104 protein-coding genes, 3 tRNA genes and 1 pseudogene (2 of these 108 only partly in view) are annotated in these 115,343 nt (G+C 37.8%); 56 read left to right on the forward strand and 52 right to left on the reverse strand.

Going from position 1 to position 115,343, the window contains the following annotated elements; all coding sequences use genetic code 11:
- The 4 genes from hemC to LVD15_RS10980 form a co-directional block, all read right to left on the reverse strand.
- Positions 1 to 716, reverse strand: the 5' portion of a protein-coding gene (gene hemC / locus LVD15_RS10965; protein ID WP_233780376.1) for a hydroxymethylbilane synthase. The gene continues 217 nt to the left of window position 1, outside the view; the window shows 716 of its 933 coding nt (coding positions 1-716); its start codon is at positions 714 to 716; the stop codon falls past the left edge of the window.
- A complete protein-coding gene (locus LVD15_RS10970; protein WP_233780377.1) occupies positions 717 to 1,835 on the reverse strand; it encodes a DNA polymerase III subunit in 1,119 nt (372 codons plus the stop codon). It lies immediately after the preceding gene.
- A 1-nt stretch (position 1,836) separates the two neighbouring features.
- Complete coding sequence (locus LVD15_RS10975) at positions 1,837 to 3,024, reverse strand: GlmU family protein (protein ID WP_233780378.1); 1,188 nt, start codon at positions 3,022 to 3,024, stop codon at positions 1,837 to 1,839.
- Between the two features lie 78 nt (positions 3,025 to 3,102).
- Positions 3,103 to 3,348 (reverse strand): type B 50S ribosomal protein L31, encoded by a 246-nt coding sequence (locus LVD15_RS10980; protein ID WP_233780379.1) that lies wholly within the window; start codon positions 3,346 to 3,348, stop codon positions 3,103 to 3,105.
- A gap of 206 nt (positions 3,349 to 3,554) precedes the next feature.
- Here LVD15_RS10980 and LVD15_RS10985 point away from each other — a divergent pair, with 206 nt between their 5' ends.
- The 11 genes from LVD15_RS10985 (at position 3,555) to LVD15_RS11035 (ending at position 12,287) form a co-directional block, all read left to right on the forward strand.
- Entirely contained in the window at positions 3,555 to 5,246 is a 1,692-nt protein-coding gene (locus LVD15_RS10985; RefSeq protein ID WP_233780380.1) for a hypothetical protein, read from the forward strand.
- Between the two features lie 52 nt (positions 5,247 to 5,298).
- Positions 5,299 to 7,122: an ABC transporter ATP-binding protein gene (locus LVD15_RS10990; protein ID WP_233780381.1), complete on the forward strand. Its 1,824-nt coding sequence runs from the start codon at positions 5,299 to 5,301 to the stop codon at positions 7,120 to 7,122.
- Positions 7,123 to 7,193: 71 nt separating this feature from the next.
- A complete protein-coding gene (locus tag LVD15_RS10995) occupies positions 7,194 to 7,544 on the forward strand; it encodes a hypothetical protein (RefSeq protein WP_233780382.1) in 351 nt (116 codons plus the stop codon).
- A 6-nt stretch (positions 7,545 to 7,550) separates the two neighbouring features.
- Positions 7,551 to 8,126, forward strand: coding sequence for a D-sedoheptulose 7-phosphate isomerase (gene lpcA, locus LVD15_RS11000; protein WP_233780383.1), 576 nt, complete (start codon positions 7,551 to 7,553; stop codon positions 8,124 to 8,126).
- A gap of 2 nt (positions 8,127 to 8,128) precedes the next feature.
- Complete coding sequence (locus tag LVD15_RS11005; RefSeq protein WP_233780384.1) at positions 8,129 to 9,667, forward strand: YifB family Mg chelatase-like AAA ATPase; 1,539 nt, start codon at positions 8,129 to 8,131, stop codon at positions 9,665 to 9,667.
- 237 nt (positions 9,668 to 9,904) lie between these two features.
- Positions 9,905 to 10,129 (forward strand): hypothetical protein, encoded by a 225-nt coding sequence (locus tag LVD15_RS11010; RefSeq protein WP_233780385.1) that lies wholly within the window; start codon positions 9,905 to 9,907, stop codon positions 10,127 to 10,129.
- On the forward strand, positions 10,114 to 10,284 hold the full coding sequence (locus LVD15_RS11015; RefSeq protein WP_233780386.1) for a hypothetical protein: 171 nt from the start codon (positions 10,114 to 10,116) through the stop codon (positions 10,282 to 10,284). Before LVD15_RS11010 ends, LVD15_RS11015 begins: the two co-directional genes overlap by 16 nt.
- A gap of 281 nt (positions 10,285 to 10,565) precedes the next feature.
- Positions 10,566 to 10,925, forward strand: a complete 360-nt coding sequence (locus LVD15_RS11020) for a VOC family protein (RefSeq protein WP_233780387.1) — start codon at positions 10,566 to 10,568, stop codon at positions 10,923 to 10,925.
- A 4-nt stretch (positions 10,926 to 10,929) separates the two neighbouring features.
- Positions 10,930 to 11,367 (forward strand): EVE domain-containing protein, encoded by a 438-nt coding sequence (locus LVD15_RS11025; protein WP_233780388.1) that lies wholly within the window; start codon positions 10,930 to 10,932, stop codon positions 11,365 to 11,367.
- Positions 11,360 to 11,821, forward strand: a complete 462-nt coding sequence (locus LVD15_RS11030; protein ID WP_233780389.1) for a MarR family winged helix-turn-helix transcriptional regulator — start codon at positions 11,360 to 11,362, stop codon at positions 11,819 to 11,821. Before LVD15_RS11025 ends, LVD15_RS11030 begins: the two co-directional genes overlap by 8 nt.
- A 202-nt stretch (positions 11,822 to 12,023) precedes the next feature.
- Entirely contained in the window at positions 12,024 to 12,287 is a 264-nt protein-coding gene (locus LVD15_RS11035; protein ID WP_233780390.1) for a hypothetical protein, read from the forward strand.
- A 79-nt stretch (positions 12,288 to 12,366) separates the two neighbouring features.
- On the opposite strand, the gene LVD15_RS11040 is transcribed toward LVD15_RS11035, so the two are convergent.
- Both LVD15_RS11040 and LVD15_RS11045 read right to left on the reverse strand, forming a co-directional pair.
- The gene (locus tag LVD15_RS11040) at positions 12,367 to 16,305 is read right to left on the reverse strand and encodes a DUF3859 domain-containing protein (RefSeq protein WP_233780391.1); all 3,939 of its coding nucleotides are present in this window, start codon (positions 16,303 to 16,305) and stop codon (positions 12,367 to 12,369) included.
- A gap of 7 nt (positions 16,306 to 16,312) precedes the next feature.
- Complete coding sequence (locus LVD15_RS11045) at positions 16,313 to 19,540, reverse strand: hypothetical protein (RefSeq protein ID WP_233780392.1); 3,228 nt, start codon at positions 19,538 to 19,540, stop codon at positions 16,313 to 16,315.
- 501 nt (positions 19,541 to 20,041) lie between these two features.
- Between LVD15_RS11045 and LVD15_RS11050 the strand changes: the two genes are divergently transcribed.
- Both LVD15_RS11050 and LVD15_RS11055 read left to right on the forward strand, forming a co-directional pair.
- Positions 20,042 to 20,605: a Crp/Fnr family transcriptional regulator gene (locus LVD15_RS11050; RefSeq protein WP_233780393.1), complete on the forward strand. Its 564-nt coding sequence runs from the start codon at positions 20,042 to 20,044 to the stop codon at positions 20,603 to 20,605.
- A 53-nt stretch (positions 20,606 to 20,658) separates the two neighbouring features.
- On the forward strand, positions 20,659 to 21,237 hold the full coding sequence (locus LVD15_RS11055) for an NAD(P)H-dependent oxidoreductase (protein ID WP_233780394.1): 579 nt from the start codon (positions 20,659 to 20,661) through the stop codon (positions 21,235 to 21,237).
- On the opposite strand, the gene LVD15_RS11060 is transcribed toward LVD15_RS11055, so the two are convergent.
- The 3 genes from LVD15_RS11060 to LVD15_RS11070 form a co-directional block, all read right to left on the reverse strand.
- Positions 21,229 to 21,960, reverse strand: a complete 732-nt coding sequence (locus LVD15_RS11060; RefSeq protein WP_233780395.1) for an SDR family NAD(P)-dependent oxidoreductase — start codon at positions 21,958 to 21,960, stop codon at positions 21,229 to 21,231. The genes LVD15_RS11055 and LVD15_RS11060 overlap by 9 nt on opposite strands.
- A gap of 91 nt (positions 21,961 to 22,051) precedes the next feature.
- Positions 22,052 to 22,552, reverse strand: a complete 501-nt coding sequence (locus LVD15_RS11065) for a DinB family protein (protein ID WP_233780396.1) — start codon at positions 22,550 to 22,552, stop codon at positions 22,052 to 22,054.
- A gap of 252 nt (positions 22,553 to 22,804) precedes the next feature.
- Complete coding sequence (locus LVD15_RS11070) at positions 22,805 to 23,245, reverse strand: Dps family protein (RefSeq protein WP_233780397.1); 441 nt, start codon at positions 23,243 to 23,245, stop codon at positions 22,805 to 22,807.
- Between the two features lie 175 nt (positions 23,246 to 23,420).
- Here LVD15_RS11070 and LVD15_RS11075 point away from each other — a divergent pair, with 175 nt between their 5' ends.
- The 13 genes from LVD15_RS11075 (at position 23,421) to LVD15_RS11130 (ending at position 34,237) form a co-directional block, all read left to right on the forward strand.
- Positions 23,421 to 23,909, forward strand: a complete 489-nt coding sequence (locus LVD15_RS11075) for an NADH-quinone oxidoreductase subunit A (RefSeq protein WP_233780398.1) — start codon at positions 23,421 to 23,423, stop codon at positions 23,907 to 23,909.
- Between the two features lie 15 nt (positions 23,910 to 23,924).
- Complete coding sequence (locus LVD15_RS11080) at positions 23,925 to 24,452, forward strand: NADH-quinone oxidoreductase subunit B (protein WP_233780399.1); 528 nt, start codon at positions 23,925 to 23,927, stop codon at positions 24,450 to 24,452.
- Positions 24,442 to 24,927 carry an NADH-quinone oxidoreductase subunit C gene (locus LVD15_RS11085; protein WP_233780400.1) on the forward strand — a complete coding sequence of 162 codons (486 nt, stop codon included), beginning with the start codon at positions 24,442 to 24,444 and terminating at the stop codon, positions 24,925 to 24,927. The genes LVD15_RS11080 and LVD15_RS11085 overlap by 11 nt, the downstream gene beginning before the upstream one ends.
- Positions 24,928 to 24,931: 4 nt before the next feature.
- Positions 24,932 to 26,149, forward strand: coding sequence for an NADH-quinone oxidoreductase subunit D (locus LVD15_RS11090; protein ID WP_305038983.1), 1,218 nt, complete (start codon positions 24,932 to 24,934; stop codon positions 26,147 to 26,149).
- A gap of 48 nt (positions 26,150 to 26,197) precedes the next feature.
- Positions 26,198 to 27,697, forward strand: a complete 1,500-nt coding sequence (locus LVD15_RS11095; protein ID WP_233780401.1) for an NAD(P)H-hydrate dehydratase — start codon at positions 26,198 to 26,200, stop codon at positions 27,695 to 27,697.
- Positions 27,698 to 27,826: 129 nt separating this feature from the next.
- Complete coding sequence (locus LVD15_RS11100) at positions 27,827 to 28,198, forward strand: T9SS type A sorting domain-containing protein (RefSeq protein WP_233780402.1); 372 nt, start codon at positions 27,827 to 27,829, stop codon at positions 28,196 to 28,198.
- A 214-nt stretch (positions 28,199 to 28,412) separates the two neighbouring features.
- Positions 28,413 to 29,582, forward strand: coding sequence for a poly(ethylene terephthalate) hydrolase family protein (locus tag LVD15_RS11105; protein WP_233780403.1), 1,170 nt, complete (start codon positions 28,413 to 28,415; stop codon positions 29,580 to 29,582).
- Positions 29,583 to 29,933: 351 nt separating this feature from the next.
- Entirely contained in the window at positions 29,934 to 30,059 is a 126-nt protein-coding gene (locus LVD15_RS26840; protein WP_255763391.1) for a hypothetical protein, read from the forward strand.
- A 229-nt stretch (positions 30,060 to 30,288) separates the two neighbouring features.
- A tRNA-Tyr gene (locus LVD15_RS11110) sits at positions 30,289 to 30,370 on the forward strand.
- Positions 30,371 to 30,375: 5 nt separating this feature from the next.
- Positions 30,376 to 30,447: transfer RNA gene (locus tag LVD15_RS11115), tRNA-Gln, on the forward strand.
- 708 nt (positions 30,448 to 31,155) lie between these two features.
- The gene (locus LVD15_RS11120; RefSeq protein WP_233780404.1) at positions 31,156 to 32,256 is read left to right on the forward strand and encodes a slipin family protein; all 1,101 of its coding nucleotides are present in this window, start codon (positions 31,156 to 31,158) and stop codon (positions 32,254 to 32,256) included.
- A 56-nt stretch (positions 32,257 to 32,312) separates the two neighbouring features.
- Positions 32,313 to 32,834 (forward strand): hypothetical protein, encoded by a 522-nt coding sequence (locus LVD15_RS11125; protein WP_233780405.1) that lies wholly within the window; start codon positions 32,313 to 32,315, stop codon positions 32,832 to 32,834.
- Positions 32,816 to 34,237, forward strand: coding sequence for an RtcB family protein (locus LVD15_RS11130; protein WP_233780406.1), 1,422 nt, complete (start codon positions 32,816 to 32,818; stop codon positions 34,235 to 34,237). The genes LVD15_RS11125 and LVD15_RS11130 overlap by 19 nt, the downstream gene beginning before the upstream one ends.
- A 270-nt stretch (positions 34,238 to 34,507) precedes the next feature.
- Here the strand turns inward: LVD15_RS11130 and LVD15_RS11135 are convergent, their stop codons facing one another.
- Both LVD15_RS11135 and LVD15_RS11140 read right to left on the reverse strand, forming a co-directional pair.
- Positions 34,508 to 35,095 carry an outer membrane beta-barrel protein gene (locus LVD15_RS11135; protein WP_233780407.1) on the reverse strand — a complete coding sequence of 196 codons (588 nt, stop codon included), beginning with the start codon at positions 35,093 to 35,095 and terminating at the stop codon, positions 34,508 to 34,510.
- 289 nt (positions 35,096 to 35,384) lie between these two features.
- A complete protein-coding gene (locus tag LVD15_RS11140) occupies positions 35,385 to 37,325 on the reverse strand; it encodes a glycoside hydrolase family 84 protein (protein ID WP_233780408.1) in 1,941 nt (646 codons plus the stop codon).
- Positions 37,326 to 37,927: 602 nt separating this feature from the next.
- Between LVD15_RS11140 and LVD15_RS11145 the strand changes: the two genes are divergently transcribed.
- Complete coding sequence (locus tag LVD15_RS11145; RefSeq protein ID WP_233780409.1) at positions 37,928 to 39,586, forward strand: FAD-dependent oxidoreductase; 1,659 nt, start codon at positions 37,928 to 37,930, stop codon at positions 39,584 to 39,586.
- A 596-nt stretch (positions 39,587 to 40,182) separates the two neighbouring features.
- Here LVD15_RS11145 and asnS read toward each other — a convergent pair.
- Entirely contained in the window at positions 40,183 to 41,625 is a 1,443-nt protein-coding gene (asnS, locus tag LVD15_RS11150) for an asparagine--tRNA ligase (RefSeq protein ID WP_233780410.1), read from the reverse strand.
- Between the two features lie 150 nt (positions 41,626 to 41,775).
- Here asnS and rpoN point away from each other — a divergent pair, with 150 nt between their 5' ends.
- The 3 genes from rpoN to LVD15_RS11165 all read left to right on the forward strand — a co-directional run bounded on the left by rpoN (position 41,776) and on the right by LVD15_RS11165 (position 44,696).
- Positions 41,776 to 43,212, forward strand: a complete 1,437-nt coding sequence (rpoN, locus tag LVD15_RS11155; RefSeq protein ID WP_233780411.1) for an RNA polymerase factor sigma-54 — start codon at positions 41,776 to 41,778, stop codon at positions 43,210 to 43,212.
- Positions 43,213 to 43,262: 50 nt separating this feature from the next.
- Positions 43,263 to 43,832, forward strand: a complete 570-nt coding sequence (locus LVD15_RS11160; RefSeq protein ID WP_233780412.1) for a phosphatase PAP2 family protein — start codon at positions 43,263 to 43,265, stop codon at positions 43,830 to 43,832.
- Between the two features lie 84 nt (positions 43,833 to 43,916).
- Positions 43,917 to 44,696 carry an enoyl-CoA hydratase/isomerase family protein gene (locus LVD15_RS11165; protein WP_233780413.1) on the forward strand — a complete coding sequence of 260 codons (780 nt, stop codon included), beginning with the start codon at positions 43,917 to 43,919 and terminating at the stop codon, positions 44,694 to 44,696.
- A gap of 87 nt (positions 44,697 to 44,783) precedes the next feature.
- Here LVD15_RS11165 and LVD15_RS11170 read toward each other — a convergent pair whose 3' ends face one another.
- Entirely contained in the window at positions 44,784 to 45,551 is a 768-nt protein-coding gene (locus LVD15_RS11170) for a porin family protein (protein ID WP_233780414.1), read from the reverse strand.
- Positions 45,552 to 45,681: 130 nt separating this feature from the next.
- Between LVD15_RS11170 and LVD15_RS11175 the strand changes: the two genes are divergently transcribed.
- The 10 genes and pseudogenes from LVD15_RS11175 to LVD15_RS11210 all read left to right on the forward strand — a co-directional run bounded on the left by LVD15_RS11175 (position 45,682) and on the right by LVD15_RS11210 (position 55,477).
- A tRNA-Arg gene (locus tag LVD15_RS11175) sits at positions 45,682 to 45,755 on the forward strand.
- 290 nt (positions 45,756 to 46,045) lie between these two features.
- The gene (locus LVD15_RS11180; RefSeq protein ID WP_233780415.1) at positions 46,046 to 46,969 is read left to right on the forward strand and encodes a sulfotransferase family protein; all 924 of its coding nucleotides are present in this window, start codon (positions 46,046 to 46,048) and stop codon (positions 46,967 to 46,969) included.
- A 436-nt stretch (positions 46,970 to 47,405) separates the two neighbouring features.
- Positions 47,406 to 49,868, forward strand: a complete 2,463-nt coding sequence (locus tag LVD15_RS11185) for an ATP-dependent Clp protease ATP-binding subunit (protein ID WP_233780416.1) — start codon at positions 47,406 to 47,408, stop codon at positions 49,866 to 49,868.
- Positions 49,869 to 49,928: 60 nt separating this feature from the next.
- The gene (locus LVD15_RS11190) at positions 49,929 to 50,378 is read left to right on the forward strand and encodes a hypothetical protein (RefSeq protein WP_233780417.1); all 450 of its coding nucleotides are present in this window, start codon (positions 49,929 to 49,931) and stop codon (positions 50,376 to 50,378) included.
- Between the two features lie 3 nt (positions 50,379 to 50,381).
- Entirely contained in the window at positions 50,382 to 51,737 is a 1,356-nt protein-coding gene (locus LVD15_RS11195; protein ID WP_233780418.1) for a DUF5458 family protein, read from the forward strand.
- Between the two features lie 144 nt (positions 51,738 to 51,881).
- Positions 51,882 to 52,595: a type VI secretion system tube protein TssD gene (gene tssD / locus LVD15_RS11200; RefSeq protein WP_233780419.1), complete on the forward strand. Its 714-nt coding sequence runs from the start codon at positions 51,882 to 51,884 to the stop codon at positions 52,593 to 52,595.
- A gap of 304 nt (positions 52,596 to 52,899) precedes the next feature.
- Positions 52,900 to 54,219 (forward strand): hypothetical protein, encoded by a 1,320-nt coding sequence (locus tag LVD15_RS11205; RefSeq protein ID WP_233780420.1) that lies wholly within the window; start codon positions 52,900 to 52,902, stop codon positions 54,217 to 54,219.
- A 569-nt stretch (positions 54,220 to 54,788) separates the two neighbouring features.
- The gene (locus LVD15_RS27275; protein ID WP_370687407.1) at positions 54,789 to 55,043 is read left to right on the forward strand and encodes a transposase; all 255 of its coding nucleotides are present in this window, start codon (positions 54,789 to 54,791) and stop codon (positions 55,041 to 55,043) included.
- Positions 55,013 to 55,132: pseudogene (locus tag LVD15_RS27280) on the forward strand (IS200/IS605-like element ISW1 family transposase); the annotation flags it as partial. The gene LVD15_RS27275 and the pseudogene LVD15_RS27280, both read left to right, overlap by 31 nt.
- Before the next feature lie 147 nt (positions 55,133 to 55,279).
- On the forward strand, positions 55,280 to 55,477 hold the full coding sequence (locus LVD15_RS11210; protein ID WP_233780421.1) for a PepSY domain-containing protein: 198 nt from the start codon (positions 55,280 to 55,282) through the stop codon (positions 55,475 to 55,477).
- Between the two features lie 271 nt (positions 55,478 to 55,748).
- On the opposite strand, the gene LVD15_RS11215 is transcribed toward LVD15_RS11210, so the two are convergent.
- The 10 genes from LVD15_RS11215 to LVD15_RS11260 all read right to left on the reverse strand — a co-directional run bounded on the left by LVD15_RS11215 (position 55,749) and on the right by LVD15_RS11260 (position 64,609).
- Positions 55,749 to 56,297, reverse strand: a complete 549-nt coding sequence (locus tag LVD15_RS11215) for a hypothetical protein (RefSeq protein ID WP_233780422.1) — start codon at positions 56,295 to 56,297, stop codon at positions 55,749 to 55,751.
- Between the two features lie 163 nt (positions 56,298 to 56,460).
- The gene (locus LVD15_RS11220) at positions 56,461 to 57,699 is read right to left on the reverse strand and encodes an IS256 family transposase (protein ID WP_233775818.1); all 1,239 of its coding nucleotides are present in this window, start codon (positions 57,697 to 57,699) and stop codon (positions 56,461 to 56,463) included.
- 133 nt (positions 57,700 to 57,832) lie between these two features.
- A complete protein-coding gene (locus LVD15_RS11225) occupies positions 57,833 to 58,222 on the reverse strand; it encodes a hypothetical protein (protein WP_233780423.1) in 390 nt (129 codons plus the stop codon).
- Between the two features lies 1 nt (position 58,223).
- Complete coding sequence (locus LVD15_RS11230) at positions 58,224 to 58,415, reverse strand: hypothetical protein (protein ID WP_233780424.1); 192 nt, start codon at positions 58,413 to 58,415, stop codon at positions 58,224 to 58,226.
- A gap of 177 nt (positions 58,416 to 58,592) precedes the next feature.
- On the reverse strand, positions 58,593 to 59,396 hold the full coding sequence (locus tag LVD15_RS11235; protein ID WP_233780425.1) for a hypothetical protein: 804 nt from the start codon (positions 59,394 to 59,396) through the stop codon (positions 58,593 to 58,595).
- Entirely contained in the window at positions 59,393 to 60,958 is a 1,566-nt protein-coding gene (locus LVD15_RS11240; RefSeq protein ID WP_233780426.1) for a M23 family metallopeptidase, read from the reverse strand. The genes LVD15_RS11235 and LVD15_RS11240 overlap by 4 nt, the downstream gene beginning before the upstream one ends.
- A 194-nt stretch (positions 60,959 to 61,152) precedes the next feature.
- Positions 61,153 to 61,782, reverse strand: a complete 630-nt coding sequence (locus tag LVD15_RS11245; RefSeq protein WP_233780427.1) for a hypothetical protein — start codon at positions 61,780 to 61,782, stop codon at positions 61,153 to 61,155.
- Positions 61,783 to 61,918: 136 nt separating this feature from the next.
- Positions 61,919 to 63,370 carry a CHAP domain-containing protein gene (locus LVD15_RS11250; protein WP_233780428.1) on the reverse strand — a complete coding sequence of 484 codons (1,452 nt, stop codon included), beginning with the start codon at positions 63,368 to 63,370 and terminating at the stop codon, positions 61,919 to 61,921.
- 203 nt (positions 63,371 to 63,573) lie between these two features.
- The gene (locus LVD15_RS11255; protein ID WP_233780429.1) at positions 63,574 to 64,176 is read right to left on the reverse strand and encodes a hypothetical protein; all 603 of its coding nucleotides are present in this window, start codon (positions 64,174 to 64,176) and stop codon (positions 63,574 to 63,576) included.
- 1 nt (position 64,177) lies between these two features.
- Positions 64,178 to 64,609: a hypothetical protein gene (locus tag LVD15_RS11260; protein ID WP_233780430.1), complete on the reverse strand. Its 432-nt coding sequence runs from the start codon at positions 64,607 to 64,609 to the stop codon at positions 64,178 to 64,180.
- A 78-nt stretch (positions 64,610 to 64,687) separates the two neighbouring features.
- Here LVD15_RS11260 and LVD15_RS11265 point away from each other — a divergent pair, with 78 nt between their 5' ends.
- Complete coding sequence (locus tag LVD15_RS11265) at positions 64,688 to 66,007, forward strand: IS1380 family transposase (protein ID WP_233777947.1); 1,320 nt, start codon at positions 64,688 to 64,690, stop codon at positions 66,005 to 66,007.
- A 139-nt stretch (positions 66,008 to 66,146) separates the two neighbouring features.
- Here the strand turns inward: LVD15_RS11265 and istB are convergent, their stop codons facing one another.
- From istB to tssD (LVD15_RS11325), 12 genes are all read right to left on the reverse strand, one after another.
- Entirely contained in the window at positions 66,147 to 66,881 is a 735-nt protein-coding gene (gene istB / locus LVD15_RS11270) for an IS21-like element helper ATPase IstB (protein WP_233780431.1), read from the reverse strand.
- Positions 66,882 to 66,892: 11 nt separating this feature from the next.
- Positions 66,893 to 68,416 carry an IS21 family transposase gene (gene istA, locus LVD15_RS11275; protein ID WP_233780432.1) on the reverse strand — a complete coding sequence of 508 codons (1,524 nt, stop codon included), beginning with the start codon at positions 68,414 to 68,416 and terminating at the stop codon, positions 66,893 to 66,895.
- A 361-nt stretch (positions 68,417 to 68,777) separates the two neighbouring features.
- Positions 68,778 to 69,629, reverse strand: coding sequence for a YqhG/Tai3 family protein (locus LVD15_RS11280; protein ID WP_233780433.1), 852 nt, complete (start codon positions 69,627 to 69,629; stop codon positions 68,778 to 68,780).
- The gene (locus tag LVD15_RS11285; RefSeq protein WP_233780434.1) at positions 69,620 to 71,194 is read right to left on the reverse strand and encodes a glycoside hydrolase family 24 protein; all 1,575 of its coding nucleotides are present in this window, start codon (positions 71,192 to 71,194) and stop codon (positions 69,620 to 69,622) included. Before LVD15_RS11285 ends, LVD15_RS11280 begins: the two co-directional genes overlap by 10 nt.
- A gap of 163 nt (positions 71,195 to 71,357) precedes the next feature.
- Positions 71,358 to 72,200 carry a hypothetical protein gene (locus LVD15_RS11290; protein ID WP_233780435.1) on the reverse strand — a complete coding sequence of 281 codons (843 nt, stop codon included), beginning with the start codon at positions 72,198 to 72,200 and terminating at the stop codon, positions 71,358 to 71,360.
- A 5-nt stretch (positions 72,201 to 72,205) separates the two neighbouring features.
- Positions 72,206 to 76,222, reverse strand: coding sequence for an SH3 domain-containing protein (locus LVD15_RS11295; RefSeq protein WP_233780436.1), 4,017 nt, complete (start codon positions 76,220 to 76,222; stop codon positions 72,206 to 72,208).
- A gap of 11 nt (positions 76,223 to 76,233) precedes the next feature.
- Entirely contained in the window at positions 76,234 to 76,695 is a 462-nt protein-coding gene (locus LVD15_RS27100) for a PAAR domain-containing protein (RefSeq protein ID WP_306416926.1), read from the reverse strand.
- 3 nt (positions 76,696 to 76,698) lie between these two features.
- On the reverse strand, positions 76,699 to 78,528 hold the full coding sequence (locus LVD15_RS11305; RefSeq protein WP_233780437.1) for a type VI secretion system Vgr family protein: 1,830 nt from the start codon (positions 78,526 to 78,528) through the stop codon (positions 76,699 to 76,701).
- A 38-nt stretch (positions 78,529 to 78,566) separates the two neighbouring features.
- Entirely contained in the window at positions 78,567 to 79,265 is a 699-nt protein-coding gene (locus LVD15_RS11310) for a hypothetical protein (RefSeq protein ID WP_233780438.1), read from the reverse strand.
- A gap of 53 nt (positions 79,266 to 79,318) precedes the next feature.
- Positions 79,319 to 80,050 (reverse strand): hypothetical protein, encoded by a 732-nt coding sequence (locus LVD15_RS11315; protein ID WP_233780439.1) that lies wholly within the window; start codon positions 80,048 to 80,050, stop codon positions 79,319 to 79,321.
- A 12-nt stretch (positions 80,051 to 80,062) separates the two neighbouring features.
- Positions 80,063 to 80,458, reverse strand: a complete 396-nt coding sequence (tssD, locus tag LVD15_RS11320) for a type VI secretion system tube protein TssD (RefSeq protein WP_233780440.1) — start codon at positions 80,456 to 80,458, stop codon at positions 80,063 to 80,065.
- Positions 80,459 to 80,687: 229 nt separating this feature from the next.
- Positions 80,688 to 81,074, reverse strand: a complete 387-nt coding sequence (tssD, locus tag LVD15_RS11325) for a type VI secretion system tube protein TssD (protein WP_233780441.1) — start codon at positions 81,072 to 81,074, stop codon at positions 80,688 to 80,690.
- Positions 81,075 to 81,711: 637 nt separating this feature from the next.
- Here tssD (LVD15_RS11325) and LVD15_RS11330 point away from each other — a divergent pair.
- On the forward strand, positions 81,712 to 83,031 hold the full coding sequence (locus tag LVD15_RS11330; protein WP_233776597.1) for an IS110 family RNA-guided transposase: 1,320 nt from the start codon (positions 81,712 to 81,714) through the stop codon (positions 83,029 to 83,031).
- A gap of 646 nt (positions 83,032 to 83,677) precedes the next feature.
- Here the strand turns inward: LVD15_RS11330 and tssD (LVD15_RS11335) are convergent.
- The 4 genes from tssD (LVD15_RS11335) to LVD15_RS11350 form a co-directional block, all read right to left on the reverse strand.
- Positions 83,678 to 84,064, reverse strand: coding sequence for a type VI secretion system tube protein TssD (tssD, locus tag LVD15_RS11335; RefSeq protein WP_233780442.1), 387 nt, complete (start codon positions 84,062 to 84,064; stop codon positions 83,678 to 83,680).
- 106 nt (positions 84,065 to 84,170) lie between these two features.
- Positions 84,171 to 85,007 carry a TssN family type VI secretion system protein gene (locus tag LVD15_RS11340; protein ID WP_233780443.1) on the reverse strand — a complete coding sequence of 279 codons (837 nt, stop codon included), beginning with the start codon at positions 85,005 to 85,007 and terminating at the stop codon, positions 84,171 to 84,173.
- Between the two features lie 30 nt (positions 85,008 to 85,037).
- Positions 85,038 to 85,970 (reverse strand): hypothetical protein, encoded by a 933-nt coding sequence (locus LVD15_RS11345; RefSeq protein ID WP_233780444.1) that lies wholly within the window; start codon positions 85,968 to 85,970, stop codon positions 85,038 to 85,040.
- A 24-nt stretch (positions 85,971 to 85,994) separates the two neighbouring features.
- Positions 85,995 to 86,564: a C40 family peptidase gene (locus tag LVD15_RS11350; protein WP_233780445.1), complete on the reverse strand. Its 570-nt coding sequence runs from the start codon at positions 86,562 to 86,564 to the stop codon at positions 85,995 to 85,997.
- Between the two features lie 230 nt (positions 86,565 to 86,794).
- Between LVD15_RS11350 and LVD15_RS11355 the strand changes: the two genes are divergently transcribed.
- The 6 genes from LVD15_RS11355 to tssO all read left to right on the forward strand — a co-directional run bounded on the left by LVD15_RS11355 (position 86,795) and on the right by tssO (position 91,724).
- Positions 86,795 to 87,226: a GPW/gp25 family protein gene (locus LVD15_RS11355; protein ID WP_233780446.1), complete on the forward strand. Its 432-nt coding sequence runs from the start codon at positions 86,795 to 86,797 to the stop codon at positions 87,224 to 87,226.
- Positions 87,227 to 87,266: 40 nt separating this feature from the next.
- Positions 87,267 to 88,526: a type VI secretion system baseplate subunit TssF gene (locus tag LVD15_RS11360; protein ID WP_233780447.1), complete on the forward strand. Its 1,260-nt coding sequence runs from the start codon at positions 87,267 to 87,269 to the stop codon at positions 88,524 to 88,526.
- Between the two features lie 64 nt (positions 88,527 to 88,590).
- Complete coding sequence (locus LVD15_RS11365; RefSeq protein WP_233780448.1) at positions 88,591 to 89,046, forward strand: hypothetical protein; 456 nt, start codon at positions 88,591 to 88,593, stop codon at positions 89,044 to 89,046.
- A 7-nt stretch (positions 89,047 to 89,053) separates the two neighbouring features.
- Complete coding sequence (locus tag LVD15_RS11370; RefSeq protein WP_233780449.1) at positions 89,054 to 90,037, forward strand: PKD domain-containing protein; 984 nt, start codon at positions 89,054 to 89,056, stop codon at positions 90,035 to 90,037.
- A 4-nt stretch (positions 90,038 to 90,041) separates the two neighbouring features.
- On the forward strand, positions 90,042 to 91,202 hold the full coding sequence (locus LVD15_RS11375; protein ID WP_233780450.1) for a hypothetical protein: 1,161 nt from the start codon (positions 90,042 to 90,044) through the stop codon (positions 91,200 to 91,202).
- Between the two features lie 18 nt (positions 91,203 to 91,220).
- Entirely contained in the window at positions 91,221 to 91,724 is a 504-nt protein-coding gene (gene tssO / locus LVD15_RS11380) for a type VI secretion system TssO (protein WP_233780451.1), read from the forward strand.
- A gap of 67 nt (positions 91,725 to 91,791) precedes the next feature.
- On the opposite strand, the gene LVD15_RS11385 is transcribed toward tssO, so the two are convergent.
- From LVD15_RS11385 to LVD15_RS11400, 4 genes are all read right to left on the reverse strand, one after another.
- Entirely contained in the window at positions 91,792 to 93,603 is a 1,812-nt protein-coding gene (locus LVD15_RS11385) for a M61 family metallopeptidase (RefSeq protein WP_233780452.1), read from the reverse strand.
- Between the two features lie 248 nt (positions 93,604 to 93,851).
- The gene (gene acpP / locus LVD15_RS11390; RefSeq protein WP_233780453.1) at positions 93,852 to 94,085 is read right to left on the reverse strand and encodes an acyl carrier protein; all 234 of its coding nucleotides are present in this window, start codon (positions 94,083 to 94,085) and stop codon (positions 93,852 to 93,854) included.
- A 57-nt stretch (positions 94,086 to 94,142) separates the two neighbouring features.
- The gene (locus tag LVD15_RS11395) at positions 94,143 to 95,498 is read right to left on the reverse strand and encodes a sensor histidine kinase (protein ID WP_233780454.1); all 1,356 of its coding nucleotides are present in this window, start codon (positions 95,496 to 95,498) and stop codon (positions 94,143 to 94,145) included.
- Positions 95,488 to 96,852, reverse strand: coding sequence for a sigma-54-dependent transcriptional regulator (locus tag LVD15_RS11400; RefSeq protein WP_233780954.1), 1,365 nt, complete (start codon positions 96,850 to 96,852; stop codon positions 95,488 to 95,490). The genes LVD15_RS11395 and LVD15_RS11400 overlap by 11 nt, the downstream gene beginning before the upstream one ends.
- Before the next feature lie 244 nt (positions 96,853 to 97,096).
- Between LVD15_RS11400 and LVD15_RS11405 the strand changes: the two genes are divergently transcribed.
- Positions 97,097 to 97,765: a TapB family protein gene (locus tag LVD15_RS11405; protein ID WP_233780455.1), complete on the forward strand. Its 669-nt coding sequence runs from the start codon at positions 97,097 to 97,099 to the stop codon at positions 97,763 to 97,765.
- Between the two features lie 163 nt (positions 97,766 to 97,928).
- On the opposite strand, the gene LVD15_RS11410 is transcribed toward LVD15_RS11405, so the two are convergent.
- The 4 genes from LVD15_RS11410 to rsfS form a co-directional block, all read right to left on the reverse strand.
- Positions 97,929 to 98,732, reverse strand: a complete 804-nt coding sequence (locus tag LVD15_RS11410; protein WP_233780456.1) for an NHL repeat-containing protein — start codon at positions 98,730 to 98,732, stop codon at positions 97,929 to 97,931.
- Positions 98,722 to 99,495: a UDP-2,3-diacylglucosamine diphosphatase gene (locus tag LVD15_RS11415; protein WP_233780457.1), complete on the reverse strand. Its 774-nt coding sequence runs from the start codon at positions 99,493 to 99,495 to the stop codon at positions 98,722 to 98,724. The genes LVD15_RS11410 and LVD15_RS11415 overlap by 11 nt, the downstream gene beginning before the upstream one ends.
- An 85-nt stretch (positions 99,496 to 99,580) precedes the next feature.
- On the reverse strand, positions 99,581 to 101,626 hold the full coding sequence (gene ftsH / locus LVD15_RS11420) for an ATP-dependent zinc metalloprotease FtsH (protein WP_233780458.1): 2,046 nt from the start codon (positions 101,624 to 101,626) through the stop codon (positions 99,581 to 99,583).
- 61 nt (positions 101,627 to 101,687) lie between these two features.
- A complete protein-coding gene (gene rsfS, locus LVD15_RS11425) occupies positions 101,688 to 102,065 on the reverse strand; it encodes a ribosome silencing factor (protein WP_233780459.1) in 378 nt (125 codons plus the stop codon).
- 39 nt (positions 102,066 to 102,104) lie between these two features.
- On the opposite strand from rsfS, the gene LVD15_RS11430 reads away from it, so the two are divergent.
- The 3 genes from LVD15_RS11430 (at position 102,105) to LVD15_RS11440 (ending at position 105,921) form a co-directional block, all read left to right on the forward strand.
- Complete coding sequence (locus LVD15_RS11430) at positions 102,105 to 102,857, forward strand: biotin--[acetyl-CoA-carboxylase] ligase (protein WP_233780460.1); 753 nt, start codon at positions 102,105 to 102,107, stop codon at positions 102,855 to 102,857.
- 112 nt (positions 102,858 to 102,969) lie between these two features.
- A complete protein-coding gene (locus LVD15_RS11435; protein ID WP_233780461.1) occupies positions 102,970 to 104,889 on the forward strand; it encodes a CocE/NonD family hydrolase in 1,920 nt (639 codons plus the stop codon).
- A 117-nt stretch (positions 104,890 to 105,006) separates the two neighbouring features.
- On the forward strand, positions 105,007 to 105,921 hold the full coding sequence (locus LVD15_RS11440; RefSeq protein ID WP_233780462.1) for a glutaminase: 915 nt from the start codon (positions 105,007 to 105,009) through the stop codon (positions 105,919 to 105,921).
- Here LVD15_RS11440 and LVD15_RS11445 read toward each other — a convergent pair.
- Both LVD15_RS11445 and ettA read right to left on the reverse strand, forming a co-directional pair.
- Complete coding sequence (locus LVD15_RS11445; RefSeq protein WP_233780463.1) at positions 105,918 to 106,427, reverse strand: SixA phosphatase family protein; 510 nt, start codon at positions 106,425 to 106,427, stop codon at positions 105,918 to 105,920. The two genes, LVD15_RS11440 and LVD15_RS11445, sit on opposite strands and share 4 nt — an antisense overlap.
- Before the next feature lie 130 nt (positions 106,428 to 106,557).
- Positions 106,558 to 108,240: an energy-dependent translational throttle protein EttA gene (ettA, locus tag LVD15_RS11450; protein ID WP_233780464.1), complete on the reverse strand. Its 1,683-nt coding sequence runs from the start codon at positions 108,238 to 108,240 to the stop codon at positions 106,558 to 106,560.
- Between the two features lie 252 nt (positions 108,241 to 108,492).
- Between ettA and LVD15_RS11455 the strand changes: the two genes are divergently transcribed.
- Positions 108,493 to 108,714, forward strand: a complete 222-nt coding sequence (locus LVD15_RS11455) for a DUF2795 domain-containing protein (RefSeq protein ID WP_009578808.1) — start codon at positions 108,493 to 108,495, stop codon at positions 108,712 to 108,714.
- A 48-nt stretch (positions 108,715 to 108,762) separates the two neighbouring features.
- Here LVD15_RS11455 and LVD15_RS11460 read toward each other — a convergent pair whose 3' ends face one another.
- Both LVD15_RS11460 and queA read right to left on the reverse strand, forming a co-directional pair.
- Positions 108,763 to 109,449 (reverse strand): 2-C-methyl-D-erythritol 4-phosphate cytidylyltransferase, encoded by a 687-nt coding sequence (locus LVD15_RS11460; protein ID WP_233780465.1) that lies wholly within the window; start codon positions 109,447 to 109,449, stop codon positions 108,763 to 108,765.
- 124 nt (positions 109,450 to 109,573) lie between these two features.
- Positions 109,574 to 110,620 carry a tRNA preQ1(34) S-adenosylmethionine ribosyltransferase-isomerase QueA gene (gene queA / locus LVD15_RS11465; RefSeq protein ID WP_233780466.1) on the reverse strand — a complete coding sequence of 349 codons (1,047 nt, stop codon included), beginning with the start codon at positions 110,618 to 110,620 and terminating at the stop codon, positions 109,574 to 109,576.
- Positions 110,621 to 110,727: 107 nt separating this feature from the next.
- Here queA and LVD15_RS11470 point away from each other — a divergent pair, with 107 nt between their 5' ends.
- Positions 110,728 to 111,993, forward strand: coding sequence for an ABC transporter permease (locus LVD15_RS11470; protein ID WP_233780467.1), 1,266 nt, complete (start codon positions 110,728 to 110,730; stop codon positions 111,991 to 111,993).
- Between the two features lie 76 nt (positions 111,994 to 112,069).
- Here LVD15_RS11470 and recA read toward each other — a convergent pair whose 3' ends face one another.
- Entirely contained in the window at positions 112,070 to 113,098 is a 1,029-nt protein-coding gene (gene recA, locus LVD15_RS11475) for a recombinase RecA (RefSeq protein ID WP_233780468.1), read from the reverse strand.
- A gap of 145 nt (positions 113,099 to 113,243) precedes the next feature.
- Between recA and LVD15_RS11480 the strand changes: the two genes are divergently transcribed.
- Positions 113,244 to 114,386: a lipid A deacylase gene (locus LVD15_RS11480; protein ID WP_233780469.1), complete on the forward strand. Its 1,143-nt coding sequence runs from the start codon at positions 113,244 to 113,246 to the stop codon at positions 114,384 to 114,386.
- Positions 114,379 to 115,343, forward strand: the 5' portion of a protein-coding gene (locus LVD15_RS11485) for an aminopeptidase (protein WP_233780470.1). 61 nt of this gene lie beyond the right edge of the window; the window shows 965 of its 1,026 coding nt (coding positions 1-965); the start codon lies at positions 114,379 to 114,381; the stop codon falls past the right edge of the window. Before LVD15_RS11480 ends, LVD15_RS11485 begins: the two co-directional genes overlap by 8 nt.

Here is a 115,343-nt window from a genome sequence, read left to right on the forward strand (position 1 = left end):
CAGCCGCCTTGTAAGGTTCTGAGGAAAGCACGCTCACAAAGTAGCCTTGTTTCAGTAACATCATGGTTTACATACTGCCTGATAAATGCTCTTTTTTCGTCAGAAAGATTAGAAGAAGCTTCTATAGCAATGCTACCCTGGCCTACAGCAGGAATAAACTTATCTAATGGTAACTTGGAGATAATCATATCATCATATCCCATTCGGTGCACTCCGGCGTACGCCAGAAGCAGTGCATCGCAAGCACCATCCTTCATTTTTTGAATTCGCGTTTGTAAATTACCTCTTACAGAAACAGTTTTTATGTGAGGGTAAAAATGCTTCAGCAAGGCTACTCTTCTGGTGGAAGAGGTGCCTATAACCAGATTTTCCTGCTCTAAAGATATTTTCATATCTAAGCCTACTAATGCGTCATTTACTACTTCTCTTTCAGTAAATGCTATGAGCTCAAACCCTTCAGGCAGTTCAGACTGCATGTCTTTAGCACTGTGCACCGCTATATCGATATTGCCTTTCTCTAGCTCGGCTTCAATTTCTTCGGTAAACACACCCTTACTTCCTATTTTAGCTATGGAAACATCAAGGATCTTGTCTCCCGTAGTCTCAATAGTAATGATTTCGGTTTCAGCACCTCCTTTATTAAGTAAGTCAGCAATGTGCTCTGCTTGCCAAAGGGCTAGTTTGCTACCTCTTGTTCCTATTCTGATTTTATTCATTTACTTAATTATTCTTGCTATTTGAAGCGAAAGATCTAAGAATATAATTTTTGGACTGGCATTACGCTCCAGGTGGTAATGCGCGTCATTAATAAGCTTGCTTATAGATTCTACTTTAGCACTATCCATTACTTTGCTAAAGTTTTCTATAAATGAACTTACTACTCCACTCACTCTTTTTAAATCAGGAGCGGCATTGTATATAATGGCTTCTCTAAACATGTTAAGAGCATAAAGAAATAAGCTTCTTTGTGCCACCTTATTCATGCTATGAAACTGATCACTTTTTATAACCAGCTCGCTAAAATCTTTTCTGAAGCAGTCACGCATCCAGTCAGTAAATAGCTGGTGGCTGTCATCTTCTATATTGTTAAGCAGTTTTACTGCCAGGTTATAATCTCCATCAGCCAAATGAGCTAGCTGGTGGGCTTGCTCAGTTTGTATGCCGTGACTTTTCTCTAGCATCTGTTGAATGCTCTCATCGCTGAACTTAGGGATAGTAACTATCTGTGTTCGCGATAAAATGGTGGTGAGTAAGCGTTCGGTATCATTAGAAACCAGCAAGAAAATGGTTTTTTCTGGCGGTTCTTCTAATATTTTAAGAATGCCGTTGGCTGCAGCAGCATTCATATATTCTGGTAGCCAGATGATCATGACCTTATACTTGCCCTCAAAGGCTTTTAAGGAAAGGTTTTTAATGATCTGTCTACTTTCTTCTTTTGATATGTTGACCTGCTTGTCTTCCCCTCCGTATTGGGCAGACCAATTATCTAGCCCTCCGAAAGGAGAGGAGGTAAGGAAGGAGCGCCATTCCTTAAGATAAGAGGAGCTGATTACATCCTTACCGGTGATGTTTTTGGTGGCACTTACAGGATATACAAAATGCATGTCCGGATGTATGAACCTTTGATTTTTATAACATGAAGGACATTCTCCGCAAGCATCAGTTTCTGATGGATTTTCGCAGTTTAGATAATTGGCAAATGCTAGGGCCATAGGTAAATTAGGGCTACCTGGTTTACCCATAAATAGCTGAGCATGTGCCACATGATCACTGCTCACGGAATTTATAAGCTGCTGTTTTACGTTATCAAGTCCTTTTATATCTGCAAATAGCATATTATTCTTTCTCCCAGGTGCGGTATTTTGCGGTTAGTTCAAATACTTTATCTAAAATCTCTCTTTCAGTATCGTCAAAAAGGATCTGCCTTCTTTGCATAACTTTTTCTGCTACTTCACAGGCTTTTGCCGTACGGTAGGTGTCAAAACCATTGGCTCCACCCCAAGTAAATGAAGGGACGAAGTTTCTGGGTTGTCCTGCGCCAAATATATTGCAAGAAACACCTACTACTGTACCTGTATTAAACATGGTATTGATGCCACATTTAGAGTGGTCTCCCATCATCAGGCCGCAGAAAGTTTCTCCTGTGTCAGAAAAAGAATCATTGCTGTAGTCCCAAAGACGAACCGGAGCGTAATTATTTTTTAGGTTAGAGGTGTTGGTATCAGCGCCCAGGTTGCACCATTCGCCCATTACAGTATTGCCAATGTAGCCGTCATGGCCCTTGTTGCTATAGCCGAAAATAACAGAATTACTCACCTCTCCACCTACCTTGCAGTACGGGCCTACAGAAGAATCACCTCTTATTTTTGCACCCATGCTCAGTACAGAACCTTCGCCCAAAGCAAAAGCCCCTCTGATCATAGCGCCTTCACTCACCTCTGTGTTTTTCCCTATATAAATGGGTCCCTTTTCTGCATTGATAATGGCAGCTTTTATAGTAGCGCCTTCTTCAATGAAAACATTTTCTTCTCCATACACAATGGTGTGCGGATCTATAATGTCAGCAGAAGTTCGGTTATGAGTGATTAGGTCGAAGTCAGCTCTGATTTGTTCGGCATTCTTCTTGAAGATTTCCCAGGTATGACCAATTATAGTTACTGGTCTATCATAAGGAAATTTCTCCATGGTGTCCAGCTTTTGTAAGTCGAGCTGGTTTATCTTAGCAGCTATCACATGCTCGCCGCTGGTTAGTACTGTATTTTCAGAGAGAGATAATACAGCTTCTAGCAGAGCATTGTCCGGGCATACCGCTCCATTGATCCATAGATTGTTTTCTGTATCTATCAATGGAAATTTTTTACTCAGGTAGGCCTCAGTTCTAAAGGAAACATCAGTTTTCAGTCTTCTAACCCATTTTTCAGTTATAGTGAGTATTCCTACTCTTATTTCTGAAACAGGTCTGGTGAATGTAAATGGAAGCAGCGAAAGCCTGATGGTTGGTTCATCAAAAAGGATAACATTCATGGTTGCAAAAATAAAAAAGTCTTCAGGATATAAGCACCCTGAAGACTTTTTTATATGATAAATGTTATGCTTAAAGAATTACTTCTTTTTATATTTTTTGTTGAATTTCTCAACTCTACCCGCTGTATCCACAAATAGTTTTTTACCAGTGTAGAAGGGGTGAGATGCTGAACTAACCTCCACCTTAATTAGAGGGTACTCTGTTCCATCGTCCCATTTAATGGTTTCGCTTGATGACATGGTAGATTTCGTCAAGAACTTATGGTCGCTTGATGTGTCGTAGAATACTACCTCTCTGTACTCAGGATGTATGTCGTTTTTCATTTTATATACCTTTTCTTATCGTTCTTTCCAAAAGAGGCACAAAGTTACTCATTTTAATTATAACTGCAAATGCTTTTCGGTTTATTTCTGTGGTTCCCTTTTGTTAATTATTGTTATTAACTTTTGGTAATGTAAAGGTAAATATAAAAATTCCATTATTTTGCACTTTTATATAGAAGGTCTGTATTAAGGCTAATTTTTTTATTATGAGAGATTTAAAGAGTATTTTTCTACTAATAGCGGTGGTGTTGCCGCTGTATTCACAGGCTCAGAGTGCGCTGGCGCCATTGAATTCGGACTATTATCACACTGTAGACAGATATGAAATATTAGGAGGAAAAATATATCCTGGCTTTTTTACTTCATGGAAAGGTTATGAAAGAGCGGATATTGCTGATTTTGTAGATTCTCTCAAGCAAGAAGATTATAGCTGGAGCAAAAGTGATGCTTTTAACCTCGAGTACCTGAGTAATGATAACTGGGAATTTGCGGATAGCTCTAATAATGAAAGTCGTAAGCCTATTCTAAAGCATTTTTATAGAAAAAAATCAGACTTTTATCATGTGGATACGGAAGATTTTGATCTCCATATTAATCCGGTCATTTACTTTATGGGGGGTACAGAATCAGCTTCAAGTCAACGAACTTACATCAATACCAGAGGAGTAGAGATAAGAGGTATGATAGATAAAAAGGTAGGTTTTTATTCTTTCATCGGAGAAAATCAGGCCATTTTTCCTGAATACGTAATGTCAGATATTCGTCAGAATATAGTAGTGCCTCATGAAGGGTTTTGGAAAGGGTATAATGATAATGGAGTGGATTTTTTAACTGCTCGTGGATATATCACATTCAACGCTACTAAGCACATTAACTTGCAGTTTGGTCATGACCGTTTCAAAGTAGGAAACGGATATCGCTCTTTGATTCTTTCTGACTATGCTCCCGGATACTTGTTCTTAAAAATGCAGACTAAAGTATGGAAGCTTAACTATACTAACCTGTTCACTGAAATGACGGCTAATGTAGAAGGAAATAGTACGGGCCTTACAGGAAGTAGAAGGTATGATAAAAAATTCATGTCACTTCATCACCTGAGTTTAAATATTGGTAAGAAACTTAATGTAGGTGTTTTTGAAGCGGTAATATTTAGTAATCCGGATTCTTCTGGAAATAATAGTTATGAGCTGAAATATCTTAATCCTATAATTTTTTACAGAGCCATAGAACAACAAAACGGAAGTTCTGATAATGTGTTATTAGGGGCTGATTTTAAATGGTTTCCAATTAAAAAAGTATCTCTTTACGGTCAGTTTGTGCTAGATGAGTTTGTTCTGGAAAACTTTAAGTCTGGTAATGGCTGGTGGGGAAATAAATATTCTTTGCAGTTAGGGGCTGAATATGTTAATGCGCTCGGTATAGATAACCTTGATCTGCAGGTAGAAACCAATATTGCCAGACCATACATCTATAGTCATGACACTGATTATGGTAGTTATTCACATTATAACCAGTCATTGGCTCATCCGCTGGGAGCTAATTTTAATGAGGTGATAGGCATACTCAGGTATCAGCCTATGGGTAGGTTGCAGGTAACAGCCAAGCTTATTAGGGCAGAATATGGTACTGATGGAGAAGGTCAGAACTGGGGCGGAAATATATTATTAAGAAATCAGACCAGAGAGCAGAATGAAAATAATGAGATAGGACAAGGAATAGGAACTACGCTTATGTATGGCAGTTTAGCGCTTTCTTATCAGTTTAAGCATAATTTATTCGTAGATCTTACCCATATTTACCGTGATCTTAAGAGTGATCAGGAGAGTTTAGATGAGAATACTAATTACACTTCTCTGGCACTTCGTTGGAATATTCCCCACAGGTACAACGAGTTTTAATTGGAAACGGGTAAATTCGCAGATTGTAGGGTTAATGGGTTAATAAAAAGTTATGAAACTGTTCTTTAGAGTATTCAGGTATGCGCACCATTTAAAAGTGCTATTTCCTCAATATGTATTATATATATTTCTTAGTGCGGCCTTTAGTGTAGTAAATTTTGCCATGCTTATTCCTTTGCTCAATGTACTTTTTGGGCAGGATACGGTAAAGCAATTTGAAAAACCAACTGAATTTTCGCTGTCATTAGATTACGCCACAGATTATTTCAATTATTATTTTACTACCATAGTAGAAAATCAGGGTAAAAAAGAGGCCCTAATGTTCGTATGTCTGGTAGTGGTCGTTTCTGTGTTGCTAACCAATGTGTTTAGGTACCTGGCGGCTATTGTAAGTGCCAGAGTAAGGCTAGATGTGATCAAGAATTTAAGAATGGCCATTTATAATAGGGTATCAATCATGCATCTAGGCTTTTTCTCTAATGAAAGAAAAGGAGACCTCATGTCTCGTATCACCAATGATGTACAGGAGGTGGAAAATTCGGTTTTGAATAGCCCCAAATCATTATTAAGAGAGCCTGTTCAGGTGGTATTTTACTTTATTACACTTTTTGCTATTTCATATAAGCTTACTTTATTCACTATATTAATATTGCCAATTTCTGGTGGTGTATTAGGCTATGTGGTGAAAAAACTGAAAAGAAAGGCCGTTCAAAGTCAAGAGTCACTTGGGCGGATAGTAAATATTTTAGATGAGACCTTAGGGGGCATTCGCATAGTGAAGGCTTTTAATGCTTTGAATTATGTAAGAAAGAAGATGGATGATGAAACGGACTTCTTTAAAAAAGTGAACCTTTCTTATGCACACAGAAAAGAAATGGGATCACCTATCTCTGAAGTGCTAGGCGTAGGTATAGTCACCATCATTTTATATTATGGTGGTAGCTTGGTGTTAGAAAATGATGCTTCATTGAATGCAAGTCAGTTTATTGCTTATTTGGCTATTTTCTCTCAAATTATTTCACCTGCTAAAGCCTTTTCACAAGGAATATCTACCGTGCCTAAAGGTTTAGTAGCTGCAGAGAGAATTTTTAGTGTGGTGGATACCACGCCCGCTATTACCAACAAGCCTAATGCTCAGGTGCTACCTTCTTTTGAAAATGAACTCACTTTTGAGCATGTAGACTTTGCTTATGATAAGGAAAAGGTGCTTAGTGATATTAATGTTACTATTCCTAAAGGAAAGATGGTAGCGCTGGTAGGCCCTTCAGGTGGAGGTAAATCTACTTTGGCTGATTTGATACCACGCTTTTACGATCCTACCGGTGGAAGCATTAAAATTGATGGAATAGATTTGAGAGACTATGACATTGATTCCATTAGAAAGCATATGGGTATTGTTACTCAGGAATCTATACTTTTTAATGACACTATTTTTAACAATATTGCTTTCGGCTTAGAAGATGCTAAGCGAGAGGATGTAATACAAGCGGCTAAAATTGCTAACGCGCATCAGTTTATAGAGGGGATGGAAAACGGATATGATACCAATATCGGAGATAGAGGTATGAAACTTTCCGGCGGGCAAAGACAGAGAATAAGCATAGCAAGAGCCGTGTTGAAAAATCCACCAATATTGATTTTGGATGAAGCCACTTCAGCGCTTGATTCGGAATCTGAAAGGCTGGTTCAGGATGCACTTTCTAACCTTATGAAGAACAGAACATCTCTGGTAATAGCACACAGATTAAGTACCATACAGTATGCTGACGAAATAGTAGTAATACAGGACGGAAAGGTGATAGAACGCGGTTCTCATGCCGAATTATTGAGCCAGGAAGGTGTGTATAAAAAGCTAAATCTGATGCAGAATACTTGATTAATTTTTGTATTTTTAATTTTAACGAAAGTAATAATTCTATAATTTGCCCTCTTTCAATGTATTAATTTATGAAGAAGCCGAAGTCTATATTTTATCTTATCTATTTTTTATTTCATGTCTCCCTGTTACTAGCCTCGATCTATGTAAACTATAAGTCAGAGGACTTTGAGTTTCTTATTAATTTGAGGGGGCATATGGATCTCATGATTTATGTTACCATCCTGGGACTGATATTATTTTTTGTAGATGTGGTGCTGGTCACAATGACTGTCAGATCACATAAAAAAGAGAAAGAAAAACTAGAACATGAGATAAATTCCCTCAAGGCAAAAATGTTTGATTTACAATCTGTAAGCGGTTCTCAAAGAACTACAAGCACCATAGCAGAAGGGGATAAAGAGGAAGAGAAAGATCAATAATTATTTATGAGTAACTTACAGTTGATAAAGCAGGAGCTATTGCAGGCTTCTGATGTGTTAGACGATTTTTTAACCGACACTTCAAACATTCAAAAGATAGAGCGCGCAGCTAACTTGTTTGTAGAAAGCTTTAAGAAAGGTGGCAAAGCCATATCTTGTGGTAACGGAGGTTCGCACTGTGATGCCATGCATTTTGCAGAAGAGCTTACAGGCCGTTTTCGTGATGAAAGAAAACCCTTGCCCGCAGTGGCCATTTCAGATTCCAGTCATATTACCTGCGTAGGTAATGATTATGGATATGATAAGGTTTTTTCTCGTTTTGTGGAAGCTTTAGGAGTAGAAAATGACGTGCTTTTAGCGATAAGCACCAGCGGAAATTCTAAAAACATTCTGGAAGCAGCTCGTGTAGCCAGAAGTAAAGGCGTAAAAGTAGTGGCCCTTACCGGTAATGGTGGTGGCGAGCTAGGTGAAATGGCTGATCTGGAAATTCGTGTGCCTCATTATGGTTATGCAGATAGAATCCAGGAAGTACACATCAAAATAATACATATTCTTATTATGCTCATCGAAAAAATGGTGTAATTATGTTAGCAAAGACTTTTGGAGCGGCAGTTTACGGAGTTGATGCGAAAATTATTACCATAGAAGTAAATGTGGGGCAGGGCACCAAGTTTTTTATGAGTGGCCTGCCTGACAGTGCTGTAAAAGAGAGTGAGCACCGCGTGGAATCAGCGGTGAAATTCCATAGATTTAGAATGCCTCGCCAAAAGGTGGTGGTGAATTTGGCTCCTGCTGATATTAAAAAGGAAGGCAGTGCCTATGATTTGCCTATCGCGTTAAGCATTTTACAAGCTTCGGATCAGATAGTGGCAGAAAAGCTTTCCCAATATGTTATCATGGGCGAGTTGTCATTAGATGGTGAGCTGAGGCCTATAAAAGGCGTTTTGCCTATAGCTATTGAAGCCCGAAAGAATAAATTTAAGGGCTTTATCCTACCTAAAGAAAATGCCAGAGAAGCAGCCATTGTCAATGATCTGGATATAATTGGAGTAGAGAATATTAAAGAAGCAGTAGACTTTTTTGAGGGCGATCTGCAAATAGAACCTTTAGTGATAGACACTCGAGATGTGTTTATGGCTGAGCTAAATAATTATGATTTCGACTTTAAAGATGTTCAAGGTCAGGAAAATATAAAAAGGGCATTGGAAATTGCCGCAGCTGGCGGCCATAATGCTATTATGATAGGTCCTCCCGGGGCTGGAAAAACCATGCTGGCCAAGCGGTTATCATCCATTTTGCCTCCTTTGTCTCTGGTGGAAGCACTGGAAACTACTAAAATACATTCTGTGGCAGGTAAGCTGGGAGCTAAGGCCAGTCTTATATCAACAAGGCCATATCGTGCCCCTCACCACACCATTAGTGATGTGGCTTTGGTAGGTGGCGGAGGGAACCCACAACCTGGAGAAATTTCGTTAGCTCATAACGGAGTATTGTTCTTAGATGAATTGCCAGAATTTAAGCGAACTGTTTTAGAGGTAATGCGTCAGCCTATGGAAGAGCGTAGAGTCACCATTTCGCGAGCTCGTATTTCGCTAGACTACCCCGCTAATTTTATGCTGATAGCCAGTATGAATCCATGTCCTTGTGGATATTATAACCATCCTGAAAAGGAATGTGTATGTGCTCCTGGTGTGGTGCAGCGTTATCTCAGCAAAGTAAGCGGCCCTTTACTAGACAGGATTGATCTGCATGTAGAAGTGACTCCGGTATCATTTGATGAAATGACGGCTAATAGAAAAACCGAAAGCAGCGAAGAGATCAGAGATAGGGTGATACAAGCGCGAGATAAACAGATAGAGCGCTTTAAGGAGACACCAGCTATCTATTGCAATGCCATGATGCCTTCTCAAATGGTGAAAGAGGTATGTGATATCAATGAAGCCGGCCGTACATTATTAAAAACCGCCATGGAAAAGTTAGGCCTCTCTGCCAGAGCCTATGACCGTATCCTGAAAGTGTCTCGCACCATAGCCGACCTGGCAGGCACTGATGAAATAAGAATAGAACACCTGGCCGAAGCCATTCAGTACCGTAGTCTGGATAGAGATGGCTGGGCAGGGTAATTATTTTATTTCTTCTTATTAAGTCATCATTAATAGAAATATTAAATGAGAGTATTAATATAGAAAAATATACGAGGCTGATTGACGATGGGGGGTGCTGAAATAATTTGAGGATGAATATGTTTAACAGGTACTCTATAATTAATTGAAAAGATCACGAAATATACTACACAACAATCTCCATTGAATGATCTAATAATGATAAATAATCGTTATTTGTAGTAAATGAATTAAACTATGAGTAAGACACAAATACAGAAGTTAGAATTATTAGAGTGGATGGCTTCATTACAGGATAAATCTGTAATTGCAGAGTTGACCAAGTGGAAGGAGGAACACCAGCGTGCGACTTTAGAGCAATATAATGCCGAAATAGAAGAGGCGGATGCGCAGATAGAAGCAGGTGATTACTTGTCCCATGATGATGCCGTGAAAAGGATCGGCTCATGGAAAGAAAAATAGTATGGAACCAAAGGCCTGTTGATTTTTTGCAAAGGGCCTTGAAAAGAATAAGTGTAGAATCTTACCAGATGGCTGAGCGTTTAGAAGATGGCATTTTGTCTGCCTTGCTTAAGGCCAAAGAAAACTCTGAACGTTACCCAAAAGACAGCTTTTAAGCAAGATAATAATGGCTGTTTTACAGCTTTTGAAAATTATAGTTATCGCGTAGCTTACAAGTTTACAGAGAAAGAAATTAGAGTTTTACGTATCAGACATGTAAAACAAGAGCCTTTGTCTTATTGATAATCCTTGTTATAAATACCCTCCAGCCTATTATTATTTTGGTATTCTCCCAATCATTTAATGCTGATTTATAGATTCTTAAAAAAATGCGGAAGAATTGTTTTTGTAATGTTGTCATGTATATTATATTTGTGGCTACAAAAATGATAACATAATGAGACAATTAACATTTGCTTCACTTCAGGTAACTAATTTGGATGCTTCAAAGGAATTTTACACAGAGAAATTAGGCTTTGAAATAGATAATTCTAATCCACAGGCTTGTGTGTTTAAATACAATCAAGGTGAGGCTAGTTTTGCCATTCGCACACCACTTGAGCCGATTGATGAAAAGGAATTGGGTGTTGGTGTTGCTCTTTGGTTTGCGGTAAGCGAAGATTTAGACCAACTGAATGCCAAATTCATATCAAATGGGGTGGCCACTGTTCAGCCTATTTTTGATACTCCTTTTGGTAGAGCTTTTCATGTTAAAGACATTGATGGTTATAAACTAACTTTTTTAGATCCGAAATAGTCATATGGAATGCGTAACTAAATACTGGCTTGCAGTAGCTTCAAAAGATCATGTAAAAAGTGGAATTACTCAGGGTATTGCGCAGACTTGTCATGGTAAAGCTGCTCCTTTAAAAAGAATGAAGAAGGGTGATTTTGTGATTTATTATTCTAGTAAGCAAACCTTAGGTAGGCCAGAAAAATGTCAGCAATTTACTGCATTAGGTAAGGTTTTAGATGATGAAGTATATCAATATCAGGCGTCGGAAGGTTTCTGTCCTTCAAGGAGAAATATTGAGTTTTTAGATAGTAGTGACATTTCAATTCTTCCGTTGATTGAGGAATTAGAATTTATTCTAAATAAAAAAAGTTGGGGATATCCATTTCGTTTTGGTTTTTTTGAGATCAATAAACATGACTTTGATTTAATATCATCACAAATGCTTCAACATCAATATGCATAAAGAGATCGATTTTCAATTTAAACGTCCGGAAGATAGCCCTGGTTATTTATTGGGGCAGTTAACTCAATTATGGCAGCGCAACCAAAAGAAGGTGTTAGATCCTTTAAATTTAACTTCTACTCAATTTGTTTTGCTGGCTGCATTGGGATGGCTGTCAAAAAAGAGTGATGCAGTAACACAAATAGACATAGCAAACCAAAGTAATTCTGATAGAATGATGGTTTCTAAAGTGCTAAGGACTTTGCAGGAAAAGAAGTTTATCAGTAGAAGGGAGCACCCTACTGATACCAGGGCAAAGGTGATTCAATTAACGGAGGCGGGTGCAAATGTTCTTCAAGAAGCTTTGGCGGCTATTGAGCGTTCGGATATTGACTTCTTTTCTTCTTTGGGTGATAAATTGCCAGTTTTTAATCAGAAGATGGCTTATTTAATTAAGCAAAATAAGGAAGAATAGAATGTTATTGATTCATTGGCTGAGCAAATTTTTGCCTGGGAGTAATTAATTGCGTCCAGGCATTTCTGTTTTTTAGTTCATATAGAGAAATTTCGGAGCAGGAGAAATCCATCAATTAACATTGGTGGACGGTTGATTCTGTGGCTGACTTAACCACTACTTGCCCATCTACCTCTAAAAAATTAGCTTAGCAATTTAACTATTGAATGATAAAAGAATGCTGGATAGATTTTTTATAGAGAAATTAACCAAGAAAGGAAAAATAGCCTATTGGCTTATTCAATTAGGTCTTGATGTGGTTTTTATACTTTCACTGATATTTATTTTTGGCTATGATTCAGATGATCTTTTCCGTGATCGTTATTATGTGTTGATACTGGGAGTGCTGGTGGCCATGTTCATTTCGGGTGGCATTTGTTTGGCCTTTTGGAAGAAGGAAGAGGAGTCTGATAAGGAGGAAGCGTAATCTAACCCATCATTGATAACAGAATTTTATAAAATTTAACAGGAGTTCCGAGCATTCAGAACTCCTGTTAAAATAATAATTAGGATACGCTAAAACTTTTTTCTGCGAGTATATTGCCATCAGTATCTAGTGCGGTGAATTGATATTCGCCAGGTATTAATTCCTCCTCTGTTTCAAAGAACCAGCCTAAGAAAATATTCGAATTGCTATAGCCATTCTGTTGCCAGCCCGATGTCTGGTATTTTATTTCTTTGGTTTCAGGGTCTATAGTCGGATGTTTTACCTTAACATCATGCACCAGTACTTTTGGAGCATTTTCAGGGTCAGTAGCTGTAAATCGGAATCCAAAGTACATGCCTACTTCCGCATTAATTTCTGTAGTTTGGTTAGTGCATTCTGGCTCAGTGGCAGTTTTATTGGTAGAGCCACTTTCAGGATCAGTATTTCCTCCCATTACATACACGCCATAGTCTACTATGTGGAAGGCCGTATTAGTATCAGGCTTGAGCTTATATCTTTCTATAAGCATCTGCACATGATCCTTGAGTTTTAAGGATTCGCTGTTGGCAAGGCTCAGTATAAAAGCATGATAACCAGGTAGGTGAACTAATGACGAAAGTAGAGGTAACTGCGTGGCTATTTTCTCTTCTAATACATAAGCCCTGATGTCAGTTCTTTTGGCCAGATTGTTAATGAACGAGATGTTATTTTCACTGACCAGTTTTTTGAAAATGGCCTTTCTATCAACGTTCATGCTCATTAGCATATCAAAATAGGCGCTATCCTGAATGCCCAAATCCATTTGCAGGTGCTTATATGAAATCATGCCGAGCATACGGAAGGTAGCCATCTGCAGTTGAAACTTGGTTTTAAGGATCAGCTCAGAAATAGTTATGTCGTAATAATTTTTCATCCCATTGAGGAACCAATAGTTATTGATACCATGCCTGATGAATTTTTCCGCCTGCTCCTGGGGTGTAAATCCCATCAAATAACCCAAGGCTTGCCTAAGCACATGTGCAGAAAAGTCTGAGTTTGAAAACTCAATCAGTTCTTCATAGTTAGCTTGTGGGCAAGAGGTGTCTATTATGATCAGTTTAGTGCGCGCCTGATGTATGTTTTCTGCATTAAAACCTTTTTGGATAAGCCATAATAAGTCTTTTCCATATACAGGAACGAGCTTATTACCCTGTTTTTGTAAAACAAGATGTCCCCATTCTTTTAGGTTGATTACCTGTTCAGCATGGTTCTCGTCTGCCAGGTCTTCAGGCTTGCTTATCTCTATTTCGTTAAGGATTTGATGGACCAAATCTGGGTGTCCTCCCCATTTATCCCATTCTATATACTCAAAATAAATGCTCTCAGATTGAAGCCTGTTTTTAAAGTAAATAGCCGGGTGCTCTACCACAAATTCCTTTTTGAGCTGCCTGGAGATAAGGTCGGTCAGTAGGTTATCATAGTCTCTGGTAAAATCATCTTCAGGAAATGCTTTTGCTGCATCATTGAGCACTTTAAGCTGTGTGTCTCTGGGAAGAAGCAGTACTCCTTCATCAAGAGCTTTGCGTTGTTCTTGAATGGTGGAGGCTAGAAAGTGATTACTAGGGGCTGGTTTTTTCCTATCTACCCATTCGGTGAGCAAAAGTTTATAGTGATCATTTCTGTTAGGGTCAGCATCACCAGCATATTCATCTATTAAATAGCCCCAATAGCCAGCATCAGAAAGCCCTTGTGGCGTAAAGAGCTCGAGCATATTAAGCATATTGCCCGAATGATCGAGGCGATATTCATGAGTTTTATAAGCTTTAGATAACAAGTTAACAACCCTTACCGGGGCCAGATGAAAGGCAAGCTTTAATAATCTGCCTAAGGCATCAGTACACGCTAACTCTTCATGTTGCGCTCCAATGTGAGCTGTATAGAGTAGCTTTTGCGTTTTATCAGAGAAGTTTCTCAGCCATTCTATATTTTTTTGTTTTCCCGAAATCTCATGATCGTCATATTTCAGGTGCTTTTTTATGGATTCAAAAGCCGCATTTTCACTTGCCTTTAATGATAACTTTTTGCCATTTTGAATATAAACACCTGTTTTAATATAATCAGAAAAGGCGCTCATAACAGGGATAAGTGCTCGGGCTTCCTTTTTGTGACTTTCGGTGAGCGTGTTCGGCTGATCAGACTGTAGCATATCTATGATATACTGCTGAGGGAACTCAGTGTCATGATATAAGTCACTTATAATAGCATCTACTGTGTGCTTATTAAGGTAATCAGCCGCTGCACTCACCATATTGGTGCTTTCTGTATTTTCAGATTCACGGTGTATGATATAGGCAGCTATTACTGATACTTCTTCAGTACCATATTGCTGTGTAGAAGTATAGTTATCATCATCATCTTCATTAAAGGGCGCAGGAGCTACGAACAGCTTTTCAGGCAATTTCTCATTGGCCTCTTTGCGGTTGTCTCTAATCAACTTATAGCATTCGTGCAGAAATTCTTGAGTAACTGTACTCTTACGGCTAACAAATGAGTTGAGCTTGGTTTCTAATTCAACTAACCAATCTGTAGCATATCTGGTTTCGTATTCTTCTTTGCTGCAAATTTTCCGATCGAAAACAAGACAATCTTTAACTGTAGGAGGAAATGGCGCTTTGCCATTAAGATGAAAAATGACCTCTATTAACCGAAGCAGAATAGCATGACATTCTTCTGCTTCAATGCCATTTTGAGAGCACCATTTTTTGTAACGCTTTATAAGTGGATTGAATAGAAATTCCAGATCAGTCCACATGCTGCTTAGGGAATAGCCTACTTCTTCAAAATCTTCTAAAATGTCAAAACTAGCCTCTTCTGCGCGTTGAAAAATGTCTCTATGCTTAATGGCTTTTAAGATCGAAGGATCTGTGCCTTCTTCTATATAAGACCATAAAGGCTCTCCATAAGCAAAACCTTTTTTAATGAAGGTTTCCCATTTTGTAAGTGGTTGTTCAGGTTTTGAAACTTCCTTCTTGCCTTGTCTGCCTGCTTGCGGAGGCTCTGACGTGGATACAATCGGTTTGCCTAGTCGTTCTTCTACATAAGCTTTGAGCTCCGCGATCTCTTCCTCGGCAGATTTATTTACTAGCTTTTGTGTTAGGTATTCATCTATGTCAAAATCATCATCCCAGGAGTCGTAAGGATAATGGAGCACCATCATTTCCTGCACCATATGCTCTATGGGGTTAGTAATGACGTACCTGATGTCATCAGTATGTTGTAAGAACGACTGATTTTGGAAACGCTCAACTAGCAAATCTTTAAAAAGCTGATAGTTGCTTTCTTTTTCTCTAAAGAAACTAATGAGGTCGAAATGACTGCCAATGGCGTCTTCTGGAACTTGTCCATTATAAACATCATATCCTAGCATGTATGACCGAGCCATGCTATTGTCACAATAACAGAATGCCTTGAGTGTATCTTCAGTAATGCCTAGTGGCCTGGCCCAGTTGTCTAACTCAAATAGTGGCTCCATCATGTGCTCATCATCCCAGTAAGGGATAAGAAAGCCTGCCATAAGATAGCCGTATTTAGGATATACAGTAGCCGTAAGTTTTAGTGGAGAAATAGCGAAGGGAGACTCTACGGTAATCCACATTTCAGCGGAGTCGTTAATGAGTCTTGAGAAATCAACGAATTTTTCGCAGGTTTTCTTTATGTCTTCTTCAAGCTCAGGGTGCATTAAGGCACAAGCAAAAAACAACGTTTCTGTAAGTGTATTCGTCGTCAGATCTTCTTTTTCTTCCTCTTCGCAAGGATATATAGCCTCATCCAGAAACTTCATAATCGCCGGATGATCTTTAAAAAAGCTTAAAGGTATGGCCTCCACTTCTGGTTTAAATACCACCACACAATAGTCTGAGCTAAATGCCTTTTCTGATTCTACCAGCTCACCATAAGTGGTGAGCCCGTCTCTAATAGAAGTGACGTCATTGGGAGAATAATGAATGATGTATTTAGGAGTCTTTTCTTCAAAAGCCATTTATGTATCAGTTATAGTGTTTTACCATGTCCCTTATTTTTCTTGAAGGGTCATTTTCAAAATCTTTTAAAAGGGCTTTTTCTCCCGCTTCAGCCAGTGTGGTAACCAGTTGCATCCTGTGTTTTAGTCCTGCCTTACCTAAGAATGGAGCTATTTTTCCTTCTTTGGCTAATGATATAATCACCTCATTATATTCATCGTTTTCTTCTTCTCTGAGGAGGAATGCAATCCAGTTTTCGAGATTAATGTCCAGCTCGTTCACCTTGTCTATGAGCATTTTTCTCATGCCTGCTTTGTATTCATCTATCTCATCACCGTATTGCTCAGGAGATAAAGAGAGCATTTCTTCCATGTCGAGTTCTTCCTCTCTTACTAGCTGGTGCGTATAAGCAGGGAATAGTTCATAGTCCAGTATGGAATATCCATCGGCACTATGGTTTACTAATAAAGTGATCAGTCGGTCTTGCCTTTCTTTTTCAATCCACCAGATGAAGGATGCCACTGAATACTGGCTTATCCTTTCTGAAGGCTCTACTTGCCAATCTCTCTCATCAATTTTTTCCTCAAAGGCCTTTGAAACTACGGCATAATCCTTTTCACCATTCATGTATTGCATGATTTGGCTGGCAAGAGCTTCTGCATCTACAGCTTCTTCTTCTTTAGCATTAAACTCTACAAATATTTTTAAGGCGCGGAGCAAGTCATGATCCTGAGAAAAAGGGAAACGAGGGTTTCTTAAGGCCAGATCACGGTAATACCTGATTTTAGAGCTCTCATTTATATAAGAAAGACCTTTGTCTAATGCTATAGCCAGATTTTTACGGTAAGCGCCAATCATGCCTGGGTTTTCCTCATCTATTTCGTCATATAAGTCTAGCCAGAATAGGTATTTATCTACCACGCAAGGTTCTGATATAGAGTGAGTGTTTTGTGCCTGAGACATTTGGAAAGCAGCCACCTGTTCTCTTGGAACCTTTGCCTTTTCTAATTCATCAAATATGCGCTCCTCTTGAGTGTGATCTTCTATTCTGGTGGTAGAATAATCACTAGAATAGATTTTAGTAACGAGCCTGAGGACTCTTTGAGGAGCCAGTGCTACCATCAGTTTCCATATTCTGTCAGCCTGTATTCTTAATGGTGGCGGGAAGAATCTCATCCAATAGCAGCATAATAGTACATGCTGGTAAGCATCTTTATAGAAGAATAAAGCATAACTAGGTTGGTGTTCTGAATACTTGTTCAGCGTAATGCTGCCTCTATAGCACTCTTCACGGTACAGGTACTCTTTTAGTAAGTCAAGGATGGTATCCTGATTAGCCTTTGGCATCATAGGAGCGGTGAAGTAGTCCGCTATCAGTTCCCATTCTTCATCAGACATTGCCTTTTTGTCTATCTGTTTTTTCAGCTTTTTAAGTGCGCTTTCCCAGGGTCCTTTTCCTATCAGGGTTACCAGATTTTGAGAGTATTCATCAAAAACCATAGCCTCTCTGTCTTTATTGAGTAGATAGGCAGCTAGTGTTTGTGTGCTGAGTGAGTCAGATTTCCAGTTAGAGCAATCATACATTTCACGGCCACCTTTCTCTAAGGTGCGGTTCACCATGTTAAATGCATCATGATCTAGCTCTTCACTGGCGGGCGCAAAGGCGTCTTCAGAAAGCTTCCACACCTTTTTTTTAGGTGCTTTTTTACTATAACGCTTGTAAAAATCCTCTTCAGAAATGATATGGTAATCCTCTTCATCAGCTATGATGTCGCGTATTTCACTGGATATTTCTTTTACACCCATTAATCTGTAAAATACATCGAGAACGCGGAGAAACTTTTCGTTTTTATCTTTTTTAGTAGATTTTTGACCATCAGAACCTGGGGTAACGGTCATTTTCAAAATCAAGCCATTACCAGACTCCCGAACGTCTTCGTCATCATCATCTTCTTCCTGTATATCCAAATCGAATATAATGTTAGAGAGGATGTTATAAAGTTCTTCGTTGATTTGCGCAGGGCCGAAAGGAGGGAAAGCGGAATAGGTTATTTGATAATAGAAGTTGAGTGCATGTTGCTCAGCTATGGCTACCATATTCGTCTTAGGGATTTGGCTAAGGATCTCTACATTATCGCCTTTTTCAATATAATCCCATATTGCTTCACCATTAGGTAAGGCTAAAATAAACTCTTTAAGATCTCTGGTGCCATCACCTCGGTATACATCTCTGTTATAAAAGTTTTCTCTGTCTATATCTACCTGAGTGCGCTCATCATACTTCATCAAAGGGCCATTAATGGCTTTTTTGATCTCCAATTGCAGGTCCATCGCTTCGTTTTCCAGCGTGTCTGTAATAAAGTGTTGTTGTAAAATGGGGCTTTGATCTTCATCTTCACCATAGTACTCGTTGTTGCGGTTGTGAGAGAAAAGAGAAATATATAGCCCAAGCACCGGATTTTCTTCTTCAATCACTGTATTTTCTGAGTAGCAAAGCATCGGTTGGGCTTCAAAGCGTTCTTTTATTGCTTGCTTAAACCAGGTGTATTCTTCAGGGTTTTCTTTTAAGAAATCTCCCAAAGCGGGATTAGGTTTTATGTCTGAATCCATGAAAACTTCATAAGGCTCAATCATATGATGTCTGAAGTGGTCATTATCACACCATATGAAAGCTTTAATCAGGTCTCTGGTCCAGCCATATTTTTTTAATAAGGAGAATAAATAATCTTCATAACCAGTAGCATGTTCCAGATCCCAGTAAGGTATAAAGTATGACCCGAGCAGGTAAGCATATTCAGGATGCTGAACGGCTAACATAAATAAGGCTTCTGCGCCAAACACACGCATGTCATCTACCCATACCTCATCAGTGTCATTAACCCTGCGGATGGCGGCCACCATGGCTTCTGCTGTTTTTACTACATCAGGCAGAATTTCTTTATGCTCCAGTGCTAAGGCAAAAAATATAGGTTCGGAGAGATAAATCTCTTTATTATCTTCAATGGGTTCTTCAGTATAGAAATCTTCGTTTCCATAAGATAAAGCCTCTTTTAAAACCTCTCTGTTTTTAGGGTCACTGGTTTGCAGGCGCCTTTCTCCACCTTCGGTTTTAGCCTTAAATTCAACATCAAAAGTTGAGCTTCTAAAGGCCTGTTTAGTGTTAAGTATTTCCTGATATGTATTGAGAGCCTCCTGAATAGAGCTAGCAGAGCCTAGCTCAAAGGTGATGATTTTGCTTTTGTCAAATTGATTCATTTTTTACTGTTGCTGAGAGTAATGTACTCGGTTTTGTTAGTTTTTTAGAACTCATATTTATAGAATAATTAGGTATACCCTGCCGCTGATAATAGGGGCGGGTACTTCCTGTATTTATTCTAAAAAAGAGTGAAATGGTTTGCTGAAGTTATTCCCTAAAGGGGCTAGCTGATTTCTTATTTTGGTTTCATTTACAATAGTTTGAAGTTTTTAGCCTTTACTGTGTTATAGGTTGAGGGTCAAAGGTTTAGGCTCCTTCTTTCTATTTAAATTACAATGCCTTTTCTTGAAAAAAGTGAAAGGTTTATAAGTTAAAAAAATGCTTCTGCTGAAATCAGATATAGAAGCAACGCAAAATTAATGACCAATCATTAATAGGCCAAGATTACGATTAATTTTAAATATTGGTTGAGGGAAATAGTAGTTAGTAGTGGTAAAATATAAGTTTCGATAGTAAAATCATTTCATATGTTTGTTGAAAATTCATGAAAGCAAAATATTATGAGGGACTATCTAAAAGGGTTGAATATTCTCACTGATGCGGAGATAGAATGGCTTTACAAGCAAGGTGTAAAAAAGGAAATAAAGAAAGGTGAATTTTTTATACGTCAGGGGGCTGTGAGTGATGAGGTGGCATTTGTGAATTCAGGAATTTTCAGGTCTTTTTATTATTCTAGTGGGGCGGAGGATGTCACCTATTGCCTTCTCTTTGAGAACTCTTTTGTTACGGCCTATTCATCATTTATTACACAGGAAAAGACTCAGGAAAATATTCAGGCACTAACAGATGCAGAAGTGATTGTTTTTCGAAGAACTCTATTCAATGAGCTTGAATCAACAGGGGGAAACTGGTTGAGATTGTTGAAGTATTTTGCTGAAGCCGAGTTTGTGCGCATGGAAAAGAGATTTTTTCTGTTTCAGAAAGAAAGCGCCGAAAAGCGCTATGAAGATCTTATTAATAATCATGCTGAGTTTTTGCAGTTGGTACCTCTTAACTACTTGGCTTCTTATTTGGGTATTACTCAAAGGCATTTGAGTAGAATTAGAAAGGCTATGACGAATTAGACATATGTCCTTTCACATTGAGGGAAGGTGATCTTCTTTTGCCTAAAAAAAAGATGAAGAAGATATTGGTTATTAACGGCCATCCTGATGCTGAGAGTTTTGATTTTGCTTTGTCTCAGGCGTATGAGGCAGGAGCCAGGGAGGCCGGAGCGGAGGTGACGGTGCTTAATATTGGTGCGCTGAATTTCAACCCTAATTTACAATACGGATATAGGAAGCGTATGGAGCTGGAGCCAGATTTGGTGAGCGCTATTGAAGATATTCATTGGGCTGATCATCTGGTGTGGGTGTTTCCTGTATGGTGGAGTGGGTACCCTGCCATAATGAAAGGATTTATAGATCGAACATTTCTTCCCGGTATTACTTATGAAAATGTCGCAGGTAAGCCATTGCCAAAAAAATTATTGAAAGGAAAAACTGGGCATATGATTATCACCTCAGATACTCCTGCCTGGTATGATTATCTCTATATGAAGAGGCCTACTATTAATCAGTTTAAAAAGGGCGTATTGCAATTTTGTGGAGTCGGTCCTGTTAAAGTTACCCGTTTCTCAGTAGTAAAAGGGTCCTCTTCTGAGCAAAGGGCCAAATGGGTGAAGCAAGTAGCTGAACATGGACAGAAATTAAGGTAGTCTGGCAACGAGCTGCTCTGGCAACATCCGTAAAATGTGATATATGGCTTTCCATTTGTAACCAGGCACTATAATGAACCTTTTATTGGCTTTCACCACTGCACGGGCTATAAATTCTGGCTCAAGCATTAGAGATTCTGTAAGGTCTAAGCCCTCTGTCATTTTACTGCGGATGTAGCCGGCTACTATTACGTTCACCTTGATTTTTCTAGGGAAAAGGTATTGACGCATGCCTGCGAAATATTGAGTGAAGGCGGCTTTGGTGCTGCCGTAGATGAAATTGCTCTTTCTTCCACGTACGCCAGAAAGAGATGATAGGCCGATAATTTGTTCAAGACGATTATTGGTTTCATCCATACATATAATATTGAGGATAGAGACAGCTCCTGCATAGTGTACTTTCATCATTTGGAAGGCACCATCAAAATCTCTTAAGGCCTCTTCATTATCTTTTAAATAGCCGGCAGCATAAACTACTATGTGAGGTTTAGCAGGCAGGTTGTCATAAAATTGCTTATGACTGTCAAAATCAGTAGCATCAAATTTTAGAATCTTTACCTTTTCAGTTGGTAAGTCATTAGTCGCTACGTACTCTCTGAGCTGATCGGTATTTCTTGATGCCGCTATTACAGTATAGTTTTTTTCCTGAATATATATTTTCAGGGCTTCTTTGGCTACATCAGAGTTGGCTCCAAGAATGAGCACTACTTTAGGTTCTGTCATTAGATAAGCAATTTTGATCGCAATATAATCAGTTAACTATTGCTTATGAAACAGCGTGGGCCTACTCTGGTTAGAGCAGCCCACAGAAATATTAGTTAAACTGGTTTTCGTCAGCGCTGGGGCCGTAGCTTCCTGGTATGGGTATATTTAATAATCTTAGATATACACCCAGCTGAGCACGATGATGCACTATTTGGCATAAAGCCATTCTCATTACGCCATATTTATCATCTTTATAGAGAATAGTATCGCCTTTTCTCATTATCCATTCTTGTTTAAAGGTAGATTCATCGGCTTTTTTGAGTGTTTCCATGCCAGAGGCTAATGAGTCTTCATAAATTTTCATCAGTTCTTCCGTGCTTTTAATCTCGGTAGGCTCAAAATTATTTTGATCGAAGTCTATGCCATCTGAGTTTAGTGCCATTGATACCCAGGTGGGTAGCTCGGCTATGTGTGTGGCCAGGTATCGCATGAGCATGCTCTTTTCATGTGGTTTAAAATCTAGCTGATCTTGGGGAATGCGCTCTAACATTTTTTTAGTGGTCACTGCTTCTTCTTGCATTTCACTTAATAATAGTGGTATGAGTTCCATATTTTCTAATTGTTTTAGTTTAAAACTCAAAGAAAACACGGGCTAGTGACAGCCCTATGTCAGTAGGTTTTTTGAAAAGTAAAAAAATAAAAAAAAGGCTGTCTTCAAATGTAGTAGCCAGATTAGTGAAAGTCAGGTTAAGGAACTCGAAATGTCTTCCTATTCAATATAAAGAAGATTTTGAGCACCTCAACCTCGCTTAATGGTTACTTTTGAAACAGCCTTTTTCAGATTAGGCTAAAGTGCGCGGGTTTATTTCAACCACGCTTTCATCATCCATAAAGTTTTTTCTTGCTCGTCAATAAATCCGGTCATCAGATCTTCTGTAGCATCATCTCCAGATGCAGCAGCTAGTTCTTTAATCTCTCTTTCATAGCTCACTATGTTATTAAGATCATCTATAATTCCAGATACAGCTCCTTCGCCATCATGTACATCTTTTTTTGCTTTGATGGTGGCTGTGGCAATGTAATCATCAAAGGCGTGTAATGGTTTGCCTTCAATAGTGAGTATCCTTTCGGCGATAGTATCTATCTTTTGTGCTGAATCAAGGTATAACTCTTCAAATTTTTCATGTAATTGAAAGAAATGCTTACCCTGAATGTTCCAATGGAAACCTCTTAGGTTTTGGTAGTAAATTTGGTAGTCAGCAAGCAATACATTCAATTTGTCAATAATCTCTTTATTCTTCATAGTCTTAGTCTTTTCGTTTATTTCTACTACAAATAACGTCAATTATAGGCCTTTGGATTACTGATTTTTATCAATAATACTTATTAAATCATAGAGTTTAGTGATTTTAATAATGCTCGAAAAACCGTTGTTTCTGTGATGAAACATCAATCTGTTTATTATCTTTGGTTGAATAATGGAAAACGAACAGATATCAGCTTTTGGAGAGGTGTTGATATTCCTCATAGGAGGGTGTGTTTTTGTGCTGGGAGGCCTTTTTAGCTCCAAGTTAATACATCCGCACAGACCTAATGCTCAAAAATTAGAATCTTACGAGAGTGGTGAGCAGCCTATCGGATCAGGGTGGAGTCGCTTTAATATCCGATTTTACGTAGTGGCTTTGTTGTTTTTACTCTTTGAGGTAGAAATAGTATTTGTATTTCCCTGGGCTACCGTATTTGGTAATGCCGATTATATAGAAGCTACAGATGGCCTTTGGGGCTGGTTTTCAATAATAGAAATGTTTGTGTTTATCTTTATTCTGGCGCTGGGCCTTGCCTATGCCTGGGTAAAGGGCTATCTGGAATGGCCTAGAGCAAACGTTACTCCTTCTGACTTTAAATCTCCTGTTCCGGAAGATTTATATGAAAACATCAACAAAAAATACCAATCCACTAAAAGCTGAAAATAGATAGAAATTATGGGATTACTGGATAAGCAATTTAATAGTGGAGGTGTAATTATAACTAAGGTAGATGACTTGCTAAACTGGGCCAGGTTATCATCCATGTTTCCTATGACTTTTGGTTTGGCTTGTTGCGCTATTGAGTTTATGACTACTGGTGCAGCTGCTTATGATATGGAACGCTTCGGTATGGCGCCTCGGGCTTCTCCCAGGCAGGCCGATGTTATGATTGTTTCAGGTACAGTAACCTTTAAAATGGCTGATAGAATCCGAAGGCTATATGAGCAGATGTCAGAACCCAGATATGTGGTGTCTATGGGCTCTTGCTCTAACTGTGGTGGTCCTTATTGGGAGCACGGCTATCATGTAGTGAAAGGGGTGGATAGAATCATACCTGTAGATGTGTATGTGCCAGGCTGTCCGCCAAGACCGGAAGCGCTTATTGGTGGCTTTATGAAGCTCCATGAGAAAATAAAAAACGAAACACTAATGGCTCCCACGGCCTTAGAGGAACTAATGGATAAGGAGGAAGATGCAGTTTGAAGATATAATAGCTAAGCTTCGAGAGGTGTGTGGCGAAGAGGTAATAGTGGATGTAAATGAAGAGGCATCGCCAAAAATGATCACTATAAAGCCTGAGAATTTGCTTCAGGTAAGTGAGACCTTGTATAAAAATGAAAGTCTGTTTTTTGATATGCTTTCTTGCATTACCGGGGTAGATAACGGACCGGAGGCTAACACTATGGAAGTGGTCTATAATTTCTATTCTATCCCATTTGAGCATGCGCTCATGCTTAAGGTAATCCTGCCAAGAGAAAATCCTGTGGTATCTTCTTTGGTGAGCATTTGGAAAACTGCAGACTGGCACGAGCGTGAAACTTATGACTTGCTGGGCATCCACTTTGGAGGGCATCCTGACCTACGCAGACTCCTGATGCCGGCAGACTGGGAAGGACATCCATTAAGAAAAGACTATAAGAATCTGGAATATTACAGAGGAATAAAAGTAGAATATTAAACTCGTGGGTAACCAAGTACAATATCAATATAAGGATGATAATCTCTTAAAATCAGAACCCAATAAGTATCAGCAGGGTGATCTGAAAAGTGAGGAGATGATTGTGAATCTGGGGCCACAGCACCCTTCTACTCACGGAGTGCTCCGTATGGAAGTGGTTACCGATGGGGAGATCATTAAAGATGTGGTGCCGCATCTGGGTTATTTGCATAGGTGTTTTGAGAAGCACGCAGAGTCATTGCCCTATAACCAAACTATTCCTTTTGTAGATAGGCTGGATTATCTAACCGCCATGAACAGCGAGCATGCCTGGGCTATGGGGGTGGAGAAAATGCTGGGAATAACCGATAAAATACCTAAGCGAGTAGAATATATCAGGGTATTAGTAGCTGAGCTCAATCGTATGGCTTCTCACTTTGTGGCTATAGGTACTTATGCGATGGATATCGGAGCATTTACCCCATTTCTGTGGATGATGCGCGATAGAGAGCATATTATTAGGTTGTTAGAATGGGCCAGTGGAGCCAGAATGCTCTATAATTATGTTTGGGTAGGTGGTGTGTTTTATGATTTGCCAGTAGGCTTTGAAGAAAGGTGTAAGCAGTTCGTTGATTATTTCCGTCCTAAACTGGAAGAACTGAAACGACTGATTATTGATAATAAAATATTTGTAGAGCGAACTGCCAATGTGGGTGTTTTGCCTTTAGATCTTGCCATAAATTATGGTGTTACTGGTCCTATGCTCAGAGGTTCTGGCTTAAGGTATGACTTGCGTAAGGTAGATGCCTATTCAGTATATCCTGAAATTGATTTTGATATCCCTGTAGGAGAAGGTTTGATGGGAACCAAAGGAGATTGCTGGGACAGAACTTATGTTAGGGTGCTGGAGGTAAAAGAATCTTTGAAGATTATAGAGCAGTGCGTAGAAAAGCTTACAGGCGAGCATAAGCGAACTCCTGATTTTGATCCTCATGCGTTAGTACCTAAAAAGATAAGGCCAAAAGCGCAAGAAATATATACCAGAGCAGAAAACCCTAAAGGTGAGCTCGGCTTTTATTTCCGGGCTGATGGTAAAACGGATGTTCCTTTCCGTTGTAAATCAAGGTCTTGTTGTTTTGTAAACCTTTCTATTATTTCCGAGTTATCAAAAGGTAGTCTTATAGCTGATTTTATAGCTATTTTAGGCTCTATAGATATTGTTTTAGGAGAGGTAGACAGGTAATGCATTTAGAAGTCTTCATGTGTTCCTGTTTTAATAAAGCGTTTACACATGAAAATAATTAGTGCTACACAAACTAAAAAGGTAGATCAATATACAATTGAAAATGAACCCATCTCATCCATTGATTTAATGGAAAGAGCCTCCTCGGCTTTTGTGGATTGGTTTGCCAGTCATTATGATCCTAAGCTTTCAGTGGCCGTAGTTTGCGGTACTGGTAATAATGGTGGTGATGGCCTGGCTATAGCACGCTTGCTACATGAGAGGCACTACAAGGTCGCGGTATATGTGGTAAGGAAATCCGATAATTCTTCAGATGATTTTGCTGTTAATGAGCAGCGGCTGGAGGATATGTTGGTGATAAATACAGTCGCCAACGAGACAGATGTCCCTTCATTTGATCAATATCAGATATTAATAGATGCCATTTTTGGATCTGGCTTAAGTCGTCCGGTTGAAGGAATGTATGCTTCAGTGATCAATGCCATAAATGATGCTAAAGCAGAGGTGGTTGCTGTTGATATTGCTTCAGGGCTCTTTGCAGATGAATATTCTGCAGGAGGAGCTATTGTTAAGCCTTATTATACCATTTCCTTTCAGCTGCCCAAGCTGGCCTTTATGTTGCCTGAAAATGCGGAATGCGTTGGTGAATGGATCATCAAAGACATTGGTCTTGCCGGAAAGGGGATAGAACAGCAAAGCACAGCTTATCGCTATTTAGATCGTAAATTCGTAAAATCATTTCTAAAAAGGCGTACTAAGTTTTCTCATAAAGGCAACAATGGTAGAGCGTTAATCATGGCGGGTAGCTATGGTAAAATGGGGGCAGCGGTGCTCTCGGCCAGAGCGGCATTAAGATCTGGAGTGGGGTTGCTTACTACGTATATTCCTTCATGCGGATATCAAATCATGCAGTCCGTGGTGCCAGAGGCCATAGCTCAGGTAGATGAAGGAGATCATTTTCTTACTAGCTACGCAGAGGGAGAATCTAAATATGATGTCATAGGGATTGGTCCAGGCATAGGAAAGGAGCAGGAAACTATGTTTAGTCTTATGCAGGCTATACAATCATTTGATAAGCCTTTGGTAATAGATGCAGATGGTTTAAATATAATGGCGGAACATAGGGAGATATTAGAGACCTTGCCGGAAAATTCTATCCTTACGCCACACCCTAAAGAATTTGAGAGATTGGCAGGAGAGTGGAGTAATGATTTTGAAAGATTAGAAATGCAGAAGGAATTTTCCAGTACTTATGGAGTCATTGTAATTCTAAAAGGAGCCCATACTTCTGTTTCTACGCCACAAGGTGAGGTTTTTTTCAACAGTACGGGGAATGCAGGCATGGCTACCGGAGGTATGGGAGATGTGCTTACCGGGGTAGTTACCGCATTATTGGCGCAAGGATATGCGCCACCTCAGGCCGCTTTTCTGGCAGTTTTTTTTCATGGCTTAGCCGGAGACATAGCAGCTGAAAATCAGGGAATTGTTGGGATGACAGCCTCTGATGTGGCTGATTCACTACCCGCTGCTTTCAAAATGATTCATTAAAAAACGAACATTATTTTAAAAGTTTCGTATCTTATAAGAAGTGTTGTAACGATTGCGAAATAACAATATTGTGGATTGAGAATATGGATCAATTTTTGCTGGCTTTATCATGAATAGAAACGAAAGCTTATGAAGAAAACATTACTGCTAACTATACTTACACTTTCAATTGCTTTATTATCGCAATATGCCTTTGCACAGAAAGGTGAAGTAAGACGTTTCGATAACGCTACAATAGAAAATAGAACCAATATTGTAAAGCTTTTCCCAAATCCGACCATAGATTACCTGAATATCAAAATTGAAAATTCAGAATTAGAGCATGCTACTTTTACAGTGCATAATATCATAGGTAATGTAGTTGAAGTAAAAGTGGAGGAAGTGGAAGAAAATAGATACAGAGTGAAAGTAGAAGATCTTTCACCTGGGTATTATTTTTTGGCCATAAGAGATAAACAAGGACACTTCAAAGAAACGTATAAGTTTCTTAAACGGCAGTGACTGACTGAAAAAACATAGATAGAGCCTGGTTATGAAAGTAGCTAGGCTTTTTTGTTTTATGTAAGATTTGACCTCATTAATAAATAGAATTTTGTTTAAATAAAATAGCTTAAAGTTAGTCATGCTTGTAAGTATCTTATTTATTGTGCTGTTAAATATAATGTGGTAATGATTAAATTATATATAATTAATTACAACCTAAATTCAATTAATTATGTACAACAATCTAAACCTTAATCGATTCAGTATTAAACTGAATTTGGCCTTTTTAGCTGCTTTCCTATTTGTTAGCTCCTTCAGCTTTGCGCAAAGCAGTTATTTTACGCAATACGGAAATACAGGATCTTATTCTGTAGAAGTCATTCGTTCTGTGGGACCTGTTTTTGCAGGTTTTGACATTTACAAGCCTGTAAGCTTGGGTGGTTCTGGTGAAAAACATCCTGTGCTTACCTGGGGTAATGGTACAGGCGGTAGTCCTATAACCTATAATGGCCTGCTTAGGCACATGGCATCATGGGGCTATGTGGTCATAGCTTCAGATGATAGCAATGTGGGTAGCGGAGATGAGATGATAGATGCTATAGACTACATCTTAGATGAAAACGCAGATCCTGGTAGTGAGTATTATCAAAAATTGGATACCGATGCTATAGGCGCTTTTGGTCACTCTCAAGGTGGAGCAGGAACTATTAACACGGCTATTCAAGATTCTCGTGTAACCTCTATAGCTCCGCTGGCACCGGCAACTTTTACTTTTCCATATTTTTATTCTACTGAAGATGTGGAGTGCCCTATGTTTATAATGGTAGGTGCAAGTGATGGGCTCGCTAATCCTTTATCTGTGTATTCTACCTCATTTTTGAGTTCTACTACTACCGCTCTGTATGGCTCATTAATAGGAAATGGTCATTTTGATTGGGTAGGAGATGCCGGTAGTTTTCGTAAATATGTTACAGCTTGGTTTGAGGCTACCTTAAAAAAGGATGAAGATGCCGAAGATCTATTTTTCTCAGAATCGGCTCCTATTTTTGATGATAATAGCTGGAGAACAATTACTTCCAGGTATCTGGATGATTATGATGCTAGTGATGCGGCCTTAGTTTTGGTGGCAGATGATGAAGAGTTTGTGGAAACTAACTTTTATCCTAATCCTTTGAGAGGACAAAGTAGCTTAGAGTATTTTGCTAATGAGTCATCGGATGTGACACTTACCGTAATAGACGAAAGTGGAAATGTTCTTAAAACTACAGAGGGTATGGCTGGCTATAAAGGTAAGCAGCAAAAAACCTTTTCTGCCTCTGATTTTCCTCATCCTGGAACATACTATTTTATTTTAGAGATAGAGGGGAAAGAAGAGGTGAAAAGGATTAAGGTAGAATATTAATATTGCCATTTTTAATATTTAAATTAAGTCTAATTAATAGAGGTAAATCTTTCATTGAGATCATTTAGAGGCGTTTTTGATAAGTGATTTCATAAAGGATTCCTTTAATTGAGATTTCACAAAACAAAATATTATTTTGTTTTGTGAAATCCTTTTACGATACTTGCATCCGTAAACGAAAAAGAAATGAGAATATACACACAACATATCAATCGCATGGAGCCCACAAAATATGGGTTATGCATAGATTTATGCAGGTGTAGGTTCGGTAGATATTAATTTATTATAGATATAAATTAAAACCCGGGCCTATAAAGTCCGGGTTTTTTTATGCGATAAATATTTCAGCTTATGATTGAAAACAGAATATTATTTGGTTTTGATGTTTTGCTTCAGGGGAGAGGTATGTCTTTTTCAGATTACCGTGCTGATCAAAGTTGGAATGATGAAAAATATAAATTTCAGGATATGGAATAGGTGATATTCTTTTGAGAAGATCATTAAACCCCGTCCTGAATAGGTCGGGGTTTTTTTATGCCCTAATGAAAATAATAGGATGGTAAATCTATCCTGTAGGTAAACCAGGGGAGAGGCAAAACGGGTGTCTCCTCAAAAACATAGGAGAGTGGTTAAAGACCACAAGCAGTACTCCGTTTGTGCTGTGATGTTTGAAAAAGCTCCTTTGGAATAGCGGTTTACCTGATTTGGGAGCACGCCAAAGTTGGAGAGTTGGGCCTGACTGTAAATCAGGTGCTTAGGCTGAGTAGGTTCGAATCCTACTGCTCCCACAAATTGCCGAATGGTCTAATGGGTAGGACATCAGAGTTTGGTTCTGACAGTAGAGGTTCGAGTCCTTTTTCGGCAACATTTAAAATCTTTTACCTAATGGTAAGAGCACGAGGAAAGTAGCTGCAATAAGACTAAGGTGAGTGTTTCTGGATAGCACCACAGTATTCTTCGGGATATACTGCTTATTGTGGGTTTATGTTTCTTCATCACTCTGTGTACGAAGGTTCGACTCCTTCCTTTGACGATATAGTCATTGTAGTTCAGTGGATAGAACAACAGGTTATTTAGTGTGGGTTCGAGTCCCACTCCTTGAAAGCAAGGATGGCGAAATTGGCAGACGCGATGGATTGCGGTTCCATTTAAATTTAGGAAGTAGACCTTCTTCTAAAACAGGTCACCATTGAAAATGATCAAAGGCCGCCTTTGTGAATCTCTTTGAGGTTTGCTCAAAAAATAGGCTAAGGCCCTGATGAATGAGGATATCGCATGGTTCATTTTCAATTGCTTCTTTAGTTATGAAGTTCTGAAGAGTCAGGTACATTTAGAATGCTAAAGTGTAAAACTGCATTACACGAACACATAAATATGTGAACGCGGTGTGGTAGCCATGAGGCGCTCGAAGTGTAGCTGGTTTGGGGAGCTAAAGCCAAAGAACGATTTGAAATGCTGTGCTTAATCATAAATCCGCATTGGCTTATGGTATGCTTTTGACATTTTCTTTAACCGAGAATTATTGGACCAATGATGATAAATGAAGTTTTGACTTAAAAAAAGAGAAAAGATCATGTTTAGAGAAAAGATCAACCCCGGAACAGTGGGATTAGTATTTCGCGACGGTGATTACAAACGAGTAATTACCGAAGGAAAGCATTGGGTCAGTCCATTAGATAGGTTGGTCCGATATGATAGAAGTAAGTCCTTTCCGTGGCCAATAGATTTGAACATTCTGTTGAGAGATGATGAATTAAAGTCATTACTGGAAGTGGTGGATGTGAAGGATGATCAAATTGTATTGCAGTATACCAATGGAAACCTCAATAGTGTGCTTACTCCTGGGCGATATGCTTACTGGAAGGGAGTAACCGATTGGGAATTTAAAACCATGGATTTGAGCAAAGTAGATATTACCGAAAACATAAATATGGGGGTGGTAAAAAGACGAGAGCTCGTTCCTTTTGTGAGGGTATGCAAGATAGAATCTTATGAAAAAGGAGTACTTTTTATTGATAATAAAGAGGAAAAGATTCTCGGTCCGGGAGAGTACTACTTCTGGAAAAATGCCCAAAACGTAACGGTTTCTAAGGTAGATTTAAGGCAGGCACAGTTGGAGATTACTGGGCAGGAGATCTTAACCAGTGATAAGGCTGCTTTGAGAATCAATTTTATGATTCAGTACAAGGTGGTGGATATTCAAAAAGCTGTAATTGACAATAAAGATTACGAAAGGCAACTGTACACCATGGTGCAGCTGGCTCTGAGAGAGTATGTGGGTACTTTTTCTTTAGATGAACTGCTAGAGAAAAAGGAGGAGATAGGTGATTATGTGAAGAATGCTCTTAAAGAAAAAGTGGTGGCTTTAGGTGTAAAAATCAACGATGCTGGAGTGAAAGATGTAATACTGCCTGGTGATGTAAAAAGTATAATGAATCAGGTGCTGGTAGCACAAAAGCAAGCTCAGGCTAATGTGATAACCCGTAGGGAAGAAACAGCTTCTACCAGGAGTTTGCTCAACACAGCTAAGTTGATGGAAGACAACGAAATGTTGTATAAGCTAAAGGAAATGGAGTATGTAGAAAAAATTGCGGATAAAATCGGAGAGATTACTGTGGCAGGAAATGGCCAGGTGATTGATCAATTGAGAAGCATTTTTACTCCTACTAAATAATATGAGGTCTGTATTTTAATATTGAGCACGATGCGGCCTCTTAATTTTCTGAAATCATGAACATTTATGATCAATATATTGAAGATTTAATACCATTTGCGGAAGATGCTATTTATGAAGGTGATTACCATCTGGCTCATAAGCTGCTAATGAGTGGGTTAACGGATGAGCCGGGATACCCTAAGTTACACTATACTATGGGTTGGATGTATCACTACTATCAGGTGAATGAGGCTTTGGCAGAGCGCCACTATCAGCTTGCTATTTATTTCGATGCTTCTTATGTAGAGGCCTATGAAAATCTGGCTGACTTATACTGGGCAAAGCGTAAATATCAGTCTTTAACACAACTTATGTTAAAAGCAGAAAAATGTGAGGAGATTGATAAGGATTACGTTTATAGCGTGTTAGGTAAAATAGCAGAAACACAATGTGAATACAGAAAAGCGATAGGCTATTATCGTAAAGCTTTAATGAGTTCGGTAGATAATCATACTACCAAGGAGTTGAAGCAAGATATTAAAAGAACAAGAATTAAGAAATTTAAAAATAATTGGAAATGGCAACGACAAAGTTGACAGGGAAAGAACTGAAGCAAATTGACTATCCGGAAGGAAGAGCCATAGGTGAAGCCCAAAAAGCAATGGAGGCCGGATATAAAGGTAAAAGCAAGAAATTTAAGCTGGAGCTTTTGCAGAGAGTAGTTCAGAATCCGGCGCTTTATCTTAAGCATGATCAGTTAGGATCAATCGCTAAATGTTTGATTATAAAAGAGGAGGCAGAAACAGTAGAGCAGTTAAATACCAAAAGGATACCTTATAATACTTATGGTGCTGAAGGGATTGAGCCTGGTGCGGTAAACCAAATGGAAATAGCCATGAAGCTCCCGGTAACACACTCGGGAGCACTGATGGCAGATGCTCATCAGGGGTATGGTTTGCCTATTGGCGGAGTCCTGGCTACTAAAAATGCGGTGATTCCTTATGGTGTAGGTGTAGATATCGGGTGTAGAATGTGTATGACCTTATATGATATGCCAGCCGTATTTGAGTATGAGAGCTTGAGCTATTATAAAAAGCTATTGAATGATAATAGCAAATTTGGGAATGCTGTCTTTAAAAGGCCCAAAGGGCATGATGTGCTCGATAGAGCGGAATTTGGAGAAATCAATATCCTTAAGTCTTTAAAGGACAGGGCTTATGCGCAGATAGGAACTAGTGGAGGAGGTAATCACTTCGTAGAGTTTGGTGTGGCTGAGATAGTAGATGCTGAAAATGAATATGGTTTGCCGAAAGGGAAGTATTTGGCTGTTTTGTCTCACTCAGGTTCTAGAGGCTTGGGAGCTAATATAGCCAGGCATTATACCAAGTTAGCTATGGATAAATGTAGGCTTCCGGCTGAAGCTAAGCATTTGGCATGGCTAGATCTTGATACTGAAGATGGGCAAGAATACTGGCTGGCAATGAACCTAGCTGGTGATTATGCCTCGGCATGTCATCATCAGATTCATGAGAGAATGGCTGTTTCATTGGGTGAAAAGCCACTGGCTATGATAGAGAACCATCATAACTTCGCCTGGAAGGAGCTAGATGTCGAAGGTAATGAGATCATTGTTCACCGTAAAGGAGCTACTCCTGCGGGTAAAGGAGTGATGGGAATCATACCCGGATCTATGACTTCTCCCGGATTTATAGTGAGAGGAAAAGGAGAGCATGCTGCTATCAATTCTGCCTCTCACGGAGCAGGAAGGGTCATGTCTAGGAGAAAGGCTAAAGCTATGATCACCAGAGATGAGGTGAAAAGTCATCTGAAGCATGCCGGTGTTCATGTAATCGGTTCCGGGGTAGATGAGGCTCCGATGGTATATAAAGATATCCATCAGGTAATGGCTGCTCAGCAGGATTTGGTAGAAGTAGTAGGAACCTTTACCCCTAAAGTGGTGAGGATGTGTGGAGATGATAGGTTTGCTGAAGTGGACTAATTTTTCCGGCACAGGAATGAGTTTTCCTTTTCTGGGAATTTATAGAACATTAAAATCCTTTTTTTTTTGGCCAAATTGAGCTAAAAATGAAATGGCACACCAATTGACTTACACTTAATAGGTTTAGGTTGATTAATAGGACTGTATGGTTTGTAGTTGGTTTAACGATACAGTCAAAGCCGCCCTCTGGTAAAGGGCGGCTTTTTTTATGTTTTGATGGAATTACTGAAGTAGGTTGATTTGAGATTTATTCAAAGCGCGGCTATACTTTTATCTTTCCCCTCCGAAGAGGAATGCTCCAATTCTTATTCCGATGTAATTATTTTTAATTTCAGGAGTTTTCTCAGTTTCACCATTGGGTTTTACAATAGTTTTGCTCTCAGTTTTACTGCTGATGTTGTAGTCTATATTGATGTTAAAGTGAGCTATGTCTAAACCAATTCGTGGATAAAACCCGAATTTCGATTCAGTATCATCAGAAACTTTAAGAGAGTTGTCAGTGAAGTCTAAAAATCCAATAGAAGTGGCTTTGTATATACCCAAGCCAAGCCCTATATAAGGACGAATCTTGGAGTCAGATAAATAATATTGACCGTTAAGGGTGTAAGAGCTGCGACCATAAAGCTCATTATCGCTGTCATCAAAAGTTCGAGACATGGCAGTACTTTCCCATCTAAAACCTATGGCAATGTTATCATTTAATCTATAGGCCGGTTCCACATCAAAAAGAATTCCGGGACCTCCATCAGGAGTGGCATAACCTAGGCCTAAGCCGAGTTTAAATGGTTTGTAATTCTGAGCCTTAGCAGCTATGCATGAGCAGGTTATGAGCGCTAATGATAATAGTAATTTATTCATAGTCTATAGTCAGAAATGAATTTAATGTGAGGATTGTGTTGTTTTGTATTGATTAATATTGATGCAATATATTGAATATTTGGATTAAAAATGAATTAAATTGATAAATAATATTGATTGTGGATGCTTGGGCTATTTGATTTTTCTGCGAAGGATTATTTGAGTTGCGCTTCAAAAAAAAACAGCCGCTTGGCTCAGGCCAAACGGCTGTTTTATAGGTTTGAGATGTTTTGCTGTAGAGTTTTTAGCAAGTACATCTCGTGTCAAATTAGATTCAGGTTGTTATACTTTATTTTCCGCTGTCAATAGCTATAAGCTTTGGTGCATCATTTATAAAATTGTCTAACACACCATCTGCGATTTTGATAGGACCATCAAAACGAGTAGCGCCTGGGATACTCTGAACTTCAGAGGCCTCATTGGCTAATTTTTGAGCCTGATTAAAATATTGTTTAGCGGAAATGCTTCCTTGATTGGCGGCACCCAGACCGGCGGCTGTAAGTTGGAGAGCCCTCCCCCATAGTTGCATAGCTTCCAGCCAGGGAGCTGATTCAGTAATAAAGTCAGCATCTACTACCTGAGATTGAATAATATTCGGAGCAGTCGCAAATTTGGAAGCTTGTTCTTTTAACTTTTCAATGGCTTGGTTTCTTGAAGTTGCTGATCCAAAAGCAATTTCGTAACGTACTTTATTAAGTTTCTTTTTTAGATCCGGAGCTTGCTTTTGCCAAGGCTGACTGCCAAAAGTAGGGGCAATGTGCTGTGTGTCAAAAAAGGTTAATAGGGCTTCAGTAGCTTGAGGATCTTTATTGGCTAAATACCTAGCTGCATAATACCAGGTAAGTTCAGGATCATAAGATGTATCATTCCAACCGAAAGCAGCTATTCCTATTACTGCTACCCGGCTTGCTGCTTCTTGGTTCATAGGGTTAGAAAGTATACCTGAAAGTTGCTCAGATAAACCCGCTTCACGTTTGTTATAAGGCGCCAATAGTAATCGGCCTGTGGTTTGAGCATAATCATTTACAGGATAGTTATCCCACAATAAAGTTTTTCTTCCAAAAGCTTTTGTGGCTTGCTTGGCATCACCCACTGAAATGGCAGGGGGAACTACGTCAGTTCCTGTCCATTGAATAATAATTCTAGGATCCAGGTTTTCAGTTAAAGCCTTTTTATAATCACTTTCTTTAGCGTCGTAGTATTCTGTAGGTACGGTAATAAGTGGCTGTGCTTCAGGATCAAGTTTATCAAGGTTAGCTTGCAATTTGTTGAGTAACTCTGCTTGTGCAAGTCCGGCTGCTTTAGTGCCTGAAGGACCATAAGTTTTTTCGTCTTTATCGCAGTTCCATTGTTTATATTCAATATCATCAAGAGCCACATAAAAATTATGGATGCCTATGGTGCGCAGTACTTTGAATTTATCTTCTAAAAGCTGAAGATCATTAGGATCAGAAAAACAGATAGTTGGCCCCGGAGATATGGCGTAAACAAAGTTAATTTGGTTTCTCTGGGCAGTGCTTACTAAAGACGCAAGTTGGTCTAAAATATCTTTTGGATACGCCTCACGCCACTTGTCACGAGCATAAGGATCGTCTTTTGGGCTGTAAACATAGGTGTTGGCTTTTACGGTTCCAAGAAATTCCAGGTGTTTAGCTCGGCCTTCCATAGTCCAGGGTTTGCCATAAAAACCTTCAATGGTTCCTCTTATAGGCATGGCAGGGTGGTCTTGTATAGTAATAGCAGGTATGGCCTGATCTTTAATAATTTGACTTAAAGTCTGAGCTCCATAAAAGAGACCGGCGTCATCATTACCAGCTATAGTAATTAAGGCGCCATTATCAATAGTAATACTGCTCAATGAGTATCCTTCCGGATTTTTGTCTTGTTTAGCATTACTTTGTTTTAATGCGGCCTCAATCAGTTTGTCATTACTTATTCCTAATACTAAATGTGGGAGTTCAAAGCTGCGAGGTAATCGGCTAGCTGTAGTTATTGTTTCTACTCCGGCAGTTTTAAGAATATTACGAACCAGCTGAGTGGCTTCTGTGGTTGTGCCTGAGCCTTCAATAAGTACCACTTCTTTGCCAAGTGATATGGTTTTATGGCCTAATTCAACAGATGTAGGCGTGGGTACTATTAATGGTAGTGTGGTTTTATTGCTTGCGTTCTGGGCAAAAATAGTGTTGAGTCCAACACTTAAGAGTGTTAAACACGTGAGTATAATTTTCATTAATCGTTAAGATTTTAGTGTATATGAATTATTCTGTAGTTCCGTTTTAGAGATTTGGGTTAGGTTTAGACGGATAATGGGTAGGTGCTATATAGGTGGCTTTTGAAGCTCGTTGTTTATCCTATTTCTGAATGCAGATGAGGCTTGAATCTTAAAGTATTTTTTCAACCCAAAATAAATTTTTTGGAAGAGATTAGCCTTAAGATATTCGGTGGCTTCAAAAGTTTATATATTTAATTTGAATATTTCTTCATATCTAAAATTTTGTTGTTTTACAGATTGTTGGCCTTAAAATTAAGTGTAAAACTTAATGTTCCAAATTAAATTTTGATGACTGGGGTTGCGTCCGGTTCTGAAATATTAACATAGAATGAGTGGTAATTAGACATGTGGGATTTCGTGAATTTTAATAAATCTGCTATTATGATCATGACGGTTTTTTTCTTCATTTGCCCAAAGTAGGCTACTTAGCTTTGTGACCTTTGTTACATAACCCCTATTTCCTGAGGTTTGTCATGTAATTCGTTGTTGTTCGTCAGGTTTGTGGCTGTAATGGCGTTTTAATTTTGTTTTAAACAAACAGAACTACAGAACCAGGAATTATGAAACGCAACAGAATTATAATTATCGGAGGGTTGTCAGCCGGCCCTTCAGCTGCAGCTAAAGCTAGAAGAACTGATGAAAATGCTGAAATTATTCTTTTTGAAAAAACAGAACACATCAGTTATGCCACTTGCGGTATCCCGTATACAATGTCAGGGAAAATAAAATCTCGCGATAAGCTGATGGTGGTTTCACCTGAGTTATTAGAAAATAGGTTTAAGGTAGATCTTCACTTGAATGAACCGGTTATAGATATCGATCCTGATGCTCATGAAGTAAGAACGCATAAAGACTCTTATAAATACGATAAGTTGATAGTAGCAACTGGTGGGCGCGCCTTTTTACCTCCTATTAAAGGCATAGATAATTATGAAAATTGGGCCTTTGCAAAAACGATTGAGGATTTTGATGAAATAACCAAAAAAGGAGTGATAAAAGAAGCTGATCACATTACTATAGTGGGTGCTGGGCTTATAGGTTTGGAAACAGCTGAAAACTTAATTCATGCGGGTAAAAAAGTGACTGTGGTAGAGCTTAGTGATCATGTGCTGGTGAATTGGGATAAGAAATTTACTCAAATGGCAGCTAATGAATTGGTGAGAAATGGTGTGGATCTTAAGCTTGGTGTTTCAGTAATTGAAGTAAATGCAGAAAGTAATGAGCTGGTTCTCAGTAATGGCGAAAGGTTTAATACTGATTTTATGCTGGTGAGTATAAGTGTAAAGCCTAATACTGAAATACTGGTTGAAAAAGGTGCTAAGCATCTGCCAAATGGAGCCTTGATAGTTAATGAGTATATGGAGACGTCGCTAGCAGATATTTATGCGGCGGGCGATTGTGCGGCTATTCCTAATTTATTGATTCAGGAATCAGGTTGGTTCCCAATGGGAACGCATTCTAATAAGGCCGGCCGGGTGGCAGGAGCTAATGCGGCAGGTGCACAAGAGACTTTCTCGGGAGGATATGGTACATCTATTATGCAGCTCTTTGATTACACTATTGCAAGAACAGGCCTGGGGCCAAAAGAATTAGCTAAAAGAGGTGTTCCATTTGAGTCTTCTATGATAATAGCCGGAACTACACCTGGTTTTTATCCTGATCCCAAAGACATTTTCCTGGAAATATATTACGCTCCAGATACTGGAGTGCTGCTGGGGGCTGAAATGATAGGAGAGAAAGGAGTAGATAAAAGAGTTGATGTGCTTTCTACGGCTATTTATGCTAAGCTTACCATTCATGATCTTCCCAGATTAGACTTGGCTTACGCACCTCCCTTTTCTCCGGCAAAGGATCCTGTAGTAGTGATGGGTTATGTTGCTGAGAACTCATTAAAAGGCAATTTTATAGAAGTGAACGTAACGCAAGCAGAGAATTTGATCGATAAACAAGAGTTGCTAACCATCTTAGATGTTCGTTCACCTCTTGAAATTCAGAACAATGGCGCTATTGAAGGTTCAGTTAATATACCTTTAGATGAATTGAGAAATAGAATTGAAGAGCTAGACCCATCTCAACCTATGTTAGTTTATTGCGCTAAAGGACTACGAGGATATCTTTCATCTTTGATTTTAGCGCATCATGGCTTTGATACTATCTATAATTTGGCAGGTGGATATACTGCTTGGGATAGGATGAAGGGTGTGGAGGAGTTGGTTTAGAATATCGAATTAACACTATCTCATTCTAAAGTTGATTTTGTTTAGAAATATGGACTGTGGATGGTTTAGTGACCTCGAAATTCCAGCAGATAAACTGAAATTCCACCACACAGACCCCGAATAACTACAAATGGCCTTTATTTATCATTTTTGAGGCATTAAGGTAATGGCATGCCAATTGACTTAAGCATATCAGGTTTAGGTTGATTAAAATGTTGTATGGTTTGTCGTTGGTTTAGCCATACAGCTCAAGTCGCTCTCTGGTAAAGGGCGACTTTTTTTATTTATAGCTTTTTTTGATTTCAGCTGAATTACTTAATAAGCTTTTAAATGGGATTTACCATTCCAATAAATGTAAGAATTTTCCTGTTTGTGGAAGGTGTTTTTGCGGTAAGATGCTTAAACGCTTCAATTGGGCCGATTAATTAGTGGCATGTCAATTGACTAAGGATTATCAGGTTTAGGTTGATTAGTAAATGAGCTGTATAGTTAAAGTTGGTTACTATATAGCAGCAAAAGTCGCTCTCTGGTAAAGGGCGACTTTTTGCATTTATGACTAATAAAAAAGGAGGCTGAAACCTCCTTGATATTATTAATTAAAATTCTGCATTGTCCGGTGTTCTTGGGAATGGAATCACGTCTCTTATATTTCCCATTCCTGTAACAAAGAGGATTAACCTTTCAAAACCAAGTCCGAAGCCACTGTGTGGTGCAGATCCGAATTTTCTCAGGTCCAAATACCACCAAAGGTCTTTTTCAGGTATTCCTAATTCGTCTACTCTGGCTTTTAACACATCATAGCGTTCCTCTCTCTGAGAACCTCCTATGATCTCGCCTATGCCTGGGAAGAGTACGTCCATAGCGGCTACCGTTTTGTCATCATTATTTTGTCGCATGTAAAATGCTTTGATGTCTTTAGGGTAGTTATACAGAATTACGGGTTTTTCAAAATGCTTCTCTACCAGAAAACGCTCATGTTCTGACTGTAAATCAGCACCCCATTCCTCTATTAAGTATTGGAACTTCTTCTTTTTATTAGGCTTCGAGTTTTTAAGAATGTCAATAGCCTCGGTATAAGTAACGCGTTCAAACTCATTGTCAGCCACAAACTGCAATCTTTCTAAAAGACTCATGCTGCTTCTTTCATTCTGAGGCTTGCCTTTGTCTTCGTCCAGAGCTCTTTGGTTTAAAAACTCAAGGTCATCTTTGCAGTTTTCTAATGCATATTTCACTAGGTATTTAACAAATTCCTCTGCTAAATCCATGTTGTCATTAATGTCATAAAAAGCCATTTCTGGTTCTATCATCCAGAACTCAGCCAGGTGACGAGAGGTGTTTGAGTTCTCAGCTCTGAAAGTAGGGCCGAAAGTGTAAATCTCAGACATACCCATGGCGGCAGTTTCTCCTTCTAATTGACCAGAAACAGTGAGGTTAGTTTCTTTTCCGAAGAAATCTTCTTTATTGTTTATGGTGCCATCCTCATTTTTAGGAGGGTTGGCTAAGTCTAAAGTAGTTACACGAAACATTTCGCCGGCACCCTCAGCATCAGATCCTGTGATGATAGGCGTATGCACGTTATAAAAACCTTTTTGGTTAAAGAAGTTGTGCACAGCAAATATCATGGCATGGCGAACCCTGTAAATAGCACTGAAAGTGTTCGTTCTAACTCTTAAGTGAGCTATTTCTCGTAAAAATTCCAGAGAGTGTTTTTTAGGTTGTAAAGGATATTTTTCAGGATCAGCATCACCTAAAACTTCCAGAGACTCTACTATAATCTCTACGGTTTGGCCTTTACCTAATGACTCTTTCAATTCACCTACTACGGATACACAAGCACCTGTGGTTACACGCTTAAGCAACTGCTCATCCATAGCTTCGAAATCCACCACAGCTTGCATGTTATTAATTGTGGATCCGTCATTTATGGCTATGAATCGATTACTACGGAAGGTTCTTACCCAACCTTTCACATTGACTTTTTTTCCGATAACGGGAGCATCAAGGAGCTCCTTAATTTTGATTCTTTTTAGATCTTCCACAACTAATATTTAATTGATTTGTTAATGCTTACTAGAGCCTCAAATAGATCGGCAAAAAAACGATAATTTAGGCTTTTAGTCAAAGAATCATAGAAATATAATAACTTTGATGTAAATTTATTCAGAGCAAGATTTAAGTAAAATCATAGGATGCAGAAGCTTGGTTTAACCCAAAGTTTACAACAAAAATTATCTCCGCAGCAAATTCAATTCATTAAGCTGCTACAGATCCCTACTGCCGAGCTGGAAAGCAGGGTTGAAGAGGAACTGGAGGAGAATCCGGCTTTGGAAGAAGGAAAAGAAGAAGAGTCAGAGGATATCACAGATGATTATGAAGATACAGATACTCAGCAAGATGAAGATCTGGATGTAGAAGATTATCTGCGAGACGATGATTTTAGTGGCTATAAAATGCAAGGCGACGGCGATAATGAAGATAAAGAAATGCCGATAGCTATGCATTCTACTCTTAATGAGCGCCTGATGGATCAGCTGGGGTTTCTCAGGTTAGATGATCGGCAATATGTGATAGGCAAGCAACTCATAGGGAGTATTGAAAGTGATGGTTATATCCGTAGAGATGTAGATTCTATTATTAATGACCTGGCTTTTTCTCAAAATATAGATACCGATGTAGATGAGGTAGAGGAGATTTTGCGTAAGATTCAGGACTTTGATCCTCCAGGAATAGCAGCCAGAGATTTACAGGAATGTCTCCTTTTGCAGTTAGAAAGAAGACCTGATGATCAGAATGTAGATGTTTACGTAGCTAAAAAGATATTGGGTGAGTGCTTTGATGAATTTACAAAAAAGCACTATAGCAAAATAATGAAGAAGCTAGACATAGAAGATGAAGACTATGTTAAAGATGCTATTGAACTCATAAGAAAGCTAAACCCCAAGCCCGGCGGAAGCTCTACAGGACTGGTAAGAACACAATACCTCATTCCTGATTTTATACTTTCTAATGATAATGGTGAGCTGGAGTTATCTTTAAACTCTAGAAATGCGCCAGAACTTAGAGTGAGCAGATCTTATTCTGAAATGCTACAAGCATATGATAAGAGTGATAAGTCTGATAAAAAGCTCAAAGAAACGGTAAGCTTTGTGAAGCAGAAGCTCGATGCCGCCAAGTGGTTTATTGATGCCATAAAACAAAGGCAACATACCTTGCTTAACACTATGCGAGCGATAGTAGACTTTCAGTATGAATATTTCCTGGAAGGAGATGAAAGTAAGCTTCGTCCTATGATTTTAAAGGACATCGCTAATATTATCAATATGGATATTTCCACCGTTTCTAGGGTGGCAAATAGTAAGGCTGTGCAGACTGATTTTGGTATTTTCCCGCTTAAGTATTTCTTCTCTGAAGGTATAGCTACAGACTCTGGTGAAGATGTAAGTAGCAGAGAGGTGAAGAATGAGCTGAAAATGATTATTGATGAGGAAGATAAAAAGAAGCCTCTTAGTGATGATAAATTGGAGAAATTGTTAAAAGCTAAAGGCTATAATATAGCCAGACGTACAGTGGCGAAATATAGAGAACAAATGAATATACCTGTGGCCAGGTTAAGGAAAGAGTTATAGGTTTGAGGCAGTTGGCTAATTTTATTTCGGTATTGTTCCATCCATTACTGATGGCTACACTTTTAGTGCTCACTTTGTACTTTTTTGCGCCATCAGTGATTTTGCCAGTAGATGACAATTCTTTATTGGCAGTAATTACTATTATTTTCGTTTTAACATATCTGCTCCCTATTGTTAGTGTATTGATGCTTAAGGTTACTAACTCTATCAGTAGTATCCGCTTAGAAGATAGAAAAGAAAGACTATTACCTTTTTCCTTTATTACCATGTGGTATGGTTTAGCGAGTTATTTCTTTATTAGTAAGCCGGTTTTCGGAATGAATTTCATGGTCATGTTCGGATCCATGACTGTTACCATTTTGCTGGTTACTATCACAACCTTCTTCTATAAAATAAGCGCACATAGCGCTGGCACAGCTGGGCTTTTGGCTTTTTTGCTGGTCTTTCATTATAAATATCTTGATAGCATGCTTTTTATTCCTCTAATGATTGCCTTAGTGCTACACGGATTGGTTTGCTCATCGAGATTGTATCTTAATTCTCACTCTCCTGCCGAAGTTCATCTCGGAAGTTTACTAGGTTTTTCTGTCAATTTTGCGGCAGCATTGTTAATATTATAATAAAGGCGAATAAGTTGGTATTTATCAGTCCATGGTGAATAAAAACGATGATCGTTCTTTTTATATAACAAAAACCTAATCCTCATGTATGAACATTTGAAAATTGCTACTGAAGGTGGTGTCTGCACCTTGACGCTCAATAGGCCGGAAGTATATAATGCACTCAATGATACTATTACTTATGAGCTCCAAACTGCACTAAAGGAAATTAATAAAGATGATGCTGTGAGAGTGGTGGTCTTCACTGGGGCTGGAAAAGCATTTTGCTCTGGTCAGGACCTGAAAGAAGCTTCGTCTAACGATAAGAAATCCTTCATGGAGTCATTGCATAAAAGGTATAACCCTATTATTAGATTAATGAAGGGAATGCCTAAGCCTATTATTTGCAAGCTTAATGGTGTGGCTGCTGGGGCAGGCTGTTCTTTGGCTTTGGCTTGTGATTTAATAGTGGCGGCTGAAGAGGCAGTGTTAACTGAAGTTTTTGTTAACATCGGTCTGGTGCTAGATTCAGGATCTTCATATTTCCTGCCTAGGCTGGTGGGAAGTGCTAAGGCTTTTGAATTAAGTACTATGGGCTCTCGTATCAGTGGGAAAGAAGCCTTTGAGTTGGGAATAGTCAATAGAGTGGTGCCTGCGGCTGAGCTAGATGAAGCAGTGAAAAAGTATACCGATTACTATGCCAATGCTCCCACCAAGGCCATAGGTCTGATGAAGAAGATGCTTAATAAATCGGGAAGCTCAACGCTAGATGAGATGTTAGAGTATGAAGCTTACTGTCAGGAAATAGCAGGCGAAACCCATGATTATAAGGAAGGAGTTAGCGCATTTATGGAAAAGAGAAAGCCTGATTTTAAAGGAAATTAGTCATAAAAAAAGCTGTCACTAAATCAGTAGCTTGATTAGAAGATACTTTAGTGACAGCTTGTTTATGTTTTGTATTGCTTCTTTTGCTTAGAAGGCAGTGAATGTTAATCCCACTGTAATCTTAGTAGCGTCATCTGTTCCTTCTGGGCCATCATCAAATAATGGAGATAAACTCTGGTAGTAGAATAAGTTGAAGCCTCCAATACCCATTCTGCCGGTAAGGCCATAACGGAAACGGTTAAGTCCAAAGTCTTTTTTGATTTTCAATTTGGCATTTTCATCGCCATCAGAATATTTGATTTTGGTATGAGAAGTAAATCTTACTCCTACTTTACCGCCAACGCTTATGTTGAAGCTTCTTCTTTTGTCATCAGGGTTAGCAAAAAATCTGATTTCTAAAGGAATATCTAAATAGCTGGAAGCTAACTGTGATTTAGCTACATCCCAGTCATCGTCTAAAGTAACAGTGCTTACTTCAGTATCGCCTGAGCTGTTTACAGTTTGTTCTAAAGAAACGTCATTATCAAATTTAAATTTATCAACGCCAATACCAATACCTGGTCTTATTTCAAAGCCGGTGTTTCCTATAGGCATGTCATATAAATAATACATCTCAAAAGTACGTGAGCCGAATGTGTTGATATCTAGCTCTTCAGAATTATCCTGCAACACATTCCATCCTATGTTTAGGATTAATGAACCAGGGATATCAGGCCTGGCAGCACGATTTCTGATTTTCATAGGCTGAAGCCTTTCGGAGGGGTTCTCCTTGTTTTTTTTAGATGGTTCTGTGCCAGTAGCAAAGGCTGAAACAGAAATAAGTGCTGTGAGGAAATAGAGTGAAATTTTCTTCATAGTATAATTAACCTGAAATCTTTCATTTTATTGTAGGCGTCAAAGATAAGGTTTTTTAAAAAAGTATACGTGAATAATACTTTTTTTAAGAAGAATTATTACTTACATTTGCAACTCAATTTTGAAAAACGGCCTCGTAGCTCAACTGAATAGAGCACTTGATTACGGCTCAAGAGGTTCCAGGTTTGAATCCTGGCGAGGTCACTAAGCGAACTGAAAGGTTCGCTTTTTTTATGCCTCATACTTTTTCACCTGAAATAAATAAAGCAGACAATCTTTTCAATCTTTTTTTGCTTAAAAGCTGCTGTATTGTAACAAATTACCGTTTAGGTTGTAGTTATAATTGATAAATTCTCTGCTGATAAATTCTATTGTTTTATGATATATTGCAAGTAAGACTTATCAGGTTTATTAGCCTTGTTAAGTTAAATAGATTGTCATAAAGATAAATTTTTATTAGTTTGAGCCGATCTTATTATAGTTGAAATATATTAATGAATAATCAAAAAGATAACCCTGTATTACCCAATCTTCTTGTGGTAGGAGTTGCTAAATGTGGCACCTCGTCTTTACATCAGTATTTAGAGCAACACCCTGAGGTATATATGTCACGGGCTAAGGAGCCAAGATATATTACCAGCCAGGTAACGGATCTTCCGCTCGGAGGGCCCAAAGATGATAAGGTGGAAGCTTGGTACATTAAAGATTTTGAAAAATATAAGGACCTGTTTACGGATGTAAAAGACGAGAAGATTATAGGGGAGTCCAGTGCAGATACTTTTTATTTTCATGAGAAAACAATTCCATTTATTAAAAAGCTATATGGAGATCCTAAGATTATTATTTTACTGAGGCATCCCGTGAAGCGTTCATTCTCTGCCTATCAACATTTGAGAAGAGATGATAGAGAGCATTTATCTTTTGAGGAAGGCCTAAAAGCTGAGCCAGAAAGAATAGAAAAAAACTTTGAATTGATCTATCATTATAAAGCTGTAAGTCAGTATTACGAAGGGGTTAAGGCATTTATGGATAATTTTAGCTCTGTAAAAGTAGTGCTTAACGAGGAGCTGTCTTCTTCTCCACAGAGTGTAATGGAAGATATTTTTGATTTTCTAGGAGTTAAGAAGAATGTGGAAATAGATGCTTCTGAGCGTCATAATATGTCAGGAGTGCCTAAATCCAGATGGTTACATGAATTTTTGTTTGAAGGCAAAAAGATTATAGTGGTACTTAGGCCATTTGTAAGAATGTTTTTGAATAAGAAGAGAAGAGAGAAACTGTCTCGAAAAATCATGCAACGTAATCTTACACGTTTGGAGATAGATAAAAATACCAAAGACGAATTATTTGAGTATTATAAACCAGATATTAAAAAGACAGAGACTTTATTGAATAGAGATCTGAGTCTTTGGAAGTGATCTGATGTAGAATTTTATTGATACGATATTAGATTTTACCCTTCAGGCGAGTATATTTTAGTTCCCAGCTAATAATATTCTCGCCTTTTTTATTGCCAGATGGTATGTGGCTGAAACCCAGCCCTGTTAAATAGTAGCTTATCTATTTCATCGGTCATTAATCGATAATATACGTCGATTATCTAATTGATTTAATTAAATTTTTTTTTGACTACAATTTTTTAGTCTCCATTATAGTTGTCTGAATTACGATATGCTAAAAAGTATAAAAGGTTTAATTTTATATAGAAAAAAGCTGAAAATGATTTTTTTTCATACTTTTATTTAATCAATTAAGTTCTTTTTTGTAAAGTTGTCTATAGTTTAGTGTAGCTGTCTTTAATTTTTGTATTGCACTATTTATATTATATATATAATTTTTTAATTTGTTTAATTCATGCAGTTAGTGGAATTTTCTTTAGAGCAGGAGAGTAAAACTGCAATTCATATTGCCCAGGCTCTGGCTAAGGAATGTCATAATAATGAGTATAATGCGGCTCACTTACTTAAGGCGCTTCTTCATAAAGATTCGGGTTTAGATTCATTACTCCTTAAGCTTGATGTTGATGTTTATTATTTTGAAGAGTGGTGCGATGTTAGGATAGAGTCTCTGCCTAAAAAAGCGAGTATTTCTGATGTGATTGAAGGTGATAGGTCGGTTGAATCTATACTTAATGAAGCGGATAGTGTTAAACTCAAATTGGGAGAGGAAAAAATAACTCCTACAGCCCTTCTTATTTCGGTATGTACGCCAGGAGTAGGCTTTTCTTATGAGCAGCTTAAAACATTACCAATAAAAGGTGATGACATTCTTCAAGTGGCAAAAGTAGCTTCAATAAATCCTGAAAATGGAGCCGTAAAACAGGTTTTACCATCAGGAGTAGCAACTACTGTACTTAGTGATTATTGTGTAGACAAGGTTTTTGAGGCCGATCAGAATCAGCTTCAGGCCATTTCTGGTAGAGAAGCTGAAATTAAAATGATGCTGGAGGTGCTGGGAAGGCATTCAAAACCTAATGTATTAATAACCGGTGAACCCGGCGTGGGAAAGACCGTTCTGCTTGATGGTTTTACTCAAGTGGTGGTAGATGAGTCAGTGCCAGCTGCATTTAAAGGAGCTCAGATTTATGAGTTAGATTATATACAACTGGTATCAGGTGCCACTTATAAAAGTGAAATAGAAGACAGGTTTAAAAAGGTGCTTAATGCCCTTAAGGGACTATCTAAACCTATTTTGCTTATAGACGAGATTAATAATATTACCAATAAGGAAAACGGTAATCCTGGATTAGTAAATATTCTGAAATCAGAACTGGCTAAAGGTCAGATAACATTTATTGGAACCGTTACTAATGATGCTTTCAGAAAAAATATAGAAAACGACGAAGGCCTTTTCAGACGATTTGAGGTGATCGGTTTAGAGGAGCCTAATGAAGAAAGGGCTCTAAAAATGATATCCGATACTATTAGTAAGTATACAGAGCATCATAAACTCACGGTAGATGAAGCTACAATAGCTGAAGCTATCCGTTTGTCAAAACGATTTAACAAAGAGAGAAGTCTACCAGATTCTGCTATTGATCTCATAGATCGCACCATGTCGGCCACGCGGTATATGTTAGAAACTACGGCAGATAATGTGCAAAAAGTAAAAGCACAGGTGCAAGTTATAGCTGAAAATAGTTCTGAGGATCCAGTAAAATTAAATGAGCTGGAAAAAGTATGGTTAGAGTTAAAAGGACTTTTTAGTTATTTATTATTTGAAGATTGGTCAGAAGAATCAGTATCAGGCATTTCTGAGGTGGACAAATATGTTGAGGCCATAGAAAATGTACTTGATCAGTTTCAGACTAAGGTCAGTGGGCGATCGGAATTGATAGAGCAGAATGATGTAGCTGCTACTATCGCTAATAAAACGGGTATCCCGGCAGGTAAGCTTCGTACAGATGAAAAGGAGCGATTGCTTACCATGGAAGATGAACTCAAGAAAAGAGTAATCGGGCAGGATCATGCTATCGTTTCAGTTACGGAAGCTATATTGGAATCTAGGTCTGGACTGAGCAAGCCAGGTTTGCCCATAGGATCTTTCTTTTTTACCGGGCCTACAGGTACGGGAAAGACAGAGCTGGCCAAATCATTAGCGGAATTTTTATTTCAAACCGAAGAGGCAATCATTCGCTTTGATATGTCAGAGTTCAAAGAAGAACACTCGGCTGCTTTGCTCTATGGAGCACCTCCAGGATATGTGGGATATGAAGAGGGAGGCTTGCTGGTGAATAAAATTAGGCAAAAACCTTACTCTATAGTGCTTTTTGATGAAATAGAAAAGGCGCACCCTTCAGTTTTTGATATATTCCTTCAGATTTTAGATGAAGGTAAATTAAGTGACCGATTGGGTAAAACAGGTGATTTTTCTAATGCCGTAGTGCTTTTTACTTCAAATATTGGTAGTGAGCATGTGGCTCAGTCTTTTTCAGCAGGGGAGATTCCAAAATCTACTGATCTTCTGGATTTGATGTCTATGCATTTCAGACCTGAGTTTTTGGGTAGATTAACAGAGATAGTGCCTTTCTCTCCTATCACTGAAAAGGGTGTTGTCAGAATATTTGAGGTGCAGATGAAAGATCTGTACAAAGCCTTAGAGAAACAAGAAATTACTTTGGAGCTATCAGATGAAGCCAAAAGCTTATTAGCGCATAAAGGTTTTACTCCAAAATATGGGGCCAGACCTATCAGAGGTGTAATTCGGTCAGAGCTGCGCTCGCCATTATCTCGCAAGATCATTAGTGGGGAAATTACTAAAGGTAGTGTGGTGAGTCTCTCCGTAGAGGGCGAGGAGCTAGTATGGAAGTATAGTTAAGTTATATATAAATTATCAGTTAAAACATTTTATCATTTATCAACATAAATTTTTTATTCTATGGATAATAAACTCGGATTAGGCGGAACAGAGGTGCAGACCGATGCTGGTGAAGCCATAGCGGAAATTGGTCAGAATAAGACATTACTTATTCAGAAACTAACTCAGGATCAATCATTAAAACCAGAGATAGTTACAGGGTTAAAAACTCTTGATGATGTTTTTGATCATTATAAACCAGAAGTAGAAGTAGAGTTTGAAGATGCTGAAGGTGTAGAGAAGAAAGAAACTTTGAAGTTTAGTCATTTAGGAAATTTCGGTAAAGATGGAATAATTGAACAAAGTAAGTTTTTAAATGATCTTGATACCGAAAAGCATCAGTATCTCAAAGTAATTAAGCAATTACGAACAAATAAGATATTAAAGAGTGCTTTGGCTGATCCTGAAGCTAAGCAGGCTTTATTAAAATCTATTAAATCATTAATCGCAGAACTAGAACAAGAGAAATAAACCATGGCAGTTCAAGAAAATAAAGCAGTAAGCACTCAGCAGGTAGAGAATCCGGCAGAGGAGCTGAAGAGGAATGAAGAGAAACTGGCCAAGTATGGTGGGTTTGATCTTTTAGAAGCCTGTATTGATGACGTACAAAATATGAATCCTGAGCGTAAAGCCAGGAAGAAAATATTTTTAACAGAATCATCTAAGAAGTTAGAAAGACAAAAGCTTAAGAAAACACTCGAAATATGGAGTGACTTGTTAGAGACTTCAGATGATTTATCAGAATTAATTGATGAGTCAGAAAAAAGGTCTGAACTAGCTGGTGAAACTCTTAAAAAGAACCTGAAAAGATCTTTGGATCAGACACGTGAGCTAGAGGAATCTTATAGGTCTGTGGCCCTTTTCTTTAAGAATACGGAGACTCAAAAGCTTAAGAATGTGAATATTCTTAATGCTGAAATTGATCAGTTAAAAGATCTTGATAATACTCGATTTATTGATGCAGTGCATGAGGAATTGGTTCAGAATTATGATCGATTAGACCTTAGAGATAACTACAGCTTATTAGTGGTTCCTGGTTATTTAGGATCTAACAAGGTGGTAGAAAAATGGGCTAAGATAGCACACGAAAATAAAGTGATGCTGGTAACTGACTTTGAGCACCTTGATGAGCCAGATGATGTTATGGAGCTCTTTGAAGCGGCTAACCTTTCTGGTGGAGATAAGTATCGTTCTAACGTGATTATGACCTGTAACTGGTTAGTAGGTAGAGGTAGAAATGCCGACGTAGGAGAGGAAGAGGATATTTTTGTGGCTCCTTCCAGTGCCTTGGGAGGAAAGATCTATAAGACACTCATGTCTCAGGTTACTGCAGGTAAGAAGTTCGGAGGAATGAACGAGGTTGACGGTGTTAAATTCGACCTTAAAAAAGGTGAAATCTCTCAGCTGGAGAAGCTAGGTTTGGTGCCTATGGTTTTTGAATATGGTAAAGTAATGGCGTTTTCAGCTAAGACTTTGTTTAACGGAGATAATCTGGGCTTGCAGACTTACTCTGTGGTGCGTGTGTTTGACTACGTTACTAAGGTGCTGATGGACTTCTTAAACAGAAGGGCTTTCGAAAACTTCAATGCCAAAACCAGAAGAGAGCTTATGGGGCAGATAGTGCAGTTTTTAGATGGTATTACCGGACCAGATAAGCTTATTGAAGATTTTTCTGTAAAGCGTTTTGAGCAAGATCATATTCAGAAAGATAAAATACATTTGGATATTCATTTGAAACCTTATTTCCCGGCTAAAAACTTCATGATTAAGATGGATGGACAGAAGGGTGATGATGGTTCTGAGTGGAATTCAGAATATAACGAAATGTAAATTTCATATTGGAGACTGTGTTGTGTGGAACAGTCTCTTATTTTTTTACTTATGCGGCCGCTTTTACCTGATGAATATAGCGTTCAGGAATTTTTTACATCTCAAAAAGGATAAAAGTAGTTAGCAGCCTAAACTCCTTAACTTATGAGCATTACCGCTAAATTGCATGTAGAAGGTACTACCTACAATGTAATATGGTTCAACTATGGACTGAAGCAAAAAATGGACGAAACAGGTCGTCCTTCAGCTACTCCCTTGTTTTCTGGCTTACAAGTGGTAGTAGAAGCTACCCGAGATAATTTATTTTTCGATAAAGCCGTTCACCCTACCGAAAACGTAAAAGAAATCATACTTGAGTATGTGCCTAACTTGCTGGGCAGTAAGACTAGACGCATATCTTTTTTCGACTGTCATGTGGTGATCAATCATACTAGTTTTATTTCGCAGGGCGACTCCCCGATGTCGGAGTCACTTTTAATAACCGCTGGAGGCGTTAAAGACTCGGCTTCATCTACTGAATATTCAGCTTTTTGGAGGAAGACTTTCGCCGCGCCTGTTTCACAGGTAGGGGAGGAGGAAAAAGGGGAGCCAATTATTGAGACAGCTTACTTTACCACAATAGATGGAGTGAAAATACAGCAAGCTGAATTGCATATAGGAAGTGAAGTTTATTACGTGATAGAATCCAAAAATGCGGTCGGTGAAACTATCGATTTGAGTTTTTCTGATTCCATGCGTGATTTCATATTTCAGGGAGAAGTAATTCCGAATGATTATTTAGAGGGAGTAAAAATTACTTCAGATAGAATCAAGCTGAAATTGGAGGTGGTGCGGGATAAAAGCTCAAATATAGGTTAATCGCTGTGTCAATAAATGGTAATGAAATCGTACATTCCATATTACTACTGATGCCTGCAAATATTCTAAAGAGAGTGAGGTACACGTTTATTTAACTATTCTAAATATTGAAATTCTATTATTTTTCATTTTCGGATTATTGTAATCTAAAGTAGAGTAAATATTCATGGAGTAACATGTCAAGCAAATATTAAAATTTTGTAATTGAATGTGCTAATTAAAAATTGAACTACTAAGTGGAGCTATATTATTAGTTCATTTTAATCCTGTTTTTTGATAGCTTCTTCAGTAAATTAATCATATTATGAGTGTAAGATCACCAAAAACAAAGAAAGAATATAGTGCTTTAACCGTAAATATAATTCCCAAATCAACTAGGCTAAAATTAAGCGAGCAAGTGAATGAGGGGACTTTAATTAAATTTTCAAAACCTTTAGTTAAAAAAATTGAAGGCCCCTTTGATGAAAGAGGGGAAAAGGTCAATGATACGAAAAAAGGTAACATATACATTTTTAAAGCGACCGAATTTCAAAAATCTACACTAAGCCCAATTAAAAATATATGGTGGGCTCATCAAATTGATGACGGGGATATCAAAGACATTGAATTAACTGAAGAGAATTTATATCTCGATAAATACGACAATGTTTGTCTGAAATATAAATTGGAGACTAGTAAGCCTACTAGAATATATGCTTATTGCTCAAAGCCAATAAAAAATGTTAGTGTCCTATTAAATGAAATCATAAAAGAAACCATTATTGTTGTTGGCACGGAACAACACTCAAGTAATTCTGCGAATAAGTTGATGTTTCCAGCGCAGGCTGTTAGAGAGATTAGAGAAAGATTCAAAAATTCCCCGAATTTAGAAGTATTAATTTTTAAAGATGGGTACACGGCAAATCAACTAACTGCCTTTTCTAATTCGGTATTATTTTACAATAAAAAGGCAAGAGTTACGCAAATCAATAATGTAGATGAACTAATTAACTTCACTAATGGAGGCTCTAGGAAAAAAAATGCGGAAAGTAAATATCGAGAAATTCATAAAATATCAGAGATGATAATTTTTGCTCATGGTTATGTTAGAGATGAAACTAATGAAGGAGTGATTGCTTTTGGGCTTGATGGACCGAATGAAAATATTCAAGAGTTAGATAGTAAAGCCTTTAAAAAAATTGACAGTGAAGTATTCTTGGCAAATAATGAATCTCACTTGTATTCGTATGCCTGTAGAACAGGTATTGGTGTTTCATCGGAAATTGTAAATAATCCATTAAAGTCTAATAGTTTGGCTCAAAAAATGTCTGACCACGGTAAAATTAATGTGCATGCATATTTGAAAAGGTCTTTATACGAAGATACATGGGGTACTCAGAATCATAGAGATACATATATTTCTGATAATGATCAAGGAGCATCATTTATGGAGAACTTTAAATCGGATATAAAAGATGCGTTTTTAAGCGATCCTAATGACATGGAAGCATTTGTGAAGTATATTTCTTCAGAAAAGAAAATTGATGGAGCTATTTGGAATCCAAAAGGAGCATATTTGCCTGTGAAGGCTGGAGACTTTCCAAAGGGAGTATCCAGTAAATATGAAGTATATAAACCAAAATAAGAAGATGAAAGAAAGGATAATGAAATCTTTGGTTTTTAGTTTGTGTTGTTGTCTTATTGGAGTGTTGCAAATGTATTGGTTTCTTCCTGACGGGGTATCTTGTATAGATGGTAAAAGCGGAATTATTGATTCTATTTTGATATTTATGCCTCTACAATTTTTGCTTGTCTTCATCATTTATAATTTTATAAAATCCAATATTAAAATTTATCTTATTGCCTTTTTTTTATGCCTTTTTTGGTTTTTTGTTAATAAAAATGAATTTGTAAATAGGCATGCTTGCTGGTCAACATTTTCTAAATCTGATATTTTATACTACTCTTTTATTGAGTCAATTATCCCAATAATTACGTGTTTACTTGTAATTATATTGAGCTATAATTTTTATACTTTAAGGAATAAGAAGTGATTTAATTTCACACTCGGGGAATGGGAGAAAATCTCTCGCCTTTGGGCGAAGACTGTAGTATTTGCGATATTGTCCTATGGAAAACTACAGAAAAGGGTCTCATACCTTGTTTGATTTGGAATATTATATAGTTTGGGTAACGAAATATCGTAAGTAAGTTTTGGTTGGGGCAGTGGCAGAACGAAGTGGAGAGTTGATACGAGAGATTTGTAAATCGAATGAAATAGAAATAGTAAAAGGTCATCTATCACAAGACCATATACATTTGTTTGTGTCAGTTCCTTCCAAACTGTCAATAAGTAAGCTCATGCTATATATAAAAGGGAAACCTCGCGTAAGTTACTATTTGAGTTTAAGCATTTACAGTGACAGTTTTGGGGTGAGCATATTTTGGCGCGGGACTATTTTGCAATAACAAGTGGGAATGTGACAGGTGAAATAATAATGCAGTATATAGAGAATCAGGATATTGAAGATAAGGACAATAATTTTAAAATAAGCTAGTCTTTTAGTCGCCTTTAGGCGGAATCAAATCTACCGGCTTTTAGCTGGTTAGTTATTTAATTTAAGATACTGTTTCCCATGTTGGCTATAACAGTTTGATATTATGATGCTCCTTATATATTTGGCTGGGAGGATTTAAAGGGATTGATGAAAGAGAAGGAGATTGATGAAGGGGCTGTTTCTGAAATACATAGGTCGGAAAAAGAAGGGAAGCCAGAATGGTCAATTGTTTATAAGCCTAATGAGTTCCTTAATACTGATAAGGAAAAGCATATGGTGATTGATGGAAAAACAGGAGAAATTCTGAAAATTGAAATTTTGGATATGGCTAGGCATCTTGATTAAGGTGCCATAGCTAGACTTTATAATTGAGTTAGGTGCAATATTAATTCACTCATTTAGAAATGTAGGATCCGACATTCACTCAAGGATATTATGATTGTAAGATTGTAGCACTTCACCTTGGAATGCATTTTAATTTTAAAAAATAATAGCTATCGCCAAAAGTAAGAGGTGAGTAGATAATGATATTATGAATATTTGATTGCTTGGAGCCCCAATTTCAGAAACAAAATTTAGAATTTTCTTTGTGATAAAATCACTTAGCATTTCATCGTCAGCAAGGGTGTCGATATCCTCTAGTTTGATCTTTTTTTAAAACATAGGTCAATACTTTTTTTTGCCATTTTGATGTGCTTTGGTCAGATCGAATAGAGTTGATAAGTCTTGCTTTAACAGTGGCTTTATTGTCTATTTTTTGGGCGACACTATTTTCTTTGTTTACTAACCTTCTTGTGTAAAAGGTGAATTTTTCAGTAATCCAACCTTCCATATTGTTTTTCCATAATAGATATAACGCCCCATGTAAGGCTGCCTTATTTGCAATATTTAAATATAGAAACGGAAAAACTATAAGGCTTAAAGTGGCTAATAGAGTGGCCCAGAAATCCGAAGCAAATAAGTAAATTAAACCCATTATGGCTCCCATGATACCTGTATGTGCTGAAGCGCTAATACCCGAGCTATGCTGTTCTGTGAAATAAATTAAAATGACGGCTATAATTAATGTTATAAAAGATAGCCCAAGTCCTAATGCCAGAGTAGTAAACCATTTAAAAAATGATTTTGCAAGTACCTTGCTTACGTCTGTTATGATTTTTTTCATACCTATTAATAATTACAGCGCTTCGTCAGAGTTTAAATTAGAGAATGCAGTAGGATTCAAATATTCAGCAAGTATATCAAAAGTGAAACTTAAATGTGGTGGGGAGTGTTAGCTCATCTCTGTCTGCTTCCCTCCCAGGGGCTAGCCCCTGGGAGGGAATTTTTTATTTTTTGGTTTGACTGGTTTTTAGTTCCAGTTCCAATCTTCCCTCAAATCTAATGGCTAATTGCTGCACCGTCAAACCCCAATTCCGCAAAGGTGAAGTCCATTTTTTCTCAATACGTCTGCAAACTAAGTAAACTAATTTCATCAAGGCCATATCACTGGTAAATGCTCCCTTACTCTTGGTAACTTTTCTTACTTGTCTATGAAAGCCCTCCACTGGATTTGTAGTGTATATTAACTTTCTTATGGGTTTACTGTAATCGAAATAAGTGCTAAGTAGTTCCCAGTTATCATTCCAAGATCGTATCACCACAGGATATTTCTTTCCCCATTTTTCTTCCAGTTCTAATAAAGCAGTCTCTGCCTGATCTTTTGTGTCTGCTTGATAAACTAATTTAAGATCTTGTATAAACACTTTCTGTTCTTTACTGGCTACATATTTCAAGCTATTTCGAATCTGATGAACTACACAAAGTTGAACATCTGTTTGTGGGTAGATGGAGTGTATCGCTTCACTAAAACCTTTCAAGTTATCAGTGCAGGCTATCAAAATATCTTTCAAGCCTCTATTTTGTAGCTCAGTAAGTATCTGAAGCCAAAAATTAGCTCCTTCGCTTTCTGATAGGTACATGCCCAATATCTCCTTGTTGCCCTGCTTATTGATCCCTAAGATATTATAAAGGGCTTTATGCTTCACCTTACCTTCATCTCGCACCTTGAAATGCATGGCATCTAGCCAAACAATACAATAGACCGATTCTAATGGCCTATTTTGCCACTCCTTTACTTTAGGGATCACTCGGTCTGTGATATCACTTAACACCTCTGTTGATATATTTGTGTCATACATCTCCTTGATGTGCTCTTGAATATCTCTCAAACTATTACCTAGCCCATACATGGCTATTATTTGCTTCTCAAGATTGTCTGCCAGTATACGCTGGCGTTTCTCTACTATTCTTGGCTCAAAGCTGCTATGACGATCTTGAGGAGTATTTATCTCAACGTCTCCTAAACTACTCTTAACTGTTTTCTGGCCTTTGCCATTGCGCTTATTGCCATGAGAGCGTCCTTTTTCTTCACTGGATAGGTGATCCTCCATTTCTGCTTCCAGAGCTTCTTCTAAGAACTCCTTCAACATGGGGCTGAAAGCCCCATCCTTACCAAATAGAGATTCTCCTTTTAAAAATTGTTTAAGTGCTTTTTCCTTTAATTCTTCTTTCTCTTGTTTGTTCATTGCTCTTTAGTCTAAACATTATTTCTTTATATCCAAAGTTTAGACAGAGATGAATTGACAGTCTCATGTGGTGGTTACTTATGAGATTCTTTTGATCATGCTATAAATGAGAGATTCGCAATTACCTCCTCCATCATAAATCCCCTTCATATGCTCCACAAAAGTAATAGGGTGGAAGTGCCGTAGTTGGTTTTGGTGTGAAGTTAGGGAGGCCAAGATTGGTTTCTATCTTTCTCGTAGCTGCTGCTAATATTTCAGGATCATCAGTGCCAAAGCCCATTTCTTTAATGCCTTTAGGTTTTATCTTCTCAGGAGTAGGAAGATCCATAGGAGGGTAGTATGTTAAACCAGCGGCTTCTTTCCAGAACATCAACTTTCCTACCTGATCTTTTATAGAATTTAGCTTTTGCTCTTTGAGACTTTCCAGATCCCACTCTCCGTCTTCGTCTTCTTGAGCGATCAAGTAGTCAAAGAATGTGGTTACTTCATTGACGATCTCATCAGGAGTATATGACCTTTCCATATTACTGATTATTCTGTGTAGAAATTGGATACGTCTCGGTTTCTCTCAAGCGCACCCAAACAGGTGATTTAGCTTTTTCTTCATAGCTGAAGATTTCCCACTGCCTTACTGCATTATGGTCGTTTTGCTTACTAACCACATTGTATTTAAAGTAGATGTTTATAATATTTTTACTTTGTGAGCATTGACTCATAGTAAAAGAGTTTAGCTAAAATGGGAATGGGTAGCTACGGTAGAAGCTTTTCAGTTTGATGAAAGTACTCCCAATTTATTTTGAGAAATGGGAGAGGTAAGTATGTAAAAACACTCCACATTTGAATGATTTTTTGGTGAAAGGTTAACTTTTTGGTTGTCAATTTCTTATGGGTTATCAATCTGGAGATGATGTAATACTTAAGGCTAAGGAATCATTTTTAGGAAATATGCTTATGTATGTTTCTCCACCCGTAAATCTCATGTTAATTTTCAATGAATCATTTAGATTAGTAGGGATCTCATAATCAATCTGAGCGTTACTTTTCTCTATTATGTAAGAGGTGTCCTGTGTGGGGATTTTACTTAATAAGTGTTTGGTGCTTTGTTTTTCTAGTAATCTTTTATAAATCTCGTGTATGCTGATGCTATTGGGAAATAAGCATAAGTCAGTGAATAAGTAATTCTCCTCATCAGTTAATTGATAGCAGTTAGATTGATTTATTTCTTTTACATTGGCTATGTTATTGTTAATAGTATCACTTGAAAAACATTTCCTATTAATTAAATCAACTACACTGCTTTCAAGATTCAATTCTTCAGGATTTTCTAGGTATGCGGATACATCGAATAATTTTTGACTTTCAAAATCATATCTTATCCAACCTAAAGTTCCAGTTCCTTCTGTTTCAAAAAACACCTTGGCTAAGATGGTTTTATCATCATGGGTATCAATAAGTATGCTTACTCTTTCTTTCTTTATTTCATCTGGAATGTTAAATGAACTATGTAAAATGACCTCTAATAATAAATCATAGCAATCAAGATTACTTAAAGTGACTTTGCTTATTGGTTTTGGTTTATCTAATAAAGAGTCTTTGCCAAGAGTATTTAAATTAAAGTCTGTTTTACTCTCACTTTTTTTTTGCTGGCAAGAAATGAAAATTAGGGGTAATATAATTATTAAACTTAATATCCTCATTGGTTGAATTTAATAGTGAATTTTGGGGAAATTTTTTCTAAATATTTTTGATAAGCTTTTTTTGCAGTTTCTTCCGTTGAGTGCCATCTAGCATAATCTCCATTATACTTCTTTATATAATAGGCTTTGTACTCCATTGCGGCAATTACGGAGGGCATTACTATAAAATGTTTCTTTCTGTTTTTTACTTGTTGATTACCTCCTAGTCCACTTTTTCCCTTTCCCTCAAAGAAAGAAGTTAAGCCAATAGGTTCAAAGTCCGGGTTTAAAGTGAAAAAATTACTACTCCAACCATAATATGGAGCAGCTCCATGCGCTTCCATTCCTCCAGTTCCAGTTTTTCGGTATTGTAATGAAGTGAAATGAGCTGTTTCGTCTCTATACATACGCTCTATAATTATAGACATTTCCTCTCCATATTTATCGTAAATGTGTTTTAATGCCTTTTCTGCATCGTCAATAGTGTAGTTTTTATTTATTAATGATAGTTGCTGCTGAAGAGTGCTGTTCAAAATGTCAAGAGGGTCAATCAAGTCCTCTCTTCTCCGAAATGATTGGTTTCCATTATAGAATTTAGAACGTGCATATTTCATTTTATTATACAGTACATCTCCGGGATAGGGAGAGGAGGATAATTCGCCTGTATACATTTCTAAGTGCAACATGCCTCTTTTTTCACCTGCAGGTTGGTGGACGTAAGGTATCAACAAGCCTACTTTCGCTATATGCTGTCCTTTTTTTACAGTATCACCAACTTTTACTAAGATGTTGTTCTTGTTGACTTCTCCATAACGGACTATCATTTTGAATCCTTTAACTATTTCATAGTCATGTTCTATAGTAATTTCAAAGGTGTCATTATAAAATGATTTTACTTCAATAACTTTTCCATCAGCCATTGCATAAATTGGTTCACCTACTTCATAATATAAATCCCGAGCTGCATGTAGTCTGTTGCTTCCTCGCTTTGCTGCAAAAGTTGCGGGGTTTGAAGTCTCAAGTGTATAATCATAATTTTTATAAGAATTTGATTTAAATCCTTTTGGATGATTAAGGGGAACTGATTTACAAGGAAAAATAATATTTGAACTGACTTTACTCTGTGGATATATCCTCTTCATATGCTCCACAAAAGCAATAGGATGAAAGTGCCAGACTTGATCTGTACAGGGGAAGGTTCGCTCAGGAGGTTTTACTTCCTGCTGTTTTTGCTCTTGTGGTTGTTCTTGCGTTTTAGAGGCTTCCTTCTCTTCACTTACTTCTGGTTGAGTTAGGGTTTCAGTGTCGTTGGTTGCTGACTGTGTAGTAGTAGCATTGGCATTTGAGCTTTTTCCTGCTGCTGCATTTTGTACCTCAGGATCATCAGTGCCAAATCCTAATTCTTTAATTCCTTTAGGTTTTATCTTCTTGGGAGTAGGAAGATCCATAGGAGGGTAGTATGTTAAACCAGCGGCTTCTTTCCAAAACATCAACTTTCCTACCTGGTCTTTTATAGAATTTAGCTTTTGCTCTTTGAGACTTTCCAGATCCCACTCTCCGTCTTCGTCTTCTTGAGCGATCAAGTAGTCAAAGAATTTGGTAACCTCATTAGTTATTTCATTAGCGGTATAAGACCATTCTATTTTATGTTTACATATTAATTTTGCTAAGGATTCATGTTTTTATTTGTGAAGATAAAGCAGGACGTGTTTGAGTGAAATAGAAACGCGTCCTTATTTTTCTAAAAACTCATTAATGTAAAATGATGGCAAGACTATTAGCCTGCTATTTCCGATTTCTGATAAATCAGTCTATCACCTGAAATTTCAAAATATAGGAAGGTGCTTCTCTCTTGGCAGTTACCTTCATTAGAATATTTTGGATTAGAGTTAGATGTATAGCTTATTTCAATTAAATTATTGCTGATTTGTATTTTGTAGATGTACATGCATTCATCATTTTCAAGTTCTATTGTTTTTTCTATCGAAGAGGAATTTTTCAGCCCATTCAAATTTAAGCTTGTCAAAAGTTGATATAAGTTGGGATGTTCGGTGCTTTTTGTGATCTGAGCATACTTTAAAAACATCTCTTTATTTATTTTAAAATTATTAGAAGCTAACTTTTCATTGAAATTTGCATTGCGACGAATGAATAAGAAGTTGCTAGTTGGAAAGCTGAAAAATTGAGACATTCCTTCTCTATCATCGTTTTCATAATAGCTCTTCATTTCATTTAATCGATCAATTAGTATTTCATTAATTGCATGCTTATCATCTTGACTAGCAGTTTCTTTTGAATTTTCATCTATTTGTTTAATAGATTGGTTAACATTTCTTCTCTTTGAATTATCGCAAGAAAAGAAGGCTATTATTAGAAATGTTAATACGTAGACATTAAGTACTTTCATATTCTGAAGTTTTGATATTTGATTTTATTATTTTTTGATTGGCATCATCAGTTGATAAAAAGGTGTCATTTTTGCGAAAAACATCATTTAAGCTTTTTGAATAGCTTTTAGGTACAAAAATGCCTGACGCTTTTCTCTATTTCGTTTTCTTTCTATTCAGAGGAAATATACTTCCTGAACAGTCGTAATCACTAATTTTAATTTTATTTCCTTGATTTCCCCCTAGGCATAAGTGTTTTCCGTTGTCTAATTTTCCAATGACAAAAGTGACGTGTCCAAATGAATTTCCATTTTCATCATATTTTATTTCTCCATTTTCATAGCAATCTGTAAACACTACAATAGCGCCATATTGGATTTTCGATTTTTTAAGGGATGAATGATTTAAGAAAGACTGTGATGACCATGATTTAGGGTTCTTGAAATTAGAGTTTCCTAAGCACCAACTAGCGAAACTTGCACACCAAGAAATTTTCCCAGTAGTTGTCGGATGGCCTGTATATGTATGGTATTTTTCTTGAATGGCTATAGCTAGGCTACCTGTATTTTCGTCAAGACCTTTATATTCTAAGGCTTCTTGTAGGGCAATCTCCATCCAAGGAGCCCTATCCCCAGTTATTAGTCTCATATGCTCCACAAAAGCAATAGGATGAAAGTGCCAAACATTGTCGCTTGAAGGGATGGTTCTAGGAGGATCTTTCTCCGGTGGAGTGCCTTTTCCTACTGGTCCGGGAATGTATTCATCTTCTTTATTTTCATCAGAAAATCCAGGAGGCAGAAAGCTTAACCTTGTATTCCATAATTTACTCTCATCTATTTCCTCCTTCTTAAACTCTCCGCTTTTAAGATCCTTCCAGAAGGATAGATGTTTAATTCTCTCTTCTAAGAGTTTCATACGGAATTGTTTTCTTTCTTGAAGCTTATTTTTAAGATCTGGGTCTTTTTCTAATGAAATACCTATGTCGAAAAGCTGTTCCATATCTGGTTTTATGTCATTGGGTGTATAAGCCCACTCATTTTTGTGCTGACATACTAACTTACTAAAAGCAGAAACTATTTCTTTTCTTTTATAAGCATTTCTCCATTCATGTTGATCTAATATCTTGTCCTTATTAGCGTCTACTATATCCCAAATAGAGCACAGGAATGTGTTGTTCTCTTTTGCTTCTAATACCTCTTTAACACTATAAACATAATCAGTGCCTGCACTTATATGGTTCCAGCCAAATAGTGTCCAGTCAAAAGCAGATACTTTTTCTGCATCTTTTTCTTGGAACCAGCCGCTTTTTTCTCCTTCCGTGGTGTTTGTGCTTAGCTTATACCAGTTTTCTTGATCTATTGTTTGTTTGGTGCATTCGGATATAAGTATAATTTTTTCTTCAGGCAATAACTGGTCTTCACCTTCTAAGGGTTCAATCAGATAGTATTCGCTGATAGCCTTGGTTGTTTTGACTATATCATGCGGTTGAGGGTCTGAGTATAGGAATATATCAGGGGCTGAGCTATCTTCAGGGTATGCTTCCGAACTGTCAGGTGGGGTATTATTAAGTGAGGTAACATGCTTTTTAGCTGCGTAGAAATTGGGCACGTTTCCCTTTCAATTAAACATGCCCTAACTAGATCCACCTTGGTATATCATAATATTAGAGGCCAATAAATCCCTTGTCTGTAACTTTAAATTTAAGAGTTTCCTTTTCTTTTAATGGCTCATCATAATATTCAATATCTCCTTCATCTGTTGAATAGGAATAAAGGTAATCTTCCCTAGTCTGTATTAATATCGCATCTTCATTAATGAAAGATTTTATAGATACAATACCAAGTTCTCCTCCACCAGTATATATTAAACTCATTGGATTGTTCGATATTCTTTTTTTCTGATGAATTATAAATATTTAATTCTATACAGGCTAAATAATCATCGAATTCACTCTGGGTATATGTTAAAAATCCTATAAGATAAATCTCTTTAATTTTTACTTTAATAACAGGTATTATTATTTGTCTAAACAATTCATTCTGTAAGGGGTCAATATTTTGTTCTTCCAGAGATTTTCCAACTAATTTTTCTCGATTAGCTGATAAAATTGATTGAATATCATAATCCTTGGTGTAATAAACATAGAAACCATTTAAATTTCTTTTATTCAATTTAAAAGCAGTATTTAATTCATTTAATTGATATTCTGTTAAATAATTTAAATACTCATTTTCTTGTACAGGAAGTTGTTTTTCAGGTATTGCTTCTAGGAATTGTGAAAATGACAAAGTTTTAACATCTTGAGAAGATTCTTCTTTGTGTGAAACTCCAGAAGTTTTAAGTTTGGTATCGTGATTTTTACTCGTACACGATACAATTGACAGCCCTATTAATAACATTTTAAAATAACTCATATTATTGTATTTCTAGTTCAGGTTTATATCCTTGAATGTGTAGATGATCTTTATGGCCTCCATTGGAGTCATACTTGCCATATTTTAATAACTTATCCTTTTTAGATCCATAATAACTGGTTACCAATGATGTGAAACCAAATTTATTTAATGCATCATTAAATAAATTTTGACGGTTTTCGTCAAAATCCGGATCAGTTATCAGCATTCTTTTATTTGTTTTACTTTTATTGAGGTAACGTAAATCTCCATTAATACCTCGTGCATGAGTAGAACTTGGCGAGCCAATGCCTTCTTCATTTGTGAAACCATTAATCACTATATCGTCATATCCAACTTCCGCAATTGCACCCAATAAGGAAGCAAATGAAGTGATTTCAATGAACTCTCTGTCTGATGAATAAGTGTATTTTATTAAACCCTGATTATGCATTAGAAAACTAAAAGTTTAGAAAATCCTTCGATAATTGTGTAAAAAGATCGATTTTGATGAGGTATAAAAATCACCAGAATGGTTACTCAAAATATAGGGTCTTTACCCATTGAATATTCCTCCAAGCCAGTGACACCCTTTGGAGGGATGAGTTTAATGAAACGATTTATCGATCAGGTAGGGATACGAGAAAAATTAGCCGAACTGGCACTTCCATCTCCTGGTTCTAACCGAGGGTATGACCCCAAGCAAATCGTAGAGAGTTTTTGGCTGAGTATCTGGACAGGGGCTAGTAGATACATCCATTGTGACTGGTTGAGATATGATACTGTTTTACAGTCAATTTTTGGATGGGATGGTATGCCTAGCCAAAGTACCTACAGTCGTTTTTTTGGAAAATTCTCTCAATCCCTAAACAACGAAGTATTTCCAGAGCTTCAACAATGGTTCTTTGACCAGCTCCGTTTAGGAGCACTCACCATTGATTTTGATAGTACTGTGATCACTCGATATGGAGATCAACAAGGGAGTAGTAAAGGTTATAACCCCAACAAAAGAGGGAGAAATTCACATCACCCCTTGATGGCCTTTGTGAGTCAAACCAGAATGGTGGCCAATGCATGGCTCAGGCCAGGCAACACAGCGGCCAGTAGTAGTTGCAGGGAGTTCATGGAAGAAACCTTTAAGCACGCCTTGGCAGGACAAAAAGTAGGTCTGGTAAGGGCCGATAGTGGTTTTTACAACGAAGAAATCATGTCATATCTAGATGAAGAACTCCTCAATTACATTATGGCTGTACGCATGTACCCCAATGTAAAAAGCGAAGTTTGGGGGCTTAAAGATTGGGTCAAACTGGCAAAGGGAATAGAGCTGAACGAGATGGTTTTCAGTCATGAAAACGGTAAGCCAAGACGATACATTATTGTAAAAAAGCAAGTTGACATCAGGCCACATGCAGGAGGCAAGGAACTTTTTGAAGATCAGCCTGGCTATCGATATAGTTGCTATGTGACCAATATGGATTTACCTCTGGATCAGATTTGGAACATGTACAACACCCGCGCCGATTGTGAGAACAGAATTAAGGAATTGAAACAAGATTTTGGGCTTGAAAATTTTTGTTTACAAGATTTTTGGGCAACAGAAGCCTCCTTTCGCTTTATCATGGTGGCTTACAAGTTGATGAGTTTATTCAGGCATTTTGCGTTGAACCATCATCGAAAAGCAACCCTATCAACCCTCAGATCCTATTGCTTTGCATTAGGAGCCTGGACAGCAAACCATGCTAATAAAAAGGTTTTAAAAATCTCATTACCCTCCAAAAGAAGACCCTGGATGGAGGGAATATTCTTGAACATATCGTCTACTAGTCCTCCTTTTGATTATTCTAATGAATAATCCGGGTTAAAACATCACTTTTTTTATAGTTGACAGTTCTGGCTATTTCGGTCGGACTATGCCAGTTGTTTCGGTCAAACTATGCCAGTGATTTCGGTGTATCTATGCCACTTTAAGAGTTTCGTAATTTTAGTAAATATTAATGTTTCAACATACCTTTTCTCAAAGATTCTCCTTTGAGATCTATTCTATGAGAAGAGTTAACGAGCCTGTCTAATATGGCATCAGCAATAGTGCCTTCACCAATAATATCATACCAGGCTGATACTGGTATTTGAGAGGAGATTATAGTTGAAGTTTTTCCATGACGATCATCGATAATATCCATAAGTACTTCTCTTGCAATATTGTCCATGCTTTGTAAACCAAAATCATCTAGTATTAATAGTTTGGCAGAGGTAATTCGTTTAAGTTCTTTGATATAGGTGCCATCTACTTTGGCAAGTTTCATTTTGTTGAACAGGCGAGCTGTTACCTGATAGATGGTGCTATAGCCCATCAGACAAGCTTGTCTGCCTATGGCCTGACTCATAAAGCTTTTGCCAACTCCTGAAGCACCTGTAATAATGATGTTCTCACTTTGCTTGATGAACTGTAAGGAGGACAACCTGTTGAACATGTTTTTATCCAGATTCCTATTTTCAGAGAAAATTATTTCATCCATGTCTGCCTGCTGCTTGAAGGTGGCTTTTTTCATCAGCCGTGTAATCTTCTTATTCTGCCTGTCTTCCCATTCACTTTCAGTGAGTAAGGCCAGATATTCATCTGGGGTGCATTTTTGATAAGCATTGCTACTGAGTTGTTGCCTGTGCAGTTCAGCCATCGCAGACAGCCTCATGGATTTTAATTTTTCTATTGTTTGATTATTGTTCATAAAATTATTGTTTACTGGTAATGGTTAGCCCCTCTGATGTTTTTGTGAGAAGGGATATGTGATTGATGGTTTTCTTGTTCTATTTCATGCTCGTCCATATTATTACTGAGTATATTTTTGAGCCTTTGATAGCTGTAAGTGTCATGATGAACAGCCCTTAGGCAGGCTTTATCTACACGCTCATGCCCATAGTTTTTGGCCAGCATTAAAATGCCCATAGCTCTTTTGTAGTTAATCTCAGGATAGTCCCCCTGCAGGAATAAACCTGTCATAAACAGCTTTACATTTACACCTATTTTACCTCCCTGATCAGAAAAGTACTTGGGACTCCATTGGCTATAAGCACGGTGTGTACTGGAGAGGTGATTCTTATTAGTAATATAAGCCCCCTTACTCATCACTCTATTATGCAGAGCAATGCGTTGGCTTTTGTAGTATACTTCAACATGTTTGGAGGTATACTGTATCTGAGTTTGAGAGCCAATGTAGCGATAGGGAACGCTATAATAAGTCTTGTCAGCCGAGAAGTATACATATCCCATCTTCTGTACCTTGGCTCTGGCGTATTCTTTAACCTGATAAGTAGTTTGAGGTAAGCTTTTTAGAAGGGATGATTCTACAGATTGGAACAGCTCTTTTCTGGAAGCTTCTTTTCTTTGAAAAAGTACATTATTATAACCCTTAAGATGATGTTGGATCTCTTCATTAAGCGCTTCAATAGAGAAGAAAGTCATTTTACGCATAGGGTAATAAATGCGCTGATAGGCCAGCTGAACAGCATTTTCTACCAGTGCTTTATCTTGTGGGGCATAACTACGTGTAGGGTTTATGGCACACCCATAGTGATGAGCAAAGTCTTTGAAAGTTTTATTAATAACCGCCTCATACTTACTGGATCGGGTAACTGCCGATTTAAGGTTGTCTGACACGATGGCTACAGGTACTCCTCCAAAGAAGCGGAGTGCATTATTGAGGCATTGAATAAAGTCCTCCCTTTTTTGACTTTTACAGGCTTCCACATAAGTATACTGACTAAAAGGAAGTGTAGCCACAAAAACTTCTACCTGGCTTACTTCTCCAGTAGATGGATCTACTACTTCTAATTTCTTACCTGCAAAATCAACATAGAGCTCTTTTCCTGCCTTGTGCTCTAACTTCATAGAACCTTTGGCCTGTTTGTACTTACGCTGATAATGGGTGGTAAACTGGGTGTAACTATAACTATCCTGAGTTTGCTCAGCATACAACTGGTAGTGGTACTGAAGGGTAAAGCCTGGGTGATGACGCTGTGGGTGCATGGTCTCAAAAAAACGCATTAAAACCGCATAACGATCATTGTTTATGGTTGTCTTAGACGAAAACAGTTCTTCTAAGGCATCAGTATCCAACTGGAGCAATGCTTCCATGGGCTGGCCGCTTGACTGAAGTGATCGCAAATAATGGTTAACAGTGTTTCTATTCACACCCAGGGTCAAAGCAATTTGCCGATTGCTCAATCCTCTCAAATGAAGATTGATAATTTGTTTTAAGTCCATTATGTCAAGTTTATTCGCCATCCTTTTTTTGGGGCGATATTAACAATCAATGAACTCTTAAAGTGGCATAAATCGAACCGTAATAGGTATCAATTATTATAATATGGTGGCACAAATCGAACCGTAATCAAGTAGATACACTGGCACGGTTTGAACCGAAATCACTGGCATACACCTGACCGAAATGGGTGGCATAATTCAAACCGTGGTATCCAGATGAGCTAACACTCCCGTTCAAACAGGGTTCTAGTATTGTTAAAGCACGCTCTAACTGTTTATTCATAGAAATAAAAGAGATAGGCATGTTACTTTAAAAGAAACATGCCACAATGGAATAAGATTTTGGTTAATTGATTTTAAGTTAAAAATCTGATTCTTCTAGCCTAATCTCTTTACCATCTTCTATGAGGGGACTGACGGCATAATATTCCTCGTCTTTTAGATAGATTGTTATTAACGGTTTGCTTAAATCTCCTGTATACTCATCGTAATCTACAGAAAGTGATTCATTATAAAATAGTTTTAAAATGCCTTTTTCTTGTTGCTTAATACAAGAGTATTCTAAATATCTAAGGACTGAAAAATTTCTGTAAAGCGCGGTTTTGTCGTCAATATTTTCTATTTCATACATGATTCCAGGATCCGTTGCTTCTGTGCCTTTTATATGATATATTAACTTATAAAAATCATACTCATCTGATCTTAATTCAGATTCAATTATGTCAACCGCCTGATTGAAGTCTCTTGCGATATTAGTTATTTTGTAATCTTTATTAATTAACTTAATCTTTATATACACAATCGTTTCATGACCCATATTTATAAAAACGACTTTATATACGTTGTTTTTAGATGTTTTTGAAACATTTAAAGTGTTTATATCGAATTTCTCGTAGTCTTGAGCATGTATTATCCCATTATAATCTAAGTCACCCAAATGTTTACTAAAATCTTCAGATAGATATTTATCGAAATCACATGTGTTTGTGCTATTATTTAAGTCAGTAAGATAGGAAGCATAAAAATCTCTGATAAAATTGATTAATTTGATTTCATCATTATTATTTTCTAACTCTGTTTTTTGCGTTTCAATGTTAACTGTTGAAATATCACCTATAGCATTCTTTTCTTTTTTAGCATGTTGTGTACACGAAATACTTGCTTGAATAAAAAAGAAAAGGATTAAAAGTCTTAATTTTTTATTTATTCCCATCTGTAAATTTTATATTTTGGTTGTGCATTTCTATATGATTCACCTGGATAAAAGGTTCTTTGAACAAAATCAGAAACCCAGTTTTCTCCATTATACATTTGGATATGACCATCTGGATTATTTTTGAAAGACTCCATAACGACTATATCTCCTATTTTATCATCTCCAATAGGAACCTCTACAAATCCTTTCTTTAGCAAAAAAGGACCGTAGTCTTTCGCTGACAATGGTCTTCCTGCAGTACTCATTCCACCTGCTTCTAATGCCAATCGGACATACTTGGCACAATAGCCTACAGCTACATCTATAGCCCCAGCTCTTTTGTTTAATCTTTCGATTACTTTATTTAAATCAAGTCCTTCTTTTTTATTTTCTATTAATTCTTTTGGTTCAGGTTCCTTGATACCAAATCTCTTTAAAAAGCCTTGCTCTAAGTGTAAGTCAGAATTTCCAGATAATTCATCTGCAAGATATTTATTATATGACTCCCATTGTTTTATACGAGCGTTATGAATAAGCTCTTTTCTTTCCTTTTTGTTTTTTGCGTTTTTGGCAGGTCCTTGATTTTTAAATCTGCCAGGGGTAAAACTTGCCCAAGTATATGCAGCACATTCTTCTATAGCTCTCGTTACAAAGCCATTTAACAAATATCCTAAAAGTTTGGCTGACTTTGGTTGATGTAATAATAAAGCAATACAAAACTCATCCTGAGATTTGGGAGAGAAATCTTTGATGCCATATTTTTTTACGAAGTTTCTGTTTTCATTTTTCTTTCCTGTTTTCTTTCCGTTCTCTACTACTTCACCGTTGTAATCCCACCACGTAGTTTTCATAATTTGGTACGCACCAGCCGCTGTACTATGTATTTTATCTCCATTTTTGTTTGTATACCAATAAACAGGTTTTTCAGGGTGTGTGGTGGTATCATCAAATTGAGTTCCACCAAACAGTGTAGTGTATCCTTTTTCTCCTGGCACACCTTCAAATTCTTTTATTAATCTCAAGAAGGCTCTTATCATAGCTTCTGAATTACTCTTAGCTTTGCCTCCACCATAAATCCTCTTCATATGCTCCACAAAAGCAATAGGATGAAAGTGCCATACTTGATCTGTACTAGGGAAGGTTCGCTCAGGTGGTTTCACTTCCTGCTGTTTTTCCTCTTGTGATTGTTCTTGCGTTTCAGGGGCTTCCTTCTCTTCACTTAATTCTGGCTCAGTTACTGTCTCAGTGTTGGTTGTGGTCGTCTGAGTAGTAGCGTCAGTTTCGACTGGTTTAGTGGTTGCCGTAGTTGGTTTTGGTGTGAAGTTAGGGAAGCCAAGATTGGTTTCTATCCTTCTCGTAGCTGCTGCTAATATTTCAGGGTCATCAGTGCCAAATCCTAATTCTTTAATTCCTTTAGGTTTTATCTTCTCGGGAGTAGGAAGATCCATAGGAGGGTAGTATGTTAAACCAGCGGCTTCTTTCCAGAACATCAACTTTCCTACCTGATCTTTTATAGAATTTAGCTTTTGCTCTTTGAGACTTTCCAGATCCCACTCTCCGTCTTCGTCTTCTTGAGCAATCAAGTAGTCAAAGAATTTGGTGACGTTATTATCTATTATGTCAGCGAGATAGGTCTGTTTTATGTTTGCCGATTATTTCATGTAGAAATTGGACGCGTTTCCGTTTTACTCAAACGCGCCCAAATAGGGGGTAATTACCCACAAGATATAGTTTGTTAGAAGAAAATTACTTAATCTTTTCAAACTCGATAGCTCCTTCTGGTAAATAAGGTAATTTACCCTCAAAATAAAATTTACCATCAGAAGACTTATAGAACTTTAAAAAATCATAAGACCTGGTATTATCATAATTTGCTCCTGATATATTTTTATGATGAAACAAGCCTAAAGTATCTCCTACTTGAATAGCTTTTAACTGATCAGTGTAGCCATATTGACGTGCTTGAGTAGTTAACCTTAGGTCTTTATCTGTAAAACTCAAAATATAGTCAAGATCAAAGTCACCTCCTTTGAAATAATAAGTTCCGTACCATTTCGATTCAATGCGTGTAATAGCCCTTTCTTCCTTGTACTCTTTGGGACTTAATGCTTTTTGGCTGCTTCCAGAGTGATCATTAGAGTTCGTATTCATAAACTGATCACATTCCTGCTTTGAAAAGCACTCTATGCAAGGCTGCTCTACGTAGTCAAATTGATCAATTTTAGACTCCTCAGTGTATATCCTACCCGTAATTTCCCATAGTTCTCCCTGATTCTTTAAACGGATAGTGTCTATTTCCTCATCAGTCCACTGGCATATTACATGGAATTCTTTGTTGCTAATTCTATCCTTTCTTAGAATTTGTTTATTATACATACCATCTAGTTGGGTTTGAATATATAAAGAATCCCCTCTTATTATTATTTTTCTTATGCTTGCATCACAGGGGTTATAAATCAATAATTTTCCGTCTTTTTCTACTAAATTGACAAATTCATAATCTTTTTCGTGAAAATTTGTCTGAGTATCACATTCTGATAGAGAAATTATGACAAAGGTAAAAAGGATAAAATGTATAACTTTTGACATTAAATTCATGTTAGTGCTATTTTTGTTACTCTATTCGTTTTTGTGGCTCTTGCAATCTGTGTGACGGTATACTTTCTTCCATCTTTTCCTCCTCCCGCATTAGCATCATCATTTATCAACTTGTATCCTTCTACTAATTTAAATTTATATTTTTCTTGGGCACCTCTAAACGTTCCTACATCCCAGTATTGATAATAAGTCTCCCCTTCTATGCAATTTTTACCAACGATAACAACATAATGATCGGTAGTATCTTCATTTATAATGCCATGTTCTCTACTTTTAAAGGTATGATGTACTCCAACCCTGATAGGTATGTTATTAGACAGAGCTAAATTCAAATATTCAATTGCTTCTTTGCTTTTTTTAATATCAAAATCCAAAGTATCAGCAGCTTTATTCTCTAATGCTAACTGATAGTATGCTACTCCCTTTTCAGATATTCCTTCACAGCTAATACCATTAATTTCTTCGATTATATGTCTGGATACTGTACCGCAATTTGAAGATCCTTTTGATTGAGATTGAAAATGTATTAAATCTCGTACATCATAATGGCTTTGATTACAATCGGGACATTTTAATTCTAAATTTAATAAAGTGCAACTATTATTGGTTGCACATCTATTCTTATGATTGATACCCTCCTCATACAATGCCTCTATTTCCTCTTTGATTTCCCAAACATAAGTTTTTCCTCCTTTTTTACCATAAATTTTTTTGCCAGTTGGATCTTTTGTAATTTCTCCTTTTTCTTTTAAAAACAATTTGTTATCCCAATAGCTTTTTTTCTTATCTCCTGTAGCATTATCATCAAATACAACGTAGTCAGGCTCGTGACCATGCCCCACGGCATTTGGCCATAAAATAGCTAAGTAAAAGTCAGCAAGGGTTTTTAGCTTACCCTTTTTTGGTTCCAAATAGTATTCAACATACTTTAGTTGTTGCTCAGGACTCATATATTCTAGATGATTTGGAGTTATTTTAGTTCCTTTTCGTCTATTAATCTCCTCAGCGGCTATATTGCCAATTTGTATCAGTCCTACATATTGACTTCCCGCTCTTCTTTCATCAGCTCTGAAACTTTTGTTAGTTTCTAGAGCCATGGCCGTCATTAAATGGTTAGGATCACATTCAAGTCTTTTAGAAATCTGAATTACTCTCTTTCTAAATTCACAGCTTACTTTATTCCCCCATACTAATTGAGGACATTCCTCCGAAACCGCACCATAAATCTTCTTCATATGCTCCACAAAAGCAATAGGATGGAAGTGCCATACTTGATCTGTACTAGGGAAGGTGCGCTCAGGTGGTTTCACTTCTTGCTGTTTTTCCTCTTGTGATTGTTCTTGCGTTTCAGGGGCTTTCTTCTCTTCACTTAATTCTGGCTCAGTTACTGTCTCAGTGTTGGTTGTGGTCGTCTGAGTAGTAGCGTCAGTTTCGACTGGTTTAGTGGCTACCGTAGTTGGTTTTGGTGTGAAGTTAGGGAGGCCAAGATTGTTTTCTATCCTTCTCGTAGCTGCTGCTAATATTTCAGGGTCATCAGTGCCAAAGCCCATTTCTTTAATGCCTTTAGGTTTTATCTTCTTGGGAGTAGGAAGATCCATAGGAGGATAGTATGTTAAACCAGCGGCTTCTTTCCAGAACATCAACTTTCCTACCTGGTCTTTTATAGAATTTAGCTTTTGCTCTTTGAGACTTTCCAGATCCCACTCTCCGTCTTCGTCTTCTTGAGCGATCAAGTAGTCAAAGAATTTGGTAACCTCATTAGTTATTTCATTAGCGGTATAAGACCATTCAGTTTTGTGTTGGCAAACTATTTTAGATACAGCAAGTTGCGTTTCAAGCATACTATATGCGGCATCAAGCTCCAAAACATTTAAAACATCATCATTTTTCACATTCAATGTTTTCCAGAACTTCTTTATAAAATCACTAGCATGTGAATCGTTGCAGTCTCTAAGCCCTTTTACTTCATACATGTATTCATCTCCTGCTTTTATAGTTTTAAAGCCAGAATTTTTCCAATCATGGAGACTAAAGGTATCGAAATTCTTATTTTCTATCCACCCCTTTTTTGTTTCTTTTTTATTTCCGATTACATAGCTACAGGTAACTTGAATCCATGCTTTGTCTTTATTTTCTTCAACCTTCCTCGCTTGGCTAAGATCTACTATAGCTTCTTTGCATAACTCTTCATATTCGCCTATTTCATCTTCATTATCTGGTATAGCCAAATAAGCTTTAGTAATATTTTTATTTAGTGTGGTATGTTCGCCTTGTTTAGCAGGATGAATATCGTAGTATTCTTCTTGAACGATTCTTTCTTCCTCCCTGCAGTCGCTCTTTGTTAAATACTCCAGGAATGAGTCAGTGGCTTGTCCAAAAGGTATAGGCACAGTTACTTTTTTATCTCTGGTTTTTGTTTCTTCAACAGGGAAAAGATCTTTTGTTTTTACCCAGAACTTACCGGGATTATTTTTTGGTCTATATTCTACCTTTGTTATGTCACCATTCTGGCTTAACCAATAGACAAAACTGTTTACATCTGGTATTTGATTATTGAAATGAGATTTATTTATCTCATCAAAGCATTCGGGCTTAATTTGAAAGTAAGCATTCCTGGGGCCTGGAGGATCAACCTTGTTATGTAAATATGATTTGTTGAGGGAGGCTTTTACTGGTTGTTTGTCTTCTTGAATATTAACGTACTCACCCTTAATGTCTAACACTTTCACTGTCGAACCTTTGGGCAGGTCAACAAGAGTAGTAATACTTTTCTTTAGTATAGTGCCTTCAGGCAATATAGTGTAATTCTTTTTATCTTTTCCTGCTTTAAAATCATTTGATAAAAACTCTTCTACTTCTTCAGTCATGAACACATCTACCTGAGCAGCGTGGTAGTTGCTGCCAAGGTCACCTTGCAATAAGCCAGTATAACCAATAAGTTCTCCTGCCTTGATAGGAATGTCGCAGGCTACTATTTTGTCAATAGTTATTCTCTCTTCATCAATTTCTTGTGTAATGGCAAAATTACTAGAGTGAGTATAGCCTTCATATCCCTCCACTTTAGCCCAATATGTTTCTTTGCCTTCTTTTATTTTAACCTCTTTTTTTTCAAGCACATTTACTATGGTGCCTTTAGGTATTAAACCTATAACAGCTGAATCGCCGTTAGCTTCTTCTCTTAAACGGGATCCTCGTTCAATTCTTTTTTCATCAGAAAAACCAAGATAATCTATGAATTTACCTGAATCGCCTTTAGTATTGATTTTATATGAATCACCCAGATCTTTTAGCGAAGAGCCATCAAAAATGTAAATATCATCGTGGTAATCTCCATTTCGATCAGTGTAGGTTACTTTAATTCCTCTTCCATTCTTTATAAGTTTACCTTCTTCATCTAACACTTTACAAACCTCATCTCCATAAGGTATAACTAGTTTTTTAGTCTCTTTACTCCTAAAATCAGTTACACCTGCACTGTTAAGTGTTCTCGCATTTAGACCTTTAATGGTTGTTACCGGAAAATCATAATCTTCTTCTTTCGTTGCTTTCAATGTTTCGTTGCGCATAAACTTGGGTAAGTCTATACCACTTCGGATTTCTGTATTATTCTCTTTGTAATAAGCTGAAGTGGGTAGCAAATGATTATAGAGGCTGTAAAAGGTGAAGAATTTCTTCTTTACCGTGGTTTTCTCGTCATCAGCGCCTTCATTTTCGACCTCCTCTTTACTTATTTCTATATCGTGCTGAATTAATATAAAATTATTGGAGTATTTCTTTTCTCCTCCGGTCTCGCTATTAGTGTTGTCACTAGAGTCTTTTAATGTCTGATACTCCTTGTTCATCCTATAAGCTATAATGCGTCCGTCAGCAATAGCTTGCATGGCTTTGTCAGCACCTTCTATGTGTACACCACCATGCCAGGTGTTAAAATGACTTATCAGGTATTTCCCAAATTGATTTGAAAACTTCAAATCTTCACCGTTTCCATCTTTTTCGGGGTAAAAAAAATTCATATCTCTGACTGTTAAAAGCTGATGTTAAATTGACCTAATCTACCTTGTTTCTTGCTTTCATCCCTCAGCTTCTCCTGATTGGCTTGTGCTTCTTTGGTGTTGCTGAGCAGGTGGTTGGTAATCGTAATTTTAGGGAAAGGTATTTTTTCCAGCGCCATAATGGCGGTAGGGGTAGAGGCTCCTGTGCCTATAAGTACAGTAGGCTCACCTACGCTAATGGTGCCTCCGTGTGCTGTGAGGGCACCTACGGTTACTGCTGGTTTACCGTTTATGAGCACGGTAGATTCTCCCTGGGCTATAGTGTCAGGAGGACCTGAGCAAACACACATGTCACCCATAATGGCTGCGGGCTTACCGCCTATCAGTACATTGGGTGAGCCAGGTCCGCTAATGGGGCCTCCTACATGAGGCACGGTGCCGGTGCACATCGGGCACACGTGCATACTTCCTATGGTAGCTGCTTGTCCTGGCATAGTTTAGTTCAGTTTTAAGGTGGTACCTTTTATCTCTGTCATGGTTTTACCAGTCACTTTGGTCTGAGCTCCGTTAAGTTCAGCATTGGTAGAACCTTCCATAATAGCTTTTTGACCTTTGGCAGTATAATCGCCAGTGGCTTCCATCGCTAAGTTGCCATCACTCTTAGCGGTGAGGTCATCAGAAGCCTGCAAGCCGAGTTTTCCATTGGCAATCAGGCTGGTATCTCCTTCGGAAGAAAAGCTCAGTGCATCTGATGATTGTATATTCAGCTGCTCTTCCGCTTTTATATTGATATTCTTAGCAGTAAGATCCAGATTTTCAGTAGCATTTATGGTCAGGGATTTCTCCTGAGTGTTGAAAGTGATAATGCTTCCCTCATTATCATAAATACTAATAGTCTCTTCTCCTTCAGTGTCATTAAGCTCTATAGTATGGCCGCTTCGGGTACGTATAGCTTTAATGTTGTTGGCATCTGTTTTCCAGCTTTCAGGTTTTTTGGTGCCAGTATATAGGGCTCCCATTACGTAGGGACGCTCCGCGTTGCCTCCTTCAAAACCTACCAGGACTTCTTCACCTACTTCAGGTATAAAGTGGAATCCTTTTTCTCCACCAGAATGTGGCGTCACCATTCTTAACCAAGGCGTCATCTCACCCGTAGGTTTTTGCCAGGCAAACTGTACTTTTACGCGGCTCAGTCCGTCTGGATCTACATTGTCAGTAACCATGGCTACCTGGCTTTCACTACGCGGGAAGGCCATAGCATTACTTTCAGGGTAAATGTCTATTTCAGCAGATACGCCTTCAAAATAGTTAATATAGTTGCCGTTTTCAGTAGCAGTGTGCATTACCTTGGTTACTCTAAAGGAGCCTTGTGCTGCTGCTGTATTTTTTACTGCTACTACCTGTCCTAAGTATACGCCAGGGTTATCACTAGATCCTTTTACGATTACTTGCTTGAGTTCGCGGCTCTTCTTTTGCTTTTCTACCTGCAGGTCAAAACGCTGCTTTAGGGTGCTGTCTGTGTAAGAATTAAGGTATATGCTGGTCTCTTTAGCATATATTTCACCACTTTTTTGGCTGGTAAAGCCATTATATCCATTTACCCCTGTGTTGATCTCCTGAGAGGTTTTTTCATGTAGCTCATCAGTGAGATAGTCATTAGTGAAGTACTTAAAATTATTAGGAGAGGGGTTAAGCTCTAATGAGAATTTCTTCAGGTCATGCCCATAGGTAAGAGGCACTTCATCACTTTCTTTAGGAGCACCAAATACAAGGGCTTTGCCGTCATAGTAAAACCATTCACTATGCTGTGCTGCCAGTCGGCTGGCATATTCAAAAGCACTTTCGTTTTGCTGTACGCTATAATATAATGCCTCGGTGTTTTGAGGGTTGAAAGCAGTTTCTAGTCTTGAAGTGTCGTATCCTTCAAAGGTTTTGGTAAGAATGTCAGAAAGGCTCACTTCGCTGTGAGAAGCATAGTGAGGACCGTCATCAGCTATGATACTGGCGCTGTGAGCGGTAATTTCTACGGTGTCTTCATCACCGCTATCATAGGCTTTGGTGTTGTTTACTTTTACCACTATCCCTTTAAACTCCAGCACACCGTACTCGCTGTAGCCTTCATCGGAGCTTACACTCATGGTAATAATTTCACCTAAAAAATTTTTACTTTCAGAGGCTAACTCATCGCCTACTTTTTCCAATACGTCCATTCGGCATACCAGTGTAAGCATGTGGTGTGCATCCAGATCTTGCTGTAATGCTAATCTCTTGTAAGTGGGGATCTGGTTTCCTCCAATATATATTTCTATGTTGGTTTGTAGGGCCATAATATTTTTGATTTTATAGCAAATCGCTAAAAGAATAATTATTTAGTGAACCTGCCATTAGCGTATTTTAAAATAGTGGTGTCACCGGTAGGCTTTAAAAAGCCGGTTTCCTCTTCTTTTTTGTACTCCGGAAAAGAGATGGTCTTAGAAGTGGCGTTGTATATAGGGTAGCTCTCGGATGATCTGGGTTTAGTGTATGTCAGCTTATCTTCACCATCAAAACAAGCTTCGCAGTTGTAGAGATGTTGGTTTTTCCATGATAGCTTCTGTAAGGTATAATAATCTGTGCCTCCGCCATTAGTGCCATAAGCCAGCGACAAATAGCTATTATCTGGTAGCTGATATGCTTTCAGGTACATAGAGCCAGAGGTATTATCATTATTCTTAATACTGCCTGTTATAGCCTCGCTTTCCTTTACCCACACGAACATGTTGTTATAGGTGTGGTTAGAGCCTGCGTTAAGTAAATCCCATGAAAAGATCTTTAGCTTCTGATCATCAGAAGTGAAGATATGTATATTAGGGTTACTGTTTAGGGCTTTAAAATCGAGCTGAGCATATTTAGGCTGACTTAAATATGTTTTTAATTCATTTTCAAACCTTTGGATTATGCTATCTCTGCCTTCTGATTGGTCAGTAGCATAATTATGCCTTTGTTCATAATATCTGTTATAGATGTTCAGTAAGAGGCTATCAGGATTTTCAGTTGTTAAATTCTGATCCGCTTTCTGAGGCATGCAGCTGATGTGTAACATAGCCAATGCTATAACGATTATGAAAGATGCAGGCTTCATTGAGAAAAAATGTTTTTAGTTAACATGTATCTCCAGGTAGCTACTCTTTCCAGAGCCAGTGTATGTACCATACCTCGTTCAGCCTTATTGGTATTATAATCCAGGCCTCGGTTAGCTTGCAGCCATCTGGCAGCGTTGCCTTCACCTTGATAGTATACATACGTCCAGTAAGCGAGCTGATCATCAGTGGGTTTGCCGTATCCCAGTGCTTTGGCTTTAGCCAAAAAGCGATCTTTACGGTGAGCTAAAGTAGCTCCAAATGCCCATAATGCACTTTCCAGATCTTTGAATATGGCCGATTGTGTTTGCTGACCAAGTTCATTGATTCTGGTATCCTGAATAAATTCAGCATCATTGAGTAAATCAGCCTTGCTGTTACCCTCGTTGTAGCTGTCTGGCAGGTATTTTTTATACCTAACGAACTCTGAGCCGAAATCATCAGTGCCCAACACATTAAATCCACTTACTTGCTGATCAGTGATCACCATGTGCGGAGGGTTGGGGTCATAGCTGTTATCTACGTATACGTTGAGTCCTTCTCCTACAGCAATAGTGTTAAAGAAGGATGGCTTTAAGCCTAAAGCGGCAGCTATGCTTTCTATTAGATCCAGCACGGGTTTTTCGTTAGGATCATCTACATAGCCAGACCAACCGTATACGTTGTTTACTCCATATTGCGTTTTAAGCTCCTGCTTTATTTGAGAAGCCGTTTTTTGTTGTTCTGCCATAAGTCATACTAATTAAGCTTTGGCAGGCCAGTTTTTGGAAAAAGTGGTGCCCTGCATAGTAAGCTCTTTGGCTGAAACTACCAGGTGTATGCGCAGAGGTTGTGTGTCTACAGAGTTAAATCGCTCTCTGTATTCTACACAGTAAGCTTCTTTGAAGGCAAGCTTCTTCAGGCTAGAGACATTATCTCTTCTGAAAAAAGTTATTTCGCCAGACTTGGTGGCGGTGCCGGATGAGATCCATTCGAAAAAATCGATTTTCACATTAGATTCGATGACCAGTTGTATCAGTCCTCCCCTAGGTTTGGCACTGGGTCTTCCGGTTTCATCTATGCTTTGCTTTAAACTGAAGTCGCATTCTAAAATATTGAATTCCTCATCATCTAAAGTCAACTTTGCTAAGAAAGACATGATAGTAAATAAGTTTAAATAAAAAATGGCCAAGTAAAATTTGGCTTTAATAAAGGCCAGTTTAGACAACAAAGGGTTGTACCAAAAGCCACTTTTAAACCAGATTGAGGTTCATGAAATCTCATTTTTAAAAGAGATCACATTTCGGGTGCCTCAATATGGCATTCACTTATGAAGTAACTTCTTTTGATACAACCCCTTAATTATGCTTTAATTAAGGTGAAAAAAATTACACCCACTCATTTACATGCTCGCCATTACCTACTTTGATTACTCTAGCAGAAAGAGTAATAGTTTCAGTCATAGGGTTATCGCCAGACGAGTTGAAGTTTTCTTTATATTTAACCGCGTATGCGTTTTCGAAATCTAACTGCTTAGAGGTAGCATCAGTGTCTCTCTTAAGGAAGACAACAGAACCATCTCTCATCTCAAAGTTATTGAACATCCAGTCAGAAAGGCTAGTGTCTGCAGTAGACTCCACCTCGATAGTGATCATACCTCCTCTTGTAACAGAAGAAGGACGGCCAGTGGCGTCAGTTTCTTGGTTTAAGCCATAGTTACAGCTTAATACATTGTACTCATTTCCACCAACTTTCAATTTTGCTTTAAAAGACATAGTAATAAAATTTAAAATTTATAATAATAATAAAATAGTTATAATAATGATTGTGACTTGCACGGTTCGAAGCTAATAAAAAAAATAATTTTCTTAAAATTTGTGTTTTAGAGAAAGGTAACCAGAGAGGTGTGATATATTTTTTAACTCGCTGGTATTTAGATTAATAAATTTTATTTGGTGCAAATAAAAAAAATTAATTTATGTGAATTTTTTTAAAAAATAAGAATAATCCAAGTTTTGGTAATTTAAGCTGAAAAAGTAGTCTCAGGGGGATTAGATTCAATTTTCTCTGATTTATAGGCTATTTATGGTTTTAATGCAGGCAGGGAGTTGTTGACTAGTAAGGGAGGTTTTGAAATATGATCAGAACGCAGCCTGCGCTCCAAGCCAAAGTCATCCTGAGACCTAACATTTGTTTCAACCGCACAAAAAGAAATGACGTTAAGAATAGAAGTGGCCTGTACAATATAGCCGAACCTGGCATAGTGCAATTTGCCTGTCCCTGAGCATGGTTGGATAGAAAGGAGTCACAAAGTATGGTACTTCCTTGTTTTTATAGGAATGTCCGATTGGTAGTCTGTCGTGTACAATATTTCATCCTACAGGTCTTTGTTTAACTTTTAGAATATTAGTCATGAAAAAGATGAGAGCAAATGCTGCAGGCATAGATATAGGAGCCAAGCACATTTTCGTATCCGTGGAAAACAAGGATGTTCGTGTTTTTGAGACTTTCACTGAAAGTTTTAAAGAGGCATCGTGTTATTTATTATCAGAGGGGATCGAGACAGTGGCCATGGAAGCCACCGGCGTTTACTGGATCATCCTTTATGAGATCCTAGAATCAGCAGGTTTAGATGTCTGGTTAGTAGATGGGCGCCAGACAAGACAAGTACCAGGTCGAAAGACTGATGTAAAGGACTGTCAATGGATTCAGCAACTTCATAGTCATGGCTTATTGAATCGCTGTTTTGTTCCCGATGCTCAAGTGAAGGAAGTTCGTGCTTACCAGCGGTTGCGAGAAGATCATCTCAGAACAGCCTCTATGCATGTAAACCACATGCAAAAGGCGCTAATAGAGATGAACATCCGGCTCAAAGAAGTGCTCAGTCAGATACATGGCGCCAGTGGTCTGGCGATCATAGAAGCCATCCTGGCAGGGGAACGTGATGCCCAAAAGCTCTTATCCCTGTGCCATAGCAGTATTAGAGAAAAGAAAGCCTCTCAAGTCATCAAGGCACTTTCAGGCTATTATACCGAGTCAGGGTTATTTGCTTTGGGACAGGCATACAGTGGTTACAAATTTTATAAACAACAAATACTGGCATGTGACCAAAAACTGGAAGAAGTCATGAAGCGGTTCAATAACTACGATTCAGATATGGAAAGCAAAAATGAAATAGATTCTGTTAAAGATCGAAAACCTGTTAGACATAATAAACCTGATATAGACCACTTAGGAGGACACCTGCTGAAAATCTTTTCAGGCAAAGATGCTACGTGTTTGCCGGGTATTACCGATTATACCTGGCTACAATTGTATTCTGAAATAGGCATGGAACTTTGTAAGTGGCCCAGTGAGAAACATTTCACTTCATGGCTAGGATTATCTCCAGGTCAACACCAGTCTGGCAAGAAAAATAAAACCAGAAACAGAAAGTACAGGCCAAAGGCAGGACAAATATTCAGACAAATAGCCCAAAGTTTAATAGAAAGCAAAAAGATAGCACTGGGAGCTTTTGGGCGTAGATTGAAAAGCAAAAGAGGTCCAGGCATAGCCACTAAAGCTACCGCCCGAAAACTGGCCGTACTCTACTGGCGGCTTATGGTAAAAGGGCTTGATTATACAGAACGGGGCATCAAAGCATATGAAGAAAAAATGCAGCTCCATAGAGAAAGATGGCTAGTAAAAACAGCTAAAGAATTAGGTTATGAGCTTGAACAAATACCTATTTAGTGTATTACGTCATTGGTAGGCACTCGAAGGATAGACTTTCTACTTACCAGTGACTGCTAATGCTGGTTAACAGGAGTAAATGTGTAACAATAAAGCTTGTATTTCCATAATGCAGGCCTAAGCTTCGATTCACCTCGGCTTGACCTCGTTTTTAGTTTGACAGTAAGAGTAGGCATAAAAAATCAGAACGCAGCCTGGGCTCCAAGGCAAAGTCATCCTGAGAACTCACATTCTTCAAATCTTTTTCGAAATCACTATGAAAATGAGCGTCATTCCTGAATCATGAAGCGCAGCGGAAGGATATCAGGAATCTCGCAGATCAGATACTGCTAACTGAGCGGTGAGATCCCGGCTCTTCACTTCGTTGCGGCCGGGATGACGACAATGATGATGCTAGTGTAAATGTGTATCAATAAAGCTTGTGTTTCCATAATGCCGGCCTAAGCTTCGAGTCACCTCAGCTTGACCCTGGGGCTAGGCTAAGTTTTCTACGCAAATAAGTTATCCGGTGGTATTTGGATTAGTAGGGCTAAATATCATCTGGGGTCAGATGATATCAATTAGGTTGACTAACTGAAATAAAAAAAGAGGTTGAATGTAAAGTAATTACTTTTATCCAACCTCTTCATTTATAATTTACTAGGGTTTATACCCATGCATTTTCATGCTGACCGTCGCCAATTTTAATTACTCTGGCAGAAATAGTAACTGTTTCTGTCATGGCATTTCTTCCTGTTGCGTCAAAGTTCTCTTTGTACTTTACTGCATAGGCATCTTCGAAAACTAATTCTTTAGAAGTAGCATCTGTATCTCTTTTTAAGAATACGATAGATCCATTTCTCATTTCGAAGTTGTTGAACATCCAGTCAGAAAGGCTGGTGTCAGAAGTAGATTCTACTGTGATAGTGATCATACCACCTCTGGTAACAGCAGAAGGACGACCGGTGGCGTCAGTTTCCTGGCTTAAGCCGTAGTTACAGCTAAGCACATTGTACTCAGTGCCAGAAACTTTAAGTTTAGCTTTAAAAGACATAATAATAAAATTTAGATATGTATAATAATTATAATAAATTCTATATCTAGAATAATCCGAAAGGTTGGAAATAAACGCGAATATAAAAAGAGTTATCTAATATATTTTAAGAAACTCTTTCACAAATGATCACATCATTTTCTTTTAGGTTGTTGGCTTCTATAGTTTTATTGTAGTTAATAAACTTCGGTGTGCCCATCCAGTTGGGTTTTCTGTAAAAGATCCATCCTGTGGGATTGTTGTCTTTATCCAGATAGGTAATGCCGTTGCCGGGGTGTGTTTCGTTATAGTCGTTTATAAAGAAATAGAAAAGTTTGCCAAATTCCATTCTTTCGGGTGCTTTTAACCGGAAGTTGCTAAATTCTGTAGAGTTGTCACCTTTTTCGAATTCAAATGAAAGTACCAATGGGTTCACCAATTCATCTTCTTTGGGTTCTTTTATGGTTACTCCTGCAGGGTAAAACCATTTTTTGTATATAGGAGTGGGTACCAAAAGGGCAAATTCAAAGAGTTTTACTATTAGCAAAGGCACGATAAATGATATGGTGCTAAGCAGAAATGTAAAAGTGTAGAATGGTTTATATAGGTTGCACACGAACATGAAGCCGACTATGCCTATAAAAATGGTGACTACGGTGAATAGAAATTCAGCCCAAAAGCTACCGGGTTTTTCCGACAGCTGAGGGAAAAATTTTCTTAGACCAAAAACATGTAATACGCCTAACAGGAAGAATACTACCTGAAAGCTTATAAAGTTATTGATGGGGAGATTTTGTAATACGTTGTCGCTCGCCAGAAAACCACTAACGCCAAAGAGTACTATAACTACTAACATGTAGATGAAGAATTTTTTAGCATCTTTTAGGAAGAGCTTTTTTAGTTTGGTTACTACCGTCATAAGTAGTGCCGTGATAATCAGTAATACTATTCCCAGCTTTATCATGGTTTCATTTTGGTTATTAAGTTGTAAAAATTATAAACGAGTATTGAGTCCTAGCATTGGAGTGTGCTCATCATTGAGCTCAAACTCATTATCGTCCTTTTTATTTAGTATATTAAGTGTTGTCTCTACTTCCAAAGGAATAAAGAAATCAAAAAATATGTCTGTGACTTTCGCAAGTATACCGCCTTCCAAAAAGTGGTGTATTTTGTCATTATTAACAGGGCCTATTTCTACATCATAGTAGGGGTATAGTACCTCATCTTCTTCATCGCCTAGAATAAAATCTACCCCTAATTTATAGTTTCGTTTTTCGTTTTTAGGGGTGTCATTGTTGAATTGATGCTTTCTGAAATTTTTGGTAATGGTCACGTTCTCGTTTATCACCTTCTCCAGCGCTAGTGCTGTAAGCGCCTCTTTGCCTGCTATTTTATAGGCAAGAGGGAGTAGCTTTAATAGCCTGAGGTTATATTTTACAGGGATTTCGGCGTTAAGCCCCCAAAAGCGGATCAGGAAGTCATTGTCTAGATTATTGAATTCTTCAATGAGCTGCCTTTCTTTCTGCTCTATTTTTACTTTTTGAACAAATAATTCGTTCTCAATAGGAGCGAAGAAGCTACGGGCACTTTTTTCTTCTTCTTTGTATTTCCTGCGTATTTTTTTATAATCATTTCCATCATCATCTTTGATTTTTTCATGGAAGAAGCCTTCAGGGAGTAGGTCATACAGGCTGTTGCGAGCCAGGTTAAGCTGTATTTTTGGAGGCGTCTCTAATAAGCTAAAAAAATTAACATCTATAACATCAGTCCTGTAAGAACGGGAAAAAGTGCCTTTATTAAATATGTCTATGTCTGAATAATCTAATTCAGAGTTTTTAAGGGCTTCAGAAACCAGCACCTCAGCTCTTAGGTTTTGGTAAAAAAGAAGTAGTTCCTGATAAACCTTTTTAATTTTATCCTTTTCCATTCTTAACTAGCTAAAGAATATCATTTAATTATTTTCTGTACTTGTTTTTATTGGCTTTCTGCCTGCTGCTACAAACATTTTTTGCCAATAGTCATCAGAGAGATTGCTTATTTGTACCCCACTATGCCCCTGGGAGTCATGATTTGAGGCGGAATGCACAAAATGTTGATTGTCCAGGTATACGCCTACATGTGTAATAGGTAGATGCTGAGCACCCTGGCTATTGAAAAAAAGTAAATCTCCTTCATGTAAATACTCCTGACCTCTAAATTTATCTGTATCAGGAGACATAAACTGCCTTTCGGCGGTTCTTTCAATAAGCTTGTGGTATACATCATGATAAAGATATTGCACAAAAAATGAACAGTCTATCCCAGCCTTATCTTCTCCTCCCATCTTATAAGGAGTGCCTATCCAGGATTCGATAAACTGATATAAATTCAAGTTGGTAATCTCCTCTGGAGAGACCCCTATCATTTCACCATACTTTTTTTGGATAGGAAGTATGGTGGGTTCTTTAGGTTTTGGTTCTACATCATTATCGTCTAAATGGGCCAGAGAAGATTGACTTTTGCACCCTTGTATACCTGCCAACACAACAATTAAAAAAAATATTCTGCAATAAGAATTCATTTCCCCACATGATTTTTCCAAAGATAATATACATCAAAAGCTTTTTATAGTTGTTAGAGGAATAATTTTATTTTATGAGATTAAGGTATGGAAATATTAAAAATGATACCTTTGTATACGATTTTTTCTGAGATGTGTCATATTTTTGACTTCTGTCTGATGGATCATTTTTTAATTTTGTTGCATTTTTTATGTTAAGTTCCTTTTATAAATTTCCTTTAAATACTTTAGATATCATTTCTAAAAGGGAGGCTGATAAGTGTGATATATCAGCATCGATATCTAATTTTATTCGTCTGATAATTACTTCTCAGTTTGGAGAATGTGCCTTTGATGACTCCTTTGGATCTATTATTTGGGAGCTTGATTTTGACAACCTAACCTCAAATCAAAAATTAAAGAATATTATAACTAATTCGCTTTTAACAAGTATAGCTGGCAAAGAAAGAAGAATTAAGGATTTAGATATAAGTGTAGTAATTAGGGAAGATGAGTTTGATCATTTATATGATCAACATAGGGTGAAGAAGAGATTGGAAATATCTCTACGAGCCGTGATAAGAGCTACTAATGAACCTTTTTCTTTTTATGATAAGTTTTACATAGCACCGCTATCTTATTAAATAGACGATTTTGAGCAAGACCAACGAAATAAAAAATCGGATGATAAAGCGAGCTGCCTCCTTGTGGGGAGTGCAGCCAAGTGAAATAGAAACGTCATTCGACCCTTTAGTAACACTTTTAATAGATGCTTGTGCTACCGAGGTGGCTAAAATATCTAGCGAAGTTAATAACTCCCAGAGCAGAATTACCGAGCAGTTAGTGCAGTTAATGACTCCAGAAACATTATACGGGGTTAGGCCTGCTCATGGTATTGCTCATGTGATGCCGGTCAGTAATGACAGTTTCATTAAACCGGAGAATCTATTTTACTTCAATAAGCGAATAGGCGCCGACGAGTCTAACCTTAAAAATATTTTTTTCTCACCTGTACAAGAGTTTAAATTGGTTAATGCTGCCATTACACATGTGCTTTGTGACCATAATATACACCAGGTGGAAATGAAATCCTTAATATCTTTATCTGAGGATTATGAGCAGGAAATAAGTGCTAGTCCATCTACCATATATGTAGGGGTGCAGCCGGGTGGTGATAATATTGACTTGATCAACACAACACTGTTTTTTGAGATTATGGATGTGCAGGATAGGGAGCTTTTCTATCACCACTTGCAGCAAGCTAAGTTTTATTATAACGACCAGCTTATTGACACTTCTGTAGGGTATAGAGATAATGATCTGGAGGAGATGAAAGATCTGGAGGCTTTGTTTTCTGCTACACCTGATAAGACCAGAAATATTGAGTCTGATGTAAAGAAGATTTATGAAAAGCATTTTGTAACTATCAATTCATCGGTTCATTTAAATACTGAAAGCCATTTGCCAGATGAAGTAATTAGATCTGGTGGTGCAGATCTGGAAGGAGTTTGTTGGATCAAAATAGTTTTTCCTAGCGTGATCAGTAATGATGTGTTAAAGAAGCTGTTTTGTTCGTTTAATGCTTTTCCGGTAATAAATAGAAATCAGCAGTTGATATCTTATCAGCTAAAAGATTATATAGATATAGTGCCAGTGAGTACGCTTGATATGTTTTTGGATGTAAAAAGTGTAACAAATACTTCCGGTCAGCAATACTACCATAAAGAAAATAGCGAGGGGCAAGATGAAAGAGGAACTTATGAGATCAGAAGAGATAATTTAGGCAAGCTAGATTCAAGAAAGGCGAGGGAATATCTTCTGCATATGGTAGATCTGTTAAAAGATGAAAGTGCAGCTTTTAGCCTCTATGGTAATGATTTTTTGCAAACTATAGTGAAGAAGCTTAACCAAAATATAGCTTCATTAGAAAAAAAAACTTACTGATATAAATGAGGTAATAGCTGAAACCAACTACCTGACTATAATTCCTTATAAACCTAAGGATACATTGCTGGTAGAGTATTGGGTTACTAATGGAGAAGAGGCAAACCACATCAGAGCAGGAGCAACTTTGCAAACCTATAAGGGGAGTGAGCTTAGGCAGAAAGGTGTTTTTCTTACTTCTACCTTTCAAGGCAAAAATGCGCTGAATACAGAAGAAAGACTGCATGCTTATAGAAGGGCTTTGCTCACCAGAAATAGAATAGTGACTAAGGAGGATATGAAAGCACTTTGCTTTGAGTTATGTGGAGACAAAATTACACAGGTAGAAATAAAGAAGGTTTTTAAAACAGGAGTAGGCAATAATGAAGGTCTGGTGCCTACTATGGAGATTTTTTTAACAGAAAACAAAGAAGTGGAGATTTCTGACTATGAGTGGGATGCCATAAAAAGCAACTTACTAAATATCCTGGATAAGCAGTCATTAAGTGTTTTTCCTTACTTCGTTACAGTACTAAAATAAGTTTAATATGGCCGCGAATTCTTTTAAGAATAATCATATTGATCAAAGCGTTATTTTATTTTTTATAATAACCATTCTGGCATCATCATCAGTGTTTGCATACAGGTATTTTAATAACAAGCCATGTGTGCAAGTAGATTTTGCAGTGGAGGCTAATAACTTCAGGGTGGGAGAAATTATACGTTTTATTGATAATACCAATGAACAAGGTACTCGAGAGTGGTACTTTGGTGATAGTTCCAAAGTAGAGACTGGCTCATCTACTTTTCATATTTATGATAAGCCAGGTATTTATGAAGTTCGGTTGGTGCTAGACGGTCGGTGTGAAGGAGTAGCTAATGTTACTATTGATACAAAAGCCTTTATTTTAGACTCTACCCGACTGGCAGCTTTCACTATTCCTGAATCAATAAAGGTGGGGGAGAAATTAAAAATAACCGATGAAACAAAGGGTGCAAAATCTTGGGAGTGGCGCTTTGGGGAAACTGCAGAAGTAAATTCTACAGAGCAAAACCCTGAGTATGCATATCAGGAACCGGGCTTAAAAACCATCTCTCTGGTTGTAAACGGAGATATTAGATATGCTACCAAGAAAAAGATTAATGTGCTACCGGTAATTAAAGAGCGCAAGCTGAAAAAAGAGGTAGTAAAGAAAAAGGCAGAAGCTCCGCCTGCTATAAAATATAAGCCTAAAGAGCTTGATGAAGAGCCTGAGGAGGAGTTTAGAGCTCCAGATATTAGTACTCGTGATTTCGCCGCTAAGCTTTTAGAAGTAGCCGATGAAAAGGCCAGCGCCAAAGATTTTAGTGAATTTATATGTGATAATCTACAGATGCCTATGTCGGCTAAAGGAAAAAAGACCACGTTCATAGAGTTCTGTGATAAAATTAAGGGCAAGAAGCTTAAAATTAAGGAGCTTGAACTATTTAGAAATAAAAAGAACAATTGTGTAGAGTACATTACTATACGATATTCAACAAAACTGTTTTAGTGATATGGAAAAGGTAGATGGTAATTACTTAAGGGTAAATTGGGTTGATGGCATGAAGATCAATAAAGATAGGTTTATTGATACTGAAAATGCCCTGATGCAATATTCTCAAAATATAGGAATGAGTAGCTTGAACCCAAATTCATACGGGTTGCTTCCTGCTGCTGAAGGTGAGGAGAGCGTAAAGCTTTCATTTTCATTAGATGGTCAGAGTAATGTGCAAGTAAAGCTAATGAAGTGTAAGGCTATTACTTTGGGAGGGTGCTTAATATCCATTACTCCTGAGATATCAGGTTTTCTGGAGAGGCAGGGCAAGAGCCTTTCTGTTAATGAGTCAATCGACGATGAGCAGTCAGAGTACTTTATAGTTTTAAGCGTTAACCCATACAAGAGAATGCCCATAGGAGATGCTGATCCTAATGAGGAGCCTCCAAGACATCCGTATGCAATTCCTGAATATAGTCTAAGCATTATCGGGAAGCAACAGGTAAATTCTGAAGAGTTTGGCACTTACCACCTAACCATAGGCAAGATTGTAAAATTAGAGGGTGAAGAGGCATATTTAGCGGAAGATTTCATTCCTCCCTGTGTATCTATTATGAGCCATCCGGATCTGCTGTATACTCATACAGAAATAGGCACTTTTTTAAATGCTTTGGAAAATTATGCCATGAGCGTGATTCATAAAGTATACCAAAAGAAGCAGAATAATGATCTTGCTAAAATGGTGATGACGCTCTGTGAAAACACTTTACAGTATTTAGGAGGCATTATAACCACTTATCGGTTGCAAGATAAGTATGCGCCGCCAGTTTCTACCATGGCTAAGCTAATGTCTCTGGCCAGGGTCATTAAAAACAGTATTGATATTTATGCGGGCACAGGGAAAGAAGAGCTTCTTAATTACCTATCTGATTGGTGTGATGTGAACCAAGGAGCTTTTGAAAACGCTCTGGTGGATATGATAGAGCTGAATTATCAGCATACTGACATTAACGCTGCCCTGAGAAAGGTGGCTAACTTTACTAAACTAATGCTTGCTTTATATAAGAAGCTGCATGAGTTAGAGTATATAGGTAAGAAAACTGATTCTAACATTTTTGTGAAAGAAGAGGTGATAGCTAAGCCAGAAGTGAAGAGTAGAAGGAGCTTTTTATTGGATTAAAAAATAAGAAAAGGATAAATGAAACCGGAAAACAGTAAGGATAGAAGAAATAGCGTTATAAAATTTGCTGTACTCTTTGTATTTACAGTCTGTGTAATAGTAGTAACTATTTTCTTTGATTTTGATACGCTTCCCTCAAAAGAGAATGAAGTATTGAGACTCCAGGCTAAAATTATAGAGTCTGAGATGGAATATCAGAAGGAGTTCTCTTCACAGTTAATAGAAATTAGAGCCTTGATGGATTCTTTAGATACTCCTGGGCAAAATGTTCAATATGTTAATGCCTTGCTTAACGCAAAAATTGTGGATTTACAGAAATCTATTCCAAAGGAAGATTCCACCTTCAGATATGATATGTATAGCAATATTGTGAAATCTTATGTAGACCTGCAGGCGGCAAAAAACAAGCTGAAAGAATATGAAGAGGTAGATGCGCAGCTGGAGGAATATGAAGAGGAGTTGGAAAGGGTTAATCAGGAATTAGAACAGGCTAATAGGTATTTAGATGCCATGCGTCGCTGATAGAGAAGATTTATGAATTGAAAAAGGCTGTATCAAAAATGATTATTGATACAGCCTTTTTTTATGTTTATTCTACAGCGTTGCTGGGAGGGTTACTGTTAAGCCAGTTATGCCTTACATTAAGCGCCTTGTCTTTAGGATCTGGAAATAGGGCGAACTCAGCTTGTGGACTGGTTTCTATTTTGATCTCTTCAGTTCTGGTTCTGCCATTACGTCTGTATTCTATTTCGGTAGATTTTTCAGAGCTTAATAAGCTCAGAGCCTCTTCATATTGCTCTCGGTTGGAGAAGGTTCTTCCTCCTATTGATATTATAATATCCCCTTTTTCAAGGCCGGCATTATAGGCTGGGGAGTCCTTTAGAGTATATTCTGCTACCTGTGCTTTTCCGTTTTGGGTGAACTCTACCGCTACACCTATATATGGAGTTTCTAATGGTCGTAAATATACACCCGTCTGTTCTAGCAGTTTGTTGTATTTAGGAATCTCATTACCATAAACATAATCTGAGAAAAACTTATCAGTAAGTCCTTTACCTGCATATTCTCTTAGTGTAATAAAGAGATTATCATTGCTGTAATTGATTTCAGTTTTGCCATATTTAGTCCAGTAAAGCATCATGAAATCATCCAGGCTTAGTTCTGCACTTTTATCTCGAAGTGTCATATCTAGCGCCAATGCAAGTAGGAAGCCATAATCTCTGTGCGGTAAAAATATTGACTCAGTGTTTTTTGATTTTTGATTCGTGAAATTCACCTTTCTGCTGTATTCTATGGCATTAAGGCTAGGTTTGGCAGAGGCACCCCAAATACGATTGTAGGTGTCGGTAAATGATTCAATTAGCTCTTCTGGTGTAATAATGCCAGATCTGCATAAAGCGAGCTGAGTGAAGTACTCAGAAAAGCCATCGGCAAACCAGAGTTCTTCTGTTAAATTCTGGTGTAGATAGTTAAAGGGCTTCAGGCCAAGTGGTGTGATGCGTTCTTTATTCCATGTGTGTAGAAACTGCCTGGAAAAGACCTCTACTTTCTTTTGTACGCCTCCATAAGCCAGGCTGGTAGGTGAGGTGATAACGGCGGTGTTCCTGTGAGCCACTCCGCCTTCAGATACCTGAGGCATGAAACAGGCCAGAAAGAGGTACTCATTATTTTCAAAACTAGGGAATCCGCCAAATATTTTACTTTCTTCGGTGAGGGCATTTATTACCGTATCAAAGAAATCATCAGCTTCTTGATCGGTGCCGTAATAGTGCAGGGCCATTTTAATAGTCTGCGGCTTATCCTGACTTCCAATTTTACGTTCTCTAAGGATATAGTTGCTCAAAAGTATAGGGCTATCCATAAAATGTTGCAAGTCGGTAGCCAAATAAGTGTTTGCACTTACCTCTGACATATGTGTAGCTACTCTCCAATTTCTTTCGCCTAATTCAAAGGTGATTTCAATAGGGCGGTTATCTACTGCCTCTATAAACATAAAGGCCGAAGGATTACTCAGTAAAGCGTGGGTTTCATCTATTTGCGAAAAAATGCCATCGGCCTGATCGGCAAATAGGTTGTATTCTACATGTATGGTTCCGTCATGTCCGGTTACATCCCATTGAGAGAGGTTAGGCCTTGATATCGACTTAATATTTCGACCTCTGCTATCAGTGATTTCTACATCATGGATGTTTTTGGCGAAAGCATGGTTCTCATAGTCACCTTTTACATTTCTACTCATAGTGAGAGAAATGGTGCCTCTCCTTAAGTTGGTGAAAGTGGCCTCTATGTGGGCTTCATGGTGTTCCGCGTTTTTAAAGGAGACGCTATAATTGTTAACTATTTGGGAAAAGGAGGTTTGTGACCAAAAAAATAGGGTCAGAATTAATAAATAATATTTCATTATCAAGAAAAATTAACACTCAGATCATAAATGGTAAAATTACAATTTGTAAGAGGAATCAGGAATGTTTTTAAGGGAAAATTATAGCAGATTTAATGTTCATTAAATTCAGTGATCTCCGAGAAGTATAAAGTAAGGTAATAAAGGAATGTAGGAGGAAAGGAAGAAGGTATGGCTTTGAAGACTATTGGGTAAACTTGTTTGGCTCAATGGTGCGCCAAAGCCATGAAGTGTGTTGTTAAGAAAGACTACTTTATCTTTCCTTGTATATAAGTTACTGCTTGGTTAATGGTTTGAAGCTTTTCGGCGTCTTCATCAGGAATTCTGATGTCGAACGTCTGCTCAAATTCCATTACCAGTTCTGCGTAGTCAAGTGAATCTATTCCCAGGTCTTTTACAAAATTTGCATCAGGGGTAACTTCAGTTTCCGCTATTCCAAGCTTGTCAACTAAAATTTTGGTAATGGTTTCTTGAATATTCATTCGTCTTTAGGGTATGTTGTTAAAATAATGCGTAAATCTAAAGAATAAAGTTATCTTCTAAAACCTAAGGAAGAACTCTGTACCTTCATCTAATTTAGTTTTTACACCCAGCATGCCTTGGTGCTGTCTCATGATTTGTCTGGAGAGGCTCAGCCCAATACCTGACCCCGTTTTTTTGGTAGTAAAGAAGGGGATAAATATCTTTTCTAAGGCTTCTTCATCTATGCCATTACCATTATCTCTTACTGAAATTACGGGTCTGCTTTTATCATCTACATATGCACTGAGCTCTACCAGCTTATTGGTTTGCTCGTCAAAAGCCTGAATAGCATTTTTTATCAGGTTGATGAGCACTTGCTCTATGAGATCTTTATCGGCATTAATAGTGAGGTTAGTAGGATTAACTCTAATAGTAGTACATACACCGTTATCATTGATCTCTTTTTTAAGGAAGATGATCATTTCTTCCAGAAGGTCTTTTACCTGTATTTCAGAGATTTTAGGAATAGGAATATGAGTCAGGTTTCTGAAGTCTTGCACAAAACGAATAAGTCCCTGACTTCTTTTTTTGATGGTTTGAACGGCCAGGTGCAAGTCTTCAATCTCTTCATTAGAGATCTGGTTTATCTCCTGGTTATTATGAAGTTGCAAGTTTAGCTCATCTTCTACCGTGTTGGCTAAAGAAGAAATAGGGGTTACAGAGTTCATGATTTCATGAGTTAGTACCCGAACCAGGTTCTGCCAAGCTTCCATTTCTTTTTCTTCCAGTTCGTTCTGAATGTTTTGGATAGATACCAATTTAAACTCTTCTCCTCGCAGTGTGAGCTCTATGGCATACACTGCCAGCTGTACAATATCTCCACCTATTTCGAGCCTCAATAAGTCACGGCCACCTGTTCTAAGGCGTGTAAATACATCCACCAGGCTGTCGCTCACTACGGATAGATCGCTGATATTCTCTATCTGATTGATGCGCAAAAGTTTTTTGGCAGCGGTATTAATAATATGGACCTCTCCTGATTTATTAAAAGTGATGAGCCCGATACCTACATGCTGAACAATGTTTTTTAAATATTGATAATCGGCTTCTTTTTCCTTCCTTACATTTCTTAGGTCTTTTAAAACCTTGTTGAGCTCGGCGTTGAGTTTATTAGTATCCTCATTTTTGGAATCGGTTTTATAAGTATACGAAATGTCATCATGTCTAATGGAATTGAGGAAATTGTGTATTTCTTCATTGTTCTTTTCCAGGTGCCGGGTAAGTGAATAAACCTGCAGCCCTAACAGCCCCAGTACTACCACCTCAGTAATGAAGTAGCCATCATTGAATATCAGGTAGGAGAAAAAGAAAATAGTAAGGGTAAGCAAGCCTACCCTATAAAGAATGGCTTTTTTAGCGTTACTAAAGTCCATGCTTTTCTAATCGTCTGTATAATGATGCTCTGGTAAGACCGAGCTCCTTGGCTGCCTTTGAAATATTACCACTGTGGATATTAATCGCCTTTTCTATTACAGATTTTTCAATATCATCCAGATTAAGGCTGTCAGCAGTTAGGCTTGCATCTTGAGAGGCTGTATTGGCCTTGTCATTATTAAGGAAGAAGAAATCCTGATCATCTAGTTCCTCATTATCACTCATAATTATGGCTCTTTCCATAGCGTGCTGAAGCTCACGGATATTTCCTGGCCAGTGATATTTCTGCAGTTTCACCAAAGCATCAGCATTGATCTTAGTGACTTCTTTTCTGTATTTTTTAGCATAGGTGCCTAAAAAGTGATTCGCTAAGAGCGGTATATCTTCCAGCCTTTTTCTTAGAGGAGGCAGTTTTATTTCTACTGTGTTAATTCTGTAGAGCAAATCTTGTCTAAAAGTATTGTCATGCACCATATCTTCCACAGGCATATTGGTAGCACATATCAGGCGTATGTCAATGCTGATAGGGCTGTTAGTTCCTATCCGGGTCACTTGCCTGTTTTGTAATACAGTAAGTAGTTTAGACTGTAAAGGCATGCTTAGGTTACCTATTTCATCTAAAAATAAGGTGCCGCCATTGGCCACTTCGAACCTGCCTGCGCGATCATCTTTAGCATCAGTAAATGCTCCTTTTTTATGACCGAAAAGCTCGCTTTCAAATAAAGATTCGGTTATGGCGCCCATGTCTACACTTATGAAGCTATTGTCTTTTCTTAATGAGCGTTGGTGTATCGCTCGGGCTACCAATTCTTTACCTGTACCATTTTCTCCTAGTATGAGTACGTTGGCATCAGTCTTGGCTACCTTGTCAATAAGGTTAAATACTTGCTGTATGGCAGGGCTATTACCTATTATATCTTTAAAAGGCTGATTAATGTCCTCCTCCAGCTGTTTTTTTGCCTTTTTTAGCTTATCTACTTCTTTATAAGATTTCTTAAGTTTAATAGCTGTGGAAATAGTGGCCAGAAGTTTTTCGTTCTGCCATGGCTTAAGCACGAAGTCGGTGGCACCTTCTTTCAAGGCTCTTACTGCCATTTCTACATCTCCAAAGGCAGTAATCATAATTACCACTGCTGATGGATCTTTCTCTATTATCTGGCTAAGCCAATAAAATCCTTCTTTACCGCTGGTGATATCTTTGCTGAAATTCATGTCCAGCAAAATCACATCATAGCTATCGTTATTTAGAAGGAAGGGTATTTTTTTAGGGTTTTTCTCAATAATTACCTGATGAGCGTGTTTTTTTAGCAGGAGCTTAGCTGCTAATAGAACATCTTCATCATCATCTATCATCAAAATTTTGCCTATCTCTTTATCCACAGGTATGTATTTAAGTTAATGACTAATCGAAAAATTGTGCCAAGTGGTCAAATGATTTGTTTTGGCGGTTTAGTTAGCATTCTATGTACTATATCGTAAATATAGTGAACGATATCGGACAATTTATCATATAAATGCTTTTAAAGGAAAAATAAAAAAGTGCAGATGTTAGTTTAAAGTGTTATTTTATTTGAAAGAACAAACTAAATACACAACCATGAATAAAAATTTAATATTGCTGATCTGTATTCTGATGGGTAGTACTGCGGCCTTCTCACAATGTAATCCTTATTACACCTTTGAAAAGGGTAAGAAATGGGAGATTACTGATTATACACCTAAAGACAAGAAAACAGGCAAGCAGGTGTATGAAATCATTGAGCTGGAAGAGGAGAGCAATGGATGGAAAGCCACGCTCCATTTTGAAACTTATGATAAAAAGGATAAGGAAACCATGTCTAAAGATGTGGAAATGGCCTGTGAAGATGGAGTAATAGAGATGGATATGACTCGGTTTATACCGGCAGAGACTTTAACTACCATGGAGAATATGAATATAACTGTAGAAATGGAATCCATAGATTGGCCTTCTAATTTATCGGTAGGCCAGGAGCTTGGAGATGGAGCTATCCATATTAAAAGCAGTATGTTTAACTTCTCTACCACCATTACAGATAGGAAAGTGGTGAGCAAAGAGACAGTGACTACACCGGCCGGTACTTTTGAATGTTATAAAGTAGCCTATAAGATAATAAGTAAATCTTTTATGACTATGGAGATGTCAGGAGTGGATTATATAGCTGAAAATGTGGGGGTTGTGAAGACTGAAAGTTATGATAATAAAGCGAAATTAACCGGCTATACTATGCTTACCAGCCTCAATTAAAAAACAGCAAACTTTAAATTATTTTTACTGATTTATTGTTATATTAGCAGTGTTGTTATTGGATGAATTAAGAATTTATCCTATTTATTTTGAGTTTTTGACCTTGGAAGTGCTTCTGACCCGGAGCACTTCTTTTTTGTTTATAGCCATATCATTTGGGCTATTATTCTCCTTCCTTTCTATAAATCTCAAAATTATCTTCATTTATAAAATAAAGTTGACTTTCTGAGATCAATACATATTTAGCTGATGTCGGTTTTAGGTTTAACTCTCTTTCTTCCAGGCTATAAATGTCAATAAATTTTACTTTGCCATTAGCATCCAGAAAATAGACTTCGTTGTCAGAAAAATTAAAGTAGTTAATATTTTCACCTTGAATTTTACGGAGGTAGTTGCCTAAATTATCAAAAACATAGATTCCTGAATGGATGTCACTAAAGAATACCAGGTTTTGGTATTCTTTGATGAAGGTTATCTCATAGTCATCCGGATTTAGTAATAAATCAAAGGGAGTAGAGAGTGTAAACTGCCTTATATTTAAATCATATTTTTTAAGGCTGAAGTCTACAAGATCTATCAGCCAGAGGTTGTTATCATAACTGAGCGTGGCCAGGCTGTTAAAGTCTGATAGTTCATTTAAAGAGAAGTTCTGTGGGGTAGTCAAAAACCTGTCTAGGAAGGTGTACTGCTGTAAATCTTCATAGAACAGAAAAATTTTCAACGGGTTCCATGCTTCTATTAAATCTATCTGACCTTGAGATTGAGCTGAAAAACTGGCGTCTAGCTTCCCATCTGTCAAGTATTTTTTAACATCTCCATTGTTATCGGCGATGTAAATGTTGCCAGGCTTGTCTATAGAAACCGCTTCTGGTTTGTTAATAGATATAGTATTGGTAAGTGTATATGACTGACTAATGCTTTTACTCGAAATGAATAGCAGCAATAGTACAAGCCATCTACTTTTCAAAAGTGAGTAGTTCAAATGATTTGCCATCGTACTTACCATAAGTATACTGAGTTACCCATTGACCAAGATTAATATACCTGCTATTTTCCGAAACTTCAAGATTAAGTTTTAGGTGTCTGTGTCCAAAAACATACCAGTCATGGTGTTCTTCTTTTTCTTTGGAGATACAATACTGCCATAAATGCTCTCTGTCTTTTCCTAGAAAACTTTCATCTCCATGCCCGCCGCTGCTAATTCGGCTTTTTCTAGACCAGGCATTGGCTATGCCTATCCCCAGATTGGGGTGTATGCGAGCAAAGAGCCATTGGCAAAGCTTACTATTGAAAAACTTCTTCAAAAACTTATAGGTGTAGTCTCCAGGACCTAAGCCATCACCATGACCTATGAGTAGCTTTTGATCATGCACCAAGAGCTGTAAAGGCTTTCGGTAAATAGTTACGTTGAGTTCTTTTTCAAAATAGTCGAACATCCACATGTCATGGTTGCCTGTGAAGAAGATAACGGGAATACCTGAGTCACTTATTTCAGCGATTTTTCCCAGTAGTCGGACAAAGCCTTTGGGTACCGCATGTTTATATTCAAACCAAAAATCAAAAATGTCGCCCATCAGGTAAATGGAGTGAGCATCTGCTTTAATAGTATCGAGCCACCTGATTATTTTCAGCTCTCTTTCTAAACTAGCTTTATGATTAGGAACACCCAAGTGAAAATCAGAAGCGAAATATATGTATTTGCCGTTAAGGTCGGCGATAGTCTTTGTCATCACAAAATCTGCAAAAGCCTAAAAATAAAAAAAATCAGGCATACAAAATGCCTGATTTCTAATCATATAAAAGTTTTATTGATTTCTAGTTATCTGAGTCCTTCAAAGGAATGGTAGAATCTTCTGGTGCAGATGTTTTTGCTCCAGGATTTGCTTTATTTTCCTCTGCTCCTTCTTCTTTATTATGGCCGTTAGTAAATGCCTCATAAGAAGTTTGGTGATCAAAAGGTCTCTTTCCTATTAATCTCTCTAAGTCAGATTGGAAAATAATCTCTTTCTCAAGTAATTCCTGAGCTACTTTTTCTAACTCATTGCTTCTGTGAGATAATAGATCTTTAGTGCGTTTGAAAGCTGTTTCAATTACTTTTCTGGCTTCTTGATCTATTGTTTCTGCAGTGGCTTCAGAGTATGGCTTAGTAAAGTTGTAGTCTGACTGCTTAGAATCATAGAAAGAAACATTTCCTATTTTATCATTCATACCATAAACAGACACAATGCTGTAAGCCATTTTGGTTACTCTTTCTAAATCGCTCAATGCACCTGTAGATATTTTACCAAATACAAGCTCTTCTGCTGCTCTTCCGCCCAGAGCCATACACATTTCATCTATAAGCTGCTCTGTTTGGTATAAGAACTGTTCTTTAGGCAGGTATTGCGCGTAACCTAATGCGGCTACTCCACGAGGTACAATACTTACTTTTACCAAAGGATCAGCATGTTCCAGGAACCAACCTGCCACAGCATGACCTGCTTCGTGGTAAGCGACTATTTTCTTTTCTTCAGGAGAAATGATTTTGTTTTTCTTCTCTAATCCACCAATTACCCTGTCAATGGCATCGTGGAAATCTTGCATCTCTACCGCTTGCTTATCTCTTCTGGCAGCTATTAGAGCGGCTTCGTTACATACGTTAGCTATTTCTGCACCTGCAAAACCTGGCGTTTGAGCTGAAAGTTTTCTAGGATCTACATCTTTACCGAGTTTAAGCGGCTTCAGGTGTACTTTGAAGATCGCTTCTCTTCCTACAATATCTGGTTTATCTATACTGATCTGTCTGTCAAAACGTCCGGGACGCATAAGAGCAGAGTCTAGTACGTCAGGTCGGTTAGTGGCAGCCAGAATAATAACTCCTGAATCTGTAGAGAACCCATCCATTTCTACAAGTAGTGAGTTAAGCGTATTTTCTCGCTCATCATTAGAACCAGGCATCTGGCCTCTTCCTCTTGATCTACCAATAGCATCGATCTCATCTATAAATACTATACAAGGTGCTTTTTCTTTTGCTTGCTTAAATAAGTCACGCACACGTGCAGCACCTACCCCTACAAACATTTCTACGAAGTCAGAACCAGAAAGAGTGAAGAAAGGTACTCCTGCTTCTCCGGCTACGGCCTTAGCAAGCAATGTTTTACCTGTTCCTGGAGGGCCTACAAGTAAAGCTCCTTTAGGTATTTTACCACCTAGTTTAGTGAACTTACCAGGGTTTTTAAGGAATTCTACTATTTCTTGAACTTCTTCTTTGGCTTCATCAAGCCCGGCAACATTACCGAAAGTGATTTTTACTTTATTTTCAGCATCAAACAAAGCGGCTCTTGATTTTCCTATGTTGAAAATCTGACCACCAGGTCCGCCTCCGCCTGTCATTCTTCTCATTAAGAACCAGAAGCCAAATAGTATGAAAACAAAGAATCCCCATTGGAAGATATAGTTGGTGATGTCAGATTTGTCATCTACTTCATAATCTACTTGCTGGTCTGCCGGAAGGTTTTCGTTGAGCTCAGTGTATTGGGTAATGAAGCTATCAACGGAACCGATGTTTAATTTGAAGTGAGGGCCACCACTTACACCAAAAGGGCTGTTGTTTTCAAGCTCTTTGCTGTATTTACTGTTTTGTAGTGCATCTTCTTTGAGGGAGATTTCCACATAATTCTGATTTCTGATGATGACAACTCTTTCTACATCGTTGTTTCTCATCATATCTTCAAATTTGCTCATGGTAGTAGTTACCAATGTGCTTGAATTATTGAAAATCATGATTCCGAAAATCACTGCGATTAGCACTACAATGACCCAAACCTGATAATTCGGCTTTTGCGGCTTGTTTGGTATTATATTTCTTTTCTTATCTGGCATATCAATAGTAAAAAATTATCTAAGCATCAAAACTCCATAAGGAGGTATAAGGTTTCATTCTTTAGGAGATATCTTGTATTTCTGTGATTTCAGCATCTCCCCAGAGGTTTTCGATGGCATAGAAATCGCGTTTATCTTTTTTGAAAATGTGGGCTACAACATCAACATAGTCGAGGAGCATCCATTCCTTGTTTGCCTTACCTTCTTGGTGCCATGGGTTTTGATCCAGAATTTTATGTACTTCTTCATCTACGGCATCGGCAATGGCATCTAGCTGAGTGTCAGAATTTCCTGAACATACTACAAAAAAGTCTGCTATTGCATTTTTTACCTTTCTAAGGTCCATTACCACGATGTCTGAGGCTTTTTTCTCCTGCATACCCTTCACCACAATACTGCTTAATTTTTCGGAAGGAGCTAAAGTGTTATTTACATCCATTAATTAACTTTGATTTCATAAACAAAACTACAAAAATACTTGTATAAAATTCTTGCCAAAACATTATTTATAGGGAAAAACCTGGTTTTCCTGCCATCTTGTCATTCTACTAATGATATTGCTCAAGAGCTTTTAAGTGAAGGCACTATTGAAGGTACAGTGATAATTACTGAAAATCAAACAAATGGAAGAGGACAAAGAGGTAATGGTTGGGAATCAGAACCTGGCAAAAACCTTACTTTTTCACTTATTCTTAAACCCACTTTCTTGTCTGTAAATCAGCAATTTGAACTTAATAGAGTGGTTTCTTTGGGTATTTGCGATTTTCTTAAAACCTACAAAACCGGTTTTCAGGTAAAATGGCCTAACGATATCTATTATCATGATCGTAAAATTTGTGGTATCCTCATTCAAAATAGTATTAAAAAAGGCCATATCGATTCTTCTATTGTAGGAATTGGCTTGAATATTAATCAGCAAGATTTCAATGAAGAAAAGCCTATCTCTCTTTCTCAAATTATAGGAGAAGCCATTTCGCTTCCAGAAGCTCTTGAAAATTTGGCTCAGCACATAGAAACGAGGTATTTAACCTTGAGAGCAGGTAACCGCGAGCTACTACGTAAAGACTATCTTCATCATTTATATAGGTTTGGAGAAGAGTATTTATATAAGGCTAATAATGAGGTATTTAATGGTAGAATTACTGATGTTTCTCCAGAAGGAAGGTTAGAAGTGCAGAGTAATAGCGGTATTCAGCATTTTGATTTTAAAGAAGTAGAGTTTATCATTTGAATAATTAACCACTTATGGAAGTCATGCAGCTTCATATCATTAATGATTTGGCTATACGCAAAATGATTGGCAACTTCACTTCTATTGTTCATTAAATAAAATTAAAAATCATATGAAGAGAGCTTTTATACTGTTGTGCTTTTTGGTGACAGCAGCGCAGGCTTTTTCGCAGGATGCTGATTCACTCTTTGTGAGGAATAACTACGAGAAGCATGAATATAGGATACCTATGCGCGATGGGGTAGAATTATTTACCTGTGTATATACGCCAAAAGATCAGTCTAAAAAATATCCTATGATGTTACATCGGACACCTTACAGTGTGGGACCATATGGAGAGGATGCTTATAAAACTGTACTTGGGCCTTCTAAATACATGATGAGAGACATGTATATTTTCGTTTATCAGGACGTAAGAGGCAGGTGGATGTCTGATGGTGAATATGATAACATGAGGCCGCAGATAGATGGTAATAAAAAGAAAGATAAGGATCAGATCGATGAGAGCTCAGATACTTTTGATACGATTGAATGGCTTTTGAAAAAAATCAAAAATAATAACGGGAAAGTAGGGCAATGGGGTATTTCTTACCCTGGACATTATACCGCAGCCGCACTTCCTGAAGCTCACCCTGCGTTGGTGGCATCATCTCCTCAAGCGCCGATTTCAGACTTCTTCTTTGATGACTTTCATCATATGGGAGCCTTTTTACAAAGTTATTTAATGGCGTTTCCAGTATTCGGATACCAAACCGATGGGCCTACCTCTGAGAGCTGGTATAATAAAGGTTGGGAGAAAATAAGACAAGCAGGCAGTATGTCTGATGGATATGAGTTTAATATGGCTTTAGGTCCATTAAAAAATGTAACAGAGAAGTATTATTCTGAAGACTTTTTTTGGGATCAGGTAGTGGAGCACCCTAACTATGATGAGTTTTGGCAAAAACGTAATTTACTGCCACACCTAAAAGGTATAGATGATGCCGTGATGACAGTAGGTGGTTGGTTTGATGCCGAAGATTTATATGGCCCTCTTAATATTTATAAAACTATTGAGAAGAATAACCCTAAGGCTAAAAATACCATAGTAATGGGCCCTTGGAGTCATGGCGACTGGTATAGAGAAAGAGGATCTCAAGCTATTAATGATATTTACTTTGGAGACAGCATCTCTACTTTTTATCAGAAAAATATAGAGATGAAATTCTTTAAATATTACTTAAAGAATGAAGGGGAGATGACACTGCCAGAAGCATTTATGTTTGATACTGGAGTGAAAAAATGGAAGGAATTTGCTGAATGGCCTCCTAAAGATATTCCTGCAGTAAAATTAGGCTTTGCGGAAAATGGAAAGCTTTTGGTTAATGAAGAGGGTGACAAGAATGCCGCTTTTAAATATACCAGTGATCCTGACCACCCAGTACCTTATACATCTCAAGTGGAAGGAGTTACTTTTACGCCAAGAAGGTTCATGACAGATGATCAGCGCCATGCATCTCGCAGACCGGATGTACTTACTTTTAAAACGGATGTGCTTACTGATGATGTTACCTTAGCAGGTGAGATCTTAGCTAAATTAAAAGTGGCTTTATCTACTACAGATGCTGATTTTATAGTAAAACTGATTGATGTTTACCCTGATACAGCCCAAGCGAACCCAGTTACACCAAAAAATGTAACTATGGCAGGTTATCAGCAGCTGGTAAGGCATGAGGTATTTAGAGGTAGGTTTAGAAATAGTTTTGCTGAACCGGAGCCATTTACTCCTGGTAAGGTGGAGGATGTTACTTTCCCTTTGCAGGATATATTGCATACCTTCAAAAAAGGACACCGTATTATGATTCAGATACATAGTACATGGTTTCCTTATATAGATAGAAACCCTCAAAAATTTGTAGACAATATTTATAAAGCTGATGCTGAAGATTTTCAGAAAGCGGAAATTACAGTATATGGATCTTCAAGCGTAGAAGTAGGAGCTAAGCAGAGCTCACTTGAAGTGCCAGATGAGTTGGAGCTTTATAAAAAATAATATTTCATTTTGTGCATTCGGAGATTCAGTTTCCGAATGTACAAATTGATCCCATCACCGTAATTGGTCTTTCCTTTTTATATCCTAAATTTGCGGCCTCAATTATAATAGGGTGCAATGGATTATCAGAAAATACTAGAAGAAATAAGGCAGGAGGTAGCCCCTTTGTTAGATAAGGGCCTGGTGGCTGATTATATTCCTGAATTAGCTAAGGTAGATAAAACTAAATTTGGTATTTATCTTCTGTTTTTAGATGATTCATCATATTCAGTGGGAGATGCCACGGAGAAATTCTCAATCCAAAGTATTTCTAAGGTGTTTATGCTGGCCCATTGCGTAAGCCATATTGGCAAAAAGGTGTATCAGCGAGTGAATGTAGAGCCCTCTGGTGACCCTTTTAATTCACTGGTGCAGTTGGAGCATGAGAATGGTGTGCCTAGAAATCCATTTATTAACTCAGGAGCGTTAGTAGTGACTGACTTGCTCATAACGCACTTGCAAGATCCTCGTCAGCAATTTTTAGATTTTATTCGTGAGTTGGTTGGGCATAATGATATTTATTATGACAAACAGATAGCCAGGTCTGAAAAGTCATTTGGCTATAGAAATGCGGCCATGGTAAATATGATGAAGTCATATGGTAATATTGAGAATGATGTAGAAGAGGTTTTAGACCTATACTTCGACTTTTGCTCTATTTCTATGACTTGTGCTGAGTTGGCCAGAGCCTTCAGGGTGTTTGCTAATCATGGTAAGCTGGTGAGAAATGATAAGAAGTTCCTTTCTGAGCGCCAGTTTAAAAGGATAACAGCCATAATGCAGACTTGCGGCTTTTATGATGAAGCAGGTGAATTTGCTTTTCGTGTTGGGCTTCCTGGGAAGAGTGGCGTTGGAGGTGGAATAGCCGCCATTTTGCCTTCAGAGTACAGCATTGCCGTATGGAGTCCTGGCTTGAATCAGAAAGGTAATTCGCTCGCAGGCTTTAAGGCCCTTGAGCTCTTTACTACTATGACAGGAACGTCAATTTTTTAATTCACTTCGCTCTTACTGACCTTTTTAGGGTAGTCATAAAACATGAGCTTACCTTTGCCAAAATCAGTTTCGGCCCAGCTGTCTACATCAAAAGTACAAGCTACAATACCGCATGTAGGTATATTATCGATATTGGTATCAGCTAGTGAATTGGCGAAAAGTGTAAGTCCTGGGTTGTGCCCAAAGATCATTACAGAATCCCAGCTGTTTTCAATATCCTGAATAATATCCATGAGGCTGTCCTCGCTGGCATGGTATAGCTTGTCATTGATTTCAATTGCTTCTTTTGGGTATTCCAGCGCCTTAGCTATGGTTTTGCATGTAGCATAGGCTCGTTTTGCCGGACTGCTGATCATCAGATGAGGGATAATGTTTAGCACGCTTAATCTTTCGCCCATATCCGGAGCATCTCTCTTCCCTCTTTTGTTCAATGGCCGATCAATATCATCTAAGTGATGGTATTTCCAACTGGATTTCGCGTGTCTTATAATGTATAGTGTCTTCATGAAGAGTGGTTAGTATCTTTAATATAAATAATTTTGGCAAAATAATCTATAGAAAAGATCAGGATTGCTAATGGTTTAGGATGAAAAATGCCGGACAGAGCATTTCTATCCGGCATTTTTTTGATGGGTTTTATTTTACTAAAGGTTTGTATTTTATCCTTTTAGGAGCGGTGTCTCCCATGCGTTTTTTACGATCCTCTTCGTATTCGGTAAAGTTTCCGTCAAACCATTTTACCTGAGAGTCGCCTTCAAAAGCAAGGATGTGAGTACAAACTCTATCTAAGAACCATCTGTCGTGAGATATTATTACAGCACAACCACCAAAGTTCTCCAGAGCTTCTTCAAGTGCCCTTAGCGTGTTTACATCAAGATCGTTAGTAGGCTCATCCAGTAACAGAAGGTTAGCTCCTTGTTTAAGCGCTATGGCCAGATGTACCCTGTTTCTCATACCACCTGATAGTTCTTTTACTTTTTTCTGTTGGTCAGAGCCATTGAAGTTAAACTTACTAACATATGCTCTGCTGTTAATTTGTCGGCCGCCGAGGTTAATAAGCTCATTGCCTTCGCTTATTACTTCCCATACAGAGGCTTCAGGATTTAAATTAGCATGCTCCTGATCTACATAAGCTATATCTACAGTTGATCCTACTTCAAAAGTGCCAGTGTCAGGCTGTTCTTTTCCGGTGATCATTTTGAAGAGAGTAGTTTTTCCTGCACCGTTAGGGCCTATAATACCAACAATACCTGCTTTTGGTAAGTTGAACTCCAGGTTTTCATAAAGTAGTTTATCGCCAAAGGCTTTAGATACACCATGAGCTTCTATTACTTTATCGCCTAAGCGCTCACCAGGTGGAATAAAGAGCTCCAGCTTCTCTTCTCTTTCCTGAGCTTCCTGGCTTAACAGTTTGTCATATGCATTAAGCCTGGCTTTGGCTTTAGCATGCCTGCCTTTAGGAGACATTTTAGCCCATTCCAGCTCTCTAGCCAGTGTCTTTTGTCTTTTCGATTCTGATTTTTCCTCTTGAGCTAAGCGTTTTTGCTTCTGATCTAGCCATGAAGAATAATTTCCTTTCCAGGGAATACCTTCACCTCTGTCTAGCTCCAGGATCCAGCCGGCTACATTATCAAGGAAGTAACGGTCGTGAGTAACGGCTATTACTGTACCTGCATATCTTTGTAAGTGTTGCTCTAACCAATGTACTGATTCAGCATCTAAGTGGTTAGTAGGTTCATCTAATAGTAGCACATCGGGCTCCTGTAGTAATAATCTACACAGCGCCACTCTTCTTTTCTCACCTCCGGATAGGTTTTCAATTTTAGCGTCGGCAGGTGGGGTGCGAAGGGCATCCATAGCTCTTTCCAGTTTGCTGTCTAGCTCCCAGGCATTAAGCTGATCTAATTTCTCCTGTACTTCTCCCTGCTTCTCAATGAGCTTATTCATAGCATCAGCATCTTCAAGAACTTCCGGGTCAGCAAATTTCAGGTTGATGTCCTCAAATTCTTTTAGCAGATCTACGGTCTCTTTTACACCTTCTTCTACTACTTCTTTTACCGTTTTATCTTTATCTAATTTTGGCTCTTGTTCCAGCAGGCCTATGGAGTAGCTGCCATCAAATACCACCTCTCCCTGATATTCTTTATCTACACCAGCTATTATCCTTAACAAGGAGGATTTTCCTGACCCGTTAAGACCTAACACGCCAATTTTGGCTCCATAGAAAAAGGATAGGTAGATGTTTTTTAATACTTGTTTATTTGGCGGGTATATTTTATTAACCCCAGCCATTGAAAAAATTATTTTTTCGTCACTCATACTTTTTTCTATATTAATGAAACAAATTTAGTCTTTTGCTGTATAAACAGCTGAAGGATGAAATATTTTTACTAGAAAAGTTGAGTTTTTCCAAACTTTTAGTAAAATGGTTACGTTTCGAACCATAAATTAATTAACGTTTGGTCGTAAAATACGATCCTGCAAATAATTAATTTAAATATTTGATTTGATTGTTTAAATTTTATTTTTGCACGAAATTTTAGAAAGCGTAAATCATAGGAGGATTTATCTATGTATTGGACATTAGAACTAGCATCATATCTTGAAGACGCCCCTTGGCCTGCTACTAAGGATGAACTTATTGACTATTCAATAAGAACAGGCGCACCATTAGAGGTTGTAGAGAATTTACAGGAGTTAGAGGATGACGGACAGCCTTACGAAAATATTGAAGAGATATGGCCGGATTATCCTACTAAAGAGGATTTCTTTTTTAACGAGGACGAATATTAAATTCAAATACCTTACAGAAATGAATGGCTGGCTGTACCAGCGTGTTGGTTAGCCATTGTTTTTTCTGTTTATTAAAGCTTCGGCTATAATTAAGTCTTCAGGTGTAGTCACTTTTATATTTTCATAACTCCCTTCAAAAAGTGAGATTTTATGTCCTGCTTTTTCGGCTACGCTCGCATCGTCAGTTAATGAAGGCACTTCATCTATTTCATAAGCACTTCTTATCATTTCCAGATCAAAAGTCTGGGGAGTCTGAATGAGTCTGTAAAGAGAACGGTCTACCGCTTCAGTGGTATCTTGTGTAGTTACCCTAATGGATTCTTTGAGCCTTACCGCCGCTACAGCGCTTTTATGAGCTGCCGCTATTCGGAAAGAAGCATCAATAATAGGTGTAGAAATTAAAGGCCTTACTCCGTCATGTATAGCTACTAACCCAGAGGTGTTCTCTATACTGTTTAGTCCGTTTTTAACAGATTGAAAACGAGAGCTGCCACCTATAGTAAGGTGATGCGGAGTAGAAAAACTATGTTGAATGCATAGATTCTTCCAGGTATCTACATCATTAGCAGGAAGCACTAAGATAATTTCAATGTCACTGGAGTAATTGTAGAAGGCTTCCAGCGTATGCATGAGTATAGGTTTGCCGTGCAGAGGTAAAAATTGCTTAGGAACGTCACTGTTCATGCGTGTGCCCTTGCCACCGGCCACTATTATCGCATATTCCTTTTTATTCATAAAGCGAAATTCTGTTCTTCTGGTTAAAGTAGGCTTTACTTATATTGAGATACGGATGGGTATATATTAAAATCGGATGACTATTAAGCCACCCGATTTTAATTAATTCAATTTCTTGAAATGCTTAAATGATAAGCATAGCGTCACCATATGTAAGGAATCTGTATTTTTCCTTAATGGCGGTTTGGTATGCTTCCATTATTAAGTCGTAACCTCCAAATGCACAAGCCATCATAAGTAATGTGGATTCGGGCATGTGAAAGTTAGTGATCATAGCATTGCAGATCTTGTAGTCATAAGGAGGGAAAATGAACTTGTCAGTCCATCCTTCTCGTGGTTTTAGTCTGCCGTTGGCAGATACACTAGATTCCAAAGCACGCATAGTGGTGGTGCCTACGGCACAAACTTTCTTTTTGTTGTCTAGTGCTTTGTTTACAATCTCTACAGTAGGTTCTTCCACCCAGAAGTTTTCTGAGTCCATTTTATGTTTAGTAAGATCTTCTACGTCTACAGGTCTGAAAGTACCTAAACCAATATGGAGTGTGATACTTGCCATGTCTACACTCTTAATCTCTAGTCTTTTTAATAACTGAGGAGTGAAGTGTAAACCTGCGGTAGGAGCTGCTACTGCACCTTTGTGCTGGGCATAAATGGTCTGAAAACGTTCTCTGTCTTCTGGTTCAGTTTCTCTTTTTATATATTTTGGTAGTGGTGTTTCTCCTAAACTGTCTATAGTTTTGTAAAACTCCTCATCAGTACCGTCATATAAGAATCTGATGGTTCTTCCTCTGGAAGTGGTGTTGTCGATCACTTCAGCTACTAAGTCGCCTTCGCCGAAGTATAGTTTATTGCCTACACGGATCTTTCTGGCAGGGTCTACAAGAACATCCCACAGATGCATTTCCTGATTAAGTTCTCTTAATAGGAATACTTCTATTTTAGCTCCAGTTTTTTCCTTGTTACCATATAACCTGGCTGGGAATACCTTTGTGTTGTTATTCACCAATACATCACCTTCATCAAAATAGTCAACCATGTCTTTAAAAGACTTGTGTTCTATTTCTCCTGTTTTACGATGAATAACCATTAGGCGGGACTCATCCCGATTTTCAGCCGGATATAAGGCTACCAGTCCGGTGGGTAGATCAAACTTGAATTCTGATAATTTCATATTTAATATTACGGTATTAAATAAAGGATAGATTTTAAAATTTAGCTTGCAAAGGTATAGATTTATCTTTAAGAATAAATGTTTTTTAAAATATTTAAATATATCAGGTGTTAGTAGTAAGACTCATATTCGAAAGCTTCAGGTTCGCATGGAATGCGCTGAAGATGAACCTGCTTAGGACTATCTTATCTTTGCTAGGCGTTACAGTAGGTATTTTTGCCATTATCACGGTTTTTACTCTGGTGGATTCTCTGGAGAAAAATATCCGGGATAGTCTGAGCTTTTTGGGCACGGGGGTAATTTATATTGAAAAGTGGCCTTTTACGCCTGATGCTAATGGAGAATACCGCTGGTGGGATTTTTGGCAGCGACCCAATGTTAGTTATAATGAGTACAAGTTTTTACAAACTAATCTCAAAACAGCTACAGGTATGGCTATTTTCAGTAGCCGCGATAATTCTATTATTAAAAGAGAAAACAATAGTATTAGCGATGTAGAGCTCTGTGGAAGTACTTATGGCTATAGTGAGCTGTTTGAAATTGAATTAGATAGAGGCAGATATTTTAGCCAGATAGAAACCGAATCAGGTAGAAATGTGGCTGTTATAGGTCATAACCTGGTAAATGCTCTATTTCCTGATGGCAATGATCCTGTTGGTAAAGAAATTAAAATCAAGAACCTTAAATATATTGTTATAGGTACTATGCCGAGAGAAGGCGAGAGCTTTTTAGGTACTAGTAGTAATGATGATTTGTGTATTATTCCTTTTAGTTCATTTAGAAAGTTATATCAGACAGGTACAGGATCAAGTGATGAGCTGGGTTCTCGAATAGGTATTAAAGGAGAGGAAACAGATATAGGACTGGTAGAGCTTGAGAATGAAATAACGGGTTTATTAAGAAGTAGGAGAGGACTTAAGCCAAAGCAAGATGATAATTTTGCGCTTAACCGACCAGAAGCAATTGCTAATATTATAGGAGGCTTGTTTGATGTAATAGGGATAGCAGGCTGGATTATCGGAGGATTTTCAATTCTGGTTGGCGGATTTGGTATTGCTAATATTATGTTTGTTTCCGTGAAAGAACGAACTAATATAATAGGAGTGCAGAAGTCATTAGGGGCGAAAAATTTCTTTGTATTGTTTCAGTTCTTGTTTGAATCTATATTTCTCAGCGTTATTGGCGGACTGGCGGGTTTGCTACTGGTATACTTAATTACATTTATACCTATGGGTAATATGGAAGTAGTATTGAGTTTGAAAAATATTGTTCTTGGACTTGGAGTTTCTGCTGCTATAGGAACCATATCAGGTATAGTGCCCGCAGCCATTGCGGCCAGGTTAGACCCGGTGATAGCCATAAGGAGCAGTTAATAATATAAAAGAGTATAAAACAACAAAGGCTGCATTATTCATGCAGCCTTTGTTGTTTTATCTAAAAAAGAAATTTTTAGTCTTGAGAAGGAATGGGTTTCTCTAAATCTTCACCCTTAATCTGAGCTTTGATTTTGTTTTCAATCTCTTCCATAAGTTCAGGATTATCTTCTAACAACGTTTTAACAGCGTCTCTACCCTGACCAAGTTTATTGCCATCATAAGAGAACCATGAGCCTGCTTTCTTCACAATCTCTAATTCTACACCAAGATCAAGCACTTCACCTACTTTAGAAATACCTTTTCCATACATAATGTCAAACTCAACCACTTTGAAAGGAGGCGCTACTTTGTTCTTCACTACTTTCACTCTGGTTCTGTTACCAATAATATCATTGGCTCCTTCTTTAATCTGACCTATTCTACGGATATCCATTCTTACAGAAGCGTAGAATTTAAGAGCATTACCACCAGTAGTAGTTTCAGGGTTACCAAACATTACGCCTATTTTTTCACGTAACTGGTTAATGAATATACAAGAGCAACCTGTTTTATTGATAGTACCTGTCAGTTTTCTTAGCGCTTGAGACATCAGTCTGGCTTGCAGACCCATTTTGCTATCTCCCATTTCACCTTCTAGCTCACCTTTAGGTACCAGAGCGGCTACGGAGTCAATCACAATAATGTCAATAGCACCTGAACGGATAAGGTGCTCAGCAATTTCTAGTGCTTGCTCACCACTATCAGGTTGTGATATCAATAAGTTTTCAGTATCTATTCCTAATTTTTCTGCATAAACTCTGTCAAAAGCATGCTCTGCATCTATAAATGCTGCTAAGCCGCCATTTTTTTGTGCCTCGGCAATGCAATGCATAGATAGTGTGGTCTTACCTGATGATTCAGGACCATAGATCTCTATTACTCTACCTCTGGGAATACCTCCCACGCCTAAGGCTATATCAAGACTGAGTGACCCTGTGGAAATAGCCGGAACATCTACTACCCGCTCATCGCTCAGTTTCATCACCGTACCTTTACCAAAGGTTTTTTCCAGTTTATCAATAGTTAGTTGAAGCGCCTTTAATTTTTCGTCCTTTTCAGCCATTATCAGTTTACTTACTTAATTATTCTTAATTAAAAGTGAAGTTAATAAGTTATCATCACAAATGTGAGAATGACTCTCTAAAAAATGCACTTAGAGCAGTATTGCTTTGCTGCTGCTTTTTTATATTGCGGCCAAACTTTATTTCATGAGATCATTAAGAATTTTTTTGCCTTTATTTTTTATTACATTTTGGGCAGAGGCGCAGTTGAACAATAAGGCATTTAGATATGACAGACCTGTAAATGAGGCTGATTCTAATGCTCTGTTCTTAGGGATAAATGCAATGGGATTTGCAAAAAATAATGAGTATTTCAATGATATTGCTGATGGATACACCCTATTCGGCTATCAGCTTAACCCTCACCTTACTTACCATCCTGGTAAATATATAAAGCTAGACGCCGGAGTTTATTTACAGAAAGACTTTGGAGATAGCGGTTATAGAGAAGTAGCTCCCACCTTTTCATTCAAATATTCAAAAAGGGCTTTTTCATTAATATTCGGAACGCTGGAAGGAAGTATTTCTCACCGCTTAGTGGAGCCTCTATATGATTTTGAAAAAACATTGAATGACCGGTTAGAGAATGGTTTTCAGGTGAAAGTGGAGAAAGATCGCTTGTTTATGGACTATTGGGTAGACTGGCAGAATATGATTTACCCTGGAGATTCTACTCAGGAGCATATTGTAGGAGGAGCTTCCGTAAAATGGGCAGCTGTAAAAAATAATAATTTCCAATTGACAATTCCCGTGCAATTTGTCGTTGAGCATCAAGGAGGGCAGATAGATGATAACCCCGAGCCACTTCATACTAATGTGAACATGGCTGCAGGGGTAGAGTTAACTATGCCATTGTCAGAAAGTAGTTTTGTGCAGGAGTTACGGTGGTGGAATTATTATTTGATAAGCAGTAATTCATCAGAAGGAGATAATGATCCTTTAACCTCCGGATCGGGACTGTATATTAACGCTGCCGCCAAAACCAAGGCTAATCTGGAGGTAATGGCTAGTTACTGGCGTGGAGATGAGTTTACTTCAGTGCAGGGTGGTCAGTTGTACTCTTCCAGATCTAGTAGTTATAAAAATGCCGATGTAATAGAGCCTACGCGAGAGCTGTTAATAGTGAGGTTTATGCATAATCTGGAAATAGCAGAAGGCTTGTCTTTTAATTCTCGCTTTGAGCCTTTTTATGATTTTAGAAACGGAACATTTGAATATGCCTTTGGTTTTTACATTAACTATACGGGAGACTTTTTCCTTATAAGAAACAAGAAGCGACAGCATGATTAAAAAGCTTTTCTTACTCATACTTGGTGTAGTATTTATTTGGCTTCTTTTCAATTATGATCTCATTACGTATGCTCTAAAACAAGCAAAAGGCCAGCTCACCATTGTTTGGAATGCTGAGCCGGTAGATGAGTTGTTAAAAAGCCCGGCGGTAGCCGATTCTGTAAAGGAAAAGTTACGATATATAGGTCAGGTAAGGAAATACGCCATAGAATCACTAGGCCTTAATAATACTGATAACTACACCACATTATATGATCAAAAAGGGGAGCCTCTACTGTGGGTAGTCACAGCTTGCCAACCTTATAAGCTGGAGGCCAAGGAATGGGATTTTCCTATTGTAGGCAAAATGCCCTATAAAGGTTTTTTTGTGCAGGAAGATGCCAATGAAGAATACAAAAGGCTACAAGATCAAGGTTATGATGTAGGAATGAGAAATCCTGGAGGTTGGTCTACGCTAGGGTGGTTTAAAGATCCTATTCTGAGCAATATGCTCAACAAAAGTAAAGGTGACCTTGCCGAATTAATAATTCATGAAATGGTACACGCCACCGTTTTTGTAAAGGATAGTGTGGATTTTAACGAGAACCTGGCCTCTTTTATAGGTGAAAGAGGCGCGTTTAAATTTTTAGAAGATACCTACGGCAAAAATTCTCAGGAATACCTCACTTATGATCATGATTTAAGTGATGAACGGGCCTATATAGCTCATTTTTTGAAAGGAGCAGATGCCTTGGAAAACCTTTATAGTGAGATAGATACTGAACCAGATACTACTGTTAAAAGCGCTAAAAAACGAGAACTAATGGAAAACATTATGGCCAGCCTGGATACCATACAATTTTATGATTCAGTCTATAATAATTTCCAGTCACGTCCATTACCCAATAACACATATTTCATGTCTTTTTTGCGATATCGATCAAAACAGGATAACTTACTAAATCTTTTTGATAAAAA

The sequence above is a fragment of the Fulvivirga maritima genome, from assembly GCF_021389955.1.
GTDB lineage: Bacteria > Bacteroidota > Bacteroidia > Cytophagales > Cyclobacteriaceae > Fulvivirga > Fulvivirga maritima.

Excerpts from the sequence above, each read along its gene's own strand:
- LVD15_RS11190 (WP_233780417.1), top strand. The coding sequence starts at position 49,929 with ATGGATAATAAACTCGGATTAGGCGGAACAGAGGTGCAGACCGATGCT.
- LVD15_RS11100 (WP_233780402.1), top strand. The coding sequence starts at position 27,827 with ATGAAGAAAACATTACTGCTAACTATACTTACACTTTCAATTGCTTTA.
- LVD15_RS11395 (WP_233780454.1), bottom strand. The coding sequence starts at position 95,498 with ATGGACTTTAGTAACGCTAAAAAAGCCATTCTTTATAGGGTAGGCTTG.
- tssO (WP_233780451.1), top strand. The coding sequence starts at position 91,221 with ATGAAACCGGAAAACAGTAAGGATAGAAGAAATAGCGTTATAAAATTT.
- LVD15_RS11340 (WP_233780443.1), bottom strand. The coding sequence starts at position 85,007 with ATGATAAAGCTGGGAATAGTATTACTGATTATCACGGCACTACTTATG.
- LVD15_RS11225 (WP_233780423.1), bottom strand. The coding sequence starts at position 58,222 with ATGGAAAGGTCATATACTCCTGATGAGATCGTCAATGAAGTAACCACA.
- LVD15_RS10995 (WP_233780382.1), top strand. The coding sequence starts at position 7,194 with ATGAAGAAGCCGAAGTCTATATTTTATCTTATCTATTTTTTATTTCAT.
- rsfS (WP_233780459.1), bottom strand. The coding sequence starts at position 102,065 with ATGGATGTAAATAACACTTTAGCTCCTTCCGAAAAATTAAGCAGTATT.
- recA (WP_233780468.1), bottom strand. The coding sequence starts at position 113,098 with ATGGCTGAAAAGGACGAAAAATTAAAGGCGCTTCAACTAACTATTGAT.
- LVD15_RS11290 (WP_233780435.1), bottom strand. The coding sequence starts at position 72,200 with ATGTCAAAAGTTATACATTTTATCCTTTTTACCTTTGTCATAATTTCT.
- tssD (WP_233780441.1), bottom strand. The coding sequence starts at position 81,074 with ATGTCTTTTAAAGCAAAATTGAAAGTTGGTGGAAATGAGTACAATGTA.
- LVD15_RS11145 (WP_233780409.1), top strand. The coding sequence starts at position 37,928 with ATGAAACGCAACAGAATTATAATTATCGGAGGGTTGTCAGCCGGCCCT.
- LVD15_RS11415 (WP_233780457.1), bottom strand. The coding sequence starts at position 99,495 with ATGACAAAGACTATCGCCGACCTTAACGGCAAATACATATATTTCGCT.
- LVD15_RS11085 (WP_233780400.1), top strand. The coding sequence starts at position 24,442 with ATGCAGTTTGAAGATATAATAGCTAAGCTTCGAGAGGTGTGTGGCGAA.
- LVD15_RS11025 (WP_233780388.1), top strand. The coding sequence starts at position 10,930 with ATGGAATGCGTAACTAAATACTGGCTTGCAGTAGCTTCAAAAGATCAT.
- LVD15_RS11010 (WP_233780385.1), top strand. The coding sequence starts at position 9,905 with ATGAGTAAGACACAAATACAGAAGTTAGAATTATTAGAGTGGATGGCT.
- LVD15_RS11040 (WP_233780391.1), bottom strand. The coding sequence starts at position 16,305 with ATGGCTTTTGAAGAAAAGACTCCTAAATACATCATTCATTATTCTCCC.
- ettA (WP_233780464.1), bottom strand. The coding sequence starts at position 108,240 with ATGAGTGACGAAAAAATAATTTTTTCAATGGCTGGGGTTAATAAAATA.
- LVD15_RS11245 (WP_233780427.1), bottom strand. The coding sequence starts at position 61,782 with ATGAAAGTACTTAATGTCTACGTATTAACATTTCTAATAATAGCCTTC.
- LVD15_RS11080 (WP_233780399.1), top strand. The coding sequence starts at position 23,925 with ATGGGATTACTGGATAAGCAATTTAATAGTGGAGGTGTAATTATAACT.
- LVD15_RS11065 (WP_233780396.1), bottom strand. The coding sequence starts at position 22,552 with ATGGAACTCATACCACTATTATTAAGTGAAATGCAAGAAGAAGCAGTG.
- tssD (WP_233780419.1), top strand. The coding sequence starts at position 51,882 with ATGAGCATTACCGCTAAATTGCATGTAGAAGGTACTACCTACAATGTA.
- LVD15_RS11315 (WP_233780439.1), bottom strand. The coding sequence starts at position 80,050 with ATGGCAGAACAACAAAAAACGGCTTCTCAAATAAAGCAGGAGCTTAAA.
- ftsH (WP_233780458.1), bottom strand. The coding sequence starts at position 101,626 with ATGCCAGATAAGAAAAGAAATATAATACCAAACAAGCCGCAAAAGCCG.
- acpP (WP_233780453.1), bottom strand. The coding sequence starts at position 94,085 with ATGAATATTCAAGAAACCATTACCAAAATTTTAGTTGACAAGCTTGGA.
- LVD15_RS11045 (WP_233780392.1), bottom strand. The coding sequence starts at position 19,540 with ATGAATCAATTTGACAAAAGCAAAATCATCACCTTTGAGCTAGGCTCT.
- LVD15_RS11440 (WP_233780462.1), top strand. The coding sequence starts at position 105,007 with ATGGATTATCAGAAAATACTAGAAGAAATAAGGCAGGAGGTAGCCCCT.
- LVD15_RS10980 (WP_233780379.1), bottom strand. The coding sequence starts at position 3,348 with ATGAAAAACGACATACATCCTGAGTACAGAGAGGTAGTATTCTACGAC.
- LVD15_RS11370 (WP_233780449.1), top strand. The coding sequence starts at position 89,054 with ATGGCCGCGAATTCTTTTAAGAATAATCATATTGATCAAAGCGTTATT.
- LVD15_RS11160 (WP_233780412.1), top strand. The coding sequence starts at position 43,263 with ATGGCTACACTTTTAGTGCTCACTTTGTACTTTTTTGCGCCATCAGTG.
- LVD15_RS11185 (WP_233780416.1), top strand. The coding sequence starts at position 47,406 with ATGCAGTTAGTGGAATTTTCTTTAGAGCAGGAGAGTAAAACTGCAATT.
- LVD15_RS11330 (WP_233776597.1), top strand. The coding sequence starts at position 81,712 with ATGAAAAAGATGAGAGCAAATGCTGCAGGCATAGATATAGGAGCCAAG.
- LVD15_RS10975 (WP_233780378.1), bottom strand. The coding sequence starts at position 3,024 with ATGAATGTTATCCTTTTTGATGAACCAACCATCAGGCTTTCGCTGCTT.
- LVD15_RS11480 (WP_233780469.1), top strand. The coding sequence starts at position 113,244 with ATGAGATCATTAAGAATTTTTTTGCCTTTATTTTTTATTACATTTTGG.
- LVD15_RS11195 (WP_233780418.1), top strand. The coding sequence starts at position 50,382 with ATGGCAGTTCAAGAAAATAAAGCAGTAAGCACTCAGCAGGTAGAGAAT.
- LVD15_RS11060 (WP_233780395.1), bottom strand. The coding sequence starts at position 21,960 with ATGACAGAACCTAAAGTAGTGCTCATTCTTGGAGCCAACTCTGATGTA.
- LVD15_RS11095 (WP_233780401.1), top strand. The coding sequence starts at position 26,198 with ATGAAAATAATTAGTGCTACACAAACTAAAAAGGTAGATCAATATACA.
- istA (WP_233780432.1), bottom strand. The coding sequence starts at position 68,416 with ATGGACTTAAAACAAATTATCAATCTTCATTTGAGAGGATTGAGCAAT.
- LVD15_RS11265 (WP_233777947.1), top strand. The coding sequence starts at position 64,688 with ATGGTTACTCAAAATATAGGGTCTTTACCCATTGAATATTCCTCCAAG.
- LVD15_RS11050 (WP_233780393.1), top strand. The coding sequence starts at position 20,042 with ATGAGGGACTATCTAAAAGGGTTGAATATTCTCACTGATGCGGAGATA.
- LVD15_RS11075 (WP_233780398.1), top strand. The coding sequence starts at position 23,421 with ATGGAAAACGAACAGATATCAGCTTTTGGAGAGGTGTTGATATTCCTC.
- LVD15_RS11255 (WP_233780429.1), bottom strand. The coding sequence starts at position 64,176 with ATGAGTTATTTTAAAATGTTATTAATAGGGCTGTCAATTGTATCGTGT.
- LVD15_RS11170 (WP_233780414.1), bottom strand. The coding sequence starts at position 45,551 with ATGAAGAAAATTTCACTCTATTTCCTCACAGCACTTATTTCTGTTTCA.
- LVD15_RS27100 (WP_306416926.1), bottom strand. The coding sequence starts at position 76,695 with ATGCCAGGACAAGCAGCTACCATAGGAAGTATGCACGTGTGCCCGATG.
- LVD15_RS11435 (WP_233780461.1), top strand. The coding sequence starts at position 102,970 with ATGAAGAGAGCTTTTATACTGTTGTGCTTTTTGGTGACAGCAGCGCAG.
- LVD15_RS11055 (WP_233780394.1), top strand. The coding sequence starts at position 20,659 with ATGAAGAAGATATTGGTTATTAACGGCCATCCTGATGCTGAGAGTTTT.
- LVD15_RS11220 (WP_233775818.1), bottom strand. The coding sequence starts at position 57,699 with ATGAACAAACAAGAGAAAGAAGAATTAAAGGAAAAAGCACTTAAACAA.
- LVD15_RS11260 (WP_233780430.1), bottom strand. The coding sequence starts at position 64,609 with ATGCATAATCAGGGTTTAATAAAATACACTTATTCATCAGACAGAGAG.
- LVD15_RS10970 (WP_233780377.1), bottom strand. The coding sequence starts at position 1,835 with ATGCTATTTGCAGATATAAAAGGACTTGATAACGTAAAACAGCAGCTT.
- LVD15_RS11135 (WP_233780407.1), bottom strand. The coding sequence starts at position 35,095 with ATGAATAAATTACTATTATCATTAGCGCTCATAACCTGCTCATGCATA.
- LVD15_RS11375 (WP_233780450.1), top strand. The coding sequence starts at position 90,042 with ATGGAAAAGGTAGATGGTAATTACTTAAGGGTAAATTGGGTTGATGGC.
- LVD15_RS11020 (WP_233780387.1), top strand. The coding sequence starts at position 10,566 with ATGAGACAATTAACATTTGCTTCACTTCAGGTAACTAATTTGGATGCT.
- LVD15_RS11345 (WP_233780444.1), bottom strand. The coding sequence starts at position 85,970 with ATGGAAAAGGATAAAATTAAAAAGGTTTATCAGGAACTACTTCTTTTT.
- LVD15_RS11215 (WP_233780422.1), bottom strand. The coding sequence starts at position 56,297 with ATGAAAAAAATCATAACAGACGTAAGCAAGGTACTTGCAAAATCATTT.
- LVD15_RS11015 (WP_233780386.1), top strand. The coding sequence starts at position 10,114 with ATGGAAAGAAAAATAGTATGGAACCAAAGGCCTGTTGATTTTTTGCAA.
- LVD15_RS11030 (WP_233780389.1), top strand. The coding sequence starts at position 11,360 with ATGCATAAAGAGATCGATTTTCAATTTAAACGTCCGGAAGATAGCCCT.
- LVD15_RS11360 (WP_233780447.1), top strand. The coding sequence starts at position 87,267 with ATGATAAAGCGAGCTGCCTCCTTGTGGGGAGTGCAGCCAAGTGAAATA.
- LVD15_RS11230 (WP_233780424.1), bottom strand. The coding sequence starts at position 58,415 with ATGAGTCAATGCTCACAAAGTAAAAATATTATAAACATCTACTTTAAA.
- LVD15_RS11130 (WP_233780406.1), top strand. The coding sequence starts at position 32,816 with ATGGCAACGACAAAGTTGACAGGGAAAGAACTGAAGCAAATTGACTAT.
- LVD15_RS11305 (WP_233780437.1), bottom strand. The coding sequence starts at position 78,528 with ATGGCCCTACAAACCAACATAGAAATATATATTGGAGGAAACCAGATC.
- LVD15_RS11385 (WP_233780452.1), bottom strand. The coding sequence starts at position 93,603 with ATGAAATATTATTTATTAATTCTGACCCTATTTTTTTGGTCACAAACC.
- LVD15_RS11120 (WP_233780404.1), top strand. The coding sequence starts at position 31,156 with ATGTTTAGAGAAAAGATCAACCCCGGAACAGTGGGATTAGTATTTCGC.
- LVD15_RS11295 (WP_233780436.1), bottom strand. The coding sequence starts at position 76,222 with ATGAATTTTTTTTACCCCGAAAAAGATGGAAACGGTGAAGATTTGAAG.
- LVD15_RS10990 (WP_233780381.1), top strand. The coding sequence starts at position 5,299 with ATGAAACTGTTCTTTAGAGTATTCAGGTATGCGCACCATTTAAAAGTG.
- LVD15_RS11070 (WP_233780397.1), bottom strand. The coding sequence starts at position 23,245 with ATGAAGAATAAAGAGATTATTGACAAATTGAATGTATTGCTTGCTGAC.
- LVD15_RS11445 (WP_233780463.1), bottom strand. The coding sequence starts at position 106,427 with ATGAAGACACTATACATTATAAGACACGCGAAATCCAGTTGGAAATAC.
- queA (WP_233780466.1), bottom strand. The coding sequence starts at position 110,620 with ATGAAATTATCAGAATTCAAGTTTGATCTACCCACCGGACTGGTAGCC.
- tssD (WP_233780442.1), bottom strand. The coding sequence starts at position 84,064 with ATGTCTTTTAAAGCTAAACTTAAAGTTTCTGGCACTGAGTACAATGTG.
- istB (WP_233780431.1), bottom strand. The coding sequence starts at position 66,881 with ATGAACAATAATCAAACAATAGAAAAATTAAAATCCATGAGGCTGTCT.
- LVD15_RS11210 (WP_233780421.1), top strand. The coding sequence starts at position 55,280 with ATGAAAGAGAAGGAGATTGATGAAGGGGCTGTTTCTGAAATACATAGG.
- LVD15_RS11005 (WP_233780384.1), top strand. The coding sequence starts at position 8,129 with ATGTTAGCAAAGACTTTTGGAGCGGCAGTTTACGGAGTTGATGCGAAA.
- LVD15_RS26840 (WP_255763391.1), top strand. The coding sequence starts at position 29,934 with ATGATTGAAAACAGAATATTATTTGGTTTTGATGTTTTGCTTCAGGGG.
- LVD15_RS11405 (WP_233780455.1), top strand. The coding sequence starts at position 97,097 with ATGAATAAAAATTTAATATTGCTGATCTGTATTCTGATGGGTAGTACT.
- LVD15_RS11140 (WP_233780408.1), bottom strand. The coding sequence starts at position 37,325 with ATGAAAATTATACTCACGTGTTTAACACTCTTAAGTGTTGGACTCAAC.
- LVD15_RS11125 (WP_233780405.1), top strand. The coding sequence starts at position 32,313 with ATGAACATTTATGATCAATATATTGAAGATTTAATACCATTTGCGGAA.
- LVD15_RS11165 (WP_233780413.1), top strand. The coding sequence starts at position 43,917 with ATGTATGAACATTTGAAAATTGCTACTGAAGGTGGTGTCTGCACCTTG.
- rpoN (WP_233780411.1), top strand. The coding sequence starts at position 41,776 with ATGCAGAAGCTTGGTTTAACCCAAAGTTTACAACAAAAATTATCTCCG.
- lpcA (WP_233780383.1), top strand. The coding sequence starts at position 7,551 with ATGAGTAACTTACAGTTGATAAAGCAGGAGCTATTGCAGGCTTCTGAT.
- LVD15_RS10985 (WP_233780380.1), top strand. The coding sequence starts at position 3,555 with ATGAGAGATTTAAAGAGTATTTTTCTACTAATAGCGGTGGTGTTGCCG.
- LVD15_RS11280 (WP_233780433.1), bottom strand. The coding sequence starts at position 69,629 with ATGGGAATAAATAAAAAATTAAGACTTTTAATCCTTTTCTTTTTTATT.
- LVD15_RS11400 (WP_233780954.1), bottom strand. The coding sequence starts at position 96,852 with ATGATAGATGATGATGAAGATGTTCTATTAGCAGCTAAGCTCCTGCTA.
- LVD15_RS11355 (WP_233780446.1), top strand. The coding sequence starts at position 86,795 with ATGTTAAGTTCCTTTTATAAATTTCCTTTAAATACTTTAGATATCATT.
- LVD15_RS11205 (WP_233780420.1), top strand. The coding sequence starts at position 52,900 with ATGAGTGTAAGATCACCAAAAACAAAGAAAGAATATAGTGCTTTAACC.
- LVD15_RS11180 (WP_233780415.1), top strand. The coding sequence starts at position 46,046 with ATGAATAATCAAAAAGATAACCCTGTATTACCCAATCTTCTTGTGGTA.
- tssD (WP_233780440.1), bottom strand. The coding sequence starts at position 80,458 with ATGTCTTTCTTAGCAAAGTTGACTTTAGATGATGAGGAATTCAATATT.
- LVD15_RS11460 (WP_233780465.1), bottom strand. The coding sequence starts at position 109,449 with ATGAATAAAAAGGAATATGCGATAATAGTGGCCGGTGGCAAGGGCACA.
- LVD15_RS11455 (WP_009578808.1), top strand. The coding sequence starts at position 108,493 with ATGTATTGGACATTAGAACTAGCATCATATCTTGAAGACGCCCCTTGG.
- LVD15_RS11310 (WP_233780438.1), bottom strand. The coding sequence starts at position 79,265 with ATGCCTCAGAAAGCGGATCAGAATTTAACAACTGAAAATCCTGATAGC.
- LVD15_RS11235 (WP_233780425.1), bottom strand. The coding sequence starts at position 59,396 with ATGAGGATATTAAGTTTAATAATTATATTACCCCTAATTTTCATTTCT.
- LVD15_RS11105 (WP_233780403.1), top strand. The coding sequence starts at position 28,413 with ATGTACAACAATCTAAACCTTAATCGATTCAGTATTAAACTGAATTTG.